Origin of the sequence: Streptomyces sp. NPDC018610 (assembly GCF_044391765.1) — a bacterium.
GTDB lineage: Bacteria > Actinomycetota > Actinomycetes > Streptomycetales > Streptomycetaceae > Streptomyces.
This window is the reverse complement of sequence record NZ_JBISAL010000001.1, coordinates 1-83,848: the sequence shown is the minus strand read 5'-3', so window position 1 is coordinate 83,848 and position 83,848 is coordinate 1. Positions and strand designations below refer to the sequence as shown.

The window sequence follows — 83,848 nt, the reverse complement described above, 5'->3', positions numbered from 1 at the left end:
TCCCCACCTCTCGCCCACACTCGCCAAACTTTGTGCTCGTGTATTCTCCCTTAGGTTTCCCGGGGGGGGCCCCCCCGGGGGGGGCCCCCCCCCCCCCCCCGGGGGGGGGCCCCCCCCCGCGACCGGACCGTCGAGCGACCGGGTGAACCGGCTGGTCCGGCGGACCCGGCGGCCCGCGGCCGGCTCAGTCCCGCAGGACCAGCACCACTTCGTCGATCTCCTCGCCGCGCGCCTGGGCGAACCCGCGCGCCAGCGCGGCCGGGCGGAACCCGCACTTGTCCAGCACCCGCAGCGAGCCCGCGTTGTCCGCCGCCGCCCGGGCGTACAGCGGGCGTTCGGGGACCTCGGCGAGCAGGGAGCGCAGCGCGGCCGTGGCGATGCCCCGGCCCCAGAAGGCGCGGTCCACCCAGTAGGTGACCTCGCGCTCGCCCGGCTCGCCGTAGACCGCCGTACTGCCGACCACGTCGCCGTCCGCCAGGATCGTGCGCAGCACGTCACGGGAGGCGCGCATCGTCCGCCAGTGCGCGTCGAAGGCGTCCCGGTCGGTCGGGTCCTTCGGGGTGAAGGCGGCCGTCCACAGTGCCTCGGGGTCGTTCAACTGCCGGAAGAACACGGGCAGGTCGCTGTCGTGGACCGCGCGGAGCACGATCTCCATCTCTTCAGAGCCTCCGGGTGGCGAGGGTGAGCCGGTCGCGGGCGTCGAAGAGGGCGTCCTTGACCATCTGCTCGTGCGCGGGCGTCAGCCGCGCCACCGGGACCGAGCAGCTGATCGCGTCGCGCGCCGGGGTGCGGTACGGGATCGCCACGCCGAAGCAGCGCAGACCGAGGGTGTTCTCCTCGCGGTCCACGGCGAAGCCCTGCTCGCGGACCTGGTGCAGCTCCTCGATCAGCTTCTCGCGGTCGGTGATGGTGTGCTCGGTCAGCGCGGGCAGCGTCTCCGGGAGCAGCTTGCGGACCTGCTCGTCGGTGTACGTGCTCAGCAGCGCCTTGCCGAGGGAGGTGGAGTGGGCCGGCAGGCGGCGGCCGACGCGGGTGAAGGGGCGCAGGTAGTGCTGCGACTGGCGGGTGGCGAGGTAGACCACGTTGGTGCCGTCCAGCCGGGCCAGGTGGATGGTCTCGGTGGTGTCGTCGGAGAGCCGGTCCAGGGTGGGCCGGGCCGCCGCGACCACCTCGTCGCCGTCGATGTAGGAGGTGCCGACCAGCAGCGCCCGCACGCCGATGCCGTAGCGCGTGCCGGTCGCGTCGGTCTCCACCCAGCCCAGTTCGACCAGGGTGCGCAGCAGCATGTACAGGCTGGACTTGGGATAGCCGACGGCCTCCTGGACCGCGGCCAGGGAGTGCATACCGGGCCGGCCGGCGAAGTACTCGAGCAATTCAACGGTCCGCACCGCGGACTTGACCTGCGCCCCGCCGCCTGTCTCGCCTGCCGACATCGCCCTTGACCCCTTCGTTCCACGGGAAATAGTCTCCGACACATATTCATCATCAGAGACAGCGTTCAGTATATCGAACAACCCTGATGGATGACTCACGTACTGCGGCAAGACGTCCGCAAGACATCTGGAGGGACCCGCGGTGGCAGCAGCACCAGTCTGGAGCGTCGATCCCCGAACCGGGAAGCAGCGGGAACAGGTCGCGGTGGAGGCCACGGCGCAGGAGGTCGACGCCGCCGTCCGGGCCGCGCACGACGCCCGCGCCGCGCTCGCCGACCGCGGCGTGCGGGCGGCCTTCCTGCGCGCCGCCGCCGACCGCCTGGCGGCCGCGGAGGACCGGCTCGTCGAGGCCGCCGACGCGGAGACCGCCCTCGGCCCGGTCCGGCTCACCGGGGAACTCGCCCGGACCTGCTACCAGTTGCGGGCGTTCGCGGACATCGTCGACGAGGGCGCGTTCCTCGACGTGATCATCGACCATCCCGACGCCACCGCCACCCCGCCGATCCCGGACCTGCGCCGCTACAAGGTGCCGCTCGGCGTCGTGGCCGTCTACTCCGCCTCCAACTTCCCCTTCGCCTTCTCGGTCCCCGGCGGCGACACCGCCAGCGCCCTGGCCGCCGGCTGCCCGGTGGTCGTCAAGGCCCACCCCGACCATCCGGCGCTGTCCGAGCTGGTCGCCCGGCTGCTGCGGGACGCCGCCGCCGAGCACGGCGTTCCGGCCGGCGTCCTCGGCCTGGTCCACGGTTTCGAGGCCGGCGTCGAACTGGTCAGGCACCCGCTGGTCGCCGCCGCCGGCTTCACCGGCTCGGTGCGGGGCGGCCGGGCACTGTTCGACGCCGCGGCCGCGCGGCCGACACCCATCCCGTTCCACGGCGAACTCGGCTCGCTCAACCCCGTCCTCGTCACCGAGGCCGCCGCCGCCGAACGGGCGGAGGCCATCGGGGCCGGGCTCGCCGGGTCGATGACGCTCGGCGTCGGCCAGTTCTGCGTCAAGCCCGGCCTGGTGCTCGCCCCGGCGGGCGGGTCCGGCGACCGGCTGGTCAAGTCCCTCACGGACGCCGTCAGCGACACCGGCGCGGGCGTCCTGCTCGACCACCGGATGCGCGACGACTTCCTCGCCGGCGTGGCCGAGCGCACCGCGCTGCCCGGAGTCGACAGCCCGGTCACCCCGGGCGCGGGCAGCGAGCACACGGTGAGCCCGGGCTTCCTGACCGTCCCCGCTCAGAGGCTGACCGGCGAGGGCGCCCACGACCTGCTCCTGGAGGAGTGCTTCGGCCCGGTGACCGTGGTGGCCCGCTACGCCGACGAGGACGAGGCCGCCGCCGTGCTCTCCCGGCTGCCCGGCAACCTCACCGCGACCGTGCACCTGTCCGCCGAGGAGGCGGCCGGCGAGGGGCGTGGCGCGCGGCTGCTCGCGGAGCTGACCCCGCTGGCCGGGCGGGTGCTCGTCGACGCCTGGCCGACCGGTGTCGCCGTCGCCCCCGCCCAGCACCACGGCGGCCCCTACCCGGCGACGACCTCCACCTCCACCTCCGTGGGCGGCACCGCGATCGAACGGTGGATGCGGCCGGTGGCGTACCAGAACGCCCCCGAGGCGCTGCTGCCGCCCGAGCTGCGCGACGACAACCCGCTCGGCCTGCCGCGCCGCTACGACGGCCGCCTCGAACGCTGAGGCGCCACCGCGGGCCGGGCCGGCCACCACGGCCCCGCCGGCCCGCGGTGGCCGGCCCGGCCTGCCTCGGTCCGCGGTGGCCGGCCCGCCCCGGATGGTTTGCCCCGGCCCGCGGTGGCCCGCCCCGCCCCGGCTGACCCGCGCCGGCCCCGCCTGCCTCGTTCCGCCCGCGCCCGACGGATCCGCGTCAGCCCGCGCCCCGAACCGGCCCGCGCACCGGTCGGCCCACGCCCCGGCCGGTGCGCCCCGGCCGGGAATGGAAGCAGCTGCTTGAACGTTCACGCATGACGCGGACGGCGGCTGCCGTCCGCGTTCCGCACGAGCTGGAGAGAACCGAGAACATGCGCGTCGAGATCTGGTCGGACATCGCCTGCCCCTGGTGTTATGTCGGAAAAGCGCGGTTCGAGAAGGCGCTGGCGGGGTTCGAGCACCGGGACCGGGTCGAGGTCGTGCACCGTTCCTTCGAGCTGGACCCCCACCGTGCCAAGGGCGACGTCCAGCCCGTGCTCGACATGCTCACCCGCAAGTACGGGATGAGCCAGGCGCAGGCGCGGGCCGGTGAGGACAACCTCGGCGCCCAGGCCGCCGCCGAGGGGCTGGACTACCGCACCCGGGGCCGCGATCACGGCAACACCTTCGACATGCACCGCCTGCTGCACCTGGCCAAGGAGCACGGCAGGCAGAGCGAACTGCTGGACGCGCTGTACCGGGCGAACTTCGCCGAGGAGCGCTCGGTCTTCTCCGAGGGCGACGAGCGGCTCGCCGAGCTGGCGGTCGCCGCCGGGCTCGACGCCGACGAGGTGCGCCGGGTGCTCGCCGACCCGGACGCCTACGCCGACGAGGTGCGCGCCGACGAACAGGAGGCCGCGCGGCTCGGCGCCACCGGGGTGCCGTTCTTCGTCCTGGACCGGAAGTACGGCGTCTCCGGCGCCCAGCCCGCCGAGGTCTTCGCCCAGGCCCTCACCCAGGCGTGGGGCGAGCGCGCCCCGCTGACCCTGCTCCAGGACGGCGGCGACAGCGCGGCGGAGGCCTGCGGCCCGGACGGGTGCGCGGTGCCCCGGGGCTGACGCCCGCGCGTCGGCGCAGCTCAGTGCGGGTGTATAAGGCATCCTTGGGGATGTCGCTCGTCGGTGCGCGATGGACTTCTACTTCGCGGGGCCGCACAGTGGACCCATGGAGACCTTCGAGACCCTCGTTCGTGCCGAGTTCGCTCCGAGGAACATTTATCTGAACACCGCGAGCCTCGGGCTGCTGCCGGACCGCACGGTCGCGGCGCTGCGGACCGCCGTGGAGGCGGCGGCCACCGGGCGGCCCACCGACATGTTCGCGGACGTCGAGGCCGCGCGGGCGAGCTTCGCGCGGCTGCTGCGGGTCCCCGACCGCCGGGTGGCGGCCGGCGGATCGGTCGCCGTCTACAGCGGCGTCATCGCCGCCTCGCTGCCCGAGGGAGCCGAAGTCGTCACCGCCGAGGACGACTTCAGCTCCGTGGTGAACCCCTTCCACGTCCGGGGCGACCTCAAGGTGCGCAGCGTGCCGCTGGAGCGGGTCGCCGACGCGGTGCGGCCGGGCACCGCGCTGGTCGCGGTGAGCGCCGCGCAGTCGGCGGACGGCCGGATCGCCGACCTGCCCGCGATCCGCGCGGCGGCCCGCGAGCACGGGGCGCGCACCTACGTCGACGCCTCCCAGGCCGCCGGCTGGCTGGACCTCGACGCGGACCCCTACGACTTCGTCTCCGCCGTGGCCTTCAAGTGGCTGCTGTGCCCGCGGGGCGTGGCCTTCCTCGTCGTCCCCGAGGACCTCGGCGGGCTGCGCCCGCTGTTCGCCGGCTGGGTGGCGGGGGAGCGGCCCTGGGACAGCTGCTACGGCCCGATCGGCGAACTCGCCCACTCCGCGCGGCGGTTCGACGAGAGCCCCGCGCTGTTCTCCTACGCCGGCGGCCGGCGCTCCCTGGAACTGGTGGAGGAGCTGGGGGTGGATGCCGTACGCGCCCACGACCTCGCCCTCGCCGACCGGTTCCGCGCCGGGGTGCGCTCGCTCGGCCACGAGCCCGTTCCCGCGCCAGGTTCCCCGATCGTGTCCGTCCCCGGACTCGGGCGGCGCCAGGGCGAGTTGAGCGAGGCGGGCGTGGAGGTGTCCGACCGTGCGGGCAACCTGCGCGCGGCCTTCCACCTCTACAACACACCGGCGGACGTGGACCGCCTCCTCGACGTCCTCGCCGGCTGACCGCGACCGCGTCCGTGACCGCGAACAGGGCGGGGGCCCTCCCGCCCGGGAGGGCCCCCGCCCTGTCTTCAGCACACGGTCACCGCACCGGGGTGAAGTCCCGGGCCCCGATGCCGTGTCGTCCTGGGGGCGGCCCCGGACCCCCGGCCGGACTCATCGCACCGGGGTGAAGTCCCGGGCCCCGATGAACTCGGGCCTGCGGACCGGGGCCGCGAAGGGCTCCACCGCCGTGTTCTCCACGCTGTTGAACACGATGAAGACGTTGCTGCGCGGATACGGCGTGATGTTGTCGCCGGAACCGTGCATGCAGTTGCAGTCGAACCAGGTCGCCGAACCGGCCCGGCCGGTGAACAGCCGGATGCCGTGCTCGCCGGCCAGCGCGGTCAGCGCCTCGTCGGACGGCGTCCCCGCGTCCTGCATCTGCAGCGACTTCTTGTAGTTGTCCTCGGGCGTGGCCCCGGCGCACCCGAGGAACGTCCGGTGCGAACCCGGCATGATCATCAGGCCGCCGTTGGTGTCCAGGTTCTCGGTCAGCGCGATCGAGACGGACACCGTCCGCATGTTCGGCAGACCGTCCTCGGCGTGCCAGGTCTCGAAGTCCGAGTGCCAGTAGAAGCCGCTGGCCCCGAAGCCCGGCTTGACGTTGATCCGCGACTGGTGGACGTACACGTCCGAGCCGAGGATCTGCCGCGCCCGGCCGACCACGCGCTCGTCGCGCACCAGGTTCGCGAACACCTCGCTGATCCGGTGCACCTCGAAGACCGAGCGGATCTCCCGGGACTTCGGCTCCACGATCGACCGCTCGTCGGCCCGGACCGCCGGGTCGGCCACCAGCCGGTCCAGCTCCCGCCGGTAGACGGCGACCTCGTCGTCGGTGATCAGCTGGTCGACGGCGAGGAAGCCGTCCCGCTCGAACGCCTGGAGGTCGGCGGTCGCGATCGGGCCGGGCGTGTCGGGAGAGCCCCAGACGACCGGGTCCTGACGAGGGGCGGTCACCTCGGTGGCGCCACGGGTGGGGTAGAGATCCTGCACGGTGGCGGTAGCCATGGTCCTCACACCTCCTCGGGCTCGGTGAGCAGCGGGTAGACGCCGTTCTCGTCGTGGTCCTCCCGTCCGGTGACGGGCGGGTTGAAGACGCAGACGCAGTGGAAGTCCTCCTTGACCTTGAGCGTGTGCCGCTCGTGGCCGTCGAGGAGGTACATGGTGCCGGGCGTGATGTGGTACGTCTTCCCGGTCTCGCGGTCGGTCAGTTCGGCGTCGCCCCGGGTGCAGACGACCGCCTCGATGTGGTTCGCGTACCACATCGACGTCTCGGTGCCCGCGTACAGGATCGTCTCGTGCACGGAGAAGCCGACCTTCTCCTTGGCCAGCACGATGCGCTTGCTCTCCCAGGTGCCGGACGCCGCCTTCACGTGCCGGTCGGTGCCTTCGATCTCCTTGAACGAACGGACGATCACGGTGGTACGTGCCTCCTTGCAGGGGTTTTCCGGATGGGTCGGGAAGCCGGTCAGGCCGCGGTCTCGCGGACCGCGCGGGCGAGGACGCCCATGCCCTCGTCCAGTTCCTCGGGGGTGGTGGTCAGGGCCGGCAGCAGCTTGACGACCTCGCTCTCGGGGCCGGTGGTCTCCACGAGCAGCCCGAGCTCGAAGGCGCGCCGCGCGACCAGCCCCGCGCGCTCGCGGTCGTGGAACTCCAGTCCCCACACCAGGCCGCGGCCCCGGTACTCCTTGATGTCGGCGAGGTTCTCCTCGGCGATCGAGATCAGCCACTGCTCGACGAGCTCGCCGCGGGCGCGGGTCTGCTTCTCCATCGCCGACCCGTCGGTCCAGTACGCCTCCAGGGCGGCGGTCGCGGTGACGAAGGCGGGGTTGTTGCCGCGGAAGGTGCCGTTGTGCTCGCCCGGCTCCCAGACGTCCAGCTCGGGCCGGAACAGGCACAGCGACATCGGCAGGCCGTAACCGCTGATGGACTTCGACACCGTGACGATGTCGGGGGTGATGCCCGCCTCCTCGAAGGAGAAGAAGGCGCCGGTGCGGCCGCAGCCCATCTGGATGTCGTCGACGATCAGCAGCATGTCCTGGCGCCGGCACAGCTCGGCCAGGGCGCGCAGCCACTCGGGCCGGGCGACGTTGATGCCGCCCTCGCCCTGCACGGTCTCCACGATCACGGCGGCCGGCTTGTTGAGACCGGAGCCCTGGTCCTCCAGCAGCCGTTCGAACCACAGGAAGTCCGGCACCTGGCCGTCGAAGTAGTTGTCGAACGGCATGGGTGTGCCGTGTACCAGCGGTATGCCGGCGCCGGCCCGCTTGAAGGAGTTGCCGGTGACCGCGAGGGAGCCCAGCGACATGCCGTGGAAGGCGTTGGTGAACGACACGATCGCCTCGCGGCCCTTCACCTTCCGCGCCAGCTTCAGCGCCGACTCCACCGCGTTGGTGCCGGTCGGGCCGGGGAACATCACCTTGTACGGCAGGTCGCGGGGGCGCAGCACCAGGTTCTGGAAGGTCTCCAGGAAGCGGCGCTTGGCGACGGTGGACATGTCCAGTCCGTGGGTGATCCCGTCGCGGTCCAGGTAGTCGAGCAACGCCCGTTTCAGCACGGGGTTGTTGTGGCCGTAGTTGAGGGAGCCGGCGCCCGCGAAGAAGTCGAGGTACTCATGGCCGTCCTCGTCGTACAGGCGGCTGCCGCGCGCACGGTCGAAGACGGTGGGCCAGCCGCGGCAGTAGCTGCGCACCTCGGACTCCAGGGTCTCGAAGACGCTCAGGTCCGGCTGGGTGATGGTCACGACGAATCGCTCCTCGGGTGGGGGAGTGGGAGGTCGGTCGAGTCGGAGGGGGCGGGGTCGGGCGGTGCGCGCGCTTCAGCGGGCGAGCGGGCCGATGCGGTACAGGACCTCGGGGTCGTGCGGCCCGTCCGGGAACTGCTCGGCCGCGAACAGGACCTCGCGTTCGCAGGGCGCGCCGTGCCGGGCGGCGAAGGAGGTGAACAGCCGCTCGGATGCGGTGTTGCCCGGGGTGATGGTGGTCTCGACGTCCGTGACGTCCAGGTCGGTCGTGACGCGGGCGGCGAGGGTGTCCAGCAGTCGGGCGGCGAGGCCGCGCCCGCGGTGGCCGGCGTCGACGGCCACCTGCCACACCAGGAGGGTGCGGGGACGGTCCGGCCGCACGTAGCCGGTGACGAAGCCGACCGCCTCGCCGCCGGCGTCGCGCGCCACCACGGACGTGGCGGCGAAGTCGCGGCACCACAGCAGATAGCTGTACGAGGAGTTCACGTCCAGCGTCCCGGAGTCCTTCGCGAGCCGCCACAGCGCGGCGCCGTCGGCGACCGAGGGGCGCCCGAAGGACACACCGCCGGTCGCGTCACCGAAGGCGTCGGGCGCCCCGGTGGACACGTCGTCGGACACGGCGTCGGGTATTTCCGCTCGGTCGGTTCGCAGGTCTGCTTGTGCGGCAGTCATGCGAATTGAACTTACCGAGATGAATTGAAAAATGCATCACCCCGAGGCCTTACGCGGTCTGCGTCCATGTGTTATCGCGTGGGCGCGCGATCGCGCGAGGCGGCGGCGTGATGTGGGGGTTCGCCCGTTAATTACGGGACAAAAGGCTCCGCTTTGTGGAGTGCATCACAATGGCGCAACCCTCCGGGATGCCCGGTGAATTACGCCGTCGCGCGTCCTTCGAATCGCTGGGTTTACGGATTGGGGAACGGGGCAGAAGAAGACGGGCAGCTACCTGAAATGAATTCCCGGAATCGAATTGATTTCCCGCTCCGAGAAAACCGTCCGGCGGTTACCGCAGCCACGCCTCGGCGACGGCGCGCCGCGCGCCCGGGAGGTCGGCCTCCGCGCCCGTCTCGGCGGCCAGGGCGGCGCCCAGGGCCGTCACGGCCGCCTCGACCGCCTCACGGCTCGCGTCGGGGCCGTAGTGGTTGACCCGGATCATCTCCTTGGCGAGGGCGCCGCCGCCCGCCGCCAGCACCGGACCGGGCTCCGCCGCCAGGGCACGGGCCACCAGGTCGCAGGCGGCGACGTCCGCGGTGACGCGCAGCGTGGTGGCGACCGGGGCCGCCTCGGACGCCTTGTGCACATACGGCTCCAGGCCCACGCCCAGCGCCCGCACACCCGCACGGGTGGCCGCGGCGGCGGCCCGGTGGCGGGCCGTCACCGCTTCCAGGCCGGCCGCCTCGATGCGCTCCACACACGCCTCCAGGGCCAGCATCTCCAGCTGGGCCGGAGCGTGCAGCAGCGCCTTGCGGCCACCGTCGATCCAGCGCTCCTTCCAGTCCAGCAGGGACAGGTAGGAACGCCGCGGCGCCCGCGGGTTGGCCGCCATCCGGGCCCAGGCCCGCTCGCTCACCGACACCGCCGACACCCCGGCCGGGCCGCCCATCGCCTTCTGCGCCCCGATCACGCACAGGTCCACTCCCCACGCGTCCGGCAGCACCGGCTCCGCGCCGATGGAGGCGACCGCGTCCAGGTAGAACAGGGCGCCCTGCTCCCGCACCGCCTCGCCGATCTCCGCGACCGGGTTGGTGTTGCCGGTCGCCGCCTCCGCGTGCACCAGCGACACGAAGTCGATCTCCGGGTGCTCGGCGAACGCCTCCCTGATCTGCGCCGCGGTCACCGCCGTGTGGAACGGCACCAACAGGTCGTACACCGTGGCGCCGCAGTCGCGCAGCCAGTCGCCGAACGTCTGGCCGTAGGGGCCGGTGATCACGTTCAGCGCCACCGTGCCCGGGCCGGCCGTGGCGCGGATCGCGCCCTCCAGCGGCAGCAGCGCCTCGCCCTGCATGATCACGACGTCGTTCTCGGTGGCGAGCAGCCGCGCCACCCGGTCCTCGATCGAGGCGAAGCGGTCGGCGCTCAGCGGGGCGAGGTCCAGGAACGGGTGCGTCACGGCGTGCTCTCTTCTCGATCGTCTCTCGATCGTCGTGGGTACGACGTGATCGAGGGTAACCGGCGGGCCTCCCGCCCCCTTCCACCGGTGACTTAGGGTGCGGTGCATGAGCGATCACGCGGTGCTGCACGTGACGGGGCGGGTGCTGGCCGGCCCGCGGGAGGACCAGGTCCGCGACGAGCTGTGGGTGGTCGGCGGCCGGATCACCTACGAACGTCCCGCCGGCGCCCGGGACGTGCGGACCGTACGGGGCTGGACGCTGCCCGGCCTCGTCGACGCGCACTGCCACGTCGGACTGGACGCGCACGGCCCGGTCGCCGCCGACGTCGCCGAGAAGCAGGCCCTGACCGACCGCGAGGCCGGGACGCTGCTGATCCGCGACGCCGGCTCGCCCTCCGACACCCGCTGGATCGACGATCGCGAGGACCTGCCGAAGATCGTCCGGGCCGGCCGGCACATCGCCCGTACCCGCCGCTACATCCGCAACTACGCCTGGGAGATCGAGCCGGACGACCTGGTGGCGTACGTCGCCCGAGAAGCCCGGCGCGGCGACGGCTGGGTCAAGCTCGTCGGCGACTGGATCGACCGCGACCTCGGCGACCTGTCCGCCTGCTGGCCCAGGGAGGCGGCCGGGGCCGCGATCGCCGAGGCCCACCGGCTGGGCGCCCGCGTCACCGCGCACTGCTTCGCCGAGGACTCGCTGCGCGACCTCGTCGAGGCGGGCATCGACTGCGTCGAGCACGCCACCGGCCTGACCGAGGACCTGATCCCGCTGTTCGCCGAGCGCGGCGTCGCGATCGTCCCCACCCTGGTCAACATCGCCACCTTCCCCTCGCTCGCGGCCGGCGGCGAGGCCAAGTTCCCGCGCTGGTCGGCGCACATGCGCCGGCTCCACGAGCGCCGCTACGACACCGTCCGCGCCGCCTACGACGCCGGCATCCCGGTGTACGTCGGCACGGACGCCGGAGGCTCGCTGCCGCACGGCCTGGTGGCCGGGGAGGTCGCCGAACTCGTCAAGGCCGGCATCCCGCCGCTCGACGCCCTGTCGGCGACGGCGTGGGCCGCGCGGAGCTGGCTCGGCCGGCCCGGCCTGGAGGAGGGCGCGCCGGCCGACCTCGTGGTGTACGACGAGGACCCGCGGGCGGACGTACGGGCACTGGCGGGGCCGCGACGGGTGGTGCTGAACGGCCGGATCACCGGCTAGGGTCTTTCGTTTGGATCAGGCCGGGTCAGGGAGCGGGGTCTGGTGCCGTGCATCGCGAGGCGGAGGAGGGCGGCATGGCGGAGCCATGGCAACCGACGACAACGCGGCGAGGCGCGGTGCCAGGGCCCGCGAGCCCGGCGTGATCCAAACGAGAGACCCTGGTGCCGCGGTCGCGGCACCAGGGGACTCCGGGGCGGCGGGAGGCGTGTGAGGGGCGCGTGGGCGGGGCGCGGCCGGTTGTCCGTGTCGGCGGGGTGCGGTCGGCTGTGCGCGTCGGCGGCGGTCGGCTGTGCGCCTCGGAGAGGGCGACTGACGGTCCGTGGCGGTGGGGCGCGGTCCGTGGCGGCGGGTGGGGCGGGTGCTTCTCGTCGGCGGGAGGTGACAGGGGGTGCGCGTTGACGGGGCGTGACCGGTGTACCGGTCCGGTCGTTGTGCTCCGTCTCGTGCGCTGGGAGTCGACCGGGGCCCTCGCATGTGGGGCGCCGGAGGGTGACAGGGGGGAACGCCTGTGCTGAAGGAATCGAAAAGACGGCCGGAAACCCCACGAAGGAGTGAAGTCACGCAGGATTGCCGCTCGTTCACTCTCAGTGCGTAATCCTTGCCGGGTCCCAAGCAGAAGCAGTCTCCTCTGGGGGTCCCACACCTTGAACGGCCACACCTTCCGCATGCCCGCGCGCCGCTGCGCCGCCGTCGCCGCGGTCACCGCCCTCGCCGCCGGCCCGACGGCACTGGCCGGCACCGCCCACGCGACCGGCGACCACGGCCGCGCGAGCGCGTCCGTGCTGCGCACCGGCCTCGACGTGTCCCTGCTCGACAAGACGGTGGACGTCCCGCTCACCGTCTCCCTGAACGAGGTCCAGGCCCCCGCCGGCGCCCGGCGGACCGCGCTGAGCGCGCAGCTGGACGGAGTCGACCGCGGAAAGCCGTTCAGCGTGCTGCGCGCGGACGTGGCGAAGACGGACGCGACGGTCACGGCCGAGAAGGCGGAGGGTTCCGTCGAACTCGCCCACGCCCGCGTCCACGTGCCCGGCCTGCCGCTGCTGTCCGTCATCGAGGTCGACCAGGTCACCTCCAGGGCGACCTGCGAGGTCGGCCGGGCGCCGGTGGCCGCCGGCGACGTCCTGGGCGCCGTGACCGTGCTCGGCAAGAAGGTCACACTGACGGCGGGCGGTACGACCGAGGTCAAGGCTCCGGGTGTCGGCGAGGTCCGCCTGGACCTCTCCAAGCGCGAGACGACCTCCCGTACGGCCGCGGCGACCGCCCTCGAACTCAAAATCTCCGTCAACCCGTTGAAGCTCAACGTCGCCGGGGTCGAGGGCACGATGACGCTCGCGAAGGCGACCTGCGAGACTCCGGCGGGCCCCGCGAAGCAGTCGGCCCCGGCGGCCGCGCCGACGCCGTCCGCCGCGGCTCCCGCCGCCGACGCGAAGCCGCAGGGCGCCCCGGCCGAGCGCGCGGACACCGACCTCGCCGAGACGGGCGGCAGCTCCCTGACGCCGTACCTCGCGGGCGGCTCGGCGGTGCTGCTGGCCGCCGGCGGCGGGGCGGTGGCGCTCACGCGCCGTCGGCGGGGCTGAGAGGGGCTCCGCCCTGGCCGCCCGTCAAGGCCTTTCCCACCCGTCCGACTCGGTGAGGATGGCGCCGCGCGCCGACGGGGCGCTGAGCGGGCGCTCCCCGAAGGGCGTCACGACGCGCCGCCCGGGGGCTCCGCCCCGGACCCCGGCAAGCCCTTCCCACCCACCCGACTCGGTGACGAAAGGGGTTCCCGCCCCCCGGGAGAGTCCCGCGGCGGGAAGGCGCGCGGGAGTGCGGGGCAACGCCTCGCAAGGGCCGGGGTACCGGGTCCGGTGGAGGGGGTCCTGAGGGCCGGCCGGCTGCGGTCCCGTGCCGGCGGAAGCCGGGAGGGGTTCGCGCGTGGGGGCGGGCGTTGTCCTTGTGCGGGGGCGAAGGGTGCGGAGCCCCCGCCCGGGGTGGGGCGGAGTCCCGTCACTCAGTGAGTCGGACGGGTGGGGAGAGACGGGAGCGGGGCCCCTACGCCGTCCCGGGGGCGAGCGCCGCGCTCAGGGCCGAGAGGAACCCCTCCACCGTCCCCGCGTCCCGTACCGCGAGCCGCAGCCAGTCCTCGTCCAGCCCCGGGAACGTGTCCCCGCGCCGTACCGCGTACCCCAGCTCGCGCAGCCGGCGCCGTACCCCGGCCGCCCCGTCCACCCGGACCAGCACGAACGGCCCCTCGGCCGGTTCGACCACCCGCACCCCGTGCCCGGCGAACGCGGCGAGGCCCGCCACCAGGCGGGCCCGGTCCGCCGCGACGCGGTGAGCCGCCCGCTCCGCCTCCGCCAGCGCCGCGGGCGACACGCACGCGGCCGCCGCCGTCAGCGCCGGCGTGGACACCGGCCACAGCGGCTGGGCCCGCTCCAGCTCGGCGACGACCTCCGGCGCGGCCAGGACGTACCCGATCCGCAGCCCGGCCAGCCCCCACGTCTTGGTGAGGCTGCGCAGCACCACCAGGCCCGGCACGTCGGTCCGCCCCGCCAGGGCCTCCCGCTCACCGGGCACCGCGTCCATGAACGCCTCGTCGACCACCAGGGTCCGCCCGGGGCGGGCCAGCCCGGCGATCGCGGCGGCCGGGTGCAGCACGGACGTCGGGTTGGTCGGGTTGCCGATCACCACGAGGTCCGCGTCCTCGGGGACGGCCGCCGGATCGAGCCGGAAGCCGTCCGCCGCCCGCAGCAGCACCCGGTCGACGGTGTGCCCGGCGTCCCGCAGCGCCGCCTCCGGCTCGGTGAACTGCGGATGCACGACGACCGGACGCCGTACCTTCAGCGCCCGCGCCAGCAGCACGAACGCCTCCGCCGCGCCCGCCGTCAGAAGGACCCGTTCGGCCGGCAGTCCGTGCCGCGCGGCCACCGCCGCCCGCGCCGCCCGCCCGTCCGGGTAGGCGGCGAGCGAGGCCAGCGAAGCGGCGATCCGCTCGCGCAGCCACACCGGAGGGGTGTCCGCGCGGACGTTCACGGCGAGGTCGACCAGCGCCGCCCCGTCGTCCCGTACCTCCGCGTCCCCGTGGTGCCGCAGGTCGTGCCCGCCGCCGGGCGCGGTGTCGTCCTCAGTGCGCATGCGAGTGGGAGTGCCCTCCGTGGTGGTGATGACCGTGGTGGTGATGGCCGTCGTCGTCCGGGTGGAAGTGCGGCTGCTGCGGCAGCCCCACCTTGTCCTCGAAGCCGGGCAGCGCGATGCGGTACACGCACGAGTCGCAGTTCATCCGCAGGTCGCCCTTGACCGCCTCGTCGTAGCGCTCCATCACCAGGTCCAGCAGCTCCGGCTCCGGGCCGATCACGTCCGCCGACCGTACCTCGACCTCGGGGTGCGCGGCGGCCCAGTCCGCCGTCTGCTGCCGTACCCGGTCCGGCAGGATGCCGGTGAACAGGAAGTACGGCAGGACGACGATCCGCTTCGCCCCCAGCCGCGTGCACCGGTCGAGCCCGGCGGGCACGTCGGGCGCCGCCAGCGACACGAACGCCGTCTCCACGCCCGCGTAGTCGCGCCCCTCCCACAGCAGCCGCGCCGCCTTGAACACCTCGGCGTTGGCGTCCGGGTCGGTCGAACCGCGCCCGACCAGCAGCACGGTCACCTCCGATCGGTCCCCGGCGGCGCCCTCCAGCGCCGCCTCGAGCCGTCGCTCCAGCACCCGCAGCAACGCCGGGTGCGGACCCAGCGGACGGCCGTAGGTGTACGAGATCCCCGGGTGCCGTTCCTTCTCGCGGGCCAGCGCCGCCGGGATGTCGCCCTTGGCGTGCCCGGCGGACACCAGCATCAGCGGCACGGCGGCGAACCGGCGCACCCCGCGCTCCACCAGCTCGGCGACGGCCTCGCCGAGCGGCGGCGGGGACAGTTCGATGAAGCCGCCGGCGACCGGCAGTCCGGGGTGGCGGCGGCCCAGTTCCCGGACGAAGTCGCGGAATGCCTCGGCCCCGGCCTCGTCCCGGGTGCCGTGACCGGCGATGAGCAGGGCGGGCGGCGTCGGGGTGGTCACAGGGTCTCCTTGAGCGAAGGGTGCGGATCGGTCTGCGGGAAGGGGAAGTCGGGGGCGGTCACCGGGCCTCCTGGCGTGCGCCGCCGTCCTGCCAGCGGTAGCCGCGCGGCGTGACCATGCGGCCCGCGATCTCACGGGTGGCGGTGTTGCCGACGGTGACGACCGTCATCATGTCGACCGTCGCCGGGTCCAGCTCGGCCAGCGTGGTCAGCCGGGCCGCCTCGTCGGGCCGTGAGGCGTTGCGCACGACACCGACCGGCGTCGTCGGCTCCCGGTGCCCGGCGAGGATCTCCAGCGCCTTGGGAAGCTGCCAGTGGCGGCCCCGTGAACGCGGGTTGTAGAAGGTGACGACGAGGTCGGACTCGGCCGCCGCCCGCACCCGCCGCTCGATGACCTCCCATGGCGTGTGCAGGTCGGACAGGCTGATCGACACGTGGTCGTGGCCGAGCGGCGCACCGAGGACCGCCCCGGCCGCGAGGGCCGCCGTGACGCCGGGGACGCCGACCACGTCGATGTCGTCGGACGCCTCGGCGAGCGCGGGGGAGGCCATGGCGTACACCCCGGCGTCCCCGCTGCCGATCAGCGCGACGGCCCGGCCCTCGCGCGCCTCGGCCACCGCCGTGCGGGCCCGCTCCTCCTCGGCCCCGAGCCCGGACTCCAGGATCCGGGTGCCGGGCCGCAGCAGGTCGCGGATCTGGTCGACGTACTGGTCGAGGCCCACGAGGACGGCGGCGCGCCGCAGTTCGGCCGCCGCGCGCGGGGTCAGCAGGTCGCGGGCGCCGGGGCCGAGCCCGACCACCGCGAGCCGGCCGCGCGCGGACCGCCGGGCGATCGCGCAGGTGGCCATCGCGGGCCGCCCGTCCGTCCGCTCCGACTTCCGCTTGGGCACGAGGAGTTCGCCGCCGCCGACGAGAGCGGCGGCCTCGGCGACGGAGGGCGTGCCGACGGCGGCGAGCGGCGCGCCGGACGGGTTGGGCACCGCCACCGCCGCCAACTCCTCGGCGGAGTAGGTCACCAGGGGTACGCCCAGCCGTTCGGCCGCCTCGACGATGCCCGGCTCGGAGGCCTTGGCGTCCACGGTGGCCAGTTCGGCGACCGAGCGCGCGGACAGCCCGGCCCCGCGCAGCGCGCCCGCGACCAGGTCCAGCACCTCGTCCACCGGCGCGCCCTTGGAGGCGCCCACGCCCACGACGAGGGACGGCGGACGCAACAGCACCTCCCCGTCGGCGGGTTCGACGGCGCGGTCCGTGACCCGCACGGCGTACGCCCCCTCGTCCGCGACCGGCAGCGCGGGCAGCGGCCAGGGCGCCTCGGCGTCGAGGCGTACCGGCTCGCCGTCCAGCAGCGCGCGCGACACCCCGGCCACATCGCCCTCCACCGGCAGGCCGAGCGTGTCGAGGCCGGCCAGCCCCACGGAGTCCGTCGCCGTCGTCACCACCGGCGCGGCGCCCAGCAAATCGCCGACCTCGGCGGCGAGTTCGTTGGCGCCGCCGCCGTGCCCGCCGACCAGCGACACCGCGAACCGGCCGCCCTCGTCGACGCACACCACCCCGGGGTCCGCGGCCTTGTCGGCCAGCAGCGGCGCGATCAGCCGCACCACCGCCCCGGTGGCGAGGAAGCACACCAGCTGCTCGCACTCGGCGAAGGCGGCCCGTACGGCGTCGCCGACGGGCCCGTCGTACACCCGCGTACGGCCCGGCCACGCGGCCGCCAGCCGGTCCCGCGCAGCCGCGCCCGCCGCGGTGGCGGAGATGAGGCCGATCACTGAGCAACTCCTTCTGTGCGCGCCGTGGCCGCCGCGGCCCCCTCGGGCCGCACCCCCCACAGCAGGAAAACGGGATTGGCCGCCGCCAGCCGGGTCACGTCACCCGGCAGCGGCGCGAGCCGGGAGGACTGCAACAGCACCCCGTCGCAGACCAGCCCGGCGGCGGTGAGCGCCCGGCGCGCGGCCGGCACCCGGTCGAGGGCCGCCAGGGCCACGACGACGGTCCGCCGGGCCCGCCGCGCGCACGCCTCGACGATCGCGGGCAGCTCGCGTCCGCCGCCGCCGACGAACACGGCGTCCGGATCGTCGGCGAGTTCGGCGAGTTCGGCCAGCGCCCCGGGCGCCGCGCCGTGCACCACGGTCACGTCCACGCCGTGGGCGGCGGCGTTGGCGCGGACGCGCCCGGCCCCGTCCGCCGTCCTCTCGACCGCGATCACGGCCGCGCCGAGCCGCGCGCACTCCACGGCCACCGACCCGGAGCCCGCGCCGACGTCCCACACCAGGTCGCCCGGGCGCGGCCCGAGCCGGGCCAGCGCCAGCGCCCGCACCTCGAACTTGGTGATCATCGAGTCCCGGTGCGCGAAGGCGTCCTCGCCCGGCGCCCAGCCCGCGGGGTGCCGCGGCGCGCCCGCGACGGTCCGCACGGCGCCCAGCGCCCGCGACCGGTCCAGGCACAGCACGACGCTCACCGCCGTGCCCCAGTCCCGGGCGGCGGCCTCGGCGGGTGTGACGGTCTCGACCTGCTCGCGGCCCTCCTCGCCCAGCGCGGAGGCGACGACCAGGACCCGGTCGGCGCGGGTGCGCGCGAGCGCGGCGCCCAGCTCGGCGGGGCCGGCGCCCGGCCCGGTCAGCACGGCGGTCTTGGGCTGCGCCCGGCACACATTGACGGCCGTGCGCGGATCCCGCCCGTGCGCGCTCACCACCACCGCGTCGTCCCAGGGCAGCCCGATCCGGGCGAAGGCGGCGGCGACGGAGGAGACACCCGGGCGGACGTCCAGCCGCTCGGACCCGAACCGCTCGGCCAGCGCCCGCACGATCCCGAAGAACCCCGGGTCGCCGGAGGCCAGCACGACCACCCGCCGTTCCTCGTCGAGGCGGGCCGCGATGGTGTCGAGGGCGGGCGCCAGCGGCCCCAGTACCACCCGTTCGGCGGTATCCGGAAGCCGTACGGCGTCCAGGTGCCGCCGCCCGCCCACGACCAGCTCCGCCCCGGCGAGGAGATCCTCGTCGAGCGGCGCGCCCGTCCCCGTGCCGACCACCGTGATCACGTGCTCGCGCCCCGTGCGCGCAGGGCCTTGCGGGCCTCGGGGTCGGCCTTGCGGTACCCGTGGAAGTGGCCCGGGTGGTACAGGTGCGAACGGGTGCCGTGCGCGCCGAGCGCCGGGCCGACCAGGAAGAGCGTGTGCTTCCAGAGCTTGTGCTCCTTGACCGTCTCCTCCAGCGTCTCGATCGTGCACCGCACGACCAGCTCCTCCGGCCAGGTCGCCTGGTAGGCCACGACGACCGGCGTGGACGTCGGATAGCCGCCCTCCAGCAGCTCCCGCACCAGCTGCCCGCTGCGGGCCGCCGACAGGAAGACCGCCATGGTGGTGCCGTGCCGGGCGAACTCGCGGACCTCCTCGCCGGGCGGCATCGGCGTCTTGCCGCCGCCCAGCCGGGTCAGCACCACCGACTGCGCCACCTCGGGGATGGTCAGCTCGCGCCGGGCGAGGGCGGCGACGGCCGAGAACGACGACACGCCGGGGACGACCTCCGTCTCGATCCCGAGCGCGTCGCAGCGGTCCAGCTGCTCCTGCGTACCGCCCCACAGCGCGGGATCGCCGGAGTGGATTCGCGCCACCCTCAGACCCTCGGCGCGGGCCCGCTCGTACACCGCGACGACGTCCTCCAGGGACATGGCCGCAGAGTCCAGGATCTCCGCGTCTTCGCGCGCGTGTTCGAGAACCTCGGCCTGGACGAGGCTCGCCGCCCAGATCACGACGTCGGCCTCGGCGATCGCGCGCGCCGCGCGGAACGTCAGCAGGTCGGCGGCGCCGGGACCGGCGCCGACGAAGGTCACCTTGCCGGCGGGGGCATCGGCCATGGGGTCGGGTCCTTCCGTACGAATTGTCATGGTGTGTGGTGGTCCGACGATGGCCGGATGTGCGCGATCGGGGGTTGATCGGATAGCAAGGGCACATGGCGGTCTTCGTAGCGCTCGGCGCGTTCCTGATGACGCTGGCCGGCGGCTGGACGGCACAGCGGGTGACCGATCGTCGCCACCTGGTCCTCGGACTGGCCGGCGGCCTGATGCTGGGCGTGGTCGGCCTGGACCTGCTGCCCGAGGCGCTGCGCGCCGCGGGCCGCGAGGTGTTCGGCGTACCGGCGGCCCTGCTGCTGTTCGTGGCAGGCTTCCTGCTGGCCCACCTGGTGGAGCGCCTGCTGGCGGCCCGGCAGGCCGCCCACGGCGGCGCCGAGGGCCACAACCACCGCGCGCCCGAGGTGGGTCTCACGGCGGCGGCGGCCATGGTCGGTCACAGTGCCATGGACGGCGTGGCGATCGGCGCGGCCTTCCAGGTGGGCGGCGGCATGGGCGCCGCGGTCGCCCTCGCCGTCATCGCCCACGACTTCGCCGACGGCTTCAACACCTTCACCCTCACGCGCCTGTACGGCAACGCGCGCCGCAAGGCCGTCGCGATGCTCGTGGCCGACGCCCTGGCCCCGCTGGTGGGCGCCGCCTCGACCGCCTTCATCAGCATCCCGGAGTGGTTCCTCGGCGGCTATCTCGGCCTCTTCGGCGGCGTGCTGCTCTACCTCGCCGCCGCCGAGATCCTGCCCGAGGCCCACCACGAGCACCCGGCCCGCTCCACCCTGCTGTGCACCATCGCCGGCGTGGCGTTCATATGGCTGGTGGTCGGCCTGGCCGCCTGACGCATGCCGGCGGCGGCCGGACCGGCCGCACGGCCGGGCACGATCACCGCTCACAGCTTGCCGCCCCGCCCGCCCTCGCGCCGCGCGGGCGCGATGAGCGTCGACAGATACGGCAGGGGAGCGCCGTCCAGCTCACCGGCCGGCCGGATCGACTCCTCCGGCAGCCCCAGCGCCGAACCCCACACGGCGTCCTCGATCCGCCCGCTGTCCCGCAGCGCCCGGGCGACCTCCCGCGCCTGCCGCCCGAACTTGTACGCGACGACGGTCCCGGGCCCCTCCAGCGCGTCCTTGAGCACCGCGGCCCCCGCGGTCACCGGCACCAGCGTCAGCGGCTCGGTCCCCTCGGTGAGCACCGCACCCGAGCGCGCCGCCAGATCCTGCATGGCGGTGATGCCGGGCACGGTCTCCACGACGAGCCCGGGCACCAGCTCGGCGACGGTCTGCGCGAGATACGTGAACGTCGAGTACACGTTCGGGTCGCCGATGGTGGCGAACGCCACCGACCCGTGCTCGCGCAGCAGCGCGGCGACCCGCTCCCCGGCCTCGTCCCAGGCGGCCTCCCGGCGCGCCCGGTCACTGCGCTCGTTCAGCGCGAACACCACCCGGACCACCTTCTCGGCCGGCGCGTAGTGCAGCACGGTCGCCTCCGCGCGCCCGCGCTCCCCGGTGTCCATCACGGGCACCACCACGACATCGGCCGCGCGCAGCGCGCCCACGCCCTTGACGGTCACCAGCTCCGGATCGCCGGGACCGACCCCGACTCCGATCAGCCTGCTGCTCATGACGTCCGGCACCTCTCGACGAACCGACGGGCGACACCGGGCGCGCCGGCCCAGTGCGTGTGGAGATAACTGGCGTGCACATCGCGCTGCACGAAACCTTCGAGCCGCCGCTCGGGGGCGCGCAGCCCCCAGGCGGGAGCCGCCGCCCCCGATCCCGCGCCGGGCTCGACGACGGTCCGGTGGAACTCGTGCCCGCGCACCCGCCGACCGGCCGCGGCGAGCACGCTGTCACCGACGGCCACGGCGTCCCGGTAGCCGAGGGTGAGCCGCTCCGTCATCCGCGCGGCGGCGTCCAGCACCCCGCACATCGGCCGCCCGTCCAGCTCCCGGCACAGATACAGCAGCCCCGCGCACTCGGCGGCGACGGGCGCCCCGCTCAGGGCGAGCTCCCCGACGGCCTTGCGCAGCGCCTCGTTGGCGGACAGCTCGGCGGCGTACACCTCCGGGAACCCGCCCCCGACGACCAGCCCCCGAGTCCCTTCGGGCAAGGCCTCGTCCCGCAAAGGGTCGAACACCACGACCTCGGCCCCGGCGGCGGTCAGCAACTCGGCGTGCTCGGCGTAGGAGAAGGTGAAGGCGGCCCCGCCGGCGACGGCGACGGTGACCTTGGCATTCCGACCGGCTCCCTCCAGCCCGTCCGGCGTCCGGGCCGGATCCACACCCCGTCCGACTCCCTCCAGCCCGTCCGGCGTTCCAGGACGAGGCCGTTCAGGCCGACCCGGGGGCCCGGGGGCGAAGCCCGGGGGCGATGGGGGTCCCGCCTGCTCGAGCGAAGCCGGGAGCTCGGGGGAGGGAAGGGGCGGCGGGGGCGAGAACCCCTCGGCGTCCCCAGCCGCGTCCCAAGCCGCACACGACAGCACCCCCGCCCTCCGCGCCAGCGCGACCAACGCCTCCAGATCACACCCCGCGGCCACCTGCGCCCCCATCGCGGCCACCGCCTCCACCGCGGCCGACCGCCGCTCGGCGACCGGCACCAAGCCCAGATGCCGCGCCGGAGTGTCCACCTGCGGCGCCCGCCGCAACACTCCCAGCACCGGCACCCCCACCGCCTCCAGCGCCTCCCGCAACAACGCCTCGTGCCGGTCCGACGCGACCTTGTTGAGGATCACGCCCCCGACCCGCACCTCCGGGTCCCACGTCACGAACCCGTGCACCAGCGCCGCCACCGACCGCGACTGCGAGGACGCGTCGACGACCAGTACCACCGGCGCCCGCAGCAGCTTCGCCACCTGCGCCGTGGACGCCAGCTCGCCCTGTCCGGCGGCCCCGTCGTAGAGCCCCATCACACCCTCGACCACCGCGATGTCGCACCCGCGCGCGCCGTGCAGGAACAGCGGCCCGATCAGCTCGGGTCCGCACAGATACGCGTCCAGGTTGCGCCCCACCCGACCGGTGGCGAGCGCGTGGTAGCCGGGGTCGATGTAGTCCGGCCCCACCTTGTGCGGGGACACGGCGAGCCCGCGCCCGGCGAGCGCGGCCATCAGCCCCGTGGCGACGGTGGTCTTGCCGCTGCCGGAGGCCGGCGCGGCGATCACCAGCCGGGGCACGGACGCGCCGGCGGAACCGGACGGCACGGCGGCGGAAGCGGACGGCACCGCGGTGGAACCGGACGGCACGGCGGCGGAGACGGAGGACTCGGCGGAGTTCAGCACGGGTGTCACCACTCGATGCCTCTCTGGCCCTTCTGCCCCACGTCCATGGGGTGCTTGACCTTCGACATGTCGGTGACGAGGTCGGCGAACTCCACCAGCGCCCCGGGCGCGTTGCGTCCAGTGATGACGACATGCTGGGTGCCCGGCCGCGCGCGCAGCACCTCGACCACCTCGTCGGTGTCCACCCACCCCCAGTGCATCGGGTACGCGAACTCGTCGAGCACGTACAGCCGGTACGTCTCGGCGGCCAGGTCCCGCTTGACCTGCTCCCAGCCCTCGCGGGCCTTGGCCTCGTTGTCCATCTGGGCGTCGCGCTGGACCCACGACCAGCCCTCGCCCATCTTGTGCCAGTCGACGGAGCCGCCCTGCCCCGACGCCCCGAGCACCCTGAGCGCGTTCTCCTCGCCGACCTTCCACTTCGCCGACTTGACGAACTGGAACACCCCGATCGGCCAGCCCTGGTTCCAGGCGCGCAGCGCCAGCCCGAAGGCGGCGGTGGACTTGCCCTTCCCGATGCCGGTGTGCACGACCACGAGCGGCCGGTTGCGCCGCTGACGCGTCGTCAGACCGTCCTCGGGCACGACGCTCGGCTGCCCCTGCGGCATTACGCGGCCCTCCTCGAAGTCCCCTGCGCGTGCCTGACCAGGCCGGCGATCGAGTCGGCCCGCAGCTCGTCCAACGTCGCCGCCGTACCGCCCAGTTCACCGGCGAGCTGACCGGCGAGCCCCAGCCGCACCGGCCCCGACTCGCAGTCCACGACCACCGAGGCGACCCCGTCGGCCGCGAACAGCCGCGCAGCCCGCCCGGCGAGCGCGACCGGCTCAGGGCCGCCCGTGGCCCGCCCGTCGGTCACCACCACCACCAGCGCCCGGCGCGCCGGGTCCCGCAGCCGCTCCACCCGCAGCACCTCGTGCGCCCTGAGCAGCCCGGCCGCCAGCGGCGTGCGGCCTCCCGTCGGCAGCGACCCCAGCCGGACCGCGGCCGCGTCCACGGACGAGGTCGGCGGCAGCGCCACCTCCGCGTCCCGGCCCCGGAAGGTCACCAGCCCCACCTTGTCCCGCCGCTGGTAGGCGTCCAGCAGCAGCGACAGCACCGCGCCCTTCACGGCCCTCATCCGCTGCCGCGCCGCCATCGAGCCGGAGGCGTCCACCACGAACAGCACGAGATTGCCCTCGCGCCCCTCCCGCGTCGCCTGCCGCAGATCGTCCCGGCGCACGACCAGCCCCGGGCCGCTGCGCCCCCGCGCCCGCTGGTGCGGTGCGGCGGCCTGCACGGTCGCCGCCAGGTGCAGCTTGGTCAGCGTGCCGCGCGGACGCCGCGCGCCGGTGGTCCGGCCGTGCTCGGTGCGGGCACGGGAGCGCCGCCCGGCCGCTCCCTCGCCGATGCCCGGAACGCTCAGCACCTTGGTGCGGAACGGCTCCGACGCCCGCGCCGGCGCCTGCTCGCCCGCACCCGCCCCGGACGGCTGCGGCTCCCCGCCCTCGCCGGCCTCCGGCCGCGCGGCGGCGTCGCCGCCCTGCGGGCCGCCGTCGTCCGGCATGGGCTGCCCGCCGCCACCGCCGGGTCCGTCCGGACCGGGGTCGGGCTCGTCGTCGCCGTTCCCGTCCTCCCCGGCGAACTGCTCCAGCGTCTCGTCGAGCTTGTCCTCGTCCAGACCGGGAGCGTCGAACGGGTTGCGCCGCCGCCGGTGCGGCAGCGCCAGCAGCGCGGCCTGCCGCACGTCCTCGGCGAGCACGTCGGTCCGTCCCGCCCAGGCGGCCAGCGCGGTGGCGGTGCGCGCCATCACGATGTCGGCGCGCATGCCGTCCACCTCGAAGGCCGCACAGGTCGCCGCGATCTGCCGCAGCGCACCGTCACCGAGGCGCACCTGCGCCAGCAACGCCCGTGCGGCGGCGATCCGTTGCCGCACCGCGCTCTCCTCGTCGGCCCAGCGCGCGGCGAAACCGGCCGGGTCGTCGTCGTAGGCGAGCCGCCGGCGCACGACCTCGACCCGCTGGTCGGGCTCGCGGGAGGCGGCCACCTCCACGGTCAGACCGAACCGGTCCAGCAACTGCGGCCGCAGCTCGCCCTCTTCGGGATTCATGGTCCCCACCAGCAGGAACCGCGCCGCGTGCCGTACGGAGACGCCCTCGCGCTCCACGTACGAGGCGCCCATCGCGGCCGCGTCCAGCAGCAGGTCGACCAGGTGGTCGTGGAGGAGGTTGACCTCGTCCACGTAGAGGATGCCCCGGTGGGCGTCGGCGAGCAGGCCAGGCTCGAACGCCTTGACGCCCTCGGCGAGCGCCCGCTCGATGTCCAGCGCTCCCACGAGCCGGTCCTCGGACGCGCCGACCGGCAGCTCCACCATCCGCGCCGGCCGCGTCTCGAACGCCCCCGGCTCGTGCGGCCCGTCCGGGCACGCGGGGTCGGGCGCGTCCGGGTCGCAGGAGAAGCGGCACCCGGAGACGACGTCCACCGGGGGCAGCAGCGCCGAAAGCGCCCGTACGGCGGTGGACTTGGCGGTGCCCTTCTCGCCGCGTACCAGCACACCGCCGACCGCCGGCGAGACGGCGTTCAACAGCAGCGCGAGCCGCAGGTCGTCCTGACCGACGACGGCCGTGAACGGAAACGGGGTACTCACTTCTCGTCGTCCTCCAAGTCGCCCTCGAGCTCCAGATAGGTGGCGCGCAGCCGCTCCAGCGTGTCCGCGTCCGGCTCCGCCCACAGCCCCCGGTCGGCGGCCTCCAGCAGCCGCTCGGTGATGCCGCGCAACGCCCACGGGTTGGACTTCTTCATGAAGTCCCGGTTCTCCGCGTCGAAGACGTACTCGGCGCTGAGCTTCTCGTACATCCAGTCGTCCACCACGCCCGCCGTGGCGTCGTAGCCGAAGAGGTAGTCGACGGTCGCCGCCATCTCGAAGGCGCCCTTGTAGCCGTGCCGCCGCATGGCCGCCATCCAGCGCGGGTTGACCACCCGCGCGCGGAAGACGCGGTGCGTCTCCTCGCCCAGGGTGCGGGTCTTGACCTGGTCGGGGATGGCGGAGTCGCCGACGTACGCCTCCGGGCTCGCGCCCGTCAGATGCCGCACCATCGCCACCATGCCGCCGTGGTACTGGAAGTAGTCGTCCGCGTCGACCAGGTCGTGCTCGCGGGTGTCGACGTTCTTCGCGGCCACCGCGATCCGCCGGAACGCCGTCTCCATGTCGCCGCGCGCCGCCCGCCCGTCGAGCCCGCGCCCGTAGGCGTAACCGCCCCAGACCGCGTACACCTCGGCGAGGTCAGCGTCCGAGCGCCAGTTGCGGGCGTCGATCAGCGGCAGCAGACCCGCGCCGTACGCGCCCGGCTTGGAGCCGAAGATCCGGGCCGTGGCACGCCGCCGGTCGCCGTGCTCGGCGGTGTCCTCGTCGGCGTGCGCGCGGACGTAGTTGGACTCGGCGGGCTCGGCCAGCTTCGCCACCGTCCGCACCGCGTCGTCGATCAGCCCGACCACGTGCGGGAACGCGTCCCGGAAGAAGCCGGAGATACGGACCGTGACGTCGATGCGCGGCCGGCCCAGCTCCTCCAGCGGGACCACCTCGAATCCGGTCACCCGGCGCGAGGCGTCGTCCCACACCGGACGGCAGCCGAGCAGCGCCAGGATCTCGGCGATGTCGTCGCCCTGGGTGCGCATCGCGGAGGTGCCCCACACGGTCAGGCCGACGGACTTCGGGTACGCGCCGGTGTCGGTCAGGTAGCGCTGCACCAGCGAGTCCGCCAGCGACTGGCCGACCTCCCAACTCAGCCGCGACGGGATCGCCTTGGGGTCGACCGAGTAGAAGTTCCGGCCGGTCGGCAGCACGTTGACCAGACCCCGGGTCGGCGAGCCGGACGGGCCGGCCGGGACGTAACCGCCGTCCAGGGCCCGCAGGATGTGCCCGATCTCGTCCGTGGTGCGGGCCAGCCGCGGTACGACCTCGGTGCAGGCGAACTCCAGCACCGCGACCGCCTCGGGCAGTTCGACGCCCAGCACCTCCCGCACCAGGGCGGCGCTCCCGTCCGCCGCCCAGCCGCGCGCCTCCATGCCCTCGGCGAGCCGCCGGCACAGCTGCTCCAGCAGGTCGATCGCGTCGGCGGCCGACCGCGACGGCCCCTCCACCAGGTCCGTCAGCTCCACCGGGACCTTCACCGGGGCGCCCGGCTCGGCCAGCAGCTCCTTCTCCACCAGTCCGAAGTGCTCGGCCAGCGAGGCCCGCAGACCGGGCAGCGCGTCGGCCTGGCCGCCCCACACCTGGGAGGCGCGCAGCACCGCGAGGACCAGGTTGACCCGGGGCTCGCCGACCGGGCCGCCGCCCAGGATGTGCAGGCCGTCACGGATCTGCACGTCCTTGATCTCGCACAGATAACCGTCGATGTGCATGACGAACTCGTCGAACGCGTCGTCGTCCGGCTGCTCGTTCACATGCAGGTCGTGGTGCAGTTCGGCGGCCTTGACCAGCGTCCAGATCTGGGCGCGGACGGCCGGGGCCTTCGCCGGGTCCAGGTCGGAGACGAGGGCGTACTCGTCGAGGAGCTGCTCCAGCTTGGCGAGGTCGCCGTAGGTGTCGGCGCGGGCCATCGGCGGGACGAGGTGGTCGACCACGGTCGCGTGCCCGCGCCGCTTGGCCTGGGTGCCCTCACCGGGGTCGTTGACGATGAACGGGTAGATCAGCGGCAGCTCGCCGAGGACCGCGTCCGGCGCGCAGCCGGCGCTCAGGCCGAGGCCCTTGCCGGGCAGCCACTCCATCGTGCCGTGCTTGCCCATGTGCACGATCGCGTCGGCGCCGAAGCTGTTGTCCAGCCAGCGGTAGGCCGCCAGGTAATGGTGGGAGGGCGGCATGTCGGGGTCGTGGTAGATCGCGATGGGGTTCTCGCCGAAGCCGCGCGGCGGCTGGATCATCACGACGACGTTCCCGAACCGCAGGGAGGCGAGCACGATGTCGTCGCCGTCGACGTACAGGGAGCCCGGCGGCTCGCCCCACGCCTCGGTCATCGCCTCGCGCAGCTCCGGGTCGAGCTCCGCGAACCACGCCCGGTAGTCGGCGAGCGGCACCCGCGCGGGCGCGGCGGCCAGTTGCTCCTCGGTCAGCCACTCCACGTCATGGCCGCCGGCCTCGATGAGCCGGTGGATCAGCTCGTCGCCGTCGTCCGGGTATTCGGTCAGCGCGTACCCGGCGTCGCGCAGCGCGTCCAGGACGCGCACCGCGGAGGCGGGGGTGTCGAGGCCGACCGCGTTGCCGACGCGGGAGTGCTTGGTCGGGTACGCGGTGAAGACGAGGGCGACCTTCTTCTCGGCGTTCGGCTTGTGCCCGAGGCGGGCGTGCCGTACGGCGATCCCGGCGACGCGGGAGGCCCGCTCGGGGTCGGCCGCGTACACGGGCACGTCGTCCGGGCCCTGTTCCTTGAAGGAGAACGGGACGGTGATCAGCCGGCCGTCGAACTCGGGGATCGCGACCTGCATCGCCGCGTCCATGGGGGACAGGGCGGCGTCCGACCCGTCCCAGGAGGCCCGGGAGGAGGTGAGGCAGAGCCCTTGCAGGACGGGCACGTTCAGATCGGCGAGCGCGCCGACGTCCCAGGCCTCCTCGTCGCCGCCCGCCGACGCCTGCGAGGCGTGCGTGCCGCCGGCGGCCAGCACGGTGGCGACGAGCGCGTCCGTCTTCGCCAGCAGTCCGTACAGCGCCGGGTCGGCGTCGCGCAGCGAACCGCAGTACACCGGGAGGGCGTTGGCGCCGTGCGCCTCGATGGCGTCGCACAGGGTGTCCACGAAGGCGGTGTTGCCGCTCAGTTCGTGGGCGCGGTAGAAGAGCACGCCGACGGTGGGCCGGCCCGCCACCAGGGCGCGGTCGCCGTGGACGCCGAACTCCGGCATCTTCCGCGGCTCCTCGAAGCCCTCGCCGGTCAGCAGCACCGTGTCGGAAAGGAACCGGGCCAGCTCGGCGAGGTTGGCGGGGCCGCCCTCGACGAGGTAGCGCAGCGCCTCGGCGACCACACCGGCCGGGACGGACGACTCGGCCATCAGCTCCGCGTCCGGCACGGCCTCGCCGCCCAGCAGCACGGTCGGCACGCCGGACGCCTTCAACGCGGCGAGCCCGTCCTCCCAGGCCCGCTTGCCGCCGAGCAGCCGGACGACGGCGACGTCCGCGCCCTCGAGCAGCGCGGGCAGCTCGCCGGCCACGTCCACCCGGGTCGGGTTGCCGATCCGGTAGGCCGCGCCGGAGGCCCGGGCCGCCAGCAGATCGGTGTCGGCGGTCGACAACAACAACACTGTGCTCATGCGGGCGCTCCCGGTGGGATGAAAGGCAGTCCTTGCGGCGCGCCGGACTCGATGAGCCGCCACAGCGCGTCCGTGTCCGCGTGCTGTTCGATCAGGTCGCCGAGCCGGTCGAGCTGCTCCTCGCGCAGCGCGGCGAACGAGGTGTCGGGCGCCGGGGTGAAGCGGCGGCCCGCGGCGGCGGCCACCTCGCGCAGGAACGCCCGCCGGAAGCCGTCCGACTCCAGCGAGCCGTGCCAGTGGGTGCCCCAGACGGCGCCGGCCCGGCAGCCGTCCAGGCTGTGTCCACTGCCGTCGGAGATGAAGGCTTCTCCCCCCTCGACGGTGGCCACCCCGTGGTGGATCTCGTACCCCTCGACCGGCTCGCCGAGGGCCTGCCCGGACGGCCGGGTGAGGGTCTTCTCGCGGGCGAAGCGCACCCGCACGGGCAGCAGTCCGAGCCCGGGGACCGCGCCGGCGCGCGACTCGACCTCGTCCTCGATGTGCTCGCCGAGGATCTGGAAGCCGCCGCAGACGCCGAGCACCGGCAGACCCTCGGCGGCCCGGCGCACCAGGGCGTCGGCGAGGCCGCGCTCCCGCAGCCACCGCAGGGCCCGGACCGTGCCGCGAGTGCCGGGGACCACGACCAGGTCCGCGTCGGCCAGTTCCTCCGGCCGGTCCACGAACCGCACCACCACGCCCGGTTCGGCGGCCAGCGCGTCCACGTCGGTGAAGTTCGACATCAGCGGGATCGCGCAGACGGCGACGCGCAGCACGTCCTCGCCGACCGGCGGGGCGACGACGGACTCCCGCACGGCGCCGCGCAGGGAGACCCGGAGACCGTCCTCCTCGTCGATGCCGAGCCCGTGCCGGAACGGCAGCACGCCGTAGGTGCGCCGCCCGGTCAGTCCCTGCAGCATGTCGAGGCCCGGTTCCAGCAGCGAGACGTCGCCGCGGAACTTGTTGACGAGGTACCCGGCGACCAGCTCCTGGTCCTCGGGGGACAGCAGGGCGACGGTGCCGAAGAAGGAGGCGAAGACACCGCCGCGGTCGATGTCGCCGACGACGAGCACCGGCAGCCGCGCCCCGCGCGCGATGCCCATGTTGACGATGTCGGTCCGGCGCAGGTTGATCTCCGCCGGGCTGCCCGCCCCCTCACAGATCACCGCGTCATACGTGCCCCGCAACTCGGCCAGGCAGTCCAGGACGGTGCCCAGGAGCTTCTGCTGCCGCCCGCCGTGGTAGCCGCGCGCGCTCAGCTCGCCGACCGGCTTGCCCAGCAGCACCACCTGGCTGCTCTGCTCGCCGCCCGGCTTGAGCAGCACCGGGTTCATCAGCGCGGTCGGCTCGATCCGGCACGCCTGCGCCTGCATGGCCTGCGCCCGCCCGATCTCGGCGCCCTCGCGGGTGACGAACGAGTTCAGGGACATGTTCTGCGCCTTGAACGGCGCGACCTTGACGCCCTGCCGGACCAGCCACCGGCAGATCCCGGCGGTGACGACGCTCTTCCCGGCGTCGGAGGTGGTTCCGGCGACGAGCAGACCGCCGCTCATGACGTACGTCCCTTCCTCGGAGGAGTGCGCGTGGGGCCCCCGCTCTCCGGCGGGGCGCCGAGGAGGCGGCGTCCGAGGAGGCGTGCGGCCGCGCAGGTGCCGAGCGCGAGCCAGCTCACGCGCCGGGAGAGCCGTACGGCCCGGTCGATGTCCGCCACCTGGACGGCGCGTCCGTCACCGTTGAGTACCGGCCGGTGCTCCACACGCCCCCCGTACGACAGCGTGCCGCCCAGCCGCACGCCGAGCGCCCCCGCGAAGGAGGCCTCTACGGGCCCGGCGTTGGGGCTCGGATGCTTGCCGGCGTCGGCGCGCCAGGCCCGTACGGCCCCACGCGGATCGCCGCCGGCCGCGGTGGCCAGGACGGCGGTCAGCCGCGCCCCGGGCCAGCCGGCCACGTCGTCGAGGCGGGCGGAGGCCCACCCGTAGCGCCGGTGGCGGGGCGACTTGTGGCCGACCATCGCGTCGAGCGTGTTGACCGCCCGGAACCCGAGGAGCCCCGGCACGCCGGCGAGGGCGCCCCAGGTGAGCGCGCCGACCACCGCGTCGGAGGTGTTCTCGGCGACGGACTCCACGACGGCCCGCGCGATCCCGTCGGCGTCCAGCGCCTGCGGGTCGCGCCCGCACAGGTGCGGCAGCCGGGCCCGGGCGGCCTCGACGTCGCCGGACTCCAGGGCCCGCCCGACGGCGCGGGCCTCGCGGGCGAGCGAGGTGCCGCCCACGACGGCCCAGGTGGCGACGCCGGTCAGCGCGGCGGAGGCGGCGGGGGAGGTGCGGACGGCGCGGGCGGCGACGGCGCCCAGCGCGGCGGCGCCACCGGCGCACACGGCGGTGTGGAGGGCGCCCCACCCGCGGTGGTCGCGCCACAGCACGCGTTCTACGGCGCCGGCGGCCCTGCCGAACGCGGCGACCGGGTGCCCGCGGCGCGGATCGCCGAGGAGGAGGTCGCCCAAGAGGCCGGCGGCGGCGCCGTACGCGAAGACGCGATCGGCACCCATCGGGTCAGCCCGCCGCGGGGGCGGTCAGGGTGTCGCTGGTGACTCTCGGTCGGCAGCCGCGCATGGCGATATGTCCTCACTCAGGGTGTCCACGCCCTGGTTCGACGAGACCGGCGGTGAGAGTTCCTGGCTCCCGGGAAGGTTCCTCCCCGGTCACAGTGGCGGGACCGCGCCGGATTCACACCGGGCTTCCTCTCCTGCCGCCGTACATGGCCCCGGCAGTCCACCACGCCCCGCGAACACCAGTCAACTTGCCGTTGACCTGCGCCGGGGTACTGAGATGAGGCCCACACCGCCCCCGCGCGCCCTGCGCACCCCACACGTCTCCCGCGCGCCGCGCATGCCTGTCCACGGACCGCGCCCACGGCGCTCGCCCTCCCGGCCCGAGTGCGCCGTTCGCCCCATGACGCCCTCCGACCTGCGGGTACGGAGGGCGGGCACGGCGGGCGGGCAGGGGCGCACGGCCGGACATGGCTCCGCCCCGCGCGGACCGCTCGTCGGCGGCCACCGCGCGGGGCGGGGGAGGGGGCTGGGTGTCGGGGAGGGGGTCGCGACGCCGTGGCCGGTCCGGAACGGGTCAGTCACAGGCCGGGTCGGCCCCGGACCGGGTCGTGTCCCAGCCGGGTCGGCCGTGACCGGCCCGGACCGGTCTCGTCCGGCCCGCGCTCAGCCCTTGCCCATGATCAGGTAGATGCCGTAGCCGACGGCGGCGGCGCACGCGGCGAAGCAGACGTACGCGCCGGTGACCGCCAGCGCCCCGCCGCCGTCGCCGTGGGCGACGGCCCGCTCGCGGCGGGAGAGGCCGGCGATGCCCAGGGTGAACAGGCCCACGAGGCCTACGGTGACCACGAGGCTGACGCCGAAGACGGAGCCGAGGGCTGCCCAGTCGATCTTCATGCTGATGCTTCCTTGGGGGAGCGGAGTGCGGGACTCAGACGGTCGCGGCCGGCGGGACCGCCGCGGTCGCGGGGGCCGTCGGCGGCGTCGTGCCGAGGTCGATGTCGATACGGGGCGCGGACGCCGGGGCGGGGATGGTCGCCGCGAGTTCCTCGGCGAGCAGGGCGACGGCCGGGGGCCCGGCGAGCGGGACGGCGGGCGCCGCGGCGGGGACGTCGGCGACGGTCTCGGCGACGGCCTGGGCGGGGATCACGGCCGCGGGGGCGGCCGGGGGCGGGGCCACGGCGGCGATCGCCTGGGTCACCACGCCGGCCGGCTCCTCGGACCCGTCACCGGTCCCGGCGACGTTGGTGTGGTCGACGACCTGGCGGCGGGAGATCTTCCAGATGGCGGCGCTGGAGCCGATCAGGAACACGGCGACCAGCGCGGTGCCCCAGTCGCCGAGGCCCGTCACGGCCTCCGCGCCCGCGCCGACCAGCGCCGCGGCCGGCAGCGTCAGCACCCAGGCGACGGCCATGCGGCCGGCGGTGGACCAGCGGACCACACCGCCCTTGCGGCCGAGGCCCGCGCCCATCACCGAGCCGGAGACGACGTGGGTGGTGGAGAGCGAGAAGCCGAGGTGGGAGGAGGCCAGGATGGCGGCGGCCGAGCTGGTCTGGGCGGCGAAGCCCTGCTGCGGCTGGAGGTCGGTGAGGCCCGAGCCCATGGTGCGGATGATGCGCCAGCCGCCGATGTAGGTGCCGAGGGCGATGGCCAGGCCGGCCGAGAGGATCACCCAGGTGGGAGGGTTGGAGCCGGGGGCGATGGCGCCGCCGGCGATCAGGGCGAGGGTGATGATGCCCATCGTCTTCTGCGCGTCGTTGGTGCCGTGGGCCAGCGAGACCAGGCCGGCGGAGGCGATCTGGCCGACCCGGTGGCCCTTCTCGGCCGCCCTGCCGTCCGACTTCCCGCCGACGGTGTACGACAGCCGGGTCGCGGCCAGCGCGGCGACGCCCGCGACGACCGGGGCGGCGACCGCCGGGATCATGACCTTGGTGACCAGGACGCCGCCGTGCACCGCGTCCATGCCGGCGGAGGCGATGGTGGCGCCGATCAGACCGCCCATGAGGGCGTGCGAGGAACTGGACGGGAGCCCGACCAGCCAGGTCAGGAGGTTCCAGAGGATCGCGCCGACCAGGGCGGCGAAGATGACCTCGGGACGGATGCCGGTCTCGTCGACGAGACCCTTGGAGATCGTGTTGGCGACCTCCACGGAGAGGAAGGCGCCCACCAGGTTCAGCGCGGCGGACATGGCCACCGCGACCTTGGGCTTGAGCGCGCCGGTGGAGATGGTGGTGGCCATCGCGTTGGCGGTGTCGTGGAAACCGTTCGTGAAATCGAACGCGAGTGCGGTTATCACCACGATCGCGAGGATCAGCGAGAAGCTTTCCATTTACCCAGGCAATCGTTCGAGCGTCATTGGCTCGTCGAACGTAGGTAACCAGGGTGAACGGAAGATGAACTGGGCCGGTATGGGCGGTGTCCGATTCTGTTGCCCACTTCACACGGCTGGCAGGATCACCGCATGACCGAACAGCGGGGCGAGGAACGGGAAGGCGACCGTCCGGACACGGGCGGTCACGGGGCCGCGAGCGACCGGCGGGCCGCGGGCGGCGGCGGGGCGGCGGGGGGCCGCCGCCAGGCGCGGGAGGAGGAGACCCGCGCCTGGCGCGAACTGGTGGCCACCGCCCGCCGGACCGTCGCGGACGGCCTGGTCGTCGGCACCTCCGGCAACGTGTCGGTCCGCGTCGGGGACACCGTGCTGGTCACCCCGTCCGGCGTGCCCTACGACCGGCTCGCCCCCGACGACGTCACCGGCGTCGACCTCGACGGCCGGCAGGTGGTCGGCTCGCTCGTCCCGACCAGCGAGCTGCCCATGCACCTCGCCGTCTACCGCGCCACCGACGCGGGCGCCGTGGTCCACACCCACGCCGTGCACGCGACGGCCGTCTCCACCCTCGTCCCCGAGCTGCCGCTCGTCCACTACATGGCGGGCGCGCTCGGCGGACCGGTACGGGTCGCCCCGTACGCGACGTACGGCACCGAGGAGCTGGCCCGGAACATGCTCGGCGCCCTCGCCGGCCGCTCCGGCTGCCTGCTCCAGAACCACGGCACCCTCACCTACGGCGCGACCCTCGACCAGGCCTACGACCGCACCGCCCAGCTGGAGTGGATGTGCCGGCTGTGGCTGACCGCCTCCGCCGTGCCCGGCCTGACCCCGTCCCTGCTGTCGCCGCACCAGCTGGACCAGGCGACGGCCCGCCTGCGCGACTACGGCCAGAGCCCCCGCACCTGACCCCGACGAGCCGGCTCCCGACGACGGCCCGCCCCGGGCCGCGCCCGGCAGGGCGCGGTGGGACCGAGCCGTGCGTCGGGCGTGAGGCACGAGCACGGGCGCGGCCCCGCGACGAAGGCGGATCCCCCGGCGGCCGGGCTTCGTGGCGAAGGCGGATCCCCCGGCGGCCGGGCTTCGTGGCGAAGGCGGATCCCCCGGCGGCCGGGCCCGGTGACGAAGGCGGATCCCCCCGAAACCACGACCAGGGATGAAGGCGGCTCTTCCTGGAACTCGCAGGGGCATGTCACCCCGACCCCTTCTCCCGCTGGCCGGTGCTCCGGTACGCCGTGACACTGGTCCCGTGCGCACAGTCAAAGCGACGGCCGCGGCCGTCACCGCGGCCCTGGCGGCCGGCGCGGCGAGCGTCGCCGTCGGCCGGCTCGCGAGCGACGCCGCGCTCAAGGCACCCCCGGGCCGGCCCCTGCCCACCGACCACCGGCTCACCGTGCACGGCACGGCCGCCGGCCAGATCACCCTCACCCGTGACCTGGCTTCGCTGCGCCCCGGCACCTACGGTCTGGCCGGCAACGGCTCCCACGCCATCGTGGGCCCCGTCCTGAACGGCGCCCCCCATCTGCCCGACACCGTCGTCCGCCGCCTCGACCGCGTCACGCACGGCCTCCTGCACCCCCGCGACAAGGTCTGGCTCACCCCCAACGTGCACGTCGGCAACCCGCACAGCGCCCTCGGCCTGCGCTACACCGACGTCGACGTCCCCGGCGAACTGGGCAACCTGCCCGCCTGGTTCCTGCCCGGCGTCCGCGAGACCTGGGTGATCACCGTGCACGGCCTGGGCACCACCCGGGAACTTCCCCTGAACATCATGGAGTTCCTGCACCGCAGACACTTCCCGGTGCTGGACCTCGCCTACCGCGGCGACCTCGGCGCGCCCCGCTCCCCGGACGGTCTGAGCCACCTCGGCCAGACCGAGTGGCGCGACCTGGACGCGGCGATCCGCCACGCCGTGCTTCACGGCGCCGAACGGGTCGTCCTGTACGGCTGGTCCACCGGCGCCACCATGGCGCTGCGCGCCGCCCTCCACTCGGAGCTGCGCGACCGCGTCTCCGGGCTGATCCTTGACTCGCCGGTGCTCGACTGGGAGACCACGCTGCGGGCCCTGGCCAGGGCGCGGCACACCCCGCACGCCCTGCTGCCGCTCGCGGTGCGCGCCGCGCAGGGCCGCACCGGACTGCACGGGGACCGCGTCGCCGAGGCCGCCGACCCCGCGCGGCTCACGGTGCCCACCCTGATCTTCCACGGCCCGGGCGACGAGGTGGCGCCCTGGCGCTTCTCCCGCCGACTGGCCGCCCGCCGACCCAACCTGGTCGCCCTGCACACGGTCCCCGACGCCCCTCACGGCGCCATGTGGAACGCCGACCCCGAGGGCTACGAGGAGGCCCTGCGCCGCTTCCTCACCCCGCTGATGTGACCGGTGCGCGACCGGCCCCGCGACCTGCTCCGGCCGTTCCGCTCCCGGCCGGGGCGGGGGCCGCCCCGCCCCGCAGCGGGCGGTTCCCGCCGCGCCGACTCCCGTTCCGCGCCGGCCGGTTCGCGTCGTTCCGCCCGCGGTCCGGACCCCTGCGTTGGCCTTCCCCGTCGCCCGCCGTGACATTCCGTTTGGGTTTTCGGACCGTCAACCGGAAGACTGCACCTGTGACGTCCCGTATCCCGCGCGACTCCAGGCTTCGACTCGTCCGCCCACGACCCCTGGCCGCCGCCCCCCGAGCCGTGAACCAGCGGCGCCCGCGCCGCCCCGCGCCCCGCCCCCCGGAGGGCACCCCCGCCCCCGCGGAGCTGGCCAGAATGGCGCGCTCCGGCCTGGCCGGCGCGGTCCGCGTCGCCCGCTGGGCCGACGCCGCCCTCGGGCCCGGCCGCGACGGGGCGACCGCCGACGGCAAGGCCACCCTCTCCGCGAGCACCGCCGAACGTGCGGCCGGCGAGCTGGGCCTCACGGTCGCCCGGATCCGCGCCGACTGGGACACCGCCCGCCTCGCCGGCCTCATCGAGGTCCACGGCGACAGCGCCCGCCCCGGCTGGCGGCTGCGCGCCTGGGACCGCGACGACAGCGCCGTGCTGCGCGGCTGGGTGGCCCTGTTCGACGCGTGGTCGCTCGCCTGCCCGGAGCCCGGGGACCGGGAGGCCGCCGCCGTCGCCGAGGTCGTCTCGGCCATGCCGCAGGTGCTCTCCTTCCTCCAGCTCTCCGCCGGCCCCGTCCCCGTCGACCAGCTCCTCGACCTCCTCCAGCAGCGCGTCACCGAACTGCGCACCGCGCGCTGCGAGGTCCCCTACGACCCGCAGCTCGAACCCACCCCCCTCGCCCCGACGGCCGCCCCGCCCGCCCCGGAGCCCGCCGAGGCCGACGACGCCCCGCTCGAGCCGCTGCTCGACTGGGCCCTGCGCGCGCTGGCCTCCGTCGGCGCGCTCACCTACGGCGACGGCCAGGCCACCCTCACCCCGCTGGGCAGCTGGGCGGTCTGGGTCAAGCTGGAGCAGATCTGCGTCGCCGCCCAGAGCCCCGCCGGGAACATCGAGCAGGCCGCCGAGGACATGCTCCGCGGCTGCGCCCAGCTGCGCCCCAACGCGGCCCGCGCCGAGTACCGCGCCTGGCTCGCCGCCCGCCCCGTGGGCAGCGCCGTCACCGAGCTCCTGGTCGCCGCCCGTGGCGAGGACGCCCTGCTGCGCGGGCTCGCCTTCGAGGCGCTGCGCGTCGTCGGCGCCCCCGCCGAGCCCGACGTACGGGCCGTGCTCGACGAGCCGGCGCTGCGGCCGTACGCCCTGCTGTGGCTGGCCGAGCACGACGGCGTCGACCCGGAGGACGCGCACGAGGTCCTCACCCGCGAGGAGGCGACCTGGCTGTGGGTGGACACCGCCGCCGCCGTCGCCGACCACGGCGAGGCGCCGATGCTCGTACGGCACCTGGAGGCCGCGCTGCAGCCCACCGTCCCCGCCCTGCTCGACGAGGTACGGGCCGTGGGGCACCCGCGTACCGTGCAGGTGCTGGTCGCGCTCGCCGCCGCGCACCCCGATCCGGCCCTCGCCAAGGCCGTCCGCCGGGCCGCCTTCCAGGTCCACACCGGCGGCAGCTGAGCGGGCCGGGGCGTCGGGCGGGCTCAGCCCTCCGTGCGCGGCGCGTACGTGCCGAAGCTCCAGACGTTGCCCTCGGCGTCCCGGGCCATGTAGTCCCGGGACCCGTGGTCCTGGTCGGTCGGGGGCATCAGGATCTCCACGCCGTGGTCCACCGCGCGCTGGTAGTGGCCGTCCACGTCGTCCACGACGACGTACACCCCCGCCGGGCCCGCCCCGCGCATCGCCTCGTCGAACCGGCCGCCGCGCGCCTTCGAGCCGAGCATCACCGCGCCGTTGCCCTGCACCAGCTCGGCGTGCTGGACCAGGCCGTCCTCGCCCTCGTACACCGACAGCTCGGTGAAGCCGAGGGCCTCGGTGAGCTGTTTCACGGCCGCCTTCGCGTCCGCGTACAGCAGCGCCGGGTAGATGCTCGGGCGTCCGCCGCCGACCGTGTCCGTCATGCCGATCACTCCCTCGTGACCCGGTTCGGGCCGGGGATCGCGGCCCGTCGCCCAGTGTGGCAGCGGCCACCGACGACGCCCGGCGGCGACGCGGGAGCCCGCCTCCCCGCGACCCCGGTCCCGCGCTCGCGCGAACACCGGGGAAAACCGCTTGCGGGCCCCCGTTAGACTGTTCCGCATGGCCATTCTCCTCGCGCATTAGACCAGCGGGAACGTCCTCAAGCCGTCCGTCCCGCCCCTACCCGCCCTGGAGTCTGTCCGTGATCTCCGCTTCCGGCATCGAGCTGCGCGCCGGCGCCCGCATCCTCATCGAGAACGCAACCTTCCGCGTCGCCAAGGGCGACCGCATCGGTCTGGTCGGCCGCAACGGCGCCGGCAAGACCACCCTCACGAAGTGCCTCGCCGGCGAGGGCATCCCGGCCGGCGGCACCATCACCCGCTCCGGCGAGGTCGGCTACCTCCCGCAGGACCCGCGCACCGGCGACCTCGACGTGCTCGCCCGCGACCGCGTCCTGTCCGCCCGCGGCCTGGACGTCCTGATCCGCAAGATGCGCGAGAACGAGCAGCGCATCGCCAACGGCCAGGGCGCCACGCGCGAGAAGGCGCTGCGCCAGTACGAGCGCCAGGAGACCGAGTTCCTCACCAAGGGCGGGTACGCCGCCGAGGCCGAGGCCGCCACCATCGCCGCCGCGCTCAACCTGCCCGACCGGGTGCTCGGCCAGCCCCTGCACACGCTCTCCGGCGGTCAGCGCCGCCGTATCGAGCTGGCCCGCATCCTGTTCTCCGACGCGGACACCCTGCTGCTGGACGAGCCGACCAACCACCTCGACGCGGACTCGATCATCTGGCTGCGCGACTACCTGAAGACCTACCGCGGCGGCTTCATCGTCATCTCCCACGACGTCGACCTGGTCGAGACGGTCGTCAACAAGGTGTTCTACCTGGACGCCAACCGCTCCCAGATCGACATCTACAACATGGGCTGGAAGCTCTACCAGCAGCAGCGCGAGGCCGACGAGAAGCGCCGCAAGCGCGAGCGCGCCAACGCCGAGAAGAAGGCCGCCGCGCTGCACTCCCAGGCCGACAAGATGCGCGCCAAGGCCACCAAGACCGTGGCCGCGCAGAACATGGCCCGCCGCGCCGACAAGCTGCTGGCGGGGCTGGAGGCCGCGCGGCAGTCCGACAAGGTCGCCAAGCTCCGCTTCCCCGAGCCCGCGCCCTGCGGCAGGACGCCGCTGATGGCCGAGGGCCTGTCGAAGTCGTACGGCTCCCTGGAGATCTTCACGGACGTCGACCTGGCCGTCGACAGGGGTTCCCGGGTCGTCATCCTGGGTCTCAACGGCGCGGGCAAGACCACGCTGCTGCGGCTGCTGGGCGGCGTGGAGAAGCCCGACACCGGCCAGGTCGTCCCCGGTCACGGCCTCAAGCTCGGCTACTACGCGCAGGAGCACGAGACCCTGGACCCGGAGCGCACCGTCCTGGAGAACATGCGTTCGGCGGCACCCGACATGGACCTGGTCGAGGTCCGCAAGGTGCTCGGCTCGTTCCTGTTCTCCGGCGACGACGTCGACAAGCCGGCCGGGGTCCTCTCCGGCGGTGAGAAGACCCGTCTCGCGCTGGCGACCCTGGTGGTCTCCTCGGCCAACGTCCTGCTGCTGGACGAGCCCACCAACAACCTCGACCCGGCCAGCCGCGAGGAGATCCTCGGGGCGCTGCGCACCTACAAGGGCGCGGTCGTCCTCGTCACGCACGACGAGGGCGCCGTCGAGGCGCTCCAGCCCGAGCGGATCATCCTGCTGCCCGACGGCGTCGAGGACCTGTGGGGCGCCGACTACGCGGACCTCGTCGCCCTGGCCTGACGGCGGGGCGCCCCGGCCTCTCCGGGGCTCCGACCGGGCGCCGTCCGGGCGCCGGTCAACGGGGCATGGATCATTCGGCCCATCGGTGATCCATCATCTGTGTGAGATCTTTTCGTATCGGGGTGTGTCATACACCGATTTCCCGGCCGAGCCCTTATGTGCCAAGGGCTCGGCCGTCGCGCGCCTGTGACCTGGCCTTTCTGCGAACAACCCGTTCGGCGGTACGGGCGGAGCCGGACGGAATACTCGATTCCGCTTGTGGGGACGTGCTCCTGTCGTCACAACCGTGTCTCACGGACCTTGCCGAATGGGTGGCCATCACGCCCCGGAGGGGTGATCATGAGGAGACCAGAGCGCACTTCCCATGAGGAGGCACGGGTGGCCGAGACTCTGAAGAAGGGCAGCCGGGTGACCGGCGCCGCGCGCGACAAGCTCGCGGCAGACCTGAAGAAGAAGTACGACGCCGGTGCGAGCATTCGGGCGTTGGCCGAGGAGACCGGCCGCTCGTATGGCTTCGTGCACCGGATGCTCAGCGAGTCGGGCGTCACGCTCCGTGGGCGTGGCGGAGCGACGCGGGGCAAGAAGGCCGCCTCGGCCTGACCCCGGGCGGCCCATCGGCTTCGATGGTGACCACCCGGTCGGTCCGCTGGTCGGCCGGGTGGTTACTGTGCAGTCACTTACGATGTCCGCGCAGGGCATCGCGGCTGACCGCACGCATCGGAGGCGCACCATGGCTTCGCCCGAGCACGACCTCGCACCGCTCGACCCGGTTCTCGACAAGGACGGCGTACGGCTCACCGTCGACGACGCGATCGCCACGGTGACGCTGACCAACCCGGCCAAGCGCAACGCGCAGAGCCCCGCTCTGTGGCGGGCGCTCGCCGAGGCCGGGCGGCTGCTGCCGGGCACCGTCCGTGTCGTGCTGCTGCGCGCGGAGGGCAAGTCGTTCTCCGCCGGGCTCGACCGGCAGGCGTTCACGCCGGAGGGCTTCGACGGCGAGCCGTCGTTCCTCGACCTCGCACGCGGTGGCGACGACGAACTGGACGCGACCATCGCCGAGTACCAGGAGGCGTTCACCTGGTGGCGTCGCCGCGACGTCGTGACCGTCGCCGCGGTCCAGGGCCACGCCATCGGGGCGGGCTTCCAGTTGGCACTCGCCTGTGACCTGCGCGTCGTCGCGGACGACGTGCAGTTCGCGATGCGCGAGACCAGCCTCGGCCTGGTCCCGGACCTCACCGGCACGCATCCGCTGGTGGGACTGGTCGGCTATGCCCGGGCACTGGAGATCTGCGCCACCGGCCGGTTCGTCACCGCCGAGGAGGCGGTGAGCTGCGGGCTGGCCAACATCGCCGTGCCCCGCGAGCAGCTCGACGCCGCCGCGGGCGACCTGGCGTCGGCGATCCTCGCCGCGCCCCGGGACGCGGTGATCGAGACCAAGGCGCTGCTCCAGGGCGCCCACGGCCGCTCGTACGAGGACCAGCGCGCCGCCGAACGCCAGTCCCAGGCCCGCCGCCTGCGCGACCTCGCCGGCCTCGGCGAATAGCCGGACCGGGACGCCCGCGTCCGGGGCACGGGCGCGGGCGGTCGCCGGCGTGCCCGTCCGCGCCCAGGGCTCCCGAGGGGTCAGAACCCGTGCCGGAACCCGCCGTCCACCGGCAGCATCACGCCCGTGACGAAGGACGCCGCAGGGGAGAGCAGGAACGCGGCGGCGCGGCCGAACTCCTCCGGCGTCCCGTACCGGCGCAGCGGGATGCGCGACTCGCTCGCCGCCCGGGTGGCCTCCGGGTCCGCGGACAGCGCGTCCAGTTCGCGTACCCGGTCGGTGTCGATACGGCCCGGGAGCACCCCGACGACCCGGATGCCCCGCGGCCCCAGCTCGTCCGCGAGGGACTTGGCGAACCCGGCGAGGCCCGGCCGCAGCCCGTTGGAGATGGTCAGCCCGGGGATCGGCTCGTGCACCGACCCGGACAGCACGAACCCGATGACGCCACCGGCCTCCAGCTCCGCCGCCGCCGCGCGGGCGAGCCGCACCGCGCCCAGGAACACCGACTCGAACGCCGACTGCCACTGCTCGTCGGTGTTGTCCGCGACGAATCCGGGCGGTGGCCCGCCGACGCTCACGAGCACGCCGTGGAAGCCGCCGAAACGCTCCCGCGCGGTGGCGATCAGCCGCTCGGCGGCCCCGGCGTCCGCGTTGTCCACGGCCACCCCGACGGCGTCCGGGCCCAGTTCGGCCGCCGCCTCGGCGACCCGCTCCTCGTCCCGTCCGGTGATGACCACCTTCGCGCCGTCGGCCAGCAGCTCGCGCGCGGTGGCGTTGCCCAGCCCGCGCGTCGCCCCGGTGACGACGTACACCCGGTCCTTCAGTCCAAGATCCATGGCCCTATCCTGCCCGCTCGTCCCCGTACAGGGCGAGGGCGGTGTTGACCAGGCCGATGTGGCTGAAGGCCTGCGGGAAGTTGCCGAGCTGGCGCCCGGAGCCCGATCCGTCGTCGACGAGGTACTCCTCCGAGAGCAGCCCCACGTCGTTGGCCAGCCCCACCAGACGCTCGAACAGCGCCTCGGCCTCCTTCGTACGCCCCGTCATGTGCAGCGCGTCGGCGAGCCAGAACGAGCACACCAGGAACGTGCCCTCCCCGCCGGGCAGCCCGTCGACGGCTCCGGCGTCGGCGCTGTAGCGGCGGACGAGACCGCCCTCGCCGAGTTCCGCGCGCACCGCCTCGACGGTGCCGGTCACCCGCGGGTCGTCCGGCGGCAGGAACCCCACACGCGGGATGAGCAGCAGGGCGGCGTCCAGCTCCCGCGAGCCGTAGGACTGGGTGAAGGTGTTCCGCCGCGGGTCGTAGCCCTTCTCGCAGACCTCGCGGTGCACCGCCTCGCGCAGCCGGCGCCAGCCGTCGAGGTCGCCGCGCAGTCCCGGGTCCTCCTCCAGGGTGCGCACCGCCCGGTCGGCGGCCACCCACACCATCACCTTGGAGTGCACGAAGTGCCGCCGCCCGCCGCGCACCTCCCACAGCCCCTCGTCGGGCTCCCGCCAGGCCTCGCTCAGGAAGTCCAGCAGCGCGCGCTGCATCGACCAGATGTGCGGCTTGGCCGACAGTCCCGAGCGCCGGGCCAGCGACAGCGTGTCCATGACCTCGCCGTACACGTCCAGCTGGCGCTGGAGCACCGCGTCGTTGCCGACGCGCACCGGCGCCGAGCCGGCGAAACCGGACAGCCACGGCAGCTCATACTCGGGCAGCCGGCGCTCGCCCGCCAGCCCGTACATGATCTGCAGGTCCGCCGGGTCGCCGGCGACCGCGCGCAGCAGCCAGTTCCGCCACGCCTCGGCCTCCTCCTGGTAGCCCGCCGACAGCAGCGCGCCGAGGGTGAGCGTGGAGTCGCGCAGCCAGCAGTAGCGGTAGTCCCAGTTGCGTACGCCGCCCAGCTCCTCGGGCAGCGAGGTGGTGGGGGCAGCGACGATGCCGCCGGTGGGGGCGTAGGTGAGCGCCTTGAGGGTGATCAGGGAGCGGACGACCACGTCCCGGTGCGGGCCGGTGTAGCGGCAGCGCGCCGCCCACGCCCTCCAGTCCGTGACGCTGTGCTCCAACGCCTCGTACGGGTCGATCAGCGGGGGTCGCGGGTCGTGCGAGGGATGCCAGGTCAGGACGAACGCCACCCGCTCGCCCTCGGCGACGTCGAACCGCGAGTGCGTCCCGAAGGCCTCGCCCCAGGTGCGTACCGGCGGCTCGCTGCGCAGCCATGCCGAGTCCGGTCCGGCGACGGCCACCCGATGGCCGTCGGACCTGCGCATCCAGGGGACGACCGAGCCGTGGTCGAAGCGCAGCCGCAGTGTGCTGCGCACGGTCACCCGGCCGCTCAGGCCCTCCACGATCCGCACCAGGTCGGGGGCCCGGTCGCGCTGCGGCATCAGGTCGGTGACCCGGACGGAGCCCTGCGGGGTGTCCCACTCGGTGTCCAGGACGAGGGTGTCGGGGCGGTAGGCGCGGCGGGTGCAGGGGCCTTCGGCCCCCTCCGGGGCGATGCGCCAGTGGCCGTTCTCCTCGTCGCCGAGCAGCCTGGCGAAGCAGGCCCCGGAGTCGAAGCGGGGCAGGCAGAGCCAGTCGACCGAACCGTCCCTGCCGATCAGCGCGGCGGTCTGTTCGTCGCCTATGAGGGCGTAGTCCTCTATCCGGGGCAGCATGGATGACCGGTTTCCCGGCGGACCCGCGCGGCAATCAGCCCCGGGCTCACGACGGCCGGGTCCTAGACGGCCGCCGTCTCGCTCTCCGCCACCGCCGTCGCGTCCGTCCCGTCCTCCTGCGTCCGATCCCGCAGCTCACGGCGGGCCAGGACCAGCCAGCCGACGGGGACGCACGCGGCGAACAGCCACCACTGGACGGCGTACGGCAGGTTGATGTCACCGAGGCCGATCCAGCTGCTGTCCTCCTTGGGCGAGGGGAGCAGCTGGGGACTGCCACCCCCGGGGGCGGGGGAGACCAGTTCGACGTAACCGCCGAGGACCGCCTTGGCGGAGGAGTCGCCCTTGTCCCGCAGGAGGGTTCCGACCTGTTCGCTGTTGATCAGCATGATCTGGCGGTCCGGCAGTCCCGAGACGTTCTTGATGCCGCTGGCCGCCGTCGTCTCGTCCTGCATCAGCCGGCCGGTGACCGTGATGTCGCCCCGGGCGGGGGCCGGGATCTTCGGGAAGGAGGTCTGCGAGGCGGGTGAGGCGACCCAGCCCCGGTTGACGAGGAGGGTCCTGCCGTCGTCCAGCACGAACGGGGTCAGGACGTGGTAGCCGACCTGGTCGTCGCTGTTGGTGCGCCGGCGCACCACGAGCTCGTGCGCCGTGTCGAAGCGGCCCTTGGCGGTCACCCGGCGGTAGATGTCGTCGTGCGCGACCGAACCGCCGACCGAGGTGAGCGACTCGACCGGCACGGGCTTCGCCGCCAGCGAGGCGTCGATCACCTGGTTCAGCTTCTGCCGGTGGTCGTGGCGGTGCAGCTGCCAGAAACCCAGCCAGATCATCGTCGGGATGAGCAGCAGAGCCACAAGGGTCAGGATCACCCACTGGCGGGTCAACAGGAAGCGGTACACCCCACGACGGTACCGCGCCCGCCGTGGGGTGTTTTCGGCAGGGGTGTCCTCAGACACGGTCGACGATTCCGGCCCTCCCCTCCGCGCGGGCGCAGTGTCCGCCGCAGTACCAGTGGCCCTCGACCTCGACGCCCTGGCCGATGATCTGCACACGACAGTGTTCGCAGATCGGCGCCATGCGGTGGATCGCGCAGGAGAAGCAGTCGAAGACATGCACCGCGCCCTGGGCATGGACCTCGAAGGTCATACCGTAGTCATTTCCGCATACTTCACATCTCGCCATGGGGCACAGGGTGAGCCGTGGCCGCCGCGCGGGCGAGGGGGGCGCGGGCGAGTCGCCCGGCAATCACCCGTACGCGCGTCGGCCGTCGTTCGCGCGGACGTCACCCGCTCGTGCGCCGGCCGCGGGTCCGTCCGGGCCCGGCCCCGGGGCCGCGGCGCGCAGGGCGGGGCGGGGCCCCGGGCCGTGGTGGTGGTGCGAGTGACCGGGCGGGGTCCGGACGCGGCCCGGTCGTCGCCGGGCCGCGCTCGGCGGTGCCCGGCCCGGCGGTGCTCGCGGACGCCGTCCGCGTCCGGATCAGTCGCCGTCCGCCGGTTCCACGTCCCTGAGCAGCTGCCCGAACGCGGCCTCGTCCACCACCGGCGTGCCGAACTGCCGGGCCCTGGCCACCTTGGAGGTGCCGGAGTCCGGGTCATTGGTCACCAGCAGGCTGGTCAGCCGGGACAGACTGGTGGCGACGTGCAGTCCCGCCTCGGTCGCGCGGTCCTCCAGCAGCTCGCGTTCGACGGAGGTGTCGCCGGAGAAGGCGACCCGCATGCCCTGCTTGAGTCGTTTGCCCTCTTCGTAACGTCCCGGGTTGGGATGAGGGCACGCGGGCCTCTTGCGGGAGGGGCGCCAACTGCTCGCCCCGTAGCCGCCGTAGCCGCCCGACTGCTGTCGGGGCACGGGCCGGTCCGACCACTCGGTCAGCGGCCGGCACTCCAGCAGCGGCAGCCGGACGCCGCCCGCCGCCGCGGCCCGCAGGCTCGGCCGGAACGCCTCCGCCAGCACCCGGGCGTCGTCCAGCGCGTGGTGCGCCCGCTGCTGCACGACGCCGAAGTGCGCCGCCAGCGACTCCAGCTTGTGGTTCGGCAGCGGCAGGCCCAGCTCCTTGGAGAGCGCGATGGTGCACAGCCGTTGCCGCACCGGCGCCTCCCGCTGTGCGCGCGCGTACTCCCGGGCGATCATCTGCCAGTCGAACACCGCGTTGTGCGCGACGAGCACCCGGTCGGCCAGCCGGACCGCGAACTCCTCGGCGATCTCCGCGAACAGCGGCGCGCCCTCCAGCGCCTCGCTCGTCAGCCCGTGGATCCACACCGGGCCGGGGTCCCGCTCCGGATTGACCAGCGTGTACCAGTGGTCCTCGACCTCGCCGCGCGCGTCCAGCCGGTAGACCGCCGCGGAGATGATGCGGTCGTCGCGGGCCAGGCCGGTGGTCTCCACGTCGACGACCGCGTACCCCTGCGGATACGCGGTCGGCCACGGTGTGGGGGAGGCCCCTGCGATCGTGCGGTCTTCGAGCATGGTCCATGAGGATACGGGCCGCCACTGACAGCCCGGCCCCTCAGGTGCCCGCCGCGCCGCCCGCGCGCCCCCGCGCTCCCCTCACGCGACCGCGCGCGGACCGCCCCCGGGCGCCGTCCGCACGCGCCTTCCGCGAAAACGCCCGAAACGGACCAGAGTTCACAAGCCGGGTGGCGGGCGAGCGGTGGGGCGGCGAGCCGGGTGGCGCGGCGGACCGGCGAACTCGCCGTCCGGACGCACCGGTTGGTTCCAAAGGGGCGTGAGAGGCGCGTCGAGGACCCGGAGGGCGGGGCGGGACGCGCGGAGCGGGACGCGCACGGCGCGGGGATGCGTCCGCCGTCGGCCCGCGCCGCCTGGGGGCCCCCGCGCCGCGGCCGTGCGATCCTCCGTGCTGTGACCGAACCAACGCATGACGAGCCGCACGGCGGCGCGCTCGGCTCCCGTCTCAACTGGCTGCGGGCCGCGGTCCTCGGCGCGAACGACGGCATCGTCTCCACCGCGGGACTCGTCGTCGGCGTCGCCGGGGCGACCGACTCCCGCCCGGCGCTGCTGACCGCCGGGCTGGCCGGGCTGCTGGCCGGATCGATGTCGATGGCGGCGGGGGAGTACGTGTCGGTGTCGACCCAGCGGGACTCGGAGCGGGCCGCGCTGGCCCAGGAACGACAGGAGTTGCGCGACCGCCCCGAGGCCGAACTGCGGGAGCTGACCGAACTGCTCGAAGAGCGCGGGCTGTCCCACGAGGTGGCCCGGGAAGCGGCGCAGCAGCTCACCGAACGCGACGCGCTCAGGGCCCACGCGCGGGTGGAGCTCGGCATCGACCCCGACCGGCTGACCAACCCCTGGCACGCCGCCTGGGCGAGCTTCCTGGCGTTCACGGTCGGAGCGCTGCTGCCGCTGCTGGCGATCGTGCTGCCCCCGGTGGGCCTGCGGCTGACGGTCACGGTCCTGTCCGTCCTGGCCGCCCTCGTCCTCACCGGCTTCAGCAGCGCCCGGCTGGGCGCGGCACGGCCCGGCCGGGCGGTGGCGCGCAACGTGGCCGGCGGCGCGCTGGCCATGGCCGTGACCTACGCGGCGGGCGCCCTCCTGAGCGCCGCGGGCGCCTGAAGCCGCCCGGCCCCCCGCACGGATCCCGGCCTCGGCGAGCGGCGGCGCGCGGCGGCGGCGTACGGTGAGGTGCGCCGGACCACCGTCCGGGCGAGTGAACCACCCGTACCACCCGTACCACCCCGATACGTCCCCTGGTACGCCCCCAGCAGAAGGAGAAGGGTCCCGCCATGCGCGCCACCACCATCCACGCCCCGTACGACCTGCGGGTGGAGGACGTGCCCGAGCCCGTGGTGCAACTGCCCACCGACGCCGTGGTGCGGGTGCTGCGCGCCTGCATCTGCGGCAGCGACCTGTGGGCGTACCGCGGGCAGGCGGCGCGGCAGCCCGGACAGCGCATCGGGCACGAGTTCCTGGGCGTGGTCGAGGAGACCGGCCGGGAGGTGACGGGCGTCAGCCGCGGTGACCTGGTGGTCGTGCCCTTCCGGTGGTCCGACGGCGTCTGCGACTACTGCCGCGAGGGCCTCACCACCTCCTGCGAGCACGGCGGCTTCTGGGGCACCGTGGGCCACGACGGCGGTCAGGGCGAGGCCGTGCGGGTGCCGTTCGCCGACGGCACCCTGGTCCGGCTGCCCAAGGACGCCGTCTCCGACGAGCGCCTGCTGTCCGCGCTGCTGACCCTGTCCGACGTCCTCGGCACCGGCCACCACGCCGCCCTCGGCGCGGGCGCCCGGCCCGGGGCCACCGTCGCGGTCGTGGGCGACGGGGCCGTGGGGCTTTGCGCGGTGCTGGCCGCCCGGCGGCTGGGCGCCGAGCGGATCATCGCCCTCGGCCGCCACGAGGCCCGTACCGACATCGCGCGCCGCTTCGGGGCCACCGACGTCGTCGCCGAGCGGGGGGACGCGGCCCTCGAGGCGGTCCGCGAACTCACCCGCGGCCAGGGCGCGCACGCCGTCGTCGAGGCGGTCGGCACCGAGCAGTCCATGCGGACCGCCGTCGACATCGCCCGCGACGGCGGCGCCATCGGCTTCGTCGGCGTGCCCCACGGCAGCGGCACGGGACTCGACCTCGACGTCCTGTTCGACCGCAACATCGCGCTGCGCGGCGGCGTCGCCCCGGTCCGGGCCTACATCCCCGAGCTGCTGCCCGACATCCTGGACGGCACGATCGACCCGTCGCCGGTCTTCGACATGACGGTCGGTCTGGAGGGCGTGCCCGACGGCTACAAGGCCATGGACGAGCGGGTCGCGCTCAAGGTCCTCGTCACCGCCGGCTGACCGACTCACCGCGGGGGCCGTCGGACCGGCCGGCAGCGCCGTCAGCGGCCGCCGCGCCGGCCGGCACGGAACGGTCGAACAGGCAGGTGGGCGACGGCGACCGCGGGAAGCGCGCCCGCCCGGTCAGACCCAGCGGGCCGCGTCCGCCCCCAGGGGCCCGGAGGGCCGCGCCCAGTCGACGGGGCCGCCGGCGAAGGCGACGGGCGAGCGGGCGTACCGCAGCCGCCCGAGCGCGCTGTCCCGCTCCGCGAGCCACGGCCCGGGACCGTCGTACGGGTCGCCCGCGACGGTGGCGACCGCCTCCGGCGCCGCGCCCCGCCCGCCGCCCGCGCCGGTCCCCCCGGTCAGCCAGGCCGCCGTACGCGCCAGCGCCAGCCGCACGAGGCGGCTGCCGCCCTCCTCCGACTGCTCGGTGAGCGCCCGCAGCACCGCCGCCGCCAGCAGATAGCCCGTGCCGTGGTCGAGGGCCTGCGCGGGCAGCGCGCCGGGCTGCCGCTCGGATCCCTCGGTCACGGCGATGCCGGTGGCGACCTGGACGACGCTGTCGAAGCCCCGCCGCTCCTGCCAGGGCCCGTACCGGCCCCACGCCGACAACTGCACCACGACCAGTCCGGGCCGCCGCTCGGCCAGCGCCTCGGGGGAGAGGCCGAACCGGTCCAGGGCGCCCGGGCGGTACCCGGTGACGACGACGTCCGCCGTGGCCAACAGGTCCTCGAAGACCGCCCGGCCGGCCGCGAGGTCCAGCGTCACCGAGCGCTTGCCGAACCCCGTGTCCGCGTGCTGGTCGGCCAGTTCGGGCAGGTGCGGGGCGTCCAGGCGCAGCACGTCCGCGCCCAGCAGGGCGAGCGTGCGGGTGGCGACCGGGCCGGCGGTGACCCGGGTCAGGTCCAGGACGCGCAGTCCGGCGGCGGGCAGCAGGGGAGCGGCCCCGGCGAGGGGCGGGAGCACGCGAGCGGGGGCCTCGTCCAGCCGTCCCCGTTCGACCAGTGGGCGTTCGGCCACCGCCACCGCCTGCGGATGGGCGGCCCACTCCCGGGGTGTCCGCAGCGCGACGGCGAGTCCGCCGGCCGCGGTGACGCTCTCCTCGACGTCGAGCGCCGGGCGTCCGGCGAGCGCGGCCCGCGCGGACTCCACCGAGGCGCCGTCCTCGGGCAGCCCCAGCGCGCGCAGCAACCGCTGCCGGTGGTGCGGGTAGTTGGCGTGCGTGCGCACCCAGCCGTCCGCCGTGCGCCAGAACCGCGACAACGGCGCGAAGTTCACGAGCTGCCGCCCGTCGACGAGGAGGTGACGTTCGCTGACGAACGCCGTGGCCACCGCACCGTCGTCCACGCGCACCGTCGGCACCTCGGTGAGAGCGGCCCGCCGTGCCCCGAGTTCGGCGGCGGCCAGCGCGCAGGCGCCCACGCAGGCGCGTGCGAACTCCCGCACGGGAAGGCGCGCCGCGAGCGCGCCTTCCCGTTCCACGACGGTGACCCTCGGGAGAAGGGCGGGATCGCCGCCCAGTGCGGACCAAGCGAAGGTGATGTCAGTCATGACCCGCACTATGCGCCATCGGCCCGTCCGGTCCGCTACGGGCCTCCCGGTCCGGCCCCCACGGGCGTCGGCGCGCGCCCTTCACGACGGCCGGCTTCCGGCCACGACGGCTCGGTGCCCGGTCACGACGGAACGGTTCCCGCCGTGACCGTCCGGCGCCCGGCCCTCAGCGGGTGACCGCGGCCAGCGCGTCCGCCGTGCCCCAGCCGTAGAAACCGTTGTGGTTCTTCGTCCCCTTGCACACGGCGTCGGCCTTGCCGTCGCCGTCGATGTCGTACGGGTCGGTGCACGGCGTGGCGCTCGCCTCCGCGTACAGCAGCGCCTTCACCAGCGCGGGGGAGGCGTGCGGGTGCGTCGACTTGATCAGCGCGGCGACGCCGGCCACGTGCGGGCTGGCCATCGACGTGCCCGCCATGTAACCCCAGGTGCCGCCGGGCAGCGGGCCGAGGATCAGGCCGCTGGTGGCCGGGGGCGCCGGGGTCTGGTAGACCGTCGAGTCGCCGCCCGGCGCGGCTATGTCGATCACGCCGAGGCCGTAGTTGGAGAAGGACGACTTGACGCCCTTGGCGCCGGTCGCCGCGACCGTGACCACGCCCGGGAGCTGGGTGGGTATGTCGAAGCACTTGTGCGGGTCGACCGTCCGGGTCCCGGGCGTGGAGTCGTTCGGGGAGGACGGGTCGGTGATCGAGCGGGAGGCCAGGTCGTAGTTCTCGTTGCCGGCCGCCGCGACGTTGACGGTGCCCTTCTTCTCGGCGTACTGCGAGGCCCGCCGGACGGCGTCCACGAGCGCCTTCTGGTCGGGGTCGTCGGTGCAGTTGAAGTACCACGGGTCGGTGTAATAGCTGTTGTTGGTGACGTCGACGTGGTGCTCCGCCGCCCACACGAAGCCGCACACCACGGCCTCGGTGTAGAAGAACCCGTCGGGGTTGCCCACCTTGATGCCGGCCACCTTCACGCCCGGCGCCACACCCGTGATGCCGACGCCGTTCTTCGCGCCCGCGATCTCACCGGCCACGTGGGTGCCGTGCGGGCTGTCGACGGCGCTGGGCCGCCAGGCGCCGTCCGTCGCGTCCGGCTTGCCCGAGACGCAGCTCGCGGAGGCCGCGCGGTCGAAGTTCGGCGCGATGTCGGGGTGGGTGTCGTCGACGCCGGTGTCCAGGACGGCGACGGTGACCTTCGGGCTGCCGAGCGTCTTCTCGTGCGCCTTGTCCGCCTTGATGGCGGGCAGGTCCCACTGCAGCGGCTCCAGCGGGTCCTGGCCGTCGGCGGCCTCGGCCCTCGCCTCGCTCAGCTGCGCGGCGGTCAGCGGCCGCGGCGCGCCCGTGTCGGTGGTCGACTGCGCGGGCAGCGGAGCGGTCCGCGTGGCTCCCGCCGAGTCGACCCCGCGCACCTTGCGGATCCGCTGGGCGAAGCCGGGGTCCGAGGAGTGGGCGACGATGACGCCGATGCGGTCGTACGTCACGACGACGGTGCCGCCGGCCGCCTCGATCGCCCGCCGCACGTCGGCGAGCGTGTGACGGTCGGTCCTGGTGTTGACGACGTACGTGAGGGCGGACGCGTCCGCGGTCTGCGCGGCGGACGTCGCTCGCGGCGCCGCCGACGCCGCCGCCGGGAGGAATCCGAGCGAGGCGGTCAGCGACAGCACGACCGGTACGGCCAGGGCGAGTCGACGTCTCGAACGCAGATGAGCCATGGGGTCTCCACATCATCCGGGAACAGAACCGCCCGACGCGTCGGCGCAGTTCGGGCAGGTACATGACGGGTTACGCAGGCCGAAGCTATCCCGCCGTCCCACCGCTCAGCAATGACTCGGCAATGACTCCTCCAGGCCACTTGCGAAACAACTCATAGGACTTGAACCGCCTCTCGCGTGGCGCCGTGGACCTTGGGCAGGGAGCCCGAGCACCATCGAGCCCCCTGTCGCATCCGCAGCCGCACCACGAGGAGACAGACGTGGCCACCGAGACACCGCCACCCCCGAAGACCCCGGTCGCACGCCCCTCCGCCGAGGAGTTCGTCGCGGTGCGGGAGAGCGCGGAGTTCGGTGAACTGCGCCGCTCCCACCGCTCCTTCGCCTTCCCGCTGACCGTCGCGTTCATCGCCTGGTACCTGCTGTACGTCCTGCTCTCCAACTACGCGGGCGACTTCATGGGCACCAAGCTGGCCGGCAACCTCAACGTCGCCCTCGCCCTCGGCCTCGCCCAGTTCCTCACCACGTTCCTCATCGCCTGGTGGTACGCGCGGCACGCCGCCGCCAAGCTCGACCCCAAGGCCGAAGCCATCAAGTCCCGGATGGAGGGCGGAGAATGAGCCCCGCGACGCACCCCGCAGCACACACCCTGCTGGCCGCCGGCGGCGCCGCGAGCGAGCACCGCACGCTGATCATCACCCTGTTCTCGGTCTTCGTCGCCGCCACCCTCGTCATCACCGTCTGGGCCGGCCGGCAGACCAAGGACGCCGCCGACTTCTACGCGGGCGGACGGCAGTTCACCGGCTTCCAGAACGGACTCGCCGTCTCCGGCGACTACATGTCCGCCGCGTCCTTCCTCGGCATCGCCGGCGCCATCGCCCTCTTCGGCTACGACGGCTTCCTGTACTCCATCGGCTTCCTCGTCGCCTGGCTGGTCGCCCTGCTCCTGGTCGCCGAGCCGCTGCGCAACTCGGGCCGCTACACCATGGGCGACGTCCTCGCCTACCGCATGCGCCAGCGCCCCGTGCGCACCGCCGCCGGCGCCTCCACCATCGTCGTGTCGATCTTCTACCTGCTCGCCCAGATGGCCGGCGCCGGCGTCCTCGTCTCCCTGCTGCTCGGCATCACCAGCGACGCCGGCAAGATCGGCATCGTCGCACTGGTCGGCGTCCTGATGATCGTGTACGTCACCATCGGCGGCATGAAGGGCACCACCTGGGTGCAGATGGTCAAGGCCGTGCTGCTGATGGCCGGCGCCGTCCTGCTGACCTTCCTGGTGCTCCTGAAGTTCGACTTCAACGTCTCCGACCTGCTCGGCAGCGCCGCCGACAACAGCGGCAAGGGCGCCGCCTTCCTGGAGCCCGGCCTCAAGTACGGCGCCACCGGGACCACCAAGCTGGACTTCCTCTCGCTCGGCGTCGCCCTGGTGCTCGGTACCGCCGGCCTGCCGCACATCCTGATCCGCTTCTACACCGTCCCCACCGCCAAGGCCGCCCGCAAGTCCGTGATCTGGGCGATCGGCCTCATCGGCGCCTTCTACCTGATGACCCTCGCCCTCGGCTTCGGCGCCGCCGCGCTGATCAAGCCGGACGAGATCATCGCCTCCAACAAGGCGGGCAACACCGCGGCCCCGCTGCTCGCCCTGCACCTGGGCGGCACCGACTCCGACTGGGGCGCGATCCTGCTCGCCTCCATCTCCGCGGTCGCCTTCGCCACCATCCTCGCCGTCGTCGCCGGGCTCACCCTGGCCTCGTCGTCCTCCTTCGCCCACGACATCTACGCCAACGTCATCAAGAAGGGCGCCGCCACCGAGAAGCAGGAACTGGGCGCGGCCCGCTGGGCGACCGTCGGCATCGGCGCGGTCTCCATCGTCCTGGGCGCCCTCGCCCGCGACCTCAACGTGGCCGGCCTGGTCGCCCTCGCCTTCGCCGTCGCCGCCTCCGCCAACCTGCCCACGATCCTCTACAGTCTGTTCTGGAAGCGGTTCACCACCGCCGGCGCCCTGTGGTCGATCTACGGCGGCCTGGTCAGCGCGGTGGGCCTGGTGCTGTTCTCGCCGGTCGTCTCCGGCAAGCCGACCTCGATGTTCCCGGACGTCGACTTCCACTGGTTCCCGCTGGAGAACCCCGGCCTCATCTCCATCCCGGTGGGCTTCCTGCTGGGCGTCGTGGGCACCCTGCTGTCCAAGGAACAGCCGGACAGCGCCAAGTACGCGGAACTGGAGGTGCGGTCCCTGACGGGCACCGGCGCGCACTGAGCGGTGCTCACGGGCGCCCACTGAGCGGTTCGCACCGGCGGCCGTGCCGCGGGGATCGTAGATCCCTACGACACGGCCGCGCCCACTCCGTCGGATCGGGCACTGCGGTCTGTCGGCGCCGTCACGTAGGCTCGCAGGTGTCGGAACACAACTGGTCCGCGACACGGGAGGGGGCCCACGTGCTCATCGACACCTACGGCCGGGTGGCCACCGACCTGCGGGTCTCGCTCACCGACCGGTGCAACCTGCGCTGCACCTACTGCATGCCCGAGGAGGGCCTGCAGTGGCTGGCCAAGCCCGACCTGCTCACCGACGACGAGATCGTCCGCCTGATCGACATCGCGGTCACCTCCCTCGGTGTGGAGGAGGTCCGCTTCACCGGCGGCGAGCCGCTGCTGCGGCCCGGACTGGTCGGCATCGTGGAGCGGGTCACCGCCCTGGAGCCCCGCCCCCGCACCTCCCTGACCACCAACGGCATCGGGCTCAGGCGCACCGCGGCGGCACTGAAGGCGGCCGGCCTGGACCGGGTCAACGTCTCCCTGGACACCCTGCGCCCGGACGTGTTCAAGACGCTCACCCGCCGGGACCGGCACAAGGACGTCCTCGAGGGCCTCAGGGCCGCGCGGGACGCCGGCCTGACCCCGGTGAAGGTGAACACGGTCCTGATGCCCGGCCTCAACGCCGACGAGGCCCCCGACCTGCTGGCCTGGGCGGTGGAGCACGACTACGAACTGCGCTTCATCGAGCAGATGCCGCTGGACGCCCAGCACGGCTGGAAGCGCGAGGGCATGGTCACCGCGGGCGACATCCTCGCCGCCCTGCGCACCCGCTTCGAACTGACCCCCGAGGGCGCCGAGGAGCGCGGCTCCGCCCCGGCCGAGCGCTGGATCGTCGACGGCGGCCCGCACCGCGTCGGCGTCATCGCCTCGGTCACCCGCCCGTTCTGCGCGGCCTGCGACCGCACCCGCCTCACCGCCGACGGCCAGGTCCGCACCTGTCTGTTCGCCACCGAGGAGACCGACCTGCGCGCGGCCCTGCGCTCCGGGGCCCCGGACGAGGAGATCGCCCGCCTGTGGCGTCAGGCGATGTGGGGCAAGAAGGCGGGCGCGGGCCTCGACGACCCGTCGTTCGTCCAGCCCGACCGCCCGATGTCGGCGATCGGCGGCTAGGGCGATCGGCGGCCGGAAAGGCTAGGAGGCGCCGTCCCGTGTGTCCTCGGCCGCCTGCCACTGAGCCAGCGGCACGACGTCCTTGAGGAAGCCGCGCACCCCGAGGAACTGCGACAGGTGCTCCCGGTGCTCCTCGCACGCCAGCCACGTCTTGCGGCGCTCCGGGGTGTGCAGCTTCGGGTTGTTCCAGGCCAGCACCCACACGGCGGCGGCACGGCAGCCCTTGGCGGAGCAGATCGGGGTCTCGTCAGTCACAGGTTCGTCTCACAGCCACGGCACAACAAGGCGACGCCGAGCAGCCACGGGGGGAGCTGCCCGGCGTCGGTCTGTCGCTCCGACGGGGGATGCGGAGCGCGTACGAAGTATGTCACGGGTGACCCGTCGCCCGGCACCGGAACAACATGATTGATCTGAGCTTTTCTTGAGCTTCGCGCACAGGGCTCCCCAAGGCCGGTCCGGCCCCGACCCGCCCGGTCGGCGGCCCCGTCTCAGGTCCCGTCGCGGGACTCGCGCGCCGCCCCGGCCGCGGGCTCGCCCGCCACGTCCTCCGGAACGGATTCCGCGGAGCCGTCCTCCGCCGTGCGCGGCGAGGTGATCATCGGTTTCGCCGGGACGGTGACGAACGTCGACGGCAGGCCCGGGGCGTTCTCCCGGCCCGCGTTGGCGATCACCACGGCGATGTACGGCAGGACCGCGCCGAGCACCAGCGCCACGATCGCCACGTACCGTTCGACGTTCCACAGCGCCACCGCGAGGAGCACCGACGCCGTACGGATCGTCATCGAGATCACGTACCGGCGCTGCCGGCCGCGCACGTCCTCCTGCAGGCCCGTCCGGGCGCCCGTGATCCGGAACACCTGGGCGCCGCCCCCGCCATGCTGCTTCCGCATCACATTCCACCATTCGTCCGCATCGGGCCGCTCCCCGGCCCGCACCCGGTCCACGACCGGGCCGGGACACCGCGCCCGCACAACCTCGCCCTCCACGTTACGCCGCGTGGCCACCGCCTTCGAGGTCGGGGCACCGCCCGCCCGCGCGAACGCACCGCCCGCGACCGTCCCCGCGCCCCGCGCGCCCCAAAGCGCCCGCTCTGCGCCTCGCGCGTACGGCCCCGTCCGGCATGCGGCGTAGGGGCGGGGAACCGACACTGGCCGTAATGCTCACGTCGAACCGGACGAGGAGGCGGCCATGGGCTGGTTGTGGGCGATCATCGTGGGATTCATCCTGGGTCTGATCGCCAAGGCGGTGATCCCCGGCAAACAGCACAGTCCCCTCTGGCTGACCACCATCTTCGGCATGCTCGGAGCGATCGTCGGCAACGCGATCGCCCGCGGCCTCGGCGTCGAGGAGACCCGCGGCGTCGACTGGAGCCGGCACATCTTCCAGATCGTCGCCGCCATCGTCATCGTCGCCGTCGGCGACATGCTCTACCTGAGGATGTGGGGCCACCGGAAACAGCGGCAGCGGATGTAGCGCGCACACCGGGGTACGCACGACGAGGGGGCGGCCCGGAGACCGGGACCGCCCCCTCGCACACGACGCGCTCAGCCGCCGGTGACCTCGACCGCCGCCAGGTTCTTCTTGCCCCGGCGCAGCACCAGCCAGCGGCCGTGGAGCAGGTCCTCCCGGGCGGGGACCGCGTCCTCGGCGGCGACCTTGACGTTGTTCACGTAGGCGCCGCCCTCCTTGACGGTGCGGCGCGCGGCCGACTTGCTGGCCACCAGGCCGACCTCCGCGAACAGGTCCACGACCTGGCCGAGGTCGGCGACCCGGACGTGCGGCACCTCGGAGAGGGCCGCCGTGAGCGTCCGCTCGTCGAGGTCCGTCAGCTCGCCCTGGCCGAAAAGCGCCTTGGACGCGGCGATCACGGCGGCCGTCTGGTCGGCGCCGTGCACCAGCGTCGTCAGCTCCTCCGCCAGCGCCCGCTGCGCGGCCCGGGCCTGCGGACGCTCCTCGGTCTGCCGCTCCAGCTCCTCCAGCTCCGCACGGGAGCGGAAGGACAGGATCCGCATGTACTTCGAGATGTCCCGGTCGTCCACGTTCAGCCAGAACTGGTAGAAGGCGTACGGCGTCGTCATCTCCGCGTCGAGCCAGACGGCGCCGCCCTCGGTCTTGCCGAACTTGGTGCCGTCCGCCTTCGTCATCAGCGGCGTCGCCAGCGCGTGCACGCTCGCGTCCGGCTCCAGCCGGTGGATCAGGTCCAGGCCGGCCGTGAGGTTGCCCCACTGGTCGCTGCCGCCCTGCTGGAGCGTGCAGCCGTGACGTCGGTAGAGCTGGAGGAAGTCCATGCCCTGGAGGATCTGGTAGCTGAACTCCGTGTAGCTGATGCCCTGGTCGGACTCCAGCCGGCGCGCCACCGAGTCCTTCGTCAGCATCTTGTTGACCCGGAAGTGCTTGCCGATGTCCCGCAGGAACTCGATCGCCGACAGGCCCTCGGTCCAGTCTAGGTTGTTCACCATGACCGCGGCGTTCTCGCCCTCGAAGGACAGGAACGGCTCGATCTGACGGCGCAGCTTCTCCACCCAGCCGGCCACCGTCTCCGGGTCGTTCAGCGTGCGCTCGGCGGTCGGGCGCGGGTCGCCGATCAGGCCCGTCGCGCCGCCGACCAGCGCCAGCGGCCGGTGCCCGGCCTGCTGGAGCCGGCGCACGGTGAGCACCTGCACCAGGTGCCCCACGTGCAGCGACGGCGCGGTCGGGTCGAACCCGCAATAGAACGTGACGGGACCGTCCGCGAGAGCCTTGCGCAAAGCGTCCTCGTCGGTGGACAGGGCGAACAGGCCCCGCCACTTCAGCTCGTCGACGATGTCCGTCACGGTTCTCTTGTCTCCTCGGTGATCATGGGGCGGTCGGGTGACAGCCGAGTACGAGGTTATACGCCCTGGCTGACAGAGCTCATATTGAAATCGGGCACGCGCAGCGCGGGCATCGCGGCCCTGGTGAAGTAGTCGCTCCACTCGCGCGGCAGCGTCTTCTCGGTGCGCCCGGCCTCCGTGGCCCGGCCCAGCAGGTCCACCGGCGACTCGTTGAACCGGAAGTTGTTCACCTCGCCGGTCACCTCGCCGTTCTCGACCAGGTACACGCCGTCGCGGGTCAGCCCGGTCAGCAGCAGCGTCGCCGGATCCACCTCGCGGATGTACCAAAGACAGGTCAGCAGCAGCCCCAGCTCGGTGTCCGCGACCATCTCCGCCAGGGAACGGTCCGAGCCGCCGTCCAGGATCAGGTTCCCGGCCGACGGGGCGAGCGGCAGCCCGGTCAGGCCGGCGCTGTGCCGGGTGGTCAGCAGACGCCTGAGCTCGCCGCCGGCGATCCACTCCGTCGGGGAGACGGGCAGCCCGTTGTCGAACACCGACTGGTCCTCGCCAGAGGAGTGCGCCACCACGAACGGTGCGCACTCCAGGCCGGGCTCGTGCGGGTCGCTGCGCAGGGTCAGCGGCAGCCCGGTCAGCTTCGCGCCGATCCGGGTGCCGCCGCCCGGCTTGGAGAACACCGTGCGGCCCTCGGTCGCGTCCCGGCCCGAGGACGACCACATCTGGTAGATCAGCAGGTCCGCGACCGCGGTCGGCGGCAGCAGCGTCTCGTACCGCCCCGCGGGCAGCTCCACCCGCCGCTCGGCCCAGCCCAGCCGCTGGGCCAGCTCCGCGTCCAGCGCCGCCGGGTCGACGTCCTTGAAGTCCCGCGTGGACCGCCCGGCCCACGCGGAGCGCGTACGGTCGGGCGACTTGGCGTTCAGCTCCAGCGTGCCGCTCGGCTGGTCGTGCCGCAGCCGCAGCCCCGTCGACGTGCCCAGGTACGTCGACACCAGCTCGTGGTTGGCGAAGCCGTACAGCTCACGGCCGCCGGCCCGCGCGCGGGCGAACGACTCGCCGAGCGCCGGCGCGAAGTCCGCGAACACCGCCGAGGACGTCTCGGCGGGCGCGTCGGTGAAGTCGGGCGAGGCGGGCACGCCCGTGACCAGCGGCTGCGCGTCCTCGGCGGGCCCGGCCCCGCGCGCGGCGGCCTCGGCGGCCCGCACCAGGGGCTCCAGGTCGTCCGCGGTCACCGCGGCGCGCGACACCACTCCCGAGGCGGTGCCCTCCTTGCCGTCCACCGTCGCGATCACGGTGAGCGTGCGCCCGCGTGTGACCCCGTTGGTGGTGAGCGCGTTGCCCGCCCAGCGCAGGTTCGCGGTGGACTCCTCGTCCGCGATCACGACGCAGCCGTCGGCCCGCGACAGTTCCAGGGCGCGTTCGACGACCTCGTGCGGCTTGCTGGTACGCGTGCTCATCGACCGGCCTCCTGCGTGGTGTTCAAGATGTTGACGCCCTTGAAGAGGGCCGACGGGCAGCCGTGCGAGACGGCCGCGACCTGGCCCGGCTGGGCCTTGCCGCAGTTGAAGGCGCCACCGAGGACGTACGTCTGCGGGCCGCCCACCGCGGCCATGGAACCCCAGAAGTCGGTCGTGGTCGCCTGGTAGGCGACGTCCCGCAGCTGCCCCGCCAGCCGCCCGTTCTCGATCCGGTAGAACCGCTGCCCGGTGAACTGGAAGTTGTAGCGCTGCATGTCGATGGACCAGGACCGGTCCCCGACGACGTAGACGCCCCGCTCGACGCCGCCGATCAGGTCCTCGGTCGACATTCCCGCCGGGTCCGGCCGCAGGGACACGTTGGCCATCCGCTGCACGGGCACATGGCCCGGCGAGTCGGCGTAGGCGCACCCGTTGGACCGCTCGAAGCCGGTCAGCCGCGCGATCCTGCGGTCCAGCTGGTAGCCGACCAGCGTGCCGTCCCTCACCAGGTCCCAGGACTGCGCCTCGACGCCCTCGTCGTCGTAGCCGACCGTGGCCAGGCCGTGCTCGGCGGTGCGGTCACCGGTGACGTTCATCAGGTCGGAGCCGTAGCGCAGCTTGCCCAACTGGTCGAAGGTGGCGAAGGAGGTGCCGGCGTAGGCCGCCTCGTAGCCGAGCGCCCGGTCCAGCTCGGTGGCGTGCCCGATCGACTCGTGGATGGTCAGCCACAGGTTGGACGGGTCGACGACCAGGTCGTAGACGCCCGGATCGACGCTCGGCGCGCGCATCTTCTCGGCGAGCAGCCCGGGGATCCGCTCCAGCTCGCCGTCCCAGTCCCAGCCGGTCCCCGTGAGGTACTCCCAGCCGCGCCCCACCGGCGGCGCGAGGGTGCGCATCGAGTCGAACTCCCCGCTCGCGCCGTCCACCGACACGGCCGTCAGCTGCGGATGCAGCCGCACCCGCTGCTGCGTGGTCACCGTCCCGGCGGTGTCGGCGTAGAACTTGTTCTCGTGCACGGTGAGCAGCGAGGCGTCCACGTGGTCGACGCCGTCGGCGGCCAGCAGCCGGGCGCTCCACCCGGCGAGCAGGGCGGCCTTCTCCTCGTCGGGCACCGTGAACGGGTCGATCTCGTACGACGACACCCACGTCTTCTCGGCGTGCACGGGCTCGTCGGCCAGCTCCACCCGTTCCTCGGACCCGGCGGCCGCGATCACCTGCGCGGACAGCTTGGCCATCGCCACCGCCTGCGAGGCGACCCGGGCGGCGGCGTCCATCGTCAGGTCCACCCCGGAGGCGAACCCCCAGCTGCCGCCGTGCACGACCCGCACCGCGTACCCCAGGTCGGTGGTGTCCGACGACCCGGCCAGCCGTGCGTCGCGCAGCCGCCAGGACGCGCTGCGCACCCGCTCCAGCCGGAAGTCCGCGTGCTCGGCCCCGAGCGCCCGCGCGCGGGCGAGGGCGGCGTCGGCCAGGGCGCGCAGCGGAAGGGCCGTGAAGGCCTCGTCGATCGTATGTGGCACGGGGGTCTCCCTGCTCTCGTCGCCTGTCGGACCGATCATGTCCCGCGGGCGGCGGCGGTGACCACACGTTTACGGTCGAGTCCGCCGTTTTCTGTAGGGACTCGACAGCACGATCCGCACGCCACTGTCGGTGCCCGATTGTCCGCCGCGGCGGGCGGACCGATAGGTTTTCGGGTGAAGCCGCCTGTCATCCAGGTGATCGGGCGTGCTGTCGGACCGCTTCAGACCGCTATGAAAGGGTGATCCGTTGAGCCGCTCGGTTCTCGTCACCGGAGGCAACCGGGGCATCGGCCTCGCCATCGCCCGCGCGTTCGCCGACGCCGGCGACAAGGTCGCGATCACGTACCGGTCGGGTGAGCCGCCGGAGGGCTTCCTCGCCGTCAAGTGCGACATCACCGACCCCGAGCAGGTGGAGCAGGCCTACAAGGAGATCGAGGCCGAGCACGGCACGGTCGAGGTCCTCGTCGCCAACGCCGGCGTCACCAAGGACCAGCTCCTGATGCGCATGTCCGAGGAGGACTTCGCGTCGGTCATCGACACCAACCTCACCGGCACCTTCCGCGTCGTCAAGCGTGCCAACCGCGGCATGCTGCGCGCCAAGAAGGGCCGTGTCGTCCTGATCTCCTCGGTCGTCGGACTGCTCGGCTCGGCGGGGCAGGCGAACTACGCCGCCTCCAAGGCCGGCCTGGTCGGCTTCGCGCGCTCCCTCGCCCGTGAGCTGGGCTCGCGCAACATCACCTTCAACGTCGTCGCCCCCGGCTTCGTCGACACCGACATGACCCGGGCGCTCAGCGACGAGCAGCGCGAGAGCATCCTGTCGCAGGTGCCGCTCGGCCGGTACGCGCAGGCGGAGGAGATCGCCGCCGCGGTGCGGTTCCTCGCCTCGGACGACGCCTCGTACATCACTGGAGCCGTCATCCCCGTTGACGGCGGACTGGGAATGGGTCACTGATCACCATGAGCGGAATTCTCGAGGGCAAGCGCGTCCTGATCACCGGTGTGCTGACGGAGGCCTCCATCGCCTTCCACGCCGCGAAGCTGGCCCAGGAGCAGGGCGCCGAGATCATCCTCACCGCGTTCCCCCGGCCCACGCTGACCGAGCGCATCGCCAGGAAGCTGCCCAAGCCGGCCAAGGTCATCGAGCTGGACGTCACCAACGACGAGCACCTGGCCCGCCTGGCCGACGTCGTCGGCGAGGAGCTGGGCGGCCTGGACGGCGTCGTGCACTCCATCGGCTTCGCGCCGCAGGACGCGCTCGGCGGCAACTTCCTGAACACGCCGTTCGAGTCGGTCGCCACCGCCATGCACGTCTCGGCGTTCTCCCTGAAGGCGCTGACCATGGCCTGCCTGCCGCTGATGCAGAACGGCGGCTCGGTCGTCGGCCTCACCTTCGACGCCCAGTTCGCCTGGCCGCAGTACGACTGGATGGGCCCGGCCAAGGCCGCCCTGGAGGCCACCAGCCGCTACATCGCCCGTGACCTCGGCAAGCAGAACATCCGCTGCAACCTGATCTCGGCGGGCCCGCTCGGCTCCATGGCCGCCAAGTCCATCCCGGGCTTCAGCGACCTGGCCTCCGTGTGGGACTCCCGCTCTCCGCTGGAGTGGGACCTCAAGGATCCCGAGCCGGCCGGCCGCGGCATCGTCGCCCTGCTGAGCGACTGGTTCCCGAAGACCACCGGCGAGATCGTCCACGTGGACGGCGGCCTGCACGCCATCGGCGCGTGAGCGTCGCCGCGGCGGTCGATTGACGTGTGAGGCCCGCGCCCCTGGGGTGCGGGCCCTTCGCGTTCCGTGAGCGTCCCGGCGGGGGCGTGGCCGGCGTGGCCGGGCGCCGATCAGCCGCGTACGGGCGGCACCGCGCCGAACCGGCCGGGACGGCACAGGAACGGATAGCTCGCCGCCTCCGCGGCCGCAGCCTCCGCGTCGCCCGCGCGGATCGCGTCGACCAGGCGCGTGTGGTCCATGTGGGTGTCCGGCGTCAGCTCCGCGCCGACGTCCGCGCGCAGCCACTCCCGCATCACCTCGCCCAGGTCCGCGTACATCGCGGTCATGGCGTCGTTGTGGGAGGCGGCCACGACGGCGAGGTGGAAGGTGGCGTCCGCCGTCACGAAGGCCTCCGCGTCACCGGACGCCCAGGCCTCCTCGCGCCGCACCAGCAGCGCGTCGAGCTGCTTGAGGTCCTTCTCGCCGCGCCGCTCGGCGGCCAGCTTCGCCGCGCCCGACTCCAGCGTGGAGCGCAGCTCGGCGATGTGCCGGGGGTCGGCCCCGGCGAACCGGCGGTGCATCACGCCCGCCAGCTCGCTGGTCGCCACGACGTACGTGCCCGAACCCTGGCGGATGTCCAGCAGACCGTTGTGCGCGAGCGCGCGGACCGCCTCGCGGACGGTGTTGCGGGCGACGCCCAGCTGCTCCACGAGCTCGGGCTCCGTGGGGATACGGGAACCGACCGGCCACTCACCCGAGGTGATCTGGTTCCGCAGCGCCGCGATGACCTGCTCGGACAGCGCCGACCGGCGCGGATGGCTCAGGGGCATGGCACACCTTCGCACGTGCGACCCGGAAGCCGGCTCCCGGGCAGTGGACAGTCAATCATCCCATGATTCTATGATGGGCCTCATGGTGAGCGAGGAGACAACCCGGATGACGACGTCACCGACCGAGCAGCAGACCCCGGCCGCGACCGCCGCCTCCGGGGAGGGCGGAGCGCACCCCGAGCCCCGGACGGCCGCCACGCGCACGTGGGCGACGCGTCTGGTCGTCGTCGGCATCGTGCTGTCCGCCCTGAACCTCAGGCCCGCCATCACCAGCCTCGGCGCGCTCCTCGAGGAGGTGCGCGACGGACTCGGGATGAGCGGCAGCGTGGCCGGCCTGCTCACCTCCGTGCCGCCGCTCTGCTTCGCCGTCTTCGGCGTGATGGCGCCCCGGCTGGCGCGCCGCTTCGGTCCCGCCGCGGTGGTCTGCGCGGGCATGGCCGCCATCACCGCGGGACTGCTGATCCGGCCCTACGCCGGGAACACGATCGCCTTCCTGGCCGCCAGCGCGCTCGCCCTCATGGGCATAGCCGTGAGCAACGTCCTGATGCCGGTCATCGTCAAGCGCTGGTTCCCCGACCGGGTCGGCTCCATGACCGGCCTGTACTCGATGGCTCTCGCCCTCGGCACCTCGACCGCCGCCGCGGTGACGGTGCCACTGACCGGGGCGCTCGGCGACAGCTGGAAGTCGGGACTCGCCGTGTGGGCGGCCCTCGCCGCGGTGGCCGTGCCGCCGTGGCTGCCGCTCCTGCGGGACCGGGGCGCCGCGCCCGCCGCCGAGCAGCCCGCGGCGCGCACCGAGGAGCCCGCCGCGGAGCCCGCGGCGCACACCGCGCGGTCCGCCCGGCAGGACACCGCCCGTCCGCGGACCGAGCGGGAGGAGCAGGCCCCCGCCCTGCGGATCACCCGCAGCCGGACGGCCTGGGCGCTGGCCGTCTTCTTCGGGCTCCAGGCCACCGCCGCCTACATCACCATGGGCTGGATGGCCCAGATCTTCCGCGACGCGGGCGTGGCCGCCGGCACGGCCGGACTGCTGCTCGCCGTCACCATGGTGATGGGCGTGCCGCTGGCCTTCGTCATCCCCCGGGTGGCCACCCGGCTGCCCCACCAGGGCCCGATCGTCCTCGTCCTCGGTGTCTGCGGCCTCGCCGGCTACGCGGGCCTGTACCTCGCGCCGGCCGGCGGCGCCTGGGCCTGGGCGGTGCTCCTCGGCGTCTCCAACTGCGCCTTCCCGCTCGCGCTCACCATGGTCGGCATGCGGGCCCGGACCGGCGCGGGCGTGGCCCAGCTGTCGGCGTTCGCCCAGAGCACCGGCTACCTGATATCCATCCCCGGTCCGCTGCTCGTCGGCGTGCTCTACCAGAGCAGCGGGGGCTGGGGGCTGCCGATCGCCCTGATGACCGCTCTGATGATCCCGCAGATGCTGGTCGGCTGGGTGGCCGGCCGCAACCGGACCGTCGAGGACGAGACGGCGCGCTGAGCCGCCCCGGCGCGCCCGTCCCGTACGGGAGGTGCCACACTGGTGGCCATGCAGCCTGTGCTCGATCCGAACCCGCCGAACGGCCAGAAGAAGATGCTGATCGTCTTCGGTTCGTTCCTCGCCATCTTCGTGATCATCGCCATCGTGGCGACCATCGCCTCCCCCTGATCCTCGCCATGGTGGGGCTGGCCCCCCTGTCCCCTAGGGGGTGAGGGTCAGGGTCAAGTGGGTGGATCACCGGATGGGCGCGGGCCCGCCGGTTCCGTAACTTCGAGATGTGACCGCGAGCGGCGGTCCGTGGACCACCCGATCCGACTCGAAGCCCAGCGGAGGCGACCATGCCCGCCCGTACGCACTTCCGGCCCCACCCGGCGAACACGGGCGGCGTCGACATCCGGTTGCCCTGGTGGGCACTGGCCCTCCCGGCCCTGGCCTTCGTGGCACTGCTCGCCCTGATACTGAACCCGTCGAACGCGCATGCGGCGGCCGCGGACCCCACGATGACGCAGCTGTTGCAGCGCGCCCAGGAACTGCTGACGCGGTGAGCTGGCCGGACCGCCCCGCGGACCCAGCGGCGCATACCGCGCCGGACGAGAAGGCGCATGTCAACTCCCTGCGCCCGTTGGCCTGTTTCATGCGAAGCTGGGTGCCATGAGCGTCGCAGAACCCCGCAGGATTGTCCTCTTCCGGCATGCGAAAGCCGACTGGCCGCAGGTGACCGACCACGAACGACCGCTCGCCGAGCGGGGCCGCAAGGACGCCCCGGTGGCAGGCCGCAAGCTGGCCGACACCGGCATCTCCTTCGACCTTGCCCTCTGCTCGACCGCGACCCGCACCCGGGAGACCTGGAAGCTCGCCGTCCACGAGCTGCTGCCGCACCGGCCGAAAACCGTCTACGAGGAGCGGATCTACGAGGCCTCGCCCGGCGAGCTGATCGCCGTGCTCAACGAGACGCCGGACGACATCCAGAACGTCATCCTGATCGGCCACAACCCGGGCGTGCAGGGAGTGACCGAGGTGCTCGCCGGCTCCGCCGAGGGCGACGCCCGCGAGCGGATGAGCCGGCGCGGCTTCCCCACCGCGGCCTTCGCCGTCCTCTCCTTCGACGGCTCCTGGAAGGCCCTCGAACCGGGCACGGCCACACTGAGCGACTACTGGGCGCCTTCGGAGTAGCCCGCACCGACCGCGCGAGGCCCGGCAGCCGGCGACGGCGTGCCGGGCCTCGCGGTACGCGGGCGCCGGCCCGCGCTCGCACGTGTACCGCGTGCGAGTGAAAGGCGTGCGTCTGCGGGGGAAGGCCGTCGCCCGGGGGCGCTCAGTCCTCCTCGTGCGCGTCCGCCGCCTCGACCTCCTCGCGGGTGACCCCGAGCAGGTACAGGACCGTGTCCAGGAACGGGACGTTCACCGCGGTGTGCGCGGCCTCCCGCACCACCGGCTTGGCGTTGAAGGCGACGCCGAGGCCGGCGGCGTTCAGCATGTCCAGGTCGTTCGCGCCGTCGCCGATCGCCACGGTCTGCGCGAGCGGAACGCCCGCCTCGGCGGCGAACCGGCGCAGCAGCCGCGCCTTGCCCGCCCGGTCGACGATCTCGCCGACGACCCGGCCCGTCAGCTTCCCGTCGACTATCTCCAGCGTGTTGGCCTGCGCGAAGTCCAGTCCGAGCCGGTCCTGCAGATCGTCGGTGACCTGGGTGAAGCCGCCCGAGACGACGCCGACCTGGTAGCCCAGCCGCTTCAGCGTGCGGATCAAGGTGCGGGCGCCCGGCGTCAGCCGCACCTCGCTGCGCACCTTGTCCACCACGGAGGCGTCCAGCCCGGCCAGCAGCGCGACGCGCGCGTGCAGCGACTGCTCGAAGTCCAGTTCCCCGCGCATCGCCGCCGCCGTCACCTCGGCGACCTTGTCCTCGCAGCCGGCGTGCGCGGCGAACAGCTCGATCACCTCGTCCTGGATGAGCGTCGAGTCCACGTCCATGACGACCAGCCGCTGCGCGCGCCGGTGCAGACCCGCCGCGACCACCGCGACATCGACGCCCAGCGCCGCCGCGTCCGTCGCGAGCGCGGTGCGCAGCGGTTCGGTCTCCACCCCGGACACCGCGAACTCGACCGCCGTCACCGGATACTTCGCCAGGCGGAAGACACGGTCGATGTTGCCGCCGGCCTTGGTGATCCGCGCGGCGATCTGAGCGGTCGCCTCCGCCGTCAGGGGGTGGCCGAGCACGGTCACCAGGGAGCGGCCGAGGCCCCGCGGCCGGTTGTCACCACGGCCGGAGAGGATCTCCGCCTGCATCTTCATCGACTCGGCCCAGCTGTGCACTGTGGCCCGCAGATCGCCCTCCAGCCCGGCCGGCGGCTGGGTGACGAGCGCGCACAGCACCATCCGGCCACGGGTGACGACCTGCTCGATGTCGACCACGTCGACGGAGTAGGCGGCGAGGGTGTCGAAGAGACCGGCCGTGATGCCCGGCCTGTCCTTCCCGAAGATCTTGACGAGAAGGGTGAGGTCATCAGAACTCTGCGAAGCGCTCATGGTGCTTCCCACCGTATCCGGCACGCAGTGCCGATCGCCCCTCCGGTCCGTCTGGCGGACAGGAAACACTGGGCGTCGATCACGTGGCGCCCGCCCCACACCTCGGCGACCACGAGGGCGCGCCACCGGTCGCGCGCCGCGCCACGGGGCCGGTGGCGCGCCGACGCGCCGGTTCACTTCTTCGGCGGCCCCGGCGGAGGCGGTGGGCCCGACGGCTTCGGCGGTGGCGACGGCGGCGCCGGGGGAGGGAGCGTCCCGGCGTCCGGTGGCGGCGCCGGGGGCGGCTCGGCGTCTGCCGGTGGCGGTGGCGGTGGCGGAGGCGGCCAGGCCCCGGGCGACCGCGGCCGTGCGGTGCGTCCGGGCGGCGTGCCCCTGCTCGGGGGCCTGCCGGGGAACGGTGGCGCCGGGGTCGCCCGCGTCGGCGCACCGTGCACATCGTCGGGCGCCGCCGCCGGCGCGGCCGGCCACACCGGTACGCCGCCCCCGCCCCGCTGCTCCCGGTCCGGTACGCCGCCCCCGCGCCGTTGCTCCCGGCCCGCCGGGAGGTCCGCGTCCTCCGGCCGACGCGGGCCGTCGGGCAGGCGCAGATACGGATTGGTCGCCGGATCGGGCGGCCGGCAGGACGCGCCGGGGGAGTAGGGACCGGCCCCCGGGCCGTGTGCGTCCGCCGCCCGCCGTGAGCCCGCTGGGCCCCGTGCCTCCGCCGCGTCCCGTATGTCCGCCGGACCGGGACCCGCAGGATTCCGTACATCTGCTGGACCAGGTGCACCCGCCGACCGCCGCACGCCCGTCGGCCCGGGTGCGTCCGCCGGACCACGCGCCTGCGACGCACCCCGTGCGTCCGCGCGGCCCCCCGCCGAACCGCGCGAACTCTCCTCTCCCGCCCCACGCCCCCGTGGCATGTCATCCCGGGCCAGGGGCGCGGCCCGGCGGCCCGCCGCTCCGGTCGCGGTCGCCAGCAGCGCCCCGGCGGCGCCCGCCCCGCCGCCCCACACCGCGCCCAGGAGCAGAGCCGTGACCAGGTGCGGGCGCAGCTCGATCGCCGTGCCGAACGCGTCGACGCCGAACGCGGACAGCGAGGCGTTCACGGAGACCTCGGTCAGCCGGGCGAGCAGCGGCAGCGCGAGCGCGGTGGCGACGCCCAGCCGCAGCGCGCACCGACCCGCGAGACGCAGGGCCCCCGGCCCCCGCGAGGCCCCGCCGTCCGCCCCTCCCGCCGTGGCGTACCGTCCCGCCGGAGCGTCGGCCGCCGGTGCGGCCCCCGCAGGCTCCGCGCCCACCGGCGTCCGCACCGCCGTCAGGACTCCCGCCGACAGCATCATCAGCGCCGCCGCCACCGCCAGCAGCCACACCCGGCCGTCCAGTTCGGCCAGGCGGCCCAGGGTGACCGGTCGGCCGGAGCGCGCGTCCAGCAGCCGGTCCAGGGGATCCGGCAGCAGCGCGGCGAGCCCGCCGGTCGCCGTGCCGTCCCAGGGGACGAAGAGTCCGATCGGGACGCCGAGCCACACCCCGTCGGGCGCGCCGAGCAGCGCGGCCCCCGCGATGCGCCGCGGATGGGCGTCACCGAGTGCCGCGTACGCGGCGGCGGCGAGACCGGCCGCCACCGCCACCAGCAGCACCGTGACGAGCGCGGACACGGCCGGCCGGACGACCCGGTGCAGGGCGTCCCAGCCGCGCGGCAGGGGAGTGCGGCGCGAGGCGAGCAGCGCGATCAGCAGGACGCCCGCCGACCAGCCGAGACCGCCGAGCAGGGTGGGCGCCGTGTCGACGGTGAACCCGACCGCCGCCCCGGCGTCGACGAGCCCGCCGATCCGGTCGGGCAGCAGCCCGCCGATGCCGCCGATGTCGCCGAGCCCGGGGATGCTCACGCCGCCCGGTCCCGCGCCGTCCGGCAGCGCGCCGAGGTCCGGAGAAGACCCGTCGACGGTGACGACGTCGTGCCCCGCCCAGGCGAGTCCGCCCAGCATCGCCACGAACAACGTCACCACCGCCCCTGCCCTGGCGAGGAGTTCGGCCGGTGTGAGCACAACGCGGGCCGTGCGCAAGGACCGTAGGAAGAGCCAGGACAGCAGCAGCGCCCCGACCAGGCTCACGCCCAGTGGCGTGATCTCGATGGCGGTGTGCGCCTGCGCGCCCCGCAGACCGAACGCGGTCACGTCGCCGGACGTCTTCACCGTGCCACCGGCCCCGAGCGCCACCGCCGCCGCGGTCATCGGACCGAGCGACGCGGTGGAGTCCGCCCGCAGCAGATGCAGACCGAGCGCGGCCGTCCCGGCCATGCCGGTCAACGCCCAGCTCACACAGGAGACCGCGGACAGCAGTACGTCCGGCCACGCGAGGCGCGGACCGTGTCCGCCGAGTCCGGCTCGTGCGGCAGCGCTCATGGCGAACCCCCCGATCCGCGGCGCGGCACGGCCGCCGCGCATGTCCCCCTCGGGTGGGAATACCACTCTCCGCCCGGTTTTCAACCCCCGCCGCGTGAAAGGGATCCGAGGGGGCGTTACCCACTCATGACAAGGCCCGGGTTTCGGTCAGAGGGCCGAGCCTGAAATAGTTCCCCCCGATGTTCGACATCCCTACACTCCCTGTGATGGGGGTAACTCGGGGGACAACTCAGTGGGGCATGGAGTGCCGGAACTCGTACTGGAAACCAATGGACGGACCTGGACGCTCGACCCGTCCAGGCGCTACACCCTGGGACGCGATCCCCAGGGCGACATCGTCTTCGAGGACGCCAGGGTCTCCTGGCGTCACGCCACGGTCGGTTTCGACGGCCGCAGTTGGGTCATCGAGGACCATGGCAGCACCAACGGCACGTTCGTGCGGGGGCAGCGGATCCAGCAGGTGCAGATCGGCCCCGGCTCGGCCGTCCACCTCGGCAACGCGACCGACGGGCCGTGCCTGAACCTCTCGGCGGCCGCGGCGGCCGTCGCCGCGCAGGGCGCGAACGCCGGCTGGGCGCAGCAGGCGCCGCAGCAGCCCGCCGCCCAGCACCAGGCCGCGCAGTCCGACTGGCAGCAGCCGCAGGCGCCGTCGATCCCGCAGCAGCAGGGCGGACCCGGTGGGGGCGCGGGGGCGCCGCCGGTCCACGGCGACCGCAGCCCCACGACGTTCCACCAGTTCTCCCTCGGCCGCGTGATGCGCATCGGTCGCGCGCTGGAGAACGACCTGGTCGTCTCCGACCTCCAGGTCTCCCGCAACCACGCCGAGTTCCACGCGACGCCCGACGGCCGGTTCGAGATCCGTGACCTGGGCTCGCACAACGGCACCTACGTCAACGGCCAGCCGATCCCCAAGGGCGGCTCGGCGACGCTCGGTCCCAGCGACATCGTCGGCGTCGGCCACTCGACGTTCCGGATCGTCGGCGACCGGCTGGAGGAGTTCGTCGACACCGGCGAGGTGTCCTTCTCCGCCCGCCACCTCACCGTCACGGTCGACGGCGGCAAGCAGATCCTCAAGGACGTCTCCTTCGGCGTCCCGGAGAAGTCGCTGATCGCGGTCATCGGCCCGTCCGGCTCCGGCAAGTCGACCCTGCTCAAGGCGCTCACCGGCTACCGGCCCGCCGACCAGGGAGAGGTCCTCTACGACAACCGGAACCTCTACAAGCAGTTCGCCGAACTGCGCCAGCGCATCGGCCTGGTCCCGCAGGACGACATCCTGCACAAGGAACTGACCGTCAAGAAGGCCCTCAAGTACGCGGCCAAGCTCCGTTTCCCCGCCGACACCTCGGGACAGGAGCGCGACGCCCGGATCGACGAGGTGCTGCGCGAGCTGAAGCTGGATCCCCACAAGGACAAGAAGGTCACCGCGCTCTCCGGCGGTCAGCGCAAGCGCGTCTCGGTCGCCCTGGAGCTGCTCACCAAGCCGTCGCTGATCTTCCTGGACGAGCCGACCTCCGGCCTCGACCCGGGCATGGACCGCGACGTGATGACGCTGCTGCGCGACCTGGCCGACGACGGCCGCACCGTGCTCGTGGTCACCCACTCGGTGGCCGAGCTGGCGATCTGCGACAAGCTGCTGGTGATGGCGCCGGGCGGGTCCGTCGCCTACTTCGGGCCGCCCGATGAGGCGCTGAACTTCTTCGGCTACGACAGCTGGGCCGACGTCTTCTCCGCCTTCGAGAACTACCGCGACTACGACTGGGCGGGCCGCTGGAAGGGTTCGCAGCACTACCAGATGTACGCCGCGGACGTCGACGGCGCCGCCCCGCCGGCCGTGTCCGTGACACCGCCGCAGTCCGTCAGGCCGCCCAAGCCGCAGAGCTGGGGCTCGCAGCTGCTGACCCTGGTCCGGCGGTACGTGTCGGTGATCGTCTCCGACAAGGGCTTCCTGGCGCTGTCGGTGGTCCTGCCGGCCGTGATCGGCGCGGTGAGCCTGCTCATCGACCACGACAAGGGCCTGCTGGTCAATCCGATCAGCCACAAGACGGGTCTGCACACCCCGAACGGCACGGCCACCACGGTGCTGCTGATCCTCGCCGTCGGCGCGTGCTTCTCGGGCGCGGCGAACTCCGTCCGTGAGCTGATCAAGGAACGGGTCATCTACGAACGGGAGCGGGCGACCGGCCTGTCCCGCTCGGCGTACCTGATGTCCAAGGTCGTCGTGCTCGGCCTGGTCACGGTGCTGCAGGGCCTGATGGTCGGCCTGATCGGCTTCTCCAGCCGGGAGATCCCCGCCAAGGGCCTGATCCTGGGCAACGGGACGCTGCTGGAGCTGTGCCTGCCGATCATGGCGCTCGGCTTCACCTCGATGATGTTCGGCCTGGTCATCTCGTCGCTGGTGAAGACCGCGGAGAAGACCATGCCGCTGCTGGTGATGTTCGCGATCATCCAGGTGGTGTTCACCGGCTGCCTGTTCACGCTGCACGGCACGCTCGGCGTGAACGAGTTCTCGTACCTCATGCCGTCGCGCTGGGCGGTGGCCGCTGCGGGGACCACGCTGGACTTCAACAACATCGCCCCGAACACCGACGACCCGACCAGCACCGATCCGCTGTGGGACCACGCGGCCTCGGCCTGGGGCGTCGACATGGTCGCGCTGATCGTGCTCGGCGTGGTCTGCGGCTTCCTGGTGGCCCGCTTCCTGCGGCGCCACGAGCCGGAGGTCATGCGCAAGTAGCGCGGGTCACGGCACATCCCCCGATACGCCGAGGGCGGCACCCGACGGGTGCCGCCCTTCCGCGTCTGTCAGAGGTCCGCGCCGACCTCAGTACGCGCTGTTGACGTTGTCCATCGAGCCGTACCGGTGGGCGGCGTAGTTGCAGGCGGCGGTGATGTTGGCGACCGGGTCGTAGATGTTCCACGAGGTGCCGGGGACGTGGTACGTGCGGAAGGTCGGGTCGATGACCTGCAGCAGACCCTTGGAGGGAATGCCGTTGACGGCGTTGATGTCCCACAGGTTGATGGCCCGCGGGTTGCCCGAGGACTCCCGCATGATGTTGCGGTGCAGACCGCTGTACGAGCCGGGGATGTTGTGCTGCTTCATGATGTCCAGCGACTGCCGGATCCAGCCGTTCAGGTTGTTGCCGTAGGTGGTGGACGCGGCGACCGTCTGCATCTGCGGACGCTGCGCGGCACGGCCGGCGGCCTGCTTGGCCTGGTGCGCGGCCACGGCCTTGTGCTGGGCGGCGGTCTTCTTCGCGGCGACGGCGGCCTTCTCCTTGGCGGCGGCCTGCTTCTTGGCCGCGATGGCCTGGATCTTGAGGCTGTCACCGGCGAGCCGGTCGGTCACGCTGGCCTTGACGTCCTTGACCGGCTGCGAGGCGACGGAGACCGGGGCCGCGGCGGTGTCGGCGGCGACGGTCGTCTGGGCCTGGCCGGGCACGGCGGCGGAGACGGCGATGGCGGCGGCGCCGAGCGTGGTGACACCGGCGACGGCGATCTTCTGGGTCTTGGTCAGAGCACGACTATTGCGGATGAGACGAAAGTTCGCAGACATACGAAACGGACCTCTTCGAGTAGCGCGGAGGTCGCTCTCCGGACTGCGGGAGGGGGTCCTACCCACACGAACGCCGCGAGCGGAAACCCGCGGCGCTGAGCGACGAGAGCAATTCTTAGCTCCCGCAAAATCCGGTGGCAAAGGTGTGACGTACGAAGTCGGATAGTGGATCAGGAACACACAAAACGGGACAGACAGGGCTATCTGTCCCGTTCATCCGGGGTCCTATGTCTCCTATGCCCGTTCGTACGTGACGTGCGCCCTATGTGGGTCCTCACATCGGGGGGCGGCGCTCCTTACGAGAAGTTGCCATCGCAATGCTCTCGGTAAGCGGTTTTGGAGGCCCGGTGAGGCGGCGGACCGGGCCCTTCGACCTAGGTCCGGCGGCCCGGACGGTGCCGTCGCGGGTCCGATCCGTGCTGTCACACCCCGCCGGTACCGTGAGGACATGAGTCAAGGCCCCCGGTCCGGCCTCGCCGCGGTGAGCTCGGCGCTGCTGGCCATGAGCAGGCACCTGGAGGTGCGCGACGTCCTCAAGACGATCGTGGCCTCCGCCCGAGAGCTGCTCGACGCGCAGTACGCCGCCCTCGGCGTGCCGGACGACCACGGCGGCTTCGCCCAGTTCGTGGTCGACGGGATCAGCGACGAACAGTGGCGCGCCATCGGCCCGCTCCCGCGCCAGCACGGCATCCTCGCCGCGATGCTGCACCAGGCGGAGGCCGAGCGCCTGGCCGACGTGCGCGAGGACCCGCGCTTCGAGGGCTGGCCCGCCGCCCACCCCGACATGTCGGACTTCCTCGGCCTGCCGATCCGCGACGGCGACGAGGTCATCGGGGCGCTCTTCCTGGCCAACAAGCGCTGTCCCAAGCCGGCGGGCGGCTGCGGCTTCACCCAGGAGGACGAGGACCTGCTCGTCCTCCTCGCCCAGCACGCCGCCATCGCCCTCACCAACGCCCGCCTCTACGAGCGCAGCCGCGAGCTGACCATCGCCGAGGAGCGCTCCCGCCTCGCCCACGAGCTGCACGACGCGGTCAGCCAGAAACTGTTCTCCCTGCGCCTGACCGCCCAGGCCGCCGCCGCCCTGGTCGACCGCGACCCGGTCCGCGCCAAGGGGGAGCTGCAGCAGGTGGCCGCGCTCGCCGCCGAGGCGACCGAGGAGCTGCGCGCCGCCGTCGTGGAGCTGCGCCCCGCCGCCCTCGACGAGGACGGTCTCGTCGCCACCCTGCGCACCCAGACGCAGGTCCTCGACCGCGCCCACACCGCGCGCGTCACCTTCACCGCCCGCGGCTTCCGCGCCCTGCCCGCCGCGCAGGAGGAGGCCGTGCTCCGCGTCGCCCAGGAGGCCCTGCACAACGCGCTGCGGCACTCGGGCGCCGAGCACGTCGACGTCACCCTGGAGCGCCGCGGCTGCGGTGCCGTCCTGCGGGTCAGCGACGACGGCAGCGGCTTCGACCAGGGCACGGTGCGCAGCGCGGGCCGCCACCTGGGCCTGGTGTCGATGCGCGACCGGGCGAGCGGGGTCGGCGGCACGCTGACCGTGGAATCGGCGCCCGGCAAGGGCACCACGATCGAGATGGAGGCGCCCGGTGGCTGATGCGATCAAGGTGCTGGTCGTCGACGACCACCAGGTGGTCCGCCGGGGCCTGCGCACCTTCCTGGAGGTGCAGGACGACATCGAGGTCGTCGGGGAGGCCGCGGACGGCGCGGAGGGGGTCGCCCGCACCGAGGAGCTGCGGCCCGACGTCGTCCTCATGGACGTGAAGATGCCCGTCATGGACGGCGTCGAGGCGCTGCGCCGGCTGCGCGAGCTCGGCAACCCCGCGCGCGTGCTGATCGTCACCAGCTTCACCGAGCAGCGCACGGTGGTCCCGGCCCTGCGCGCGGGCGCCGCCGGGTACGTCTACAAGGACGTGGACCCCGACGCGCTCGCCGGCGCCATCCGCTCCGTGCACGCCGGGCACATCCTGCTCCAGCCGGAAGTCGCCGGCGCCCTGCTGTCCCAGGAGGAGACCGGCTCCGGCCAGGGCAGGAGCACTTCCCTGACGGAGCGGGAGCGGGAGGTCCTCGGCCTGATAGCGGACGGCCGCTCCAACCGGGAGATCGCCCGCGCCCTGGTGCTGTCCGAGAAGACGGTCAAGACCCACGTGTCGAACATCCTGATGAAGCTGGACCTCGCGGACCGCACCCAGGCCGCGCTGTGGGCCGTACGCCACGGCATGACGGACTGACCCCGACCCGCCCGGGCCCGTCCCCTCCGCTCCCGTCGACGCGGAGCGCCCCTCTCCGGACTGAGATTCATACCGTCGTGGGAATGTCCCCCGAATGGCGCAACCTTCCGGGGGCTCGGCCGTTCTCCAGTGCGTGCCGCGGCGACTGTCGCGGCGATCACCAGGAAGACTCAGAAGTGAAGAACCTGAAGAAGGCAGTGGCCGTCACGATGGTGGCCGGCGGGCTCGTGGCCGCCGGCGCCGGAATGGCCTCCGCCAACGACAGCGCCCGGGCCCACGGCGCCGCCCAGGGCTCCCCGGGCGTCGTCTCGGGCAACGTCGTCCAGGCCCCGGTCCACGTCCCGGTCAACGCCGTCGGCAACAGCGTCAACGTCATCGGCGTCCTCAACCCGGCCTTCGGCAACCTCGGCCTCAACCACTGAGCCCCCGGCCTCCCGGCTCCCCCGGGAGGCCCTCACCCCGTCCTCCCACAGGCGGCCGTCGGCCGTCGGCCAGGGTTGCGCCCCGTCTTCCCGCGGGCCTGCGCGCCGTCCGGGGCGGCACGGGTGGGCGCGGGCGGCACCCCCGCACCCCTGTGAGCGCGGGGTGGCGCGACTCCCCTCACAGCACACCGCCGGGCACCGCACCGGTCTACGCCCACCACCCGACGCACCGCCGGACGCCGAGCCCACGCCCGCTCAACACGCCGACGTACGGCCCACCCCCTCACCGCACCCCTTTCTCCCGCTCCTCCACAACGGAGTTGTACGCGGCGACCTGCGCCCGCCGAGCCGTCCGCTCCACCGGCCGCAACGCGGCCCCCCGCGCCGCCATCTCCGCAGCGCTCACCGCACCCCCGTGCCCGTTCTCGTACGCCAGCGACACCAGCAGTCCCACCCGCTGCGCCAGCTCCAGCACCCGCACCGCCCGAGGCGGATACCCGGGGGCCAACACCTCGCGCCCCCGCTCGGCCCGCGCCCGGTACGCGTCGATCGCCGCCTCCGCCAGGGGCCCCGACCCGGCCACGTCCAGCCGCGCCAGCACCTGCGTCGCCTCCCGCAGCGCTTCCGCCAGCTCCCGCTCCGCCTCACCCAGCGACGGCACATCGGCGGGCGGCGCCTCCCGCACCGGCAGCACGTGCCACACCACCTCCACGTGCACGTCCCCCCGCGGCCCGGCCTCGGACACCTCGGGCACCAGCCCCAGCGCGGCCCCGTGACAGATCACGGCCTCCTCGGCCTCCAGCGCCCGCGCGTTGAACTCCGGCGGCCCGCTCAGCCCCAGCGGATGCCCCGGCGCGGGCAGCGCCACCCGCAGCGCCCCCGCCCCCAGCGCCCGCAGCCGCCCCAGCGCGAGCGTCAGCCCGACGGGCCCCGCCTCACCGGGCAGCCCCACCACCCGATGGACGGCATCGTCGCCCACGACGGCGAGCACGGCGTCGTCCGGAGCGACAAGTCCGGCGATAACGGCATTTCCCCAAGCGGCGAGGCGTCCAGAGCGCGGTTCCGAGAGCATGCCCCCACCCTAAGGACCGGACCGATGGAACGGCCCGCCCGTCTCGTGGCGTAGATTCGTCGGGGGCTGCGCCCACCGGCGCGGCGGACCGAGCCACAGGCGTACGCGACAGCCGAGACCGGCGGCACACTGCAAGGGGAGACAACGCGCTCATGAGCGATGTTCTGGAGCTTCAGGACGTATCCGTGGTCCGCGAGGACCGGGCTCTGGTGGACCAGGTCTCCTGGTCGGTCAAGGAGGGCGAGCGCTGGGTCATCCTCGGCCCGAACGGCGCCGGCAAGACCACCCTCCTGAACGTCGCCTCCAGCTACCTCTACCCCAGCAAGGGCACCGCCACCATCCTCGGCGAGACCCTCGGCAAGCCCGGCACCGACGTCTTCGAACTGCGCCCCCGCATCGGCGTGGCGGGCATCGCCATGTCCGAGAAGCTCCCCAAGCGCCAGACCGTCCTGCAGACCGTGCTGACCGCCGCCTACGGCATGACCGCCGGCTGGCAGGAGGAGTACGAGGACGTCGACGAACAGCGCGCCCGCGCCTTCCTCGACCGCCTCGGCATGACCGAGTACCTCGACCGACGTTTCGGCACCCTCTCCGAGGGCGAGCGCAAGCGCACCCTGATCGCCCGCGCCCTGATGACCGACCCCGAGCTGCTGCTCCTGGACGAGCCCGCCGCCGGCCTCGACCTCGGCGGCCGCGAGGACCTGGTCCGCCGCCTCGGCCGGCTCGCCCGCGACCCCATCGCCCCCTCGATGATCATGGTGACCCACCACGTCGAGGAGATCGCCCCCGGCTTCACCCACGTCCTGATGATCCGTCAGGGCAAGGTCCTCGCCGCGGGCCCCCTGGAGCTGGAACTCACCTCCCGCAACCTCTCCCTCTGCTTCGGCCTCCCGCTCGTCGTCGAGCAGGTCGGCGACCGCTGGACCGCCCAGGGCCTCCCGCTGTCCTGACCACCCGGCGCCGGCCCGGCGCCGGCCCGGCGTCGGGCCGTCCGGGCGCCCCAAGTCCCGGACCCCGAACCCGAGCCCCCGAACCTCGAGCCCCGGACCCCGGGCCTCAAGTCCCGGTCTCCTCCCGCCTCTCCGCCCTGAGCCACCCCCCGTGCGCCCTGTCCGCCACAGGGCCGCGGTCCTACCATGACCATGTGGACGACATCGACGCATGGGTGTGGTGGCTCGTCGGCGCGGCGGCGCTCGGAATCCCGCTCGTGGTGACCGCGATGCCGGAGTTCGGCATGTTCGCGGTCGGCGCCGTCGCCGCCGCCGTCGTCGCGGGCCTCGGCTTCGGGGCCGTCGCCCAGGTGCTCGCCTTCGTCGTCGTCTCCGTCGCCCTCATCGCCGTGGTACGGCCCATCGCCGCCCGGCACAGCAGACAGCGCCCCCGACTGGCCACCGGCGTCGACGCGTTGAAGGGCAGGCAGGCGGTCGTGCTCGAACGCGTCGACGGCTCCGGCGGCCGCATCAAGCTGGCCGGGGAGATCTGGTCCGCCCGCTCGCTCGACACCGGCCAGAGCTACGAAGTGGGCGCGGAGGTCGACGTCGTGGACATCGAGGGGGCGACCGCCGTCGTCATGTGACCTGGACCGAACACCTCACGAGGCATGCGAGGGTCTGTCAGACTCGACAGCAAGATCTTCAAGAGCCGTAAGTCCATGAGATCTTCCGAAAGCGCCGAGGCGGAGAAGGGTACGGGAAGCAACGATGGCACCGGTCATCATCGTCCTGATCGTTCTGGTGGTGTTGGTCTTCATCGCCCTGATCAAGACGATCCAAGTCATCCCGCAGGCCAGCGCCGCCATCGTCGAGCGCTTCGGCCGCTACACGCGGACACTCAACGCGGGCCTCAACATCGTCGTCCCGTTCATCGACACCATCCGCAACCGCATCGACCTGCGGGAGCAGGTCGTGCCCTTCCCGCCGCAGCCGGTCATCACCCAGGACAACCTGGTCGTCAACATCGACACCGTCATCTACTACCAGGTGACCGACGCCCGGGCCGCCACCTACGAGGTCGCCAGCTACATCCAGGCCATCGAGCAGCTCACCGTCACCACCCTGCGCAACATCATCGGCGGCATGGACCTGGAGCGCACCCTCACCTCTCGCGAGGAGATCAACGCGGCCCTGCGCGGCGTCCTCGACGAGGCCACCGGCAAGTGGGGCATCCGGGTCAACCGCGTGGAGCTGAAGGCGATCGAGCCTCCGACCTCCATCCAGGACTCGATGGAGAAGCAGATGCGCGCCGACCGCGACAAGCGCGCCGCCATCCTCCAGGCCGAAGGTGTCCGGCAGTCAGAGATCCTGCGCGCCGAGGGCGAGAAGCAGTCCCAGATCCTGCGCGCCGAGGGTGAGGCCAAGGCGGCCGCCCTGCGCGCGGAGGGCGAGGCCCAAGCCGTGCGCACGGTCTTCGAGGCCATCCACGCCGGCGACCCGGACCAGAAGCTTCTGTCCTACCAGTACCTCCAGATGCTCCCGAAGATCGCCGAGGGCGACGCCAACAAGCTCTGGATCGTCCCCAGCGAGATCGGCGACGCTCTCAAGGGCCTGTCCGGCGCCATGGGCAACTTCGGGAACCTGGGCGGCAATTCGGGCGGCGGCGGCAACGGCGCAACCGTCCCGCCCCAGAACGACGGCAGGAACAACCCGGCCGAACGCCGCGAGAAGCCCCGCATCGACTGAGAGCCCCTCACGGAGCGACGCTCCCCGCACCCCACCCGAGGGGGCGCGGGGAACCGCGCGTCCAGCTCAGAGGAGCCCACACCCGACGCACGGGAGAACGCACCCCGGCGCACCCCTAAGCGGCGCCCCGGACCAGCCACTCCGGCAGCTCGGCGAGATCGTCCGCCCCCAGCGCGAACAACATCGCGTCCGTCGGAGTCGGCTCGAAGGGCTCCTTCAGCAACGGCATCCCCGCCTGCTCCGGCGTCCGGTCGGCCTTGCGGTGATTGTCCACCGCGCACGAGGCCACCGTGTTCAGCCAGGTGTCCTGCCCGCCCCGCGACCGCGGCACCACGTGGTCCACGGTCGTCGCCCGGCCCCCGCAGTACGCGCACCGGTGACGGTCCCGTACCAGCACACCCCGCCTCGACCACGGCGCTTGTCTTCGGAACGGCACCCGCACGTACCGGCACAGCCGGATCACCCGGGGCGCCGGTATGTCGACCTCGGCCCCCCGCATGCGCAGTTCGGGGTGCGCCTGCTCGACGACGGCCTTGTCCTGGAGCACCAGGACGACGGCTCGGTTCAGCGTCACCGTCGACAGCGGCTCGAAGCTCGCGTTCAGCACCAGCGTGTCCCGCATCCGGCCCACCTCCCGTGCGCACCTGCCCGCCCCCCGGCGGGCCCGGATCAACTCTGGACGGGAGCGCCGGGATGGACAACGCATTAAAAATGCCCGCCCCCGGCCACTTCGAAGACCGGGGGCGGGCAAACGTTCGGTGAACGTCACGCCGGGAGGCGGGCACGTCAGCCCTCGGCGGGCACCTCGTACTCACCGATCAGCTGGGCGCGCGCCAGCGTGTGGAACCGCAGGTTGAAGCCGACCACGGCGGGGGAGGCGTCCGCGTCCGGACCGAGCTTCTCCTGGTCGACGGCGTACACCGTGAACACGTACCGGTGCGGGCCGTCCCCGGGCGGCGGCGCGGCGCCGCCGAAGTCCTTCGTCCCGTAGTCGTTGCGCGCGTGCACCGCGCCTTCGGGCAGCCCCTCGAACTTCCCGCCGCCGGCCCCGGCCGGCAGCTCCGTCACCGAGGCCGGGATGTCGAACAGCACCCAGTGCCAGAACCCGCTGCCCGTCGGGGCGTCCGGGTCGTAGCAGGTGACGGCGAAGCTCTTGGTCCCGGACGGGAAACCCTCCCAGCGCAGCTGCGGCGAGGTGTTCCCCGCCGCCTGGACCTGAGCCTCCTCGAGCGTCGCCCCTTCCCGGACGTCGTCGCTCGTCACCGTGAAGGACGGCACGGGCGGATGGAAGTCATGGGGGAGCGGTCGCCGCTTGAGCTCGGTCACCTCGGTACCTCCTGGATCGTCGCGTCAGGATCCCTTCGCGGAATCCCCGCTCCCGAGCCTAGAACCAACTGCGCTTGCTGCCGACCTCGGAGATCCACTGGTGCAGGTACGCCGCCCAGTCGGTCGCCTGGTAGTCGTGCAGGCTCACCTCGAAGGAGCGGTAGGTGTCGCCGCCCCCGCTGAAGACGCCGGGCTTCTTGTCCATCTCCAGCACCACGTCCATGGCGCGCTCGTCGGCCACGAAGCTCAACTCGACCTCGTTCAGCCCCCGGTACTCCGACGGCGGGTAGAACTCGATCTCCTGGTAGAACGGCAGCCGCTGCCGCGTCCCGCGGATGTGCCCGCGCTCCATGTCCGCGTGCTTGAAGCGGAAGCCCAGGTGGATGAAGGCGTCCAGGATCGCCTGCTGCGCCGGCAACGGGTGCACGTTGACCGGGTCCAGGTCACCGGAGTCCACCGCGCGGGCGATCGCCAGCTCCGTGGTCACACCGATGTGCATGCCCCGCAGCGCCTGCCCGTCGATCATCGTGACCGGCGTCTCCCAGGGGATCTCCAGCCCGAACGGCACCGCGTGCACGGCTCCGGCCTGGAGCTCGAAGGCCCCGCCGAGCCGCACCTTGGTGAACTCGATGTTCTGCTTGTACTCCTCGTCGCCGCTCTCCACCTCGACCTTGGCCTGCAGCCCGACGGACAGCCCCTCGATCTGCTGGTTCACGGACCCGCCCTGGATCCGCACCTCGCCCTGGACCACCCCGCCGGGCACGACGTTGGTCTCGTGCAGCTCCGTCTCGACCGACGCCCCACCGGCCCCGAGACTCGCAAGCAGCTTCTTGAACGGCATGACTCTCCCTCTACGAAGCGGGCTCTTGCCCTACCTACAAACGCGACCCGGCCGCGACCGGTTCCGCGCCACACCCTCGCAAGCGAGCCGATCTTTGACCAGTCCTTGAAATCCACCCGTCTGGACTACGCTCGGAAGCCATGATCGCGCCCTCGGACCGTACGCCCCTGCCCAGAGAGTTCTTCGACCGCCCTGTCCTGGAGGTCGCCCCCGACCTCCTGGGCCGCGTCCTGGTCCGTACGACCCCGGACGGCCCGATCGCCCTGCGCCTGACCGAGGTGGAGGCCTACGACGGCCCGAACGACCCCGGCTCCCACGCCTACCGCGGTCGCACCACCCGCAACGGCGTGATGTTCGGCCCGCCCGGCCACGTCTACGTCTACTTCACCTACGGCATGTGGCACTGCATGAACCTGGTGTGCGGACCGGAGGGCCGGGCGAGCGGGGTGCTGCTCCGCGCCGGAGAGATCGTGGAGGGCGCCGAGCTGGCCCGCACCCGCCGCCTCTCCGCCCGCAACGACAAGGAACTGGCCAAGGGCCCCGCCCGTCTCGCCACCGCCCTCGACGTCGACCGGGCCCTCGACGGCGCCGACGCCTGCGCCGCGGGCGACACCCCGGTGCGCATCGTGAGCGGCACGCCGGTCGCCGTGGGCCACGTGCGCAACGGACCGCGCACCGGGGTCGCCGGCGAGGGCGGCGACGGCGAGGTCCACCCGTGGCGTTACTGGGTCGCCGACGACCCGACCGTGAGCCCGTACCGCCCCCACGTGCCCAGGCGGCGTCGAAGTTGACTCTGCCCGGCGAGGTGCGTAACGTAGCCCGAGCCGCTGAACCGGGTACGGCGATCGCCTGCAGCCGGAGCGGCCAACCCACTACCTACTGACAGCCCCTTCGCGGGGCCGATAGTGACGTGCCCGCACGTCCGAATGCGAATCCGCGAAACACCGATTATGAATCGGGACGGGAATCGGCTAACGTAGTGAATGTCGAAAGGCCGACAGGCGAAAGCCGAAAAGCCCAAGACGCCCCGCCGGCCGGGAATCGGGACAGAAAAGTTCTGATAGAGTCGGAAACGCAAGACCGAAGGGAAGCGCCCGGAGGAAAGCCCGAGAGGGTGAGTACAAAGGAAGCGTCCGTTCCTTGAGAACTCAACAGCGTGCCAAAAGTCAACGCCAGATATGTTGATACCCCGTCTCCAGCATCAGCTGGGACGAGGTTCCTTTGAAAAAACACAGCGAGGACGCTGTGAACGGTCGGGCCTATTCCGCTCGACTGTTCCGCTCTCGTGGTGTCGTCCCGATTACGGGAAAACATTCACGGAGAGTTTGATCCTGGCTCAGGACGAACGCTGGCGGCGTGCTTAACACATGCAAGTCGAACGATGAACCACTTCGGTGG

74 protein-coding genes, 1 rRNA gene and 1 riboswitch are annotated in these 83,848 nt (G+C 73.5%); of the genes, 33 read left to right on the top strand and 42 right to left on the bottom strand.

Going from position 1 to position 83,848, the window contains the following annotated elements:
- Positions 1-184: 184 nt before the first annotated feature.
- A complete protein-coding gene (locus tag ACH5A8_RS00375) occupies positions 185-655 on the bottom strand; it encodes a GNAT family N-acetyltransferase (RefSeq protein ID WP_398996387.1) in 471 nt (156 codons plus the stop codon).
- A 4-nt stretch (positions 656-659) separates the two neighbouring features.
- Positions 660-1,433 carry an IclR family transcriptional regulator gene (locus ACH5A8_RS00370; protein ID WP_398996385.1) on the bottom strand — a complete coding sequence of 258 codons (774 nt, stop codon included), beginning with the start codon at positions 1,431-1,433 and terminating at the stop codon, positions 660-662.
- 142 nt (positions 1,434-1,575) lie between these two features.
- On the opposite strand from ACH5A8_RS00370, the gene ACH5A8_RS00365 reads away from it, so the two are divergent.
- From ACH5A8_RS00365 to ACH5A8_RS00355, 3 genes are all read left to right on the top strand, one after another.
- Positions 1,576-3,105 (top strand): aldehyde dehydrogenase (NADP(+)), encoded by a 1,530-nt coding sequence (locus ACH5A8_RS00365; protein ID WP_398996383.1) that lies wholly within the window; start codon positions 1,576-1,578, stop codon positions 3,103-3,105.
- Between the two features lie 341 nt (positions 3,106-3,446).
- Positions 3,447-4,172 carry a DsbA family oxidoreductase gene (locus ACH5A8_RS00360; protein WP_398998180.1) on the top strand — a complete coding sequence of 242 codons (726 nt, stop codon included), beginning with the start codon at positions 3,447-3,449 and terminating at the stop codon, positions 4,170-4,172.
- A gap of 70 nt (positions 4,173-4,242) precedes the next feature.
- On the top strand, positions 4,243-5,328 hold the full coding sequence (locus ACH5A8_RS00355; RefSeq protein ID WP_398996381.1) for an aminotransferase class V-fold PLP-dependent enzyme: 1,086 nt from the start codon (positions 4,243-4,245) through the stop codon (positions 5,326-5,328).
- Positions 5,329-5,481: 153 nt separating this feature from the next.
- Here ACH5A8_RS00355 and thpD read toward each other — a convergent pair whose 3' ends face one another.
- From thpD to ACH5A8_RS00330, 5 genes are all read right to left on the bottom strand, one after another.
- Positions 5,482-6,375, bottom strand: coding sequence for an ectoine hydroxylase (gene thpD / locus ACH5A8_RS00350; protein WP_398996379.1), 894 nt, complete (start codon positions 6,373-6,375; stop codon positions 5,482-5,484).
- A 5-nt stretch (positions 6,376-6,380) separates the two neighbouring features.
- Complete coding sequence (locus tag ACH5A8_RS00345) at positions 6,381-6,785, bottom strand: ectoine synthase (RefSeq protein WP_398996377.1); 405 nt, start codon at positions 6,783-6,785, stop codon at positions 6,381-6,383.
- A 50-nt stretch (positions 6,786-6,835) separates the two neighbouring features.
- Positions 6,836-8,110, bottom strand: a complete 1,275-nt coding sequence (gene ectB, locus ACH5A8_RS00340) for a diaminobutyrate--2-oxoglutarate transaminase (protein WP_398996375.1) — start codon at positions 8,108-8,110, stop codon at positions 6,836-6,838.
- A 75-nt stretch (positions 8,111-8,185) separates the two neighbouring features.
- A complete protein-coding gene (ectA, locus tag ACH5A8_RS00335; protein WP_398996373.1) occupies positions 8,186-8,782 on the bottom strand; it encodes a diaminobutyrate acetyltransferase in 597 nt (198 codons plus the stop codon).
- 331 nt (positions 8,783-9,113) lie between these two features.
- On the bottom strand, positions 9,114-10,220 hold the full coding sequence (locus ACH5A8_RS00330) for a pyridoxal-phosphate-dependent aminotransferase family protein (RefSeq protein ID WP_398996371.1): 1,107 nt from the start codon (positions 10,218-10,220) through the stop codon (positions 9,114-9,116).
- A gap of 106 nt (positions 10,221-10,326) precedes the next feature.
- Between ACH5A8_RS00330 and ACH5A8_RS00325 the strand changes: the two genes are divergently transcribed.
- Entirely contained in the window at positions 10,327-11,424 is a 1,098-nt protein-coding gene (locus tag ACH5A8_RS00325; protein ID WP_398996369.1) for an amidohydrolase family protein, read from the top strand.
- Between the two features lie 644 nt (positions 11,425-12,068).
- Positions 12,069-13,001: an SCO1860 family LAETG-anchored protein gene (locus ACH5A8_RS00320; protein ID WP_398996368.1), complete on the top strand. Its 933-nt coding sequence runs from the start codon at positions 12,069-12,071 to the stop codon at positions 12,999-13,001.
- A 454-nt stretch (positions 13,002-13,455) separates the two neighbouring features.
- Here the strand turns inward: ACH5A8_RS00320 and cobC are convergent, their stop codons facing one another.
- Genes cobC through cobM form a run of 5 tightly spaced genes read right to left on the bottom strand, consistent with a single transcriptional unit; the run spans position 13,456 to position 19,302 of the window.
- On the bottom strand, positions 13,456-14,538 hold the full coding sequence (gene cobC / locus ACH5A8_RS00315; RefSeq protein WP_398996366.1) for an Rv2231c family pyridoxal phosphate-dependent protein CobC: 1,083 nt from the start codon (positions 14,536-14,538) through the stop codon (positions 13,456-13,458).
- Positions 14,528-15,454, bottom strand: coding sequence for a sirohydrochlorin chelatase (locus tag ACH5A8_RS00310; RefSeq protein WP_398996364.1), 927 nt, complete (start codon positions 15,452-15,454; stop codon positions 14,528-14,530). Before ACH5A8_RS00310 ends, cobC begins: the two co-directional genes overlap by 11 nt.
- A 58-nt stretch (positions 15,455-15,512) precedes the next feature.
- Positions 15,513-17,219: a precorrin-3B C(17)-methyltransferase gene (gene cobJ / locus ACH5A8_RS00305; protein WP_398996362.1), complete on the bottom strand. Its 1,707-nt coding sequence runs from the start codon at positions 17,217-17,219 to the stop codon at positions 15,513-15,515.
- A complete protein-coding gene (gene cbiE, locus ACH5A8_RS00300) occupies positions 17,216-18,487 on the bottom strand; it encodes a precorrin-6y C5,15-methyltransferase (decarboxylating) subunit CbiE (RefSeq protein ID WP_398996360.1) in 1,272 nt (423 codons plus the stop codon). Before cbiE ends, cobJ begins: the two co-directional genes overlap by 4 nt.
- A complete protein-coding gene (cobM, locus tag ACH5A8_RS00295; RefSeq protein WP_398996358.1) occupies positions 18,484-19,302 on the bottom strand; it encodes a precorrin-4 C(11)-methyltransferase in 819 nt (272 codons plus the stop codon). The genes cbiE and cobM overlap by 4 nt, the downstream gene beginning before the upstream one ends.
- Positions 19,303-19,397: 95 nt before the next feature.
- On the opposite strand from cobM, the gene ACH5A8_RS00290 reads away from it, so the two are divergent.
- Positions 19,398-20,129, top strand: a complete 732-nt coding sequence (locus ACH5A8_RS00290) for a ZIP family metal transporter (protein ID WP_398996356.1) — start codon at positions 19,398-19,400, stop codon at positions 20,127-20,129.
- Between the two features lie 50 nt (positions 20,130-20,179).
- Here ACH5A8_RS00290 and cobI read toward each other — a convergent pair whose 3' ends face one another.
- From cobI to ACH5A8_RS00245, 9 genes are all read right to left on the bottom strand, one after another.
- Complete coding sequence (cobI, locus tag ACH5A8_RS00285) at positions 20,180-20,911, bottom strand: precorrin-2 C(20)-methyltransferase (RefSeq protein ID WP_398996354.1); 732 nt, start codon at positions 20,909-20,911, stop codon at positions 20,180-20,182.
- Complete coding sequence (locus ACH5A8_RS00280) at positions 20,908-22,485, bottom strand: cobyrinate a,c-diamide synthase (RefSeq protein WP_398998178.1); 1,578 nt, start codon at positions 22,483-22,485, stop codon at positions 20,908-20,910. Before ACH5A8_RS00280 ends, cobI begins: the two co-directional genes overlap by 4 nt.
- An 83-nt stretch (positions 22,486-22,568) precedes the next feature.
- Positions 22,569-23,168, bottom strand: coding sequence for a cob(I)yrinic acid a,c-diamide adenosyltransferase (gene cobO / locus ACH5A8_RS00275; RefSeq protein WP_398996352.1), 600 nt, complete (start codon positions 23,166-23,168; stop codon positions 22,569-22,571).
- A complete protein-coding gene (locus tag ACH5A8_RS00270) occupies positions 23,168-25,183 on the bottom strand; it encodes a putative cobaltochelatase (protein ID WP_398996351.1) in 2,016 nt (671 codons plus the stop codon). The genes cobO and ACH5A8_RS00270 overlap by 1 nt, the downstream gene beginning before the upstream one ends.
- The gene (cobN, locus tag ACH5A8_RS00265) at positions 25,180-28,833 is read right to left on the bottom strand and encodes a cobaltochelatase subunit CobN (protein WP_398996349.1); all 3,654 of its coding nucleotides are present in this window, start codon (positions 28,831-28,833) and stop codon (positions 25,180-25,182) included. Before cobN ends, ACH5A8_RS00270 begins: the two co-directional genes overlap by 4 nt.
- Positions 28,830-30,362 carry a cobyric acid synthase gene (locus tag ACH5A8_RS00260; protein ID WP_398996347.1) on the bottom strand — a complete coding sequence of 511 codons (1,533 nt, stop codon included), beginning with the start codon at positions 30,360-30,362 and terminating at the stop codon, positions 28,830-28,832. The genes cobN and ACH5A8_RS00260 overlap by 4 nt, the downstream gene beginning before the upstream one ends.
- Complete coding sequence (locus ACH5A8_RS00255; protein WP_398996345.1) at positions 30,359-31,357, bottom strand: cobalamin biosynthesis protein; 999 nt, start codon at positions 31,355-31,357, stop codon at positions 30,359-30,361. The genes ACH5A8_RS00260 and ACH5A8_RS00255 overlap by 4 nt, the downstream gene beginning before the upstream one ends.
- Before the next feature lie 99 nt (positions 31,358-31,456).
- Positions 31,457-31,601: riboswitch (cobalamin riboswitch) on the bottom strand.
- Between the two features lie 422 nt (positions 31,602-32,023).
- Positions 32,024-32,254, bottom strand: coding sequence for a hypothetical protein (locus ACH5A8_RS00250; protein ID WP_398996343.1), 231 nt, complete (start codon positions 32,252-32,254; stop codon positions 32,024-32,026).
- Positions 32,255-32,288: 34 nt separating this feature from the next.
- Positions 32,289-33,686 (bottom strand): anion permease, encoded by a 1,398-nt coding sequence (locus ACH5A8_RS00245; protein WP_398996342.1) that lies wholly within the window; start codon positions 33,684-33,686, stop codon positions 32,289-32,291.
- A gap of 132 nt (positions 33,687-33,818) precedes the next feature.
- Between ACH5A8_RS00245 and ACH5A8_RS00240 the strand changes: the two genes are divergently transcribed.
- From ACH5A8_RS00240 to ACH5A8_RS00230, 3 genes are all read left to right on the top strand, one after another.
- Positions 33,819-34,589, top strand: coding sequence for a class II aldolase/adducin family protein (locus ACH5A8_RS00240; protein ID WP_398996340.1), 771 nt, complete (start codon positions 33,819-33,821; stop codon positions 34,587-34,589).
- A 340-nt stretch (positions 34,590-34,929) separates the two neighbouring features.
- Positions 34,930-36,057, top strand: a complete 1,128-nt coding sequence (locus tag ACH5A8_RS00235; RefSeq protein ID WP_398996338.1) for an alpha/beta hydrolase family protein — start codon at positions 34,930-34,932, stop codon at positions 36,055-36,057.
- A 374-nt stretch (positions 36,058-36,431) separates the two neighbouring features.
- Complete coding sequence (locus ACH5A8_RS00230; protein WP_398996336.1) at positions 36,432-37,715, top strand: hypothetical protein; 1,284 nt, start codon at positions 36,432-36,434, stop codon at positions 37,713-37,715.
- A gap of 23 nt (positions 37,716-37,738) precedes the next feature.
- Here ACH5A8_RS00230 and ACH5A8_RS00225 read toward each other — a convergent pair whose 3' ends face one another.
- Positions 37,739-38,155 carry a VOC family protein gene (locus ACH5A8_RS00225; protein ID WP_398996334.1) on the bottom strand — a complete coding sequence of 139 codons (417 nt, stop codon included), beginning with the start codon at positions 38,153-38,155 and terminating at the stop codon, positions 37,739-37,741.
- A gap of 260 nt (positions 38,156-38,415) precedes the next feature.
- On the opposite strand from ACH5A8_RS00225, the gene ACH5A8_RS00220 reads away from it, so the two are divergent.
- The 3 genes from ACH5A8_RS00220 to ACH5A8_RS00210 all read left to right on the top strand — a co-directional run bounded on the left by ACH5A8_RS00220 (position 38,416) and on the right by ACH5A8_RS00210 (position 41,557).
- Positions 38,416-40,014: an ABC-F family ATP-binding cassette domain-containing protein gene (locus ACH5A8_RS00220; protein ID WP_398996332.1), complete on the top strand. Its 1,599-nt coding sequence runs from the start codon at positions 38,416-38,418 to the stop codon at positions 40,012-40,014.
- A 378-nt stretch (positions 40,015-40,392) separates the two neighbouring features.
- Complete coding sequence (locus ACH5A8_RS00215; RefSeq protein WP_018567695.1) at positions 40,393-40,614, top strand: helix-turn-helix domain-containing protein; 222 nt, start codon at positions 40,393-40,395, stop codon at positions 40,612-40,614.
- Between the two features lie 130 nt (positions 40,615-40,744).
- Positions 40,745-41,557, top strand: coding sequence for an enoyl-CoA hydratase/isomerase family protein (locus ACH5A8_RS00210; protein ID WP_398996330.1), 813 nt, complete (start codon positions 40,745-40,747; stop codon positions 41,555-41,557).
- Between the two features lie 80 nt (positions 41,558-41,637).
- Here ACH5A8_RS00210 and ACH5A8_RS00205 read toward each other — a convergent pair whose 3' ends face one another.
- The 5 genes from ACH5A8_RS00205 to ACH5A8_RS00185 all read right to left on the bottom strand — a co-directional run bounded on the left by ACH5A8_RS00205 (position 41,638) and on the right by ACH5A8_RS00185 (position 46,657).
- The gene (locus ACH5A8_RS00205; RefSeq protein ID WP_398996328.1) at positions 41,638-42,393 is read right to left on the bottom strand and encodes an SDR family oxidoreductase; all 756 of its coding nucleotides are present in this window, start codon (positions 42,391-42,393) and stop codon (positions 41,638-41,640) included.
- 4 nt (positions 42,394-42,397) lie between these two features.
- Entirely contained in the window at positions 42,398-44,197 is a 1,800-nt protein-coding gene (locus tag ACH5A8_RS00200; RefSeq protein ID WP_398996327.1) for a glycoside hydrolase family 15 protein, read from the bottom strand.
- A 62-nt stretch (positions 44,198-44,259) separates the two neighbouring features.
- Positions 44,260-45,093 (bottom strand): SURF1 family protein, encoded by an 834-nt coding sequence (locus tag ACH5A8_RS00195; RefSeq protein WP_398996325.1) that lies wholly within the window; start codon positions 45,091-45,093, stop codon positions 44,260-44,262.
- A gap of 49 nt (positions 45,094-45,142) precedes the next feature.
- Positions 45,143-45,376 carry a hypothetical protein gene (locus ACH5A8_RS00190; RefSeq protein ID WP_398996323.1) on the bottom strand — a complete coding sequence of 78 codons (234 nt, stop codon included), beginning with the start codon at positions 45,374-45,376 and terminating at the stop codon, positions 45,143-45,145.
- A 294-nt stretch (positions 45,377-45,670) separates the two neighbouring features.
- On the bottom strand, positions 45,671-46,657 hold the full coding sequence (locus ACH5A8_RS00185; RefSeq protein ID WP_398996322.1) for a DEDDh family exonuclease: 987 nt from the start codon (positions 46,655-46,657) through the stop codon (positions 45,671-45,673).
- A 393-nt stretch (positions 46,658-47,050) separates the two neighbouring features.
- Here ACH5A8_RS00185 and ACH5A8_RS00180 point away from each other — a divergent pair, with 393 nt between their 5' ends.
- Together ACH5A8_RS00180 and ACH5A8_RS00175 are read left to right on the top strand one after the other, a co-directional pair.
- Positions 47,051-47,761, top strand: coding sequence for a VIT family protein (locus ACH5A8_RS00180; RefSeq protein WP_398996320.1), 711 nt, complete (start codon positions 47,051-47,053; stop codon positions 47,759-47,761).
- A 170-nt stretch (positions 47,762-47,931) separates the two neighbouring features.
- Positions 47,932-48,978, top strand: a complete 1,047-nt coding sequence (locus ACH5A8_RS00175) for a zinc-dependent alcohol dehydrogenase family protein (protein WP_398996318.1) — start codon at positions 47,932-47,934, stop codon at positions 48,976-48,978.
- Positions 48,979-49,101: 123 nt separating this feature from the next.
- Here the strand turns inward: ACH5A8_RS00175 and ACH5A8_RS00170 are convergent, their stop codons facing one another.
- Positions 49,102-50,511 (bottom strand): CoA transferase, encoded by a 1,410-nt coding sequence (locus ACH5A8_RS00170; protein ID WP_398996317.1) that lies wholly within the window; start codon positions 50,509-50,511, stop codon positions 49,102-49,104.
- A 166-nt stretch (positions 50,512-50,677) separates the two neighbouring features.
- Positions 50,678-52,204, bottom strand: a complete 1,527-nt coding sequence (locus ACH5A8_RS00165) for a S8 family peptidase (protein WP_398996315.1) — start codon at positions 52,202-52,204, stop codon at positions 50,678-50,680.
- Between the two features lie 260 nt (positions 52,205-52,464).
- On the opposite strand from ACH5A8_RS00165, the gene ACH5A8_RS00160 reads away from it, so the two are divergent.
- The 3 genes from ACH5A8_RS00160 to moaA all read left to right on the top strand — a co-directional run bounded on the left by ACH5A8_RS00160 (position 52,465) and on the right by moaA (position 55,627).
- Positions 52,465-52,821 carry a DUF485 domain-containing protein gene (locus tag ACH5A8_RS00160; protein ID WP_398996313.1) on the top strand — a complete coding sequence of 119 codons (357 nt, stop codon included), beginning with the start codon at positions 52,465-52,467 and terminating at the stop codon, positions 52,819-52,821.
- A complete protein-coding gene (locus ACH5A8_RS00155) occupies positions 52,818-54,458 on the top strand; it encodes a cation acetate symporter (protein ID WP_398996311.1) in 1,641 nt (546 codons plus the stop codon). The genes ACH5A8_RS00160 and ACH5A8_RS00155 overlap by 4 nt, the downstream gene beginning before the upstream one ends.
- Positions 54,459-54,637: 179 nt before the next feature.
- Positions 54,638-55,627 (top strand): GTP 3',8-cyclase MoaA, encoded by a 990-nt coding sequence (gene moaA / locus ACH5A8_RS00150; RefSeq protein WP_398996310.1) that lies wholly within the window; start codon positions 54,638-54,640, stop codon positions 55,625-55,627.
- Positions 55,628-55,648: 21 nt separating this feature from the next.
- Here moaA and ACH5A8_RS00145 read toward each other — a convergent pair whose 3' ends face one another.
- On the bottom strand, positions 55,649-55,882 hold the full coding sequence (locus ACH5A8_RS00145) for a hypothetical protein (protein ID WP_398996308.1): 234 nt from the start codon (positions 55,880-55,882) through the stop codon (positions 55,649-55,651).
- Between the two features lie 233 nt (positions 55,883-56,115).
- A complete protein-coding gene (locus ACH5A8_RS00140; RefSeq protein ID WP_398996306.1) occupies positions 56,116-56,517 on the bottom strand; it encodes a DUF3099 domain-containing protein in 402 nt (133 codons plus the stop codon).
- A gap of 298 nt (positions 56,518-56,815) precedes the next feature.
- Between ACH5A8_RS00140 and ACH5A8_RS00135 the strand changes: the two genes are divergently transcribed.
- Positions 56,816-57,100: a GlsB/YeaQ/YmgE family stress response membrane protein gene (locus ACH5A8_RS00135; RefSeq protein ID WP_398996304.1), complete on the top strand. Its 285-nt coding sequence runs from the start codon at positions 56,816-56,818 to the stop codon at positions 57,098-57,100.
- Between the two features lie 71 nt (positions 57,101-57,171).
- Here ACH5A8_RS00135 and tyrS read toward each other — a convergent pair whose 3' ends face one another.
- Genes tyrS through ACH5A8_RS00120 form a run of 3 tightly spaced genes read right to left on the bottom strand, consistent with a single transcriptional unit; the run spans position 57,172 to position 61,450 of the window.
- Positions 57,172-58,440, bottom strand: a complete 1,269-nt coding sequence (gene tyrS, locus ACH5A8_RS00130) for a tyrosine--tRNA ligase (RefSeq protein ID WP_398996302.1) — start codon at positions 58,438-58,440, stop codon at positions 57,172-57,174.
- Positions 58,441-58,496: 56 nt separating this feature from the next.
- Positions 58,497-59,891: a metallopeptidase TldD-related protein gene (locus tag ACH5A8_RS00125; RefSeq protein ID WP_398996300.1), complete on the bottom strand. Its 1,395-nt coding sequence runs from the start codon at positions 59,889-59,891 to the stop codon at positions 58,497-58,499.
- Positions 59,888-61,450: a TldD/PmbA family protein gene (locus tag ACH5A8_RS00120; protein WP_398996298.1), complete on the bottom strand. Its 1,563-nt coding sequence runs from the start codon at positions 61,448-61,450 to the stop codon at positions 59,888-59,890. The genes ACH5A8_RS00125 and ACH5A8_RS00120 overlap by 4 nt, the downstream gene beginning before the upstream one ends.
- Positions 61,451-61,658: 208 nt before the next feature.
- Between ACH5A8_RS00120 and fabG the strand changes: the two genes are divergently transcribed.
- Both fabG and fabI read left to right on the top strand, forming a co-directional pair.
- Positions 61,659-62,363: a 3-oxoacyl-[acyl-carrier-protein] reductase gene (fabG, locus tag ACH5A8_RS00115; RefSeq protein ID WP_398996296.1), complete on the top strand. Its 705-nt coding sequence runs from the start codon at positions 61,659-61,661 to the stop codon at positions 62,361-62,363.
- 5 nt (positions 62,364-62,368) lie between these two features.
- Positions 62,369-63,136: an enoyl-ACP reductase FabI gene (gene fabI, locus ACH5A8_RS00110; RefSeq protein WP_398996294.1), complete on the top strand. Its 768-nt coding sequence runs from the start codon at positions 62,369-62,371 to the stop codon at positions 63,134-63,136.
- A gap of 110 nt (positions 63,137-63,246) precedes the next feature.
- Here the strand turns inward: fabI and ACH5A8_RS00105 are convergent, their stop codons facing one another.
- Positions 63,247-63,945, bottom strand: coding sequence for a FadR/GntR family transcriptional regulator (locus tag ACH5A8_RS00105; protein WP_398996292.1), 699 nt, complete (start codon positions 63,943-63,945; stop codon positions 63,247-63,249).
- Between the two features lie 70 nt (positions 63,946-64,015).
- Here ACH5A8_RS00105 and ACH5A8_RS00100 point away from each other — a divergent pair, with 70 nt between their 5' ends.
- From ACH5A8_RS00100 to ACH5A8_RS00085, 4 genes are all read left to right on the top strand, one after another.
- Entirely contained in the window at positions 64,016-65,422 is a 1,407-nt protein-coding gene (locus tag ACH5A8_RS00100; RefSeq protein WP_398996290.1) for a CynX/NimT family MFS transporter, read from the top strand.
- 48 nt (positions 65,423-65,470) lie between these two features.
- On the top strand, positions 65,471-65,590 hold the full coding sequence (locus tag ACH5A8_RS00095; RefSeq protein ID WP_398996288.1) for an SGM_5486 family transporter-associated protein: 120 nt from the start codon (positions 65,471-65,473) through the stop codon (positions 65,588-65,590).
- Between the two features lie 170 nt (positions 65,591-65,760).
- The gene (locus tag ACH5A8_RS00090) at positions 65,761-65,967 is read left to right on the top strand and encodes a hypothetical protein (protein WP_398996287.1); all 207 of its coding nucleotides are present in this window, start codon (positions 65,761-65,763) and stop codon (positions 65,965-65,967) included.
- Positions 65,968-66,073: 106 nt separating this feature from the next.
- Entirely contained in the window at positions 66,074-66,595 is a 522-nt protein-coding gene (locus ACH5A8_RS00085; RefSeq protein ID WP_398996285.1) for a SixA phosphatase family protein, read from the top strand.
- 142 nt (positions 66,596-66,737) lie between these two features.
- Here ACH5A8_RS00085 and serB read toward each other — a convergent pair whose 3' ends face one another.
- Together serB and ACH5A8_RS00075 are read right to left on the bottom strand one after the other, a co-directional pair.
- Positions 66,738-67,946, bottom strand: a complete 1,209-nt coding sequence (gene serB / locus ACH5A8_RS00080) for a phosphoserine phosphatase SerB (protein ID WP_398996283.1) — start codon at positions 67,944-67,946, stop codon at positions 66,738-66,740.
- Positions 67,947-68,119: 173 nt separating this feature from the next.
- Positions 68,120-70,330 carry a streptophobe family protein gene (locus tag ACH5A8_RS00075; protein ID WP_398996281.1) on the bottom strand — a complete coding sequence of 737 codons (2,211 nt, stop codon included), beginning with the start codon at positions 70,328-70,330 and terminating at the stop codon, positions 68,120-68,122.
- Positions 70,331-70,574: 244 nt separating this feature from the next.
- Between ACH5A8_RS00075 and ACH5A8_RS00070 the strand changes: the two genes are divergently transcribed.
- Positions 70,575-73,064, top strand: coding sequence for an FHA domain-containing protein (locus ACH5A8_RS00070; protein WP_398996279.1), 2,490 nt, complete (start codon positions 70,575-70,577; stop codon positions 73,062-73,064).
- Positions 73,065-73,151: 87 nt separating this feature from the next.
- Here ACH5A8_RS00070 and ACH5A8_RS00065 read toward each other — a convergent pair whose 3' ends face one another.
- Positions 73,152-73,883, bottom strand: coding sequence for a transglycosylase SLT domain-containing protein (locus ACH5A8_RS00065; protein WP_398996277.1), 732 nt, complete (start codon positions 73,881-73,883; stop codon positions 73,152-73,154).
- Between the two features lie 448 nt (positions 73,884-74,331).
- Between ACH5A8_RS00065 and ACH5A8_RS00060 the strand changes: the two genes are divergently transcribed.
- The 3 genes from ACH5A8_RS00060 to ACH5A8_RS00050 all read left to right on the top strand — a co-directional run bounded on the left by ACH5A8_RS00060 (position 74,332) and on the right by ACH5A8_RS00050 (position 76,533).
- The gene (locus ACH5A8_RS00060) at positions 74,332-75,477 is read left to right on the top strand and encodes a GAF domain-containing sensor histidine kinase (protein ID WP_398996275.1); all 1,146 of its coding nucleotides are present in this window, start codon (positions 74,332-74,334) and stop codon (positions 75,475-75,477) included.
- On the top strand, positions 75,470-76,111 hold the full coding sequence (locus ACH5A8_RS00055) for a response regulator (protein ID WP_398996273.1): 642 nt from the start codon (positions 75,470-75,472) through the stop codon (positions 76,109-76,111). Before ACH5A8_RS00060 ends, ACH5A8_RS00055 begins: the two co-directional genes overlap by 8 nt.
- 176 nt (positions 76,112-76,287) lie before the next feature.
- Positions 76,288-76,533: a chaplin gene (locus tag ACH5A8_RS00050; RefSeq protein ID WP_398996271.1), complete on the top strand. Its 246-nt coding sequence runs from the start codon at positions 76,288-76,290 to the stop codon at positions 76,531-76,533.
- A 283-nt stretch (positions 76,534-76,816) separates the two neighbouring features.
- Here ACH5A8_RS00050 and ACH5A8_RS00045 read toward each other — a convergent pair whose 3' ends face one another.
- Positions 76,817-77,605 (bottom strand): hypothetical protein, encoded by a 789-nt coding sequence (locus ACH5A8_RS00045; protein ID WP_398996269.1) that lies wholly within the window; start codon positions 77,603-77,605, stop codon positions 76,817-76,819.
- Between the two features lie 152 nt (positions 77,606-77,757).
- Here ACH5A8_RS00045 and ACH5A8_RS00040 point away from each other — a divergent pair, with 152 nt between their 5' ends.
- The 3 genes from ACH5A8_RS00040 (at position 77,758) to ACH5A8_RS00030 (ending at position 80,283) form a co-directional block, all read left to right on the top strand.
- Positions 77,758-78,555, top strand: a complete 798-nt coding sequence (locus ACH5A8_RS00040) for an ABC transporter ATP-binding protein (protein WP_398996267.1) — start codon at positions 77,758-77,760, stop codon at positions 78,553-78,555.
- Positions 78,556-78,749: 194 nt separating this feature from the next.
- Complete coding sequence (locus tag ACH5A8_RS00035) at positions 78,750-79,181, top strand: NfeD family protein (protein WP_398996265.1); 432 nt, start codon at positions 78,750-78,752, stop codon at positions 79,179-79,181.
- A gap of 124 nt (positions 79,182-79,305) precedes the next feature.
- Complete coding sequence (locus ACH5A8_RS00030; RefSeq protein WP_398996263.1) at positions 79,306-80,283, top strand: SPFH domain-containing protein; 978 nt, start codon at positions 79,306-79,308, stop codon at positions 80,281-80,283.
- 115 nt (positions 80,284-80,398) lie between these two features.
- Here ACH5A8_RS00030 and ACH5A8_RS00025 read toward each other — a convergent pair whose 3' ends face one another.
- The 3 genes from ACH5A8_RS00025 to ACH5A8_RS00015 form a co-directional block, all read right to left on the bottom strand.
- Positions 80,399-80,905: an HNH endonuclease gene (locus ACH5A8_RS00025; protein ID WP_398996262.1), complete on the bottom strand. Its 507-nt coding sequence runs from the start codon at positions 80,903-80,905 to the stop codon at positions 80,399-80,401.
- Positions 80,906-81,069: 164 nt separating this feature from the next.
- Positions 81,070-81,609: a YbhB/YbcL family Raf kinase inhibitor-like protein gene (locus tag ACH5A8_RS00020; protein WP_398996260.1), complete on the bottom strand. Its 540-nt coding sequence runs from the start codon at positions 81,607-81,609 to the stop codon at positions 81,070-81,072.
- Between the two features lie 58 nt (positions 81,610-81,667).
- Positions 81,668-82,450, bottom strand: a complete 783-nt coding sequence (locus ACH5A8_RS00015) for a sporulation protein (RefSeq protein ID WP_398996258.1) — start codon at positions 82,448-82,450, stop codon at positions 81,668-81,670.
- Between the two features lie 140 nt (positions 82,451-82,590).
- Here ACH5A8_RS00015 and ACH5A8_RS00010 point away from each other — a divergent pair, with 140 nt between their 5' ends.
- Positions 82,591-83,241: a DNA-3-methyladenine glycosylase gene (locus ACH5A8_RS00010; protein ID WP_398996255.1), complete on the top strand. Its 651-nt coding sequence runs from the start codon at positions 82,591-82,593 to the stop codon at positions 83,239-83,241.
- A 522-nt stretch (positions 83,242-83,763) separates the two neighbouring features.
- Positions 83,764-83,848: ribosomal RNA gene (locus tag ACH5A8_RS00005) — 16S ribosomal RNA — on the top strand; the annotation flags it as partial.

Excerpts from the sequence above, each read along its gene's own strand:
- ACH5A8_RS00075 (WP_398996281.1), bottom strand. The coding sequence starts at position 70,330 with ATGAGCGCTGCCGCACGAGCCGGACTCGGCGGACACGGTCCGCGCCTC.
- cobM (WP_398996358.1), bottom strand. The coding sequence starts at position 19,302 with ATGGCCGATGCCCCCGCCGGCAAGGTGACCTTCGTCGGCGCCGGTCCC.
- ACH5A8_RS00210 (WP_398996330.1), top strand. The coding sequence starts at position 40,745 with ATGGCTTCGCCCGAGCACGACCTCGCACCGCTCGACCCGGTTCTCGAC.
- fabI (WP_398996294.1), top strand. The coding sequence starts at position 62,369 with ATGAGCGGAATTCTCGAGGGCAAGCGCGTCCTGATCACCGGTGTGCTG.
- ACH5A8_RS00170 (WP_398996317.1), bottom strand. The coding sequence starts at position 50,511 with ATGACTGACATCACCTTCGCTTGGTCCGCACTGGGCGGCGATCCCGCC.
- ACH5A8_RS00370 (WP_398996385.1), bottom strand. The coding sequence starts at position 1,433 with ATGTCGGCAGGCGAGACAGGCGGCGGGGCGCAGGTCAAGTCCGCGGTG.
- ACH5A8_RS00165 (WP_398996315.1), bottom strand. The coding sequence starts at position 52,204 with ATGGCTCATCTGCGTTCGAGACGTCGACTCGCCCTGGCCGTACCGGTC.
- ACH5A8_RS00225 (WP_398996334.1), bottom strand. The coding sequence starts at position 38,155 with ATGACGGACACGGTCGGCGGCGGACGCCCGAGCATCTACCCGGCGCTG.
- ACH5A8_RS00010 (WP_398996255.1), top strand. The coding sequence starts at position 82,591 with ATGATCGCGCCCTCGGACCGTACGCCCCTGCCCAGAGAGTTCTTCGAC.
- ACH5A8_RS00135 (WP_398996304.1), top strand. The coding sequence starts at position 56,816 with ATGGGCTGGTTGTGGGCGATCATCGTGGGATTCATCCTGGGTCTGATC.
- ACH5A8_RS00250 (WP_398996343.1), bottom strand. The coding sequence starts at position 32,254 with ATGAAGATCGACTGGGCAGCCCTCGGCTCCGTCTTCGGCGTCAGCCTC.
- ACH5A8_RS00200 (WP_398996327.1), bottom strand. The coding sequence starts at position 44,197 with ATGCTGCCCCGGATAGAGGACTACGCCCTCATAGGCGACGAACAGACC.
- ACH5A8_RS00240 (WP_398996340.1), top strand. The coding sequence starts at position 33,819 with ATGACCGAACAGCGGGGCGAGGAACGGGAAGGCGACCGTCCGGACACG.
- serB (WP_398996283.1), bottom strand. The coding sequence starts at position 67,946 with ATGAGCGCTTCGCAGAGTTCTGATGACCTCACCCTTCTCGTCAAGATC.
- ACH5A8_RS00015 (WP_398996258.1), bottom strand. The coding sequence starts at position 82,450 with ATGCCGTTCAAGAAGCTGCTTGCGAGTCTCGGGGCCGGTGGGGCGTCG.
- ACH5A8_RS00360 (WP_398998180.1), top strand. The coding sequence starts at position 3,447 with ATGCGCGTCGAGATCTGGTCGGACATCGCCTGCCCCTGGTGTTATGTC.
- ACH5A8_RS00355 (WP_398996381.1), top strand. The coding sequence starts at position 4,243 with ATGGACTTCTACTTCGCGGGGCCGCACAGTGGACCCATGGAGACCTTC.
- ACH5A8_RS00245 (WP_398996342.1), bottom strand. The coding sequence starts at position 33,686 with ATGGAAAGCTTCTCGCTGATCCTCGCGATCGTGGTGATAACCGCACTC.
- ectA (WP_398996373.1), bottom strand. The coding sequence starts at position 8,782 with ATGACTGCCGCACAAGCAGACCTGCGAACCGACCGAGCGGAAATACCC.
- ACH5A8_RS00255 (WP_398996345.1), bottom strand. The coding sequence starts at position 31,357 with ATGGGTGCCGATCGCGTCTTCGCGTACGGCGCCGCCGCCGGCCTCTTG.
- ACH5A8_RS00185 (WP_398996322.1), bottom strand. The coding sequence starts at position 46,657 with ATGCTCGAAGACCGCACGATCGCAGGGGCCTCCCCCACACCGTGGCCG.
- ACH5A8_RS00190 (WP_398996323.1), bottom strand. The coding sequence starts at position 45,376 with ATGGCGAGATGTGAAGTATGCGGAAATGACTACGGTATGACCTTCGAG.
- cobO (WP_398996352.1), bottom strand. The coding sequence starts at position 23,168 with ATGCCGCAGGGGCAGCCGAGCGTCGTGCCCGAGGACGGTCTGACGACG.
- ACH5A8_RS00095 (WP_398996288.1), top strand. The coding sequence starts at position 65,471 with ATGCAGCCTGTGCTCGATCCGAACCCGCCGAACGGCCAGAAGAAGATG.
- ACH5A8_RS00025 (WP_398996262.1), bottom strand. The coding sequence starts at position 80,905 with ATGCGGGACACGCTGGTGCTGAACGCGAGCTTCGAGCCGCTGTCGACG.
- ACH5A8_RS00090 (WP_398996287.1), top strand. The coding sequence starts at position 65,761 with ATGCCCGCCCGTACGCACTTCCGGCCCCACCCGGCGAACACGGGCGGC.
- ACH5A8_RS00120 (WP_398996298.1), bottom strand. The coding sequence starts at position 61,450 with ATGATCGGTCCGACAGGCGACGAGAGCAGGGAGACCCCCGTGCCACAT.
- ACH5A8_RS00260 (WP_398996347.1), bottom strand. The coding sequence starts at position 30,362 with ATGAGCGGCGGTCTGCTCGTCGCCGGAACCACCTCCGACGCCGGGAAG.
- ACH5A8_RS00125 (WP_398996300.1), bottom strand. The coding sequence starts at position 59,891 with ATGAGCACGCGTACCAGCAAGCCGCACGAGGTCGTCGAACGCGCCCTG.
- ACH5A8_RS00085 (WP_398996285.1), top strand. The coding sequence starts at position 66,074 with ATGAGCGTCGCAGAACCCCGCAGGATTGTCCTCTTCCGGCATGCGAAA.
- cobN (WP_398996349.1), bottom strand. The coding sequence starts at position 28,833 with ATGAGCACAGTGTTGTTGTTGTCGACCGCCGACACCGATCTGCTGGCG.
- ACH5A8_RS00375 (WP_398996387.1), bottom strand. The coding sequence starts at position 655 with ATGGAGATCGTGCTCCGCGCGGTCCACGACAGCGACCTGCCCGTGTTC.
- thpD (WP_398996379.1), bottom strand. The coding sequence starts at position 6,375 with ATGGCTACCGCCACCGTGCAGGATCTCTACCCCACCCGTGGCGCCACC.
- cobC (WP_398996366.1), bottom strand. The coding sequence starts at position 14,538 with ATGCGCACTGAGGACGACACCGCGCCCGGCGGCGGGCACGACCTGCGG.
- ACH5A8_RS00140 (WP_398996306.1), bottom strand. The coding sequence starts at position 56,517 with ATGCGGAAGCAGCATGGCGGGGGCGGCGCCCAGGTGTTCCGGATCACG.
- ACH5A8_RS00040 (WP_398996267.1), top strand. The coding sequence starts at position 77,758 with ATGAGCGATGTTCTGGAGCTTCAGGACGTATCCGTGGTCCGCGAGGAC.
- ACH5A8_RS00290 (WP_398996356.1), top strand. The coding sequence starts at position 19,398 with ATGGCGGTCTTCGTAGCGCTCGGCGCGTTCCTGATGACGCTGGCCGGC.
- cobI (WP_398996354.1), bottom strand. The coding sequence starts at position 20,911 with ATGAGCAGCAGGCTGATCGGAGTCGGGGTCGGTCCCGGCGATCCGGAG.
- ACH5A8_RS00325 (WP_398996369.1), top strand. The coding sequence starts at position 10,327 with ATGAGCGATCACGCGGTGCTGCACGTGACGGGGCGGGTGCTGGCCGGC.
- ACH5A8_RS00155 (WP_398996311.1), top strand. The coding sequence starts at position 52,818 with ATGAGCCCCGCGACGCACCCCGCAGCACACACCCTGCTGGCCGCCGGC.
- ACH5A8_RS00175 (WP_398996318.1), top strand. The coding sequence starts at position 47,932 with ATGCGCGCCACCACCATCCACGCCCCGTACGACCTGCGGGTGGAGGAC.
- ACH5A8_RS00060 (WP_398996275.1), top strand. The coding sequence starts at position 74,332 with ATGAGTCAAGGCCCCCGGTCCGGCCTCGCCGCGGTGAGCTCGGCGCTG.
- ACH5A8_RS00030 (WP_398996263.1), top strand. The coding sequence starts at position 79,306 with ATGGCACCGGTCATCATCGTCCTGATCGTTCTGGTGGTGTTGGTCTTC.
- ACH5A8_RS00045 (WP_398996269.1), bottom strand. The coding sequence starts at position 77,605 with ATGCTCTCGGAACCGCGCTCTGGACGCCTCGCCGCTTGGGGAAATGCC.
- ACH5A8_RS00065 (WP_398996277.1), bottom strand. The coding sequence starts at position 73,883 with ATGTCTGCGAACTTTCGTCTCATCCGCAATAGTCGTGCTCTGACCAAG.
- ACH5A8_RS00100 (WP_398996290.1), top strand. The coding sequence starts at position 64,016 with ATGATGGGCCTCATGGTGAGCGAGGAGACAACCCGGATGACGACGTCA.
- ACH5A8_RS00230 (WP_398996336.1), top strand. The coding sequence starts at position 36,432 with ATGGCGCGCTCCGGCCTGGCCGGCGCGGTCCGCGTCGCCCGCTGGGCC.
- ACH5A8_RS00105 (WP_398996292.1), bottom strand. The coding sequence starts at position 63,945 with ATGCCCCTGAGCCATCCGCGCCGGTCGGCGCTGTCCGAGCAGGTCATC.
- ACH5A8_RS00205 (WP_398996328.1), bottom strand. The coding sequence starts at position 42,393 with ATGGATCTTGGACTGAAGGACCGGGTGTACGTCGTCACCGGGGCGACG.